The sequence below is a fragment of the Modestobacter italicus genome, from assembly GCF_019799965.1.
GTDB lineage: Bacteria > Actinomycetota > Actinomycetes > Mycobacteriales > Geodermatophilaceae > Modestobacter > Modestobacter italicus_A.
In genome coordinates, this window is record NZ_JABGCJ010000005.1 from 279703 (window position 1) to 394291 (window position 114589).

At 75.3% G+C, this 114589-nt stretch carries 99 protein-coding genes (2 of these 99 running past the window's edge); 49 read left to right on the forward strand and 50 right to left on the reverse strand.

Annotated features, from left to right (window positions below):
• Positions 1-318, reverse strand: partial view of a 5-dehydro-4-deoxyglucarate dehydratase gene (kdgD, locus tag HLA93_RS14425; protein WP_246626753.1) — the 5' end (the start) only. The gene continues 591 nt to the left of window position 1, outside the view; 318 of the gene's 909 nt are visible here — the first part of the coding sequence; the start codon lies at positions 316-318; the stop codon falls past the left edge of the window.
• Between the two features lie 131 nt (positions 319-449).
• Entirely contained in the window at positions 450-1340 is an 891-nt protein-coding gene (locus HLA93_RS14430; protein WP_222195082.1) for a LysR substrate-binding domain-containing protein, read from the reverse strand.
• Between the two features lie 151 nt (positions 1341-1491).
• Here HLA93_RS14430 and HLA93_RS14435 point away from each other — a divergent pair, with 151 nt between their 5' ends.
• From HLA93_RS14435 to HLA93_RS14455, 5 genes are all read left to right on the forward strand, one after another.
• Complete coding sequence (locus tag HLA93_RS14435; RefSeq protein ID WP_222195083.1) at positions 1492-1890, forward strand: universal stress protein; 399 nt, start codon at positions 1492-1494, stop codon at positions 1888-1890.
• A gap of 292 nt (positions 1891-2182) precedes the next feature.
• A complete protein-coding gene (locus HLA93_RS14440; protein ID WP_222195084.1) occupies positions 2183-2704 on the forward strand; it encodes a hypothetical protein in 522 nt (173 codons plus the stop codon).
• Entirely contained in the window at positions 2701-3909 is a 1209-nt protein-coding gene (locus tag HLA93_RS22085; protein WP_222195085.1) for a peptidoglycan-binding protein, read from the forward strand. The genes HLA93_RS14440 and HLA93_RS22085 overlap by 4 nt, the downstream gene beginning before the upstream one ends.
• Entirely contained in the window at positions 3906-4625 is a 720-nt protein-coding gene (locus HLA93_RS14450) for an ABC transporter ATP-binding protein (RefSeq protein WP_222195086.1), read from the forward strand. Before HLA93_RS22085 ends, HLA93_RS14450 begins: the two co-directional genes overlap by 4 nt.
• Positions 4622-5815 (forward strand): ABC transporter permease, encoded by a 1194-nt coding sequence (locus HLA93_RS14455; RefSeq protein ID WP_222195087.1) that lies wholly within the window; start codon positions 4622-4624, stop codon positions 5813-5815. Before HLA93_RS14450 ends, HLA93_RS14455 begins: the two co-directional genes overlap by 4 nt.
• Before the next feature lie 75 nt (positions 5816-5890).
• Here the strand turns inward: HLA93_RS14455 and HLA93_RS14460 are convergent, their stop codons facing one another.
• Both HLA93_RS14460 and HLA93_RS14465 read right to left on the reverse strand, forming a co-directional pair.
• On the reverse strand, positions 5891-7096 hold the full coding sequence (locus HLA93_RS14460) for a fatty acid desaturase family protein (protein WP_222195088.1): 1206 nt from the start codon (positions 7094-7096) through the stop codon (positions 5891-5893).
• A gap of 70 nt (positions 7097-7166) precedes the next feature.
• Positions 7167-8273 carry a ferredoxin reductase gene (locus HLA93_RS14465; protein ID WP_222195089.1) on the reverse strand — a complete coding sequence of 369 codons (1107 nt, stop codon included), beginning with the start codon at positions 8271-8273 and terminating at the stop codon, positions 7167-7169.
• 96 nt (positions 8274-8369) lie between these two features.
• On the opposite strand from HLA93_RS14465, the gene HLA93_RS14470 reads away from it, so the two are divergent.
• The gene (locus HLA93_RS14470) at positions 8370-9554 is read left to right on the forward strand and encodes a PucR family transcriptional regulator (RefSeq protein ID WP_308128140.1); all 1185 of its coding nucleotides are present in this window, start codon (positions 8370-8372) and stop codon (positions 9552-9554) included.
• Positions 9555-9595: 41 nt separating this feature from the next.
• Here HLA93_RS14470 and HLA93_RS14475 read toward each other — a convergent pair whose 3' ends face one another.
• Together HLA93_RS14475 and HLA93_RS21040 are read right to left on the reverse strand one after the other, a co-directional pair.
• Positions 9596-11158 carry a Na+/H+ antiporter gene (locus HLA93_RS14475; protein WP_222195090.1) on the reverse strand — a complete coding sequence of 521 codons (1563 nt, stop codon included), beginning with the start codon at positions 11156-11158 and terminating at the stop codon, positions 9596-9598.
• Between the two features lie 162 nt (positions 11159-11320).
• Positions 11321-11671, reverse strand: coding sequence for an ArsR/SmtB family transcription factor (locus tag HLA93_RS21040; RefSeq protein ID WP_308128141.1), 351 nt, complete (start codon positions 11669-11671; stop codon positions 11321-11323).
• Positions 11672-11794: 123 nt separating this feature from the next.
• Between HLA93_RS21040 and HLA93_RS14485 the strand changes: the two genes are divergently transcribed.
• From HLA93_RS14485 to HLA93_RS14520, 8 genes are all read left to right on the forward strand, one after another.
• On the forward strand, positions 11795-12145 hold the full coding sequence (locus tag HLA93_RS14485; RefSeq protein ID WP_308128142.1) for an NADH-quinone oxidoreductase subunit A: 351 nt from the start codon (positions 11795-11797) through the stop codon (positions 12143-12145).
• Positions 12136-13386, forward strand: coding sequence for a hypothetical protein (locus tag HLA93_RS14490; protein WP_222195092.1), 1251 nt, complete (start codon positions 12136-12138; stop codon positions 13384-13386). The genes HLA93_RS14485 and HLA93_RS14490 overlap by 10 nt, the downstream gene beginning before the upstream one ends.
• Positions 13383-14315, forward strand: a complete 933-nt coding sequence (locus HLA93_RS14495) for an NADH-quinone oxidoreductase subunit H (RefSeq protein ID WP_222195093.1) — start codon at positions 13383-13385, stop codon at positions 14313-14315. The genes HLA93_RS14490 and HLA93_RS14495 overlap by 4 nt, the downstream gene beginning before the upstream one ends.
• Positions 14316-14319: 4 nt before the next feature.
• A complete protein-coding gene (locus HLA93_RS14500; protein WP_308128143.1) occupies positions 14320-14871 on the forward strand; it encodes an NADH-quinone oxidoreductase subunit J in 552 nt (183 codons plus the stop codon).
• Positions 14868-15170, forward strand: a complete 303-nt coding sequence (locus HLA93_RS14505) for an NADH-quinone oxidoreductase subunit NuoK (RefSeq protein ID WP_222195094.1) — start codon at positions 14868-14870, stop codon at positions 15168-15170. Before HLA93_RS14500 ends, HLA93_RS14505 begins: the two co-directional genes overlap by 4 nt.
• Before the next feature lie 76 nt (positions 15171-15246).
• Positions 15247-17178: a proton-conducting transporter transmembrane domain-containing protein gene (locus tag HLA93_RS14510; protein ID WP_222195095.1), complete on the forward strand. Its 1932-nt coding sequence runs from the start codon at positions 15247-15249 to the stop codon at positions 17176-17178.
• Positions 17179-17182: 4 nt separating this feature from the next.
• Positions 17183-18670 carry a complex I subunit 4 family protein gene (locus tag HLA93_RS14515; protein ID WP_222195096.1) on the forward strand — a complete coding sequence of 496 codons (1488 nt, stop codon included), beginning with the start codon at positions 17183-17185 and terminating at the stop codon, positions 18668-18670.
• Positions 18671-18686: 16 nt separating this feature from the next.
• On the forward strand, positions 18687-20114 hold the full coding sequence (locus HLA93_RS14520) for an NADH-quinone oxidoreductase subunit N (RefSeq protein WP_222195237.1): 1428 nt from the start codon (positions 18687-18689) through the stop codon (positions 20112-20114).
• A gap of 14 nt (positions 20115-20128) precedes the next feature.
• Here the strand turns inward: HLA93_RS14520 and HLA93_RS14525 are convergent, their stop codons facing one another.
• Entirely contained in the window at positions 20129-21634 is a 1506-nt protein-coding gene (locus tag HLA93_RS14525) for an MFS transporter (RefSeq protein WP_222195097.1), read from the reverse strand.
• An 84-nt stretch (positions 21635-21718) separates the two neighbouring features.
• Positions 21719-22174: an alpha/beta hydrolase fold domain-containing protein gene (locus HLA93_RS14530; RefSeq protein WP_308128144.1), complete on the reverse strand. Its 456-nt coding sequence runs from the start codon at positions 22172-22174 to the stop codon at positions 21719-21721.
• A 138-nt stretch (positions 22175-22312) separates the two neighbouring features.
• Here HLA93_RS14530 and HLA93_RS14535 point away from each other — a divergent pair, with 138 nt between their 5' ends.
• Entirely contained in the window at positions 22313-23743 is a 1431-nt protein-coding gene (locus tag HLA93_RS14535) for a cytochrome P450 (RefSeq protein WP_308128145.1), read from the forward strand.
• A gap of 36 nt (positions 23744-23779) precedes the next feature.
• Here the strand turns inward: HLA93_RS14535 and HLA93_RS14540 are convergent, their stop codons facing one another.
• From HLA93_RS14540 to HLA93_RS14550, 3 genes are read right to left on the reverse strand one after another with little or no spacing between them, the layout of a single operon-like run.
• Entirely contained in the window at positions 23780-25867 is a 2088-nt protein-coding gene (locus HLA93_RS14540) for a xanthine dehydrogenase family protein molybdopterin-binding subunit (protein WP_222195099.1), read from the reverse strand.
• Positions 25864-26883, reverse strand: a complete 1020-nt coding sequence (locus HLA93_RS14545) for an FAD binding domain-containing protein (RefSeq protein WP_222195100.1) — start codon at positions 26881-26883, stop codon at positions 25864-25866. Before HLA93_RS14545 ends, HLA93_RS14540 begins: the two co-directional genes overlap by 4 nt.
• Positions 26880-27410 carry a 2Fe-2S iron-sulfur cluster-binding protein gene (locus tag HLA93_RS14550; protein ID WP_308128146.1) on the reverse strand — a complete coding sequence of 177 codons (531 nt, stop codon included), beginning with the start codon at positions 27408-27410 and terminating at the stop codon, positions 26880-26882. Before HLA93_RS14550 ends, HLA93_RS14545 begins: the two co-directional genes overlap by 4 nt.
• A 165-nt stretch (positions 27411-27575) precedes the next feature.
• Here HLA93_RS14550 and HLA93_RS14555 point away from each other — a divergent pair, with 165 nt between their 5' ends.
• From HLA93_RS14555 to HLA93_RS14575, 5 genes are all read left to right on the forward strand, one after another.
• Positions 27576-28601 carry a 3-oxoacyl-ACP synthase III gene (locus HLA93_RS14555; protein ID WP_222195101.1) on the forward strand — a complete coding sequence of 342 codons (1026 nt, stop codon included), beginning with the start codon at positions 27576-27578 and terminating at the stop codon, positions 28599-28601.
• Complete coding sequence (locus tag HLA93_RS14560; RefSeq protein WP_308128147.1) at positions 28598-31162, forward strand: alpha/beta fold hydrolase; 2565 nt, start codon at positions 28598-28600, stop codon at positions 31160-31162. The genes HLA93_RS14555 and HLA93_RS14560 overlap by 4 nt, the downstream gene beginning before the upstream one ends.
• Positions 31163-31178: 16 nt before the next feature.
• Complete coding sequence (locus tag HLA93_RS14565; protein ID WP_222195102.1) at positions 31179-32156, forward strand: NAD-dependent epimerase/dehydratase family protein; 978 nt, start codon at positions 31179-31181, stop codon at positions 32154-32156.
• 18 nt (positions 32157-32174) lie between these two features.
• A complete protein-coding gene (locus tag HLA93_RS14570) occupies positions 32175-32732 on the forward strand; it encodes a hypothetical protein (protein ID WP_222195103.1) in 558 nt (185 codons plus the stop codon).
• A gap of 114 nt (positions 32733-32846) precedes the next feature.
• The gene (locus tag HLA93_RS14575; protein ID WP_222195104.1) at positions 32847-34766 is read left to right on the forward strand and encodes an RNA polymerase sigma factor; all 1920 of its coding nucleotides are present in this window, start codon (positions 32847-32849) and stop codon (positions 34764-34766) included.
• A 10-nt stretch (positions 34767-34776) separates the two neighbouring features.
• Here the strand turns inward: HLA93_RS14575 and HLA93_RS14580 are convergent, their stop codons facing one another.
• The 3 genes from HLA93_RS14580 to HLA93_RS14605 all read right to left on the reverse strand — a co-directional run bounded on the left by HLA93_RS14580 (position 34777) and on the right by HLA93_RS14605 (position 38593).
• Positions 34777-36480, reverse strand: coding sequence for a long-chain-fatty-acid--CoA ligase (locus HLA93_RS14580; RefSeq protein WP_222195105.1), 1704 nt, complete (start codon positions 36478-36480; stop codon positions 34777-34779).
• 93 nt (positions 36481-36573) lie between these two features.
• The gene (locus HLA93_RS22535; protein ID WP_439957983.1) at positions 36574-37692 is read right to left on the reverse strand and encodes a cold-shock protein; all 1119 of its coding nucleotides are present in this window, start codon (positions 37690-37692) and stop codon (positions 36574-36576) included.
• A 199-nt stretch (positions 37693-37891) separates the two neighbouring features.
• Positions 37892-38593, reverse strand: coding sequence for a hypothetical protein (locus tag HLA93_RS14605; RefSeq protein WP_222195106.1), 702 nt, complete (start codon positions 38591-38593; stop codon positions 37892-37894).
• A 234-nt stretch (positions 38594-38827) separates the two neighbouring features.
• On the opposite strand from HLA93_RS14605, the gene HLA93_RS14610 reads away from it, so the two are divergent.
• On the forward strand, positions 38828-39421 hold the full coding sequence (locus HLA93_RS14610) for a TetR/AcrR family transcriptional regulator (protein WP_222195107.1): 594 nt from the start codon (positions 38828-38830) through the stop codon (positions 39419-39421).
• Positions 39422-39429: 8 nt separating this feature from the next.
• Here HLA93_RS14610 and HLA93_RS14615 read toward each other — a convergent pair whose 3' ends face one another.
• The 4 genes from HLA93_RS14615 to uidA all read right to left on the reverse strand — a co-directional run bounded on the left by HLA93_RS14615 (position 39430) and on the right by uidA (position 44125).
• Positions 39430-40185, reverse strand: coding sequence for a nitrilase-related carbon-nitrogen hydrolase (locus tag HLA93_RS14615; RefSeq protein ID WP_222195108.1), 756 nt, complete (start codon positions 40183-40185; stop codon positions 39430-39432).
• A complete protein-coding gene (locus HLA93_RS14620; protein ID WP_222195109.1) occupies positions 40182-41381 on the reverse strand; it encodes a pyridoxal phosphate-dependent aminotransferase in 1200 nt (399 codons plus the stop codon). Before HLA93_RS14620 ends, HLA93_RS14615 begins: the two co-directional genes overlap by 4 nt.
• Entirely contained in the window at positions 41378-42241 is an 864-nt protein-coding gene (locus HLA93_RS14625) for an SDR family oxidoreductase (protein ID WP_308128148.1), read from the reverse strand. Before HLA93_RS14625 ends, HLA93_RS14620 begins: the two co-directional genes overlap by 4 nt.
• A 102-nt stretch (positions 42242-42343) precedes the next feature.
• The gene (uidA, locus tag HLA93_RS14630) at positions 42344-44125 is read right to left on the reverse strand and encodes a beta-glucuronidase (RefSeq protein ID WP_222195111.1); all 1782 of its coding nucleotides are present in this window, start codon (positions 44123-44125) and stop codon (positions 42344-42346) included.
• Between the two features lie 78 nt (positions 44126-44203).
• Between uidA and HLA93_RS14635 the strand changes: the two genes are divergently transcribed.
• Positions 44204-45292, forward strand: a complete 1089-nt coding sequence (locus HLA93_RS14635; RefSeq protein WP_222195112.1) for a LacI family DNA-binding transcriptional regulator — start codon at positions 44204-44206, stop codon at positions 45290-45292.
• On the opposite strand, the gene HLA93_RS14640 is transcribed toward HLA93_RS14635, so the two are convergent.
• Positions 45193-46473 carry a lactate racemase domain-containing protein gene (locus HLA93_RS14640; protein WP_222195113.1) on the reverse strand — a complete coding sequence of 427 codons (1281 nt, stop codon included), beginning with the start codon at positions 46471-46473 and terminating at the stop codon, positions 45193-45195. The genes HLA93_RS14635 and HLA93_RS14640 overlap by 100 nt on opposite strands.
• Before the next feature lie 98 nt (positions 46474-46571).
• Between HLA93_RS14640 and uxaC the strand changes: the two genes are divergently transcribed.
• The 4 genes from uxaC to HLA93_RS14660 all read left to right on the forward strand — a co-directional run bounded on the left by uxaC (position 46572) and on the right by HLA93_RS14660 (position 51704).
• The gene (uxaC, locus tag HLA93_RS14645; protein ID WP_222195114.1) at positions 46572-47981 is read left to right on the forward strand and encodes a glucuronate isomerase; all 1410 of its coding nucleotides are present in this window, start codon (positions 46572-46574) and stop codon (positions 47979-47981) included.
• Entirely contained in the window at positions 47978-49333 is a 1356-nt protein-coding gene (locus tag HLA93_RS14650; protein WP_308128149.1) for a mannitol dehydrogenase family protein, read from the forward strand. The genes uxaC and HLA93_RS14650 overlap by 4 nt, the downstream gene beginning before the upstream one ends.
• Positions 49334-49396: 63 nt before the next feature.
• Complete coding sequence (locus tag HLA93_RS14655; RefSeq protein WP_222195115.1) at positions 49397-49996, forward strand: acyl-CoA-like ligand-binding transcription factor; 600 nt, start codon at positions 49397-49399, stop codon at positions 49994-49996.
• 40 nt (positions 49997-50036) lie between these two features.
• Positions 50037-51704 (forward strand): MDR family MFS transporter, encoded by a 1668-nt coding sequence (locus tag HLA93_RS14660; protein ID WP_222195116.1) that lies wholly within the window; start codon positions 50037-50039, stop codon positions 51702-51704.
• 39 nt (positions 51705-51743) lie between these two features.
• Here the strand turns inward: HLA93_RS14660 and HLA93_RS14665 are convergent, their stop codons facing one another.
• The 5 genes from HLA93_RS14665 to HLA93_RS14685 all read right to left on the reverse strand — a co-directional run bounded on the left by HLA93_RS14665 (position 51744) and on the right by HLA93_RS14685 (position 58987).
• Positions 51744-52760 carry a zinc-dependent alcohol dehydrogenase family protein gene (locus HLA93_RS14665; RefSeq protein WP_222195117.1) on the reverse strand — a complete coding sequence of 339 codons (1017 nt, stop codon included), beginning with the start codon at positions 52758-52760 and terminating at the stop codon, positions 51744-51746.
• A 76-nt stretch (positions 52761-52836) separates the two neighbouring features.
• A complete protein-coding gene (locus HLA93_RS14670; RefSeq protein ID WP_222195118.1) occupies positions 52837-53628 on the reverse strand; it encodes an SGNH/GDSL hydrolase family protein in 792 nt (263 codons plus the stop codon).
• The gene (locus HLA93_RS14675) at positions 53625-55853 is read right to left on the reverse strand and encodes a glycoside hydrolase family 3 C-terminal domain-containing protein (RefSeq protein ID WP_222195119.1); all 2229 of its coding nucleotides are present in this window, start codon (positions 55851-55853) and stop codon (positions 53625-53627) included. Before HLA93_RS14675 ends, HLA93_RS14670 begins: the two co-directional genes overlap by 4 nt.
• A gap of 62 nt (positions 55854-55915) precedes the next feature.
• Positions 55916-56503 (reverse strand): DUF1349 domain-containing protein, encoded by a 588-nt coding sequence (locus HLA93_RS14680; RefSeq protein WP_222195120.1) that lies wholly within the window; start codon positions 56501-56503, stop codon positions 55916-55918.
• 75 nt (positions 56504-56578) lie between these two features.
• Positions 56579-58987, reverse strand: coding sequence for a glycoside hydrolase family 2 TIM barrel-domain containing protein (locus tag HLA93_RS14685; RefSeq protein WP_222195121.1), 2409 nt, complete (start codon positions 58985-58987; stop codon positions 56579-56581).
• Positions 58988-59275: 288 nt separating this feature from the next.
• Here HLA93_RS14685 and HLA93_RS14690 point away from each other — a divergent pair, with 288 nt between their 5' ends.
• Complete coding sequence (locus HLA93_RS14690; protein WP_222195122.1) at positions 59276-60028, forward strand: SDR family NAD(P)-dependent oxidoreductase; 753 nt, start codon at positions 59276-59278, stop codon at positions 60026-60028.
• A 7-nt stretch (positions 60029-60035) separates the two neighbouring features.
• On the opposite strand, the gene HLA93_RS14695 is transcribed toward HLA93_RS14690, so the two are convergent.
• The 8 genes from HLA93_RS14695 to HLA93_RS14730 form a co-directional block, all read right to left on the reverse strand.
• Complete coding sequence (locus HLA93_RS14695; RefSeq protein ID WP_222195123.1) at positions 60036-60881, reverse strand: nucleoside hydrolase; 846 nt, start codon at positions 60879-60881, stop codon at positions 60036-60038.
• A gap of 16 nt (positions 60882-60897) precedes the next feature.
• Positions 60898-62394 carry a glycoside hydrolase family 43 protein gene (locus HLA93_RS22090; RefSeq protein ID WP_222195124.1) on the reverse strand — a complete coding sequence of 499 codons (1497 nt, stop codon included), beginning with the start codon at positions 62392-62394 and terminating at the stop codon, positions 60898-60900.
• A complete protein-coding gene (locus tag HLA93_RS14705) occupies positions 62391-65027 on the reverse strand; it encodes a glycoside hydrolase family 78 protein (RefSeq protein ID WP_222195125.1) in 2637 nt (878 codons plus the stop codon). The genes HLA93_RS22090 and HLA93_RS14705 overlap by 4 nt, the downstream gene beginning before the upstream one ends.
• Entirely contained in the window at positions 65024-67672 is a 2649-nt protein-coding gene (locus HLA93_RS14710) for a family 78 glycoside hydrolase catalytic domain (protein ID WP_222195126.1), read from the reverse strand. Before HLA93_RS14710 ends, HLA93_RS14705 begins: the two co-directional genes overlap by 4 nt.
• 41 nt (positions 67673-67713) lie before the next feature.
• Complete coding sequence (locus HLA93_RS14715) at positions 67714-68733, reverse strand: oligopeptide/dipeptide ABC transporter ATP-binding protein (RefSeq protein ID WP_222195127.1); 1020 nt, start codon at positions 68731-68733, stop codon at positions 67714-67716.
• The gene (locus HLA93_RS14720; protein ID WP_222195128.1) at positions 68730-70766 is read right to left on the reverse strand and encodes a dipeptide/oligopeptide/nickel ABC transporter permease/ATP-binding protein; all 2037 of its coding nucleotides are present in this window, start codon (positions 70764-70766) and stop codon (positions 68730-68732) included. The genes HLA93_RS14715 and HLA93_RS14720 overlap by 4 nt, the downstream gene beginning before the upstream one ends.
• Positions 70763-71704: an ABC transporter permease gene (locus HLA93_RS14725; RefSeq protein WP_222195129.1), complete on the reverse strand. Its 942-nt coding sequence runs from the start codon at positions 71702-71704 to the stop codon at positions 70763-70765. Before HLA93_RS14725 ends, HLA93_RS14720 begins: the two co-directional genes overlap by 4 nt.
• A gap of 109 nt (positions 71705-71813) precedes the next feature.
• Entirely contained in the window at positions 71814-73409 is a 1596-nt protein-coding gene (locus HLA93_RS14730) for an ABC transporter substrate-binding protein (protein ID WP_222195130.1), read from the reverse strand.
• Positions 73410-73588: 179 nt separating this feature from the next.
• On the opposite strand from HLA93_RS14730, the gene HLA93_RS14735 reads away from it, so the two are divergent.
• Both HLA93_RS14735 and HLA93_RS14740 read left to right on the forward strand, forming a co-directional pair.
• Positions 73589-74392, forward strand: coding sequence for an IclR family transcriptional regulator (locus HLA93_RS14735; RefSeq protein WP_222195131.1), 804 nt, complete (start codon positions 73589-73591; stop codon positions 74390-74392).
• A gap of 94 nt (positions 74393-74486) precedes the next feature.
• Positions 74487-75656, forward strand: a complete 1170-nt coding sequence (locus HLA93_RS14740) for a glycoside hydrolase family 1 protein (protein WP_222195132.1) — start codon at positions 74487-74489, stop codon at positions 75654-75656.
• A gap of 40 nt (positions 75657-75696) precedes the next feature.
• On the opposite strand, the gene HLA93_RS14745 is transcribed toward HLA93_RS14740, so the two are convergent.
• Positions 75697-76626 carry an MBL fold metallo-hydrolase gene (locus HLA93_RS14745; RefSeq protein WP_222195133.1) on the reverse strand — a complete coding sequence of 310 codons (930 nt, stop codon included), beginning with the start codon at positions 76624-76626 and terminating at the stop codon, positions 75697-75699.
• Between the two features lie 160 nt (positions 76627-76786).
• Between HLA93_RS14745 and HLA93_RS14750 the strand changes: the two genes are divergently transcribed.
• The 6 genes from HLA93_RS14750 (at position 76787) to HLA93_RS14775 (ending at position 83305) form a co-directional block, all read left to right on the forward strand.
• Complete coding sequence (locus HLA93_RS14750; RefSeq protein WP_222195134.1) at positions 76787-77347, forward strand: quercetin 2,3-dioxygenase; 561 nt, start codon at positions 76787-76789, stop codon at positions 77345-77347.
• A gap of 79 nt (positions 77348-77426) precedes the next feature.
• Positions 77427-78350, forward strand: coding sequence for an alpha/beta hydrolase (locus HLA93_RS14755; protein WP_222195135.1), 924 nt, complete (start codon positions 77427-77429; stop codon positions 78348-78350).
• Positions 78347-79198, forward strand: a complete 852-nt coding sequence (locus HLA93_RS14760; RefSeq protein ID WP_222195136.1) for a fumarylacetoacetate hydrolase family protein — start codon at positions 78347-78349, stop codon at positions 79196-79198. The genes HLA93_RS14755 and HLA93_RS14760 overlap by 4 nt, the downstream gene beginning before the upstream one ends.
• Positions 79188-80435: a DUF3500 domain-containing protein gene (locus HLA93_RS14765; protein ID WP_222195137.1), complete on the forward strand. Its 1248-nt coding sequence runs from the start codon at positions 79188-79190 to the stop codon at positions 80433-80435. Before HLA93_RS14760 ends, HLA93_RS14765 begins: the two co-directional genes overlap by 11 nt.
• A gap of 164 nt (positions 80436-80599) precedes the next feature.
• Positions 80600-82228: an FAD-dependent monooxygenase gene (locus HLA93_RS14770; RefSeq protein WP_222195138.1), complete on the forward strand. Its 1629-nt coding sequence runs from the start codon at positions 80600-80602 to the stop codon at positions 82226-82228.
• 9 nt (positions 82229-82237) lie between these two features.
• Complete coding sequence (locus tag HLA93_RS14775; RefSeq protein ID WP_222195139.1) at positions 82238-83305, forward strand: Gfo/Idh/MocA family protein; 1068 nt, start codon at positions 82238-82240, stop codon at positions 83303-83305.
• On the opposite strand, the gene HLA93_RS14780 is transcribed toward HLA93_RS14775, so the two are convergent.
• Complete coding sequence (locus HLA93_RS14780; protein ID WP_222195140.1) at positions 83287-84966, reverse strand: putative bifunctional diguanylate cyclase/phosphodiesterase; 1680 nt, start codon at positions 84964-84966, stop codon at positions 83287-83289. The two genes, HLA93_RS14775 and HLA93_RS14780, sit on opposite strands and share 19 nt — an antisense overlap.
• Before the next feature lie 168 nt (positions 84967-85134).
• On the opposite strand from HLA93_RS14780, the gene HLA93_RS14785 reads away from it, so the two are divergent.
• Positions 85135-86091 (forward strand): PfkB family carbohydrate kinase, encoded by a 957-nt coding sequence (locus HLA93_RS14785; RefSeq protein WP_308128150.1) that lies wholly within the window; start codon positions 85135-85137, stop codon positions 86089-86091.
• 55 nt (positions 86092-86146) lie between these two features.
• Here the strand turns inward: HLA93_RS14785 and HLA93_RS14790 are convergent, their stop codons facing one another.
• Positions 86147-88891, reverse strand: coding sequence for an endo-1,4-beta-xylanase (locus HLA93_RS14790; RefSeq protein ID WP_222195141.1), 2745 nt, complete (start codon positions 88889-88891; stop codon positions 86147-86149).
• A 188-nt stretch (positions 88892-89079) separates the two neighbouring features.
• On the opposite strand from HLA93_RS14790, the gene HLA93_RS14795 reads away from it, so the two are divergent.
• From HLA93_RS14795 to HLA93_RS14815, 5 genes are all read left to right on the forward strand, one after another.
• Positions 89080-89409 carry a putative quinol monooxygenase gene (locus HLA93_RS14795; RefSeq protein WP_222195142.1) on the forward strand — a complete coding sequence of 110 codons (330 nt, stop codon included), beginning with the start codon at positions 89080-89082 and terminating at the stop codon, positions 89407-89409.
• A 35-nt stretch (positions 89410-89444) separates the two neighbouring features.
• The gene (gene pdxY / locus HLA93_RS14800; RefSeq protein WP_222195143.1) at positions 89445-90296 is read left to right on the forward strand and encodes a pyridoxal kinase PdxY; all 852 of its coding nucleotides are present in this window, start codon (positions 89445-89447) and stop codon (positions 90294-90296) included.
• Between the two features lie 33 nt (positions 90297-90329).
• Positions 90330-91016 (forward strand): hypothetical protein, encoded by a 687-nt coding sequence (locus HLA93_RS14805; protein ID WP_222195144.1) that lies wholly within the window; start codon positions 90330-90332, stop codon positions 91014-91016.
• A gap of 10 nt (positions 91017-91026) precedes the next feature.
• The gene (locus HLA93_RS14810) at positions 91027-91506 is read left to right on the forward strand and encodes a heme-degrading domain-containing protein (RefSeq protein WP_222195145.1); all 480 of its coding nucleotides are present in this window, start codon (positions 91027-91029) and stop codon (positions 91504-91506) included.
• A 197-nt stretch (positions 91507-91703) separates the two neighbouring features.
• A complete protein-coding gene (locus tag HLA93_RS14815) occupies positions 91704-91892 on the forward strand; it encodes an RGCVC family protein (RefSeq protein ID WP_222195146.1) in 189 nt (62 codons plus the stop codon).
• 153 nt (positions 91893-92045) lie between these two features.
• Here HLA93_RS14815 and HLA93_RS14820 read toward each other — a convergent pair whose 3' ends face one another.
• Positions 92046-93176: a ScyD/ScyE family protein gene (locus HLA93_RS14820; protein WP_222195147.1), complete on the reverse strand. Its 1131-nt coding sequence runs from the start codon at positions 93174-93176 to the stop codon at positions 92046-92048.
• 206 nt (positions 93177-93382) lie between these two features.
• On the opposite strand from HLA93_RS14820, the gene HLA93_RS14825 reads away from it, so the two are divergent.
• Both HLA93_RS14825 and mgrA read left to right on the forward strand, forming a co-directional pair.
• Positions 93383-94303, forward strand: coding sequence for a pentapeptide repeat-containing protein (locus HLA93_RS14825; RefSeq protein WP_308128151.1), 921 nt, complete (start codon positions 93383-93385; stop codon positions 94301-94303).
• Between the two features lie 28 nt (positions 94304-94331).
• The gene (gene mgrA, locus HLA93_RS14830; protein WP_222195148.1) at positions 94332-95369 is read left to right on the forward strand and encodes an L-glyceraldehyde 3-phosphate reductase; all 1038 of its coding nucleotides are present in this window, start codon (positions 94332-94334) and stop codon (positions 95367-95369) included.
• A 69-nt stretch (positions 95370-95438) separates the two neighbouring features.
• Here the strand turns inward: mgrA and aztD are convergent, their stop codons facing one another.
• From aztD to aztB, 4 genes are read right to left on the reverse strand one after another with little or no spacing between them, the layout of a single operon-like run.
• Positions 95439-96671, reverse strand: a complete 1233-nt coding sequence (aztD, locus tag HLA93_RS14835; protein WP_222195149.1) for a zinc metallochaperone AztD — start codon at positions 96669-96671, stop codon at positions 95439-95441.
• Positions 96672-96714: 43 nt separating this feature from the next.
• Positions 96715-97623: a zinc ABC transporter substrate-binding protein AztC gene (aztC, locus tag HLA93_RS14840; protein WP_222195150.1), complete on the reverse strand. Its 909-nt coding sequence runs from the start codon at positions 97621-97623 to the stop codon at positions 96715-96717.
• Positions 97620-98846 carry a hypothetical protein gene (locus tag HLA93_RS14845; RefSeq protein WP_222195151.1) on the reverse strand — a complete coding sequence of 409 codons (1227 nt, stop codon included), beginning with the start codon at positions 98844-98846 and terminating at the stop codon, positions 97620-97622. The genes aztC and HLA93_RS14845 overlap by 4 nt, the downstream gene beginning before the upstream one ends.
• Before the next feature lie 35 nt (positions 98847-98881).
• Complete coding sequence (aztB, locus tag HLA93_RS14850; protein ID WP_222195152.1) at positions 98882-99697, reverse strand: zinc ABC transporter permease AztB; 816 nt, start codon at positions 99695-99697, stop codon at positions 98882-98884.
• A 50-nt stretch (positions 99698-99747) separates the two neighbouring features.
• Between aztB and HLA93_RS14855 the strand changes: the two genes are divergently transcribed.
• Entirely contained in the window at positions 99748-100410 is a 663-nt protein-coding gene (locus HLA93_RS14855; RefSeq protein WP_222195153.1) for an ATP-binding cassette domain-containing protein, read from the forward strand.
• 7 nt (positions 100411-100417) lie between these two features.
• Here the strand turns inward: HLA93_RS14855 and HLA93_RS14860 are convergent, their stop codons facing one another.
• From HLA93_RS14860 to HLA93_RS14875, 4 genes are read right to left on the reverse strand one after another with little or no spacing between them, the layout of a single operon-like run.
• Positions 100418-100840, reverse strand: coding sequence for a Fur family transcriptional regulator (locus HLA93_RS14860; protein ID WP_222195154.1), 423 nt, complete (start codon positions 100838-100840; stop codon positions 100418-100420).
• Positions 100837-101241 carry an ArsR/SmtB family transcription factor gene (locus HLA93_RS14865; protein ID WP_222195155.1) on the reverse strand — a complete coding sequence of 135 codons (405 nt, stop codon included), beginning with the start codon at positions 101239-101241 and terminating at the stop codon, positions 100837-100839. The genes HLA93_RS14860 and HLA93_RS14865 overlap by 4 nt, the downstream gene beginning before the upstream one ends.
• A gap of 57 nt (positions 101242-101298) precedes the next feature.
• Positions 101299-102003, reverse strand: a complete 705-nt coding sequence (locus HLA93_RS14870; RefSeq protein WP_222195156.1) for a TIGR03943 family putative permease subunit — start codon at positions 102001-102003, stop codon at positions 101299-101301.
• Positions 102000-102992: a permease gene (locus HLA93_RS14875; protein WP_222195157.1), complete on the reverse strand. Its 993-nt coding sequence runs from the start codon at positions 102990-102992 to the stop codon at positions 102000-102002. Before HLA93_RS14875 ends, HLA93_RS14870 begins: the two co-directional genes overlap by 4 nt.
• A 100-nt stretch (positions 102993-103092) precedes the next feature.
• On the opposite strand from HLA93_RS14875, the gene HLA93_RS14880 reads away from it, so the two are divergent.
• From HLA93_RS14880 to HLA93_RS14900, 5 genes are all read left to right on the forward strand, one after another.
• A complete protein-coding gene (locus tag HLA93_RS14880) occupies positions 103093-103404 on the forward strand; it encodes a DUF1490 family protein (protein ID WP_222195158.1) in 312 nt (103 codons plus the stop codon).
• 5 nt (positions 103405-103409) lie between these two features.
• On the forward strand, positions 103410-105590 hold the full coding sequence (locus HLA93_RS14885) for a heavy metal translocating P-type ATPase (protein ID WP_308128152.1): 2181 nt from the start codon (positions 103410-103412) through the stop codon (positions 105588-105590).
• Positions 105591-105691: 101 nt separating this feature from the next.
• A complete protein-coding gene (locus HLA93_RS14890; protein WP_222195159.1) occupies positions 105692-106660 on the forward strand; it encodes a metal ABC transporter substrate-binding protein in 969 nt (322 codons plus the stop codon).
• Complete coding sequence (locus HLA93_RS14895; protein WP_222195160.1) at positions 106651-107361, forward strand: metal ABC transporter ATP-binding protein; 711 nt, start codon at positions 106651-106653, stop codon at positions 107359-107361. The genes HLA93_RS14890 and HLA93_RS14895 overlap by 10 nt, the downstream gene beginning before the upstream one ends.
• A complete protein-coding gene (locus tag HLA93_RS14900) occupies positions 107355-108233 on the forward strand; it encodes a metal ABC transporter permease (RefSeq protein ID WP_308128153.1) in 879 nt (292 codons plus the stop codon). The genes HLA93_RS14895 and HLA93_RS14900 overlap by 7 nt, the downstream gene beginning before the upstream one ends.
• Positions 108234-108270: 37 nt before the next feature.
• Here HLA93_RS14900 and HLA93_RS14905 read toward each other — a convergent pair whose 3' ends face one another.
• The 6 genes from HLA93_RS14905 to rpsN form a co-directional block, all read right to left on the reverse strand.
• A complete protein-coding gene (locus HLA93_RS14905) occupies positions 108271-109074 on the reverse strand; it encodes a class I SAM-dependent methyltransferase (protein ID WP_222195161.1) in 804 nt (267 codons plus the stop codon).
• Complete coding sequence (locus tag HLA93_RS21620) at positions 109071-111527, reverse strand: ATP-binding cassette domain-containing protein (protein ID WP_222195162.1); 2457 nt, start codon at positions 111525-111527, stop codon at positions 109071-109073. The genes HLA93_RS14905 and HLA93_RS21620 overlap by 4 nt, the downstream gene beginning before the upstream one ends.
• Positions 111524-112480 carry an ABC transporter permease gene (locus HLA93_RS14915; protein WP_222195163.1) on the reverse strand — a complete coding sequence of 319 codons (957 nt, stop codon included), beginning with the start codon at positions 112478-112480 and terminating at the stop codon, positions 111524-111526. The genes HLA93_RS21620 and HLA93_RS14915 overlap by 4 nt, the downstream gene beginning before the upstream one ends.
• A gap of 3 nt (positions 112481-112483) precedes the next feature.
• Positions 112484-114043, reverse strand: a complete 1560-nt coding sequence (locus HLA93_RS14920; RefSeq protein ID WP_222195164.1) for an ABC transporter substrate-binding protein — start codon at positions 114041-114043, stop codon at positions 112484-112486.
• Positions 114044-114335: 292 nt separating this feature from the next.
• Positions 114336-114551, reverse strand: a complete 216-nt coding sequence (gene rpsR / locus HLA93_RS14925) for a 30S ribosomal protein S18 (protein ID WP_308128154.1) — start codon at positions 114549-114551, stop codon at positions 114336-114338.
• A protein-coding gene (gene rpsN / locus HLA93_RS14930) for a 30S ribosomal protein S14 (RefSeq protein WP_222195165.1) crosses the window boundary here: on the reverse strand, positions 114548-114589 show its 3' portion. 261 nt of this gene lie beyond the right edge of the window; the window shows 42 of its 303 coding nt (coding positions 262-303); its start codon lies beyond the right edge, outside the window — the gene reads right to left on this strand; it ends in the stop codon at positions 114548-114550. The genes rpsR and rpsN overlap by 4 nt, the downstream gene beginning before the upstream one ends.

Sequence of the window (114589 nt, forward strand, 5' to 3'; positions counted from 1 at the left end):
GGCGCCGGCGGCCTGCGCGGCCTGGGCCTGGGCGATGGAGACGGCGGTGCCACCGGTCGCCGGGGCGATCACCGGAACCCGGTCGGCCACCTCGTCGACGGCGACCCGGACCACCCGGTCGATCTCGGCGGGCGTGAGCGAGAAGCCCTCCCCGGTGCCCCCGGCGGCGAAGAGGCCGGCGACGTCGAAGCTCGACTGCCAGGCCAGGTGCTCGCGGTAGCGCGGCTCGTCGAACTGCAGGTCGGCGTCGAAGTGGGTGACCGGGAAGGAGAGCAGGCCGGACTTGAGCCGGTCGGCGAGGGCATCCGGGGGCAGCATCGTCACGGGGGCTCCTTGGGTCCGGCGGTCGCCCGCGGCGGCGAGGGCGGGGCGGTGGTCGACTGCCACGCTAAGGAGGCCTTTGATGCCTGTCCAAGAGCAATTGCGCATCGGGCGATGCCGTCAGAGCATCAGAGCTCCGCCAGGGCCTCCAGCACCTCCAGTGCCCGCCACACAGCGGGGTTGGTCGTGTCCCGGGACCACAGCAGGTGCAGCTCCACCGGCTGGGGCACCGGCGTCCGCAGCCGGACCAGGCCGACGCCCTCGATGGGCAGCCGGGCGGCGGACTCGGGGACGAACGCGATCCCCCGGCCGGCGGCCACCAACCAGAGCATGGTCAGCACCTGGCCGACGGTGTGCACGGCGTTCTCCGACGCGGTCGGGACCGCACCGACCACCAGGTCGTAGAAGTAGCGCGCCCGGGTGGGCGAGTGCATGACCACCGCCTCGCCGGCGAGGTCGTCGGCCTCGACCGGCCGGCCGAGCGCGAGCAGCGGCGAGCCCAGCGGCGCGGCGACGCAGAGCGCTTCCCGGTGCAGCAGCCGGGAGCCGAAGGCCTGCTGGTCGACGGTCGGGCGGGCCAGACCGAGGTCGAGCTCGCCGGCGCGCAGCCCGGCCACCTGCTCTCGGGTGACCAGTTCGGACAGGTCGACGTCCACGTCGGGGAGCTCCCGGGCCAGCTCGTTGAGCAGCTGCCCCAGCAGTCCGTAGGTGGAGGCAGCGGTGAAACCGATCCGGAGCAGGCCGCTGGACCCGGAGGAGACGCGGCGGGCCAGCTCGGGAGCGCCGTCGGCCAGCGTGAGCAGCCGGCGCGCCTCCACCAGGAAGACCTCGCCTGCAGCGGTGAGTGCCACCCGGCGGTTGTCCCGCTCCAACAGCTGAGCACCCACCGCCCGCTCCAGCTTCTGGATCTGCCGGCTCAGCGGCGGCTGGGTCATCGCCAGCCGGGCCGCGGCCCGCCCGAAGTGCAGTTCGTCGGCGACGGCGACGAAGCCACGCAGCTGTTCCAGCGTGAACGCCATGCACGAAGGGTATGACTGGGCCCTCAGCGGTCAGGAGTGAGCGCTGGACAGCCGGGTCCTCGACCACGGTCGGCCACTGCCCGCCCGATCGTGGCAGGGTCACCGGTGGCCCAGACCCGCCGACCGCACCGACACCACCCCAGGAGCTCGTGTGACCGTCCTCGTCGGCTTCGTCCCCACCCCCGAGGGCGAGGCGGCCTTCACCGCCGGCCTGGCAGAGGCCCGCCGCCGCGGCGAGGACCTGCTGGTGCTCAACAGCCCCCGCGGCGGCGCGCCGGTCAGCGCCGACGTCGCCCCGCCGGAGCTCGTCGTCGCGCTCACGGCCCGTGCGCAGGCCGACGGCGTCCCCCTGGAGCTGCGGCAGACCCCGCACACCGGCGACCTCGCCGACGCGGTGCTCCGGGTGGCAGAGGAGGCCGACGCCTCGGTGATCGTCATCGGCCTGCGCCGCCGCTCCCCCGTCGGCAAGCTGCTGATGGGCAGCAGCGCGCAGCGGATCCTGCTGGACGCCGACCGTCCGGTGCTGGCGGTCAAGCCGCAGCACGGCTGAGGAGCACCGCACGCGCGACGAGGCCCGCCGGGGAGCTCCCCGGCGGGCCTCGTCGCGTGTCGCGGGGCGGACACCCCGCGGGGGCCACTCTCCGGGGCCGGGTGACGGCACCCGACCGGCAGGCGCCGCGAAAGGGCCCAGGGTGGCCCCGGTTCCGCACCCGCCCACGAGGTCCTGGGGCAGACCTGTCGTGGGCGTATGCGTTTCTGCTGACGCCTGGGCAACCGGCGGATGGGTTGGGTCGACCTCGTCGAACCCCGCGGTGTGACGGCCGCCGACCCAGGAGGACCTCGTGTTCGCGCTCCCCACCACCACCCTCCGCCGGGCCCCCTCGGTGCTCCTCGCCACCCCGGTCCTGGCCCTGACGCTGGCCGCCTGCGGCTCCGATGCCGCCCCGACCGCCTCGACCGGCGGCCCGTCCACCTCCTCGTCCACGAGCGGCGGCAGCAGCAGCGGTGGTCAGGCCACCGCCGACTCCGACGCCGCGCGCGACGCCTACGACCTCCGGCTGGCCCAGTGCATGCGGGACCGCGGGCTGGACATCGCGGACCCGGCCCCGGGCGAGGGGATCACCGAGGGCGGGCCCGAGGTCGATGCCGCGGCCTCGGCCTGCATGGCCGAGATCGGGGACCCACCGGTGCACGCCTGGACCGACGAGGAGCTCGCGGCGCTGCGGGAGCGGTACCTGGCCATGGCCGAGTGCTTCCGCGACCTCGGCTACGACGCAGAGGACCCCGCCCCGGGGAACGCGATCACCCTGCCGGAGGGCATCTCGGACGCCGACTTCCAGCACTGCGAGCAGGCGGGCCAGTGACGTCGCCGGCACCCGGGCACCGGACGAGCGGCCCCGGGACGACCCCGAGGGAGGACGACCGGACGGCGGGGCCGGCCACGCAACCCGATCCACCCGGCGGGGGAACGCCGGCCGAGCCGTCCGCCCCGGCACGCCGCCGGATGCGCTGGTGGGCGGTGGTGGCCGTCGGGCTGCTGGTCGCCGCGATCGCCGGCACCGCCGTCTGGGTGGACCGTGGAGCACCGCAGGCCACGGCCGGGGCACCGTCCACTCCCCTGACGACCGTGTCCGTGACGGTCGGGACGATGGTCGCCGAGACCAGCGTGCGCGGGACCCTGCACTTCGCGGCCGGAGCGCCGGTGACCGCGGGGCCGGCCGGGGTGGTGACGATGCTCCCGGCGGTCGGGACGACGATCTCCCCCGGCGACCCGCTGTACGCCGTCAACGCCCGCCCGGTCGTGCTGCTCCCCGGTGCGCTCCCGGCCTGGCGGGACTTCTCCGCCGGCATGGCCGACGGCGACGACGTCCGGCAGCTGGAGCAGGCCCTGGCGACCCTGGGGTACACCACGGACGCACCCGACCGCCGCTTCACCGCCCGCACGGCGGCCGCGGTGGAGCGGTGGCAGAAGGCGCTCGGGGTCGAGCAGACCGGTGCGGTCGCACGCGCGGCGGTGCTGTTCGCCGACCAGCCCCTGCGCGTGGCGGCGCTGAGCAGCCGGCTGGGCGCCGAGGTGGCCCCGGGCACCGAGCTGTACACCACCTCGGGCACCGACAAGGTCGTCGACGTCGACCTGGGGCTGGACGACCAGCAGCTGGCCGTCGACGGTGCCGCCGTCACGGTCGTGCTGCCCGACGGCACCGAGCTCGCCGGCACCGTGACCGGCGTCGGTGCGGCCGTCGAACGACCGGCGGCCGACGGGTCGGCCCCCACGATCGTGGTGCCCGTGTCCGTGGGCCTCGCCGACCCGGCGGGCGCGGCGGCCTTCGCCCAGGCCGACGTCACCGTCCGGTTCGCCAGCACCCTCGCCGACGACGTGCTGACCGTCCCGGTCGAGGCGCTCGTGGCCATCGACGAGTCCACCTTCGGCATCGAGGTGCCCGGCCGGCGCGCCGGGGACCCGACGACGGTGCTGCCGGTGACGGTCGGTGCCTTCGCATCCGGGCGGGTCGAGGTCTCCGGCGAGGGCGTCCGCGCCGGTCTCGACGTCGTGGTGCCGACCCGGTGAGCGAGGTCGTCCGCCTCGAGGGGGTCACCCGCAGCTACGGGTCGCCGCCGGTGCAGGCGCTGGCCGGGGTCGACCTGACCGTGCGGGCCGGCGAGTTCGTCGCCGTCGTCGGGCCGAGCGGCTCGGGGAAGTCCACCCTGCTCAACGTCATGGGCACCCTCGACCAGCCCACCTCCGGCCGGGCCTTCGTCGACGGGACCGAGGTGAACGGGCTGTCCGACGCGGGCCTGTCCGCGCTGCGGGCGCACCGGATCGGTTTCGTGTTCCAGCAGTTCCACCTGGCCGAGGGGGTGACCGCCGTGGACGCCGTCGCCGACGGGCTGCTCTACACCGGGGTGCTCCGGCGTGACCGCCGGGAGCGGGCGCGTGCCGCGCTGGCGAGCGTCGGCCTCGGGCACCGGCTGGACCACCGGCCGGGCCAGCTGTCCGGGGGCGAGCGGCAGCGGGTGGCCATCGCCCGCGCCCTCGTCGGGCAGCCACCGCTGCTGCTGGCCGACGAGCCGACCGGCGCCCTCGACTCCCGCTCCGGGGCCGGCATCGTGGCGCTGCTGCACGAGCTGAACGCGGCCGGGACGACCGTCGTCGTCATCACCCACGACCAGGCGCTCGCGGCTCGGCTGCCCCGCCAGGTGGCCATCGCCGACGGCCGGGTCGTCAGCGACTCCGGCGCCGCGCACCCGGCCGGCGCCGGTGCCGGTGGGCAGGTCGACCAGTGACCCCGCACCGCCCCTCCCGGCTGCGCGCAGCCGACCTGGTCCACCTGGGTTCGGCGGGCCTCCGCGCCCGCCCGGTGCGCGCCGTCCTCTCCGCCCTCGGCATCGCCATCGGCATCGCGGCCATGGTCGCCGTCGTCGGCCTGTCGTCGTCCAGCCGGGCACAGCTGGACCGGCAACTGGCGGCCCTGGGCACCGACCTGCTCACCGCCGGGGTCGCCGCGGACACCGCCGGGCGCGAGCCGCTGCCGCTCCCGGCCGACGCGGCCGCCCGGGTCGAGCGGATCGCCGGGGTGACCGCGGCGACGACCACGGCTGACCTGGACGACGTCGCGGTCTACCGCAACAGGGCCGTGGACCCCGGGTTGACCGGCGGCCTCACGGTCACCGCCGCCGAGCTGGACCTGCTCGAAGTGGTGGGGGGCACCGTCGGCACCGGGCGCTGGCTGGACGAGGTCACCGCCCGGTTCCCCACGACGGTCCTGGGCGCCACCGCCGCCCAGCGGCTCGGGATCACCGAGGTGGGCCGCCAGGTGTGGCTCGGCGGGCGCAACACGACCGTGGTCGGCATCCTCGACCCGGTGCCGCTGGCCCCCGAGCTCGACGTCGCCGCCCTGGTCGGGCTGCCCGTCGCGACGTCCGAGCTCGGTCACACCGGACACCCGACCCGGCTGTACGAGCGGTCCACGGACGACGCCGTCGCCGAGGTCGCCGGGCTCATCGCCCCGTCCCTCCAGCCGGCGCAGCCCACTGCGGTCGCGGTCTCCCGCCCCTCGGACGCCCTGGCGGCCCGGTACGCCGCCGACGAGGCGTTCACCGGCCTGCTGCTGGGGCTGGGCTCCATCGCGCTGGTCGTCGGCGGGATCGGGGTGGCCAACACGATGATCATCTCGGTCATCGAGCGGCGGCGGGAGATCGGTCTGCGACGCGCCCTCGGCGCCACGCGGCAGCACGTGGCCGCCCAGTTCCTCAGCGAGGCGCTGCTGCTGTCGGCGCTGGGCGGGATCGCCGGGGCCGGCATGGGCAGTGCGGTCACCGCGGTGGTGGCCGTGGCCAACGGGTGGACGGTGGTGGTGCCGCCCGGCGTCCTGGTCGTCGGGGTGGCGGCGACCCTGGTCATCGGCGGGGTCGCCGGCCTCTACCCGGCGGTGCGGGCCGCCCGGACACCGCCGACCGTGGCGCTGGCCGCCTGACCCGCTCAGCAGACGACGAGGCCCGCCGGGGGACTCCGCCGGCGGGCCTCGTCGCGTACCTGCTGTGCGCGTGCGTCAGACGGCGGCGAACTGCTCCTGCTGCAGCTCGCGGCGGACCTTCGGCCCACCGGTGGTCATCTTGTAGAGCTTGACGACCTGGGCCGGGGCGTTGGCCGGGGTGGTCTGGGCCAGCCAGCCGTTGGGCAGCGAGAGCCGGATGACCTTGTGCCAGGCCGACGCGACCTGCCGCGGCAGGGACGCAGAGTGGTACCGCAGGCCGTAACGGCGGAACAGGTCCTCGATCTTCGGGGCGATCTCGGCGTACCGGTTGCTCGGCAGGTCGGGGAACAGGTGGTGCTCCACCTGGTGCGACAGGTTGCCGGTCATCAGGTGCATGGCCTTGCTGCCGGAGATGTTGGCCGAGCCGAGCATCTGGCGCAGGTACCACTCACCGCGGGTCTCCCCGTCGATCGACTTCTTCTCGAAGGTCTCCACGCCCTCCGGGAAGTGCCCGCACATGATCACCGAGTGCGACCACAGGTTGCGCACCACGTTGGCGGTGAAGTTCGCCGCCACGGTGGGCAGGAAGGACGGGCCCGACAGGGCCGGGTGCACCAGGTAGTCCTTGGTCGCCTGCTTGCGGATCTTCTTCAGCACCTGCTTGGCCGCCGCCCGGAACGCCGGGTTCGCCCGCCGCTCCTTCGTGGCCAGGTTCTTGCCCAGCTCCAGGTCGTAGGCGGCGATGCCGTACTCGAAGAAGCAGGCGTTGACGAAGTTCCACACCGGCTGCAGCAGGTACAGCGGCACCCACTTCTGGTCCTCGTCCACGCGCATGATGCCGTAGCCGAGGTCGTTGTCCTTGCCGATCACGTTCGTGTACGTGTGGTGCAGCTCGTTGTGCGAGTGCTTCCACTGCTCGGCCGGGCTGGCCATGTCCCACTCCCAGGTCGTGGAGTGGATCTTCGGGTCACGCATCCAGTCCCACTGGCCGTGGAGGATGTTGTGCCCGATCTCCATGTTCTCCAGGATCTTGGCGATCGAGAGCCCGGCGGTGCCCAGCACCCAGGCCGGCGGGAACTTGGAGAACAGCAGGACGGCGCGGCTGCCCAGCTCGAGCTTGCGCTGCACGTCGATGACCCGGCGGATGTAGGCGGCGTCGGCCTCCCCGCGGCTGTCCATCACGCTCTGCCGGATGGCGTCGAGCTCGAACCCGATGGCCTCGATGTCGGCCTCGGACAGGTGGGCGATCGGGTTGTCGGACTTCTTCTGCAGGACGGTCACGTGCAGCTCCTCAGCTCTGGGGGTGCGGTGGCGCGGGATGGCACCTCGACGAGGTCCACCCCGCAGTGGGTCAGTGGTCGATGTCGCAGGCGCCGGCGGCGGCGCTGATGCAGGTCTGGACGAGGACGCCGTCGCCGGGGGCGGCGGTGGTCACCTCGCCGGTGCGCAGGTCACGGACGGCGCCCTCGCGCAGCGGCAGCACGCAGCCGTAGCAGATGCCCATCCGGCAGCCGCTGGGCATCAGCAGCCCGGCGTCCTCGGCGGCGTCCAGGATCGGGGTGGCGCCGTCGACCTCGAGGGTCCGGCCGGACGCGGTGAAGGCCACCGTGCCGCCGGCGTCGCCGGTGACGAGCACCCGGGGGCGGAACCGCTCGGTGTAGAGCTGGTCGGCGATGCCGGCGTCGGCCCAGTACTGCTCGAGCGCCTCGAGCAGGCCGATCGGCCCGCACGCCCAGGTCGACCGCTCGGCCAGGTCGGGGACCATCCCGGCGAGCACGGCGGTGTCGAGCAGCCCGTCGGTCGCGGTGTGCCGCTCGATCAGCCGGATCGCCCCGCTGCGGGCCAGCTCGCGCAGCTCGGCACCGAAGATGACGTCGTCGGCGGTGGGCGCGGAGTGCACCAGGACGACGTCCTCGTGCTCGTGCACGTGGTTGCGCAGGATCCCCATCACCGGGGTGATCCCGGACCCGGCGGTGACGAACAGCGCCTTGGCCGGCCGCTGCTCCGGGAGCACGAACTCCCCCGTCGCCTGGTCCAGCTGCACGATCGTGCCCGGCTGCACGCGGTGCACCAGGTGGTTGCTCACCTTGCCGTCGGGGATCGCCTTGACCGTGATGGTGAAGCGACCGTCAGCCCGGCCGAGCACCGAGGTGATCGAGTAGGCGCGCCACAGCCGGACGCCGTCGACGTCGATGCCGATGCGCACGTACTGCCCGGGGGTGTGCGGCAGCCAGTCGCGGCCGGGCTGGATCACGATGGTCGCGGCGTCGCGGGTCTCCTGCCGGACCTCCTCGATCCGCCCACGCAGCGCGGCACCGGAGCGCAGCGGGTCGATCAGGTCCAGGTAGTCGACCGGGAGCAGCGGCGTGGTCACCAGCTCGGCGGCCTTGAGCACCCGGTCGCGCAGCGCACGGAGTGCCGGGCGACCCGGGCTCGGGCGCGGGACGGTGGTGGTCATGTCCTGAGTCTTCCCCGCCGTAGGGATGAACACCTGTGCTCACGACGTGAATCGATCGGTACCTTCTGTTCCCTGCGAACAACCGACGGAGGAGCCGTGAGCACCGAGGTCATCTTCCCGCCGGCCGTGGTCGCCGCGATGCGTGCCCAGCTGCCGGCGGTCGCCGAGCAGACCGTGGCCACCATCGTCGTGGAGGTCACCGACTACGCCGGCGCCTTCTCCGGTGAGATGGGCCGGGCGATCTCCAACGCGGTGCAGCTGGCCCTCGGCGGGTTCCTGGAGCTGGCCACCACGGCCGACGGCGCCGACGCCAGCCGGCCGATCGGCCCCGCGCTGGAGGGCGCCTACGCGCTGGGCCGCGGCGAGGCCCGCAGCGGACGGTCGATGGACGCCCTGCTCGCCGCCTACCGGGTGGGCGCGCGGGTGTCCTGGCGGCACATGAGCGACACCGCGGTGGCCGCCGGGCTGTCCGGGGCGTCGCTGGCCCGGTTCGCCGAGCTGGTGTTCGCCTACATCGACCAGCTGTCGGCCTCCAGCGTGGCCGGGCACACCGACGAGCTGGAGACCACCGGCCGGGTGCGCCGGCACCACCGCGAGCGACTCGGCGCCCTGCTGCTGGCCGCCCGGCCGCTGCACGACCTGACCGCAGCCGCCGAACGGGCCGGCTGGTCACCGCCCCGGACGCTCACCGCCGTCCTCCTCCCCCAGGCGCGGGCCCGCGGCGCGCTGGCCCTGCTGGACGCCCGCACGCTGCAGGTGGACGACGACCCGCCGGGCCTGGACCCCGCGACCGGGTTGACCGTGCTGCTGGTGCCCGACGCCGGGGGCGGTGCGCGGCCGGGGCTGCTCCGTGCACTGGACGGTCGGGCGGCCGTGGTCGGCCCACCCCGGCCGTGGTCGGCGGTCGCGGTCTCCTACGCCCGGGCGCTGCGGGTGCTGGAGCTCGGGTTCGCCCCCGACGAGGCGGCCCCACTGGACACCGAGCAGCGGCTGCCCGACCTGGTGCTGCGCGCCGACGAGGAGGCGCTCGCGGACCTGCGGGCCGCCGTCCTGGCGCCGCTGGACGAGGTGAGCCCGGCCGTGCGGGAGAAGCTCACCGCGACGCTGCGCTCCTGGCTGCTGCACCACGGCCGGCGCGAGCAGGTGGCCGCGGAGCTGTTCGTGCACCCGCAGACCGTGCGGTACCGGATGAGCCAGCTGCGCGACCTCTTCGGCGACCGGCTGGACGACCCGCGGACGGTGCTGGCGCTCACCGTCGCGCTGGGCGCTCGGGAGGACTGAGCGCGGGCCTCCCGATGCCCCCGGTCACCAGCGCCTCCTGGTCAGGAGGAGCCGTAGCGCATGGCCCGCGCCTCCACGTCGAACAGCACGTCGTCGGCGGCGGCGGGGCTCGCTTGGCCGCGGCGGCGGGCCTCCAGCACCGCTTCCCGCTCGGCCTCGGCGGCCCGTGCGAGCAGGTCGCGCAGCGCGGCACCGCGACCCTCGCCGCGCTCGTCCACCAGCTCCTCGACGTCGCGCCGGTAGCCCAGCCGCGCCTCGTACTGCCGCAGCACCGCGGCGCGCACGTCGTCGGGGGCGTCCTCGGCGCTGCGCACGGAGTCCAGCGCCGCCTGGGTGACCACGCGGTGCAGCCGCCGGACGTCGGCCGGGACGTCGGAGTCGGTGGCCACGCCGAGCCGGCGGATCAGCGGCGCGAGGGTGAGCCCCTGCAGCACGAGCGTCACCACGACGACCAGCAGCGAGACGAGCACGACCTCCTCGCGCGCCGGGAAGGCGCCGCCGGCGTCGATGGTGGCCGGCAGCGCCAGCGCGGTGGCGACGGTGACCACGCCACGCATCCCCGCCCAGGAGGCGACCGCCGACTCCCGCCAGCCGTAGGGGGTGGCCGAGCCGGCCCGGCGGGCCTTGCGCCCGGCCAGCCCGGACGCCAGGAACATCGCCGCCGCCCGGACCCCCACCAGCACCGCGGTCACCGCGCCGGCGACGAGCAGCGTCTGACCGTCGTCGAACAGCTCGGTGGTGCCCAGCACGCTGATCAGCTCGACGCCGAGGAAGGCGAAGAGCAGCCCGCTGACCGCGAACTCCACGTACTGCCACACCTGCCGGCCCAGCACCCAGCCGGCCGAGGTGATCTCGCTGGTCGCCGCCGTCCGCAGGTAGAGCCCCGCGGCGAGCACCGCCAGCACGCCGGAGGCGCCCACGTGCTCGGCGAGCAGGTACATGCCGAACGGGACGGCGAGGGTCACGGTGGTCTCGGTCGCCGCGTCGTCCAGCCAGCCGAGGGCCTTGCGCGCCAGCCACCCCCCGGCCAGCCCGATCGCGGTGCCGCCGAGGACGGCGGTCGCCAGCCCCCAGCCGACCTCGGCCACCGAGACCCCGCCGGCCACCACGGCCATCACCGAGAGCTGGTAGATGACCAGCGCCGTGGCGTCGTTGAACAGCCCCTCGCCCTCCAGCACGGTGACCAGCCGCGGTGGCAGGTTGAGCCGCTTGGCGACGGCCGTGGCCGCCACCGGGTCGGGCGGCGCGACGATCCCGCCGAGCACGATCGCCACCGCCCACGGCAGCCCGAGGGCGTGCCCGACCACGGCGACGACGGCGGCCGTCACCACGGTCAGCGCGACGGCCAGGCCGAGGATGGGGCGGGCCGCCTCCCGCAGCTCGCGGAGCGACGTCGACTGCGTGGTGGCGAACAGCAGCGGCGGGAGCACCAGCGGCAGGATCAGCTCCGGCGGCAGGTCGGGCGCAGGCACGACCGGCAGGGCACCCAGGGCCAGGCCGTAGACGGTCAGCAGCACCGGCTGCGGGACCCCGATCCGGTCGGCGACCGGGGTGAGCACCACGACCCCCAGCAGGAGCAGGCCCAGCAGGACGAGGGCGTCCATCGCTCAGCCCCGCCGCTGCTGGACAGCGAGCGGCGTGGTCGGTCCTGCGGGCATCGGTGTTCCTCCGGGGAGCGCGGTGCGGACGACGATCGGGCGGGCTCTCCTTGCCCTGGTGCCCGTCGAACATGCCTGGTGCAGATGGCGGGATCGGTCCGCCGCAGTTCAGCCGTCCTCGTCGGTCTCCCGGGTCAGCTCCAGGAGCTGGCGCAGGCAGTGCTCGCGCAGCGGCTCGGGGAAGCCGTCGGCCAGCCGGTAGTACACGACCCGGCCCTCCTTGCGGCTCACCACGAACCCGGCGGTGCGGAGCAGGCGCAGGGCGTAGCCCACGGCGTCCTCGGTGGCCTCCAGCGCCAGGGCCAGGTCGCCGACACAGAGCTCCTCCACCAGGTCGAGGGCGTACAGCACCCGGGCCCGGGTGGGGTCGGCGAGCAGGCTCAGCGCCGCGGTCAGCTGGCCGGCGTCGTCCCGGCTGGGCACCCGGGCCCGGGCGGCGGCGACCCGGGCGGGGTCCACGGGATGGGCGTGATCGGACACCGTCTGCGGATACCCGGCGGGTCGGGTGATTACCCGTACAGGCACACGGGTATGCGGCTCGCCGGTCGGTCGACGGCCGCACCACCGCGAGAGGGGGTCCGCGTGACGGCCTACCTGAGCGCTGCCCTGATGCTCGCCGTGGCGGTGGGCGGCGTGCTCGCCCTGTACGCGGTGCACCGGCGGACCGCGGTCGCCGCGCGGCCGCTGCCCACGTTGCCGTTCCTGTCCGGCTGGCGGCCCACCGAGCACGCGCTGTCCCGGTTCGAGGCGCGGTGGTACCCGCTGACGCTGCTCTTCCTCGCCTTCGACGTGGAGATGCTCTACATGTACCCGTGGGCGACCGTGGTCGCCCAGATCGGCGTCTCGGCGGTGGTCGAGATGTTCGTGTTCCTCGGCGTCCTGATGGCCGGTGTGCTGTGGGCCTGGCGCGAGGGGGCCCTGGAATGGGTCTGATCACGCGGCTCGCCGCGCGCCGCACCGCGGTGCTGGTCGCCGAGGTGCCCGGCTGGGGGTACACCCGCTGCACCTTGGAGCAGCGGGTGCGGTCGCGGGGCTGGCGGCTCGCCGACTCCCCGGCCGATGCCGACCTGCTGGTCGTCTGCGGAGAACCGGGGCCCCGGTTCGCTGCCGCCGTGGAGCTGGTCTGGGCGCAGCTGCCCGGGCCGCGCTCCCGCGTCCAGGCGCTCGATCCGGCCGACGTCGCAGCAGCGCTGGACGCCGCCGCCGGCCAGCTCGCCGACGAGGCCACCCAGCGCCAGGACGCACAGGACCGCCCGGCCGGGCCCGCGCAGGGCGTGCCGGCCACCGACACCTCGGTGGGCACGGACGACGCACCTGGGGACGGCGGCGCGGACGCCGACGCCCGCCCTCCGGCCTGGGACGACCCGCACCCCGGGGCCGTCCACGAGGGCGAGCAGGGCCACCACGACACCGACCCCACCCAGGAGCACGGGGACATGGACCACGGGGACATGGACCACGGGGACATGGACCACGGGGACATGGACCACGGGGACATGGACCACGGGGACATGGACCACGGGGACATGGACCACGGGGACATGGACCACGGGGACATGGACATGCCGATGCCCGGGGGCATCCCGCTGGCCGGTGGAGGCGGTGCCGACCAGCTCCCCGACCCCGATCAGCTGGACCTGGACGTGCTGCACGTGCCGCTCGGGCCGGTGCTGCCCCACTGGCCCGCCGGGCTACTGCTGCACACCACGCTGCAGGGCGAGCTGGTCGTCGCCGCACGCGCCGAGGTGCTCGAGGCGGCCAGGACACCGCCCGCGGGCGGGTCCCTGCACGGCACGACGGCCGGACGCTGGGACGCCGCGGCCACCCTGCTCGCGGTCGCCGGCTGGTCCGACGCCGCCACGGCCGCCGTCCGGCTGCGCGACGCCGCCCTCACCGGGCCCGTCCCGGAACGGGAGGCCCAGCGGCTGGCCCGCCGGGTCCGCCGCTCGCGCCTGCTGCGCTGGTCGCTGCGCGGGGTCGGCGTGCTGCCCGAGGGCGACGCCGCCGACCGGCTGGGGCACTGGCTCTCCGGGAGCGCACACGGCGCCCCGATCACGCTGACCGAGCTGGCCGACCTGGTCACCGGGCTGGACCTGGCGACCGTCCGGCTGGTGGTCGCCAGCCTCGACCTGGACACCTCCGTGCGGGAGCCGGTCGAGGTGGGCGCCGCGTGACCGTCACCCAGGTGTCGGCCGGCTGGGTGCCGCTGGCAGCTGCACTGCTGCTCACCGTCGCCACCGCCGCGGCTGCGCTGGACGGCGTGCTGGCCGCCCGGTCGGCCGGCCGCCCGCTGTCCGGCGGCCTGCTCACCCCGGCCGCGGAGACCGCGCGGCTGTTCCGGCAACGTCGGCGCACGACGATCGCCGCCGACCTGCCGCTGCAGCGGATCGGCGGCGCCGGGCTGTTGACCGCGGCACTGCTGATGGTGGTCGTGGTGCCGTTCGGCAGGTGGACCGTCGCCGACATGGCCGTCGGCGTCGTCTGGTTCAACGCCCTGGACGTGCTGCTCTGGGCGGCGCTGTGGCTGGCCGGGTGGGGGCCGAACAGCGTGCACCCGCTGGTCGCTGGCCACCGGTTCCTGGCCCAGGCGCTGTCCTACGAGCTGCCGCTGATGTTCGCCCTGACCACACCGGCGGTGGCGGCCGGGAGCCTGCGGCTGGGCGACCTGGTGGCCGCGCAGGCCGGGCTGTGGTTCATGGTCTGGATGCCGGTCGCCTTCGTCGTCTTCTGCGCCGGGGTCGTCGCCTTCTCGGCGTGGGGGCCGTTCAGCGCCGCACTCGGCAGCGGGGCGGCCGGCGGGGTGCTGGCCGAGTCGGCCGGGGTGGACCGGTGGCTGGTCACCGCCGGCCGGTACGCACTGCTGACCGCCGGGTCGGCCTTCGGCGTGACCGCCTTCCTGGGCGGCGGGCACGGCCCGCTGCTGCCCGCCTGGCTGTGGGTGCTGGTCAAGACCTCGCTGCTGCTGGCCGTGCTGGTCGCGCTGCGCCGCCGGCTCCCGGTCGTGCGGCCCGAGCGGCTGGCGGTGCCGGCCTGGCTGGTCGTGCTGCCGCTGGTGCTGCTGCAGCTGCTGGTCGTGTCCGTCGTCGTCGTGGCGCGGGGGTGAGGCAGTGCTGAGCGAGATCGTCTTCTGGGTGCTGGCGGTGGTCGCGATCGCCGCCGGGGTCGCCGTCTTCCGGGTCGACTCGATGGCCCGGGCCACCTACGCGCTGGCCGCCTCGTTCGTCGCGGTCGGGCTGGCGCTGCTGCTGCTGGACCTGCAGTTCCTCGGCGTCATGACGGTGCTGATGATGGTGATGGAGATGGCGATCATGGCCATCTACATGATCATGTTCATGGGGATGAACCCCGCGCTCATGCCGATGAGCATGGTGCACGGCAAGCGCCCGGCACTGCTGGTCTCGATCGGCACCTTCGTGGTGCTGGCCGCCGGTGCGGTGCTCGTCCCGTGGCCCACCCGGCGGGGCGCACCCGCCGCGGACCTGGTGACCTCGCTCGGCGAGGCCGTCATGCACTCGAAGATGCTGGTGATGCTGACCGTCTCGCCGGTCCTGTTCGCCACGATCGTCGCCGCGCTGGTGCTCGCGCTGCCGCGCGGCCGCTACGACCGGCTGGGCCCCGAGCTCCGCCACCGGAGCCGTCACGGGAGGGCGGACCGGTGACCCTGGAGACCGTCCTGCTCGTCGCCGCCGCGCTGTTCAGCATCGGCCTCTACGGCGCGATCTCCCAGCAGGTCGTGGTGATGGTGATGATGGGCCTGGAGCTGATGCTCAACGGCGTCGTCCTGGCCGCTGCCGGCTTCTGGTGGTTCCTCTCCCCCGCCCCCGACGGGCAGGTGCTGCTGCTGGTCGTGCTCACCGCGATGACGGTGGAGATGGCGATGGGGTTCGCCGTGGCCACCCTGCTGCACCGGTCGAAGCAGTCGGACATGACCGACATGGCCACGGACCTGGCGCAGTGACCGTCCCCCAGTCCTCCCTCAGGGGCCGAAGTCGCGACCTTGGCCCTCTGCGAGGGCGCGCTCGGGGGTCGGGCGCGTGAGCGCGCTGTTGTGGACGACGGCCGGGCTGCCCGCCGTCGTCGGCCTCCTGCTGTGCGTCCTCGGCCGGCGCGCCGCCCGCGTCGCACCCGGCGTCGGCATCGGGACGGCGGCGGTCGTGCTCGTGCTGTCGGTCGTCCTCGCGCTGGACCGGCCGGCGGCCGAGGCACCGTTCCTGCCCGGCGCCGCGTTCGGGCTGGCCGTCGACCCGCTGGCCGCCGTCGTGCTGCCGGCGGTGGCCGCGGTGACCCTGCTGGTGCTGGTCTTCTCCGCCGGTGACGTCTCCGGCGCCCGGGCCCGGTTCACCGGCCTGATGCTGCTGTTCGCCGCGGCCGTCGTCGTCACCGTCACCGCGACCACGCTGCCCGCCCTGCTGTTCGCCTGGGAGGTGATGGGCGCGACCTCCTACGCGCTGATCGGCTTCCGGTGGCAGGAGGAGCACCGGGTCGGCGCCGGGCTGAACGCGTTCCTGACCACCCGCACCGCCGACCTCGGGCTGTACCTGGCTGCCGGAGCAGCGCTGGCCGGTGGCACCGGGCTCGCGCTGGACGAGCTGGCGGCCGCCGAGGGGCCGTGGCTGCACGTCGCCGCCGGAGGGGTGCTCGTCGCCGCCCTGGGCAAGGCCGCCCAGCTGCCGTTCACCGCGTGGCTGTCGGCGGCGATGCAGGGGCCCAGTCCGGTCAGCGCGCTGCTGCACTCGGCGGCGATGGTGGCGATGGGCGGCTACCTGCTGCTGCGGATGGCGCCGCTGCTGTCCGCCGCCGGGTGGGCTGCGACCACGGCGGCCTGGGTGGGTGCGCTGACCGCGCTGCTGCTCGGTGCGGTCGCCGTCGCCCAGCGCGACCTCAAGCAGCTGCTGGCCGCCTCCACCGCCGCCCAGCTCGGGTTCGTGGTGCTCGGCGCCGGCGTGGGCTCGGTCGCCGGGGGGACCGCCCACCTGGTCGCGCACGCCGCGACCAAGGCCCTGCTGTTCCTGGTGGCCGGCGCGTGGCTGAGCGCACTGGGCACCAAGCAGCTGGCCGCGCTGCGCGGCGCGGCGCGGCAGTGGCCGCTGGTCGGGGTCTGCGCCGCGGTCGGCGCGCTGGCACTCGCGGGCGTCGTCCCGCTGTCGCTGTGGGCCACCAAGGACGCGGTGCTGGCCGGCGCCCGGCACGAGTCCCTGGCGCTGTACCTGGTCGGACTGGCGGCCGCCGCGCTGTCCGCGGCCTACGCGGGCAAGGTGCTCTGGCTGGTCTGGCAGCAGCTGCCCGCAGGCCCCGGCTACGACACGGAGGAGGCGGGCACCCGGCGGGTCGGGGTCCTGGAGCAGGCGCCGCTGGTGGTGCTCGCCGCCGGTGCCGTCGTCCTGGGCCTGCTCGCCCTCCCGCCGGTGGGCGACACCCTGCGCCGCTCCCTCGGCGCGGCCAGCGCCCCCACCCCCTCCGTGGCAGAGATGGCCATCTCTGCCCTGCTCGCGGTGGTGGGCGTGGCGTTGCTGGCCTCCGCCCGGGTCCGCAGCCTGTCCTGGGGGCCGCTGGGCGGCTGGCTGTCCGGTTGGCTCGGGCTCCCCCGGCTGACCACCGTGCTCGTCGTCCGGCCGGTGATGGCGATCGCGGAGGGGCTCGCCAGGTTCGACGACGCGGTGCTCGCCCGGGTCGTGCGCGGCACCGGCCGCGGTGCGCTGCTGACAGCCACCGCGGCCGCCCGGTTCGACGATGCCGTGCTCGACCGCGGGGTCCGTGGGGCGGCCGCCTCCGGGGCCCGGCTGGCGAACGCGGCCGCCCGGGCGGACGACGCCGGGCCGGACGCCGCCGTCCGGTCGCTGGCCGCGGGCACCCGCCGGCTCGGTGCGCTCGCCCGCCGCACCCAGACCGGGTGGGTGCACCAGTACTACGTCCAGGCCGCCGTGGTGCTCGCCGCCGCGTTGGCCCTCCTGCTGGCGGTGAGGTGAGCCCGTGCTCAGTCTGATCATCTTCCTGCCACTGGCCGTGGCGGCCCTGCTCGCCGTCGTGCCGGTGCCCGACCGCGTGGCCCGCTGGGCCTGGGCCGGGGCGACCGCCGCAGACCTGGCCCTGGTCGTCTGGCTCTGCGCGGCCTACGAGTCCCCGGCCGGTGGCGGGCTGGCATTCGAGCAGCGGGTGCGCTGGATCCCGACGGTGGACAGCAGCTACCACGTCGGCGTCGACGGGCTGTCGCTGCCGCTGCTGGCGCTGACCGCCGTCGTCTTCGCCGCCTGCGCGGTCTACGGGCTGCGCGAGCAGCAGCGGCCGCGCGCGCTGGCCGCGCTGTTCCTGGCGCTGCAGACCACCTGCCTGGGGCTGTTCGCCGCCCAGGACCTGATCCTGTTCTTCGTCTTCTTCGACCTGTCGATCGTCGGGATGTACGCGGCGATCGGCGGCTGGGGCACCGGCCGCAACGCCGGCAGGTCGGCGCTGCAGTTCTTCCTGTACACGTTCCTGGGCAGCCTGGCGCTGCTGCTGGGCTTCATCGGGTTGTTCCTCGCCGCCGACCCGCACACCTTCGACATCCCGACGCTGATCGCCGCCGCCCCGCTGGCCGACGCACCGGTGGCCGGTGGGTTCGTGCTCGCCGCCCTGCTGGTCGGCCTGGCGATCAAGACCCCGACCGTCCCGTTCCACACCTGGCTGCCCCCGGCGCACACCGACGCCTCGGCGATCGGCTCGGCGGTGCTGGCCGCGGTGCTGCTGAAGATGGGCACCTACGGGTTCGTCCGGATCGCCATGCCGGTGCTGCCCGGCGCCTGGCAGGCCGCGGCCTGGGTGGTCATCGCGGTCGGGGTCGTCTCGGCCCTCTACGGGGCGCTGGTCGCGCTGGCGCAGACCGACGTGAAGCGGATGATCGCCTACACCTCGATCAACCACATGGGCTACGTCGTGCTGGCGGTGGGCGCGGCCGGGCTGGCCGGCTCCGGGACGGCGGCGCGCGAGCTCGCGGTGACCGGGGCGGTGACGCAGATGGTCAGCCACGGGCTGACCACCGGCGCGCTGTTCCTGCTCGCCGGGGTGCTGCACGACCGGACCGGCAGCTACGCGATGCGCGACCACGGGGGTCTGGCCCGGACCGGGCCGGTGTTCGCCGGGCTGTTCGGGGTGGCCGCCTTCGCCTCGCTGGGCATCCCGGCGTTCAGCGGCTTCGTCGCCGAGTTCCAGGTGTTCGCCGGCAGCGCCGGCGCGACGGCCTGGGCGGCGGTCGCGCTGCCCGGGATCCTGATCACCGCCGCGCTGTTCCTGCGGGCGGTGCAGCTGATGCTCGTCGGCCCTCCGGGCGGGCGGTCGATCGGCTTCGCCGACGTCCGGGCCGTCGAGGCGGTCCCGGTGGTGACGCTGCTGGTGCTGTCGCTGGCGATCGGCGTCGCGCCGTGGCCGCTGCTGGACCTGATCGCGCCGGCCGCGGAGACCCTCGTGGGCCTGGTGAGCCGGTGAGCGGGGTGCGCCGGTGATGCAGCAGGACCCACTCGCCCTCCTGCCGGAGCTGTTCCTGCTGGGCGGTGCGGTGGCGACTCTGCTGGCCGGGTCGTTCCTCCCCCAGCAGCGTCAGTGGGTGGCCCGGCTGGTGGCGGTCGCCGCACTCCTGGGCGCCGGGATCGCCACCGCCCTCACCTTCCCGGGGGGCCGGAGTCGCGACTTCGGCCCGCCGGCGGAGACGGTGTTCGGGGCGTTCGTGCTCGACACCCCCACGTCGGTCACCCGGCTGGTGGTGGTCGCCTCGCTGCTGCTGGTGATCGGGCTGGGCGTCGCGGAGCTGGGCGGGCAGGTCCGGGAGAGCGAGACCTACGCGCTGCTGCTGCTCGGCGGGCTGGGCGCGGTGGTGCTGGCCGCCACCGACGACCTGCTCGTGCTCGCCGTCGGCTTCCTGCTCTCCAGCATCCCGCTGTACGCGCTGGTCGGGATGTCGCGGACGGCGGGGGCAGCGGAGGCCGCACTGAAGACCTACCTGCTCGGCGCCCTGGCGGGGATCTGCCTGTTGCTGGGCGTGACGGTGCTGTACGGCGTCGCCGGCACCACCGCCCTGCCCGGCATGCGCGCGGGTCTGGCCGGCGCACCGGCCGCGGCGGTCGCCGTCGGCACCCTCGGGGTGCTCGCCGGGCTGCTGTTCAAGGCCGGTGGGGTGCCGCTGCACTTCTGGGTGCCCGACGCCACCCAGGGCGCGGGCACCGCGGCCGCGGCGTTCCTGACCACCGTGCCCAAGGTCGGCGCCCTGGTCGCCGTCGCCCGGCTGGTCGACGTGCTGCCGGGCACCCTGCCGTGGCCGCTGCTGGTCGGCCTGCTCGCCGCCGCGACGATGACCCTGGGCAACCTGGCGGCACTGGCCCAGACCGACGCCCGCCGGCTGCTGGGCTGGTCGACGGTCAGCCAGGTCGGCTACCTGCTGATGCCGGTCGCGGTGGTGGGCGCCGTCTCGGACACGGGTACGGGGGCCGGCGCGGTGCCGGCCCTGCTGACCTACCTGGTCGGCTACGCGGTGACCAACCTGACCGCCTTCGCCGTGCTGGCCGCCCGCCCCGACGCCCGCGCCCTGGGCGACTTCCGCGGTCTGGCCCGCCGGCACCCGGCGCTGGCGACCGCGCTGGTGGTCGGCCTGCTCAGCCTGGTCGGCACCCCGCCGACGGCGGTCTTCATCGGCAAGCTGACGGTGTTCACCGCCGCCTGGGACGGCGGGCTGGCCTGGCTGGTGGTGGTCGCCGCGGTCAACACGCTGGTCAGCCTCTTCTACTACCTGCGCTGGCTGGTCGAGGCGTTCCGGCCCGGGGAGCAGCCGGGCGCCCCGTCGGCTCCGTGGGCCACCGGCGCGGCGGTCGCCGGCACGGTGGGCGTGCTGGCCGTGGGGCTGGGCGCCGGTGCGGTGACCGCGCTGGTGGGCGGCTGACCCGGCCGGCCCGATCAGCCGAGCCGGGCGGCGTGCACGTGCGCGTGGTGGTGCCCGTGCTCCTGGTCCTCGTGCCGGGCCTGCCGGGCGGCGTCCCGGCGGTCGTGCCGCCAGTCGAACAGGCCGATGACCAGCGCGGCCAGCGACCCGAGCACCGCGACCGACAGCGCCGCGGCGGCGGCCAGCGGGTACCGGTCGTCGGTGGCGCCGAGCACCAGGTAGAACAGCGCCGGCAGGGCCGCCGTCCCGATCGCGCCGCCGAACCGCTGGAACGTCTGCAGCCCGCCCCCGGCGGAGCCGGCCAGCGCCACCGGGACGTCGCGCAGGGTCAGGGTGACGTTGGGCGAGATGACGCAGCCGCCGCCGACCCCGGCGAGCAGCAACGTGGGGATGATCGCCCAGCCGGTCGCCTCCGGCGGCACGGTGGCGATCACGATCGCCGTCCCGGACAGGCCGAGGACGACGCCGGTCAGCCCGGCGACGGTGAGCGCCCGGCCGAACCGCTCGACCAGCCGGCCGGCGATCACCGCCGCGGTGGCCGAGCCGACCGCGAACGGCGTGACGGCCAGCCCCGACTGCAGCGGCGACCAGCCCAGCCCGGTCTGGAAGAAGAGCGCGAAGGTCAGCCAGATGCCGCTGAAGCCGAGGAAGTACACGGTGCCCAGCGCCACCCCCGGCGCGTAGCCGCGGGTGCGGGTGACCAGCCGCGGGTCGAACACCGGCTCCTTGCCGGCCCGGACGACGCGCTGCTCCCAGCCGACGAAGGCCACCAGCAGTGCAGCGCCGAGCGGGAAGCACCACCACAGCCGGGCCAGGCCGCCGGACTCGGCCTGCACCAGCGGCAGCAGCACGGCCAGCGCCCCGGTGCCCAGCAGCAGCACGCCGGGGACGTCGATCCGCCCGTGCTCGCTCGGGTCGCGGCGCGGGATGAGCCGGACGGCGAGCACGAACGCCAGCACGCCGATCGGCACGTTGACGTAGAAGATCCACCGCCAGCCGCCCGGGCCGGAGGCGAGCGCCAGGATCGCCCCGCCGAGCACCGGCCCGATGGCGGTGGAGATGCCGACGGTGGCGCCGAAGAAGCCGAACGCCCGGCCGCGCTCGGCGCCGCGGAACAACTGCTGGATCAGCGCGGAGTTCTGCGGGGCCAGGACGCCGGCCGCGACGCCCTGGGCCAGCCGGGCGGCGACCAGCAGCCCGGCCGACGGCGCGGCACCGGCGGCCGCGCTGCACAGCACGAAGGCGACCAGGCCGATGAGGAACATCCGGCGTCGTCCGTAGGCGTCACCCAGCCGGCCGGCGGGGACCAGGGCGATGCCGAAGGTGAGCGCGTACCCCGACACCACCCACTGCACGGTCGCCGGGGAGGTGTCCAGGTCCGACTGCAGCGAGGGCAGGGCGACCGAGACGATGCTGACGTCGAGCAGGGTCATGAACCCGACGACGAGGGTCACCCACAGCGCGTGCCACCGCCTGGGGTCGGCGCCCTCGGTCGCCGGCGCCTGGTCGTGCTGGGTCATCGGGCCCTCTCGTGATCGTGCCCGGGAGGGCCGTTCGGGGTCAGGGAGCGCCGGCCCCGGCACGCTGCGGGGGCCGGCGCGGGGTCACACCGCCGCGGGGGCGGGCCGGTCGAACGCGGCCTGGAAGTGCGCGGCCGCGTCCTGCTGCGCCTGCTCGGCCTCGTCCAGGACGGCGGAGGCGCGGAAGAACTCGTGCACCACGCCCGGGAAGCAGCGGTGGGTGGTCTCCACCCCGGCCGCCTCGAGGTCCTGGGCGAACTGCTGGCCCTGGCTGCGCAGCACGTCGCGCTCGTCGGTGACCACCAGCGTGGGCGGCATGACCGCGCTCTGTTCCGGTGTCCAGTCCAGCAGCGCGATGCGCGGGTCGGTGGCCGCCTCGGGCAAGCCCCGAAAGGCGTGCAGCGCCATCCAGGACAGCAGCGGGCGGTTCAGCGGGCGGCGGCCGGCCTCCAGGTGCTGGAACTGCCGCTCGACGACGGCGTGGTCGTCGGCGATGAGGTGGTCGATGTCACCGGGCCGGGTGGGGTAGCTCAGGGCCACGGGGCCTCCTCGGTCTGCAGGGCGAGACGCCAGGTCTCGGCGCCCGCGGGTTCCGTTGCGCCCTACCCGTCGACCGGGGAGGCACACCCGCCTGCCACGCATCCGGCGTCCGGGGGCAACGGGTGGAGCGCCGGGCGCGTGGCGGCCTTGATCGCGGTCGTCGACCTGGAGTACGAAGACCGCATCGACCACGACACACCGGGAGGGGTCACGGACTCCGCACCCCGCGCCCGCGCCCTGCCCAGGTACCCCGTCCCCACCCCCCGCCCGCCGGTCGGCGGCCGGTCCGGTGCCGGCGTGCGTGCGCGTGCCCGCGCCTGGACCGGGCGGCTGATGGCCCGGCGGATCCAGAAGAAGGGCATCGACCTCTCGAAGCTCACCTTCATCCCGGAGCCCACCAAGGTGCCGCTGCAGCGGATCGGCACCGAGCCGGTCCCGCGGCTGGCCGAGCTGCGGGCCACCGACCCGGTACACCGGCTGGAGCTGCCCTTCGACTTCTCGGTCTACCTGCTCACCGGCGCCGAGCACGTGCGCACCGTGCTCGCCGACCGGGACAGCTGGAGCAACGACATCCGGCACCTGCTGCCCGGCACCGGCGGGGCCAGCGCGGACGACATCGGCGGCCTGGGCTTCACCGACCCGCCGCTGCACACCCGGCTGCGCAAAATCATCACGCCGGAGTTCACGATGCGCCGGCTCGCCCGCCTCGAGCCGCTGATCGAGGCGCGGGTGCAGCGGCAGCTGGACGTGCTGGCCGCGGCGGGGCCGACGGCCGACCTGGCCAAGCTCGTGTCGTTCCCGGTGCCCTTCCAGACCATCTGCGACCTGCTGGGCCTGGAGCTCGACGACCGCGACGCCTTCGCCCGGCTCGGGGTGCAGCGCTTCGACATCACCACCGGGGCCGCCGCCGCGTTCGGCGCGGTCTCCGAGCAACGCGAGTTCCTGTTCGAGGCGGTGGCCCGCCAGCGCCGGGAGCCCGGCCCCGGGCTGATCGGCCAGATCATCCGGGAGGAGGGCGAGGCGATCTCCGATGTCGACCTGGCCGGGCTGGCCGACGGCGTCTTCACCGGTGGCTACGAGACCACCGCCGGGATGATCTCGCTGAGCACGATCGTGCTGCTCGGTGACCCGGCCAGCGCGGCGCTGGTCCGCGATGGTTCGCGCAAGGACGTCGACCGGGTGGTCGAGGAGCTGCTGCGCCACCTGTCGGTGGTGCAGATGGCCTTCCCCCGGTTCGCCCGGCGGGACATGGACCTCTTCGGCACCCCGCTCAAGGCCGGGGACGTCGTCCTCGCCTCGCTGAGCGGGGCCAACCGCGACCCACGGTCGGCCGGCGACTCCCCCGACGCCTTCGACCCGGCCCGGGTGCCCAGCAGCGGCCACCTGGCGTTCGGGCACGGCATCCACCGGTGCATCGGCGCGGAGCTCGCCCGGATGGAGCTGCGCATCGTGCTCCCCGCACTCCTGCGGCGCTTCCCCGACCTCGCCCTGGCCGTGCCACCACAGGAGCTGGCGTTCCGCGAGCTCTCCTTCGTCTACGGCATCGACGAGCTGCCGGTCACCTTCTGAGCCGGTGCGGCCCCCGGCGGGGGGCCGCACCGCACCTCAGTCCAGCGCCGGCAGCAGCTTGTCCAGCGTCACCGGCAGGTCGCGCACCCGCACCCCGGTGGCGGAGTGGACGGCGTTGACCACCGCGGCCGCCGTGCCGACGATGCCGATCTCGCCGATCCCCTTGCTGCCCATGGCGTTGACGTAGGGGTCGTGCTCGTCGATCCAGTGCGCCTCGATCGCACCGACGTCGGCGTTGACCGTGATGTGGTACTCGCCCAGGTCGTGGTTGGCGACCTGCCCGATCCGCGGGTCCCAGGCGCTGGTCTCGTGCAGCGCCATCGACAGCCCCATGGTCATCCCGCCGATCAGCTGAGACCGCGCCGTCCGGGGGTTGATCACCCGGCCGACGCCGAAGACGCCGAGCAGCCGCGGCACCCGGATCTCGCCGGTGTCGGCGTTGACCCGGGCCTCGACGAACTGCGCGCCGAACGCGTACGGGGAGTGGGTGTCGTCCTGCCCGGCCTGGTCGACGTCCCCGCTGGCCTCGTCGCCGTCCCGCGGGTCGGCGCCGTACTTCGTGCGGAACTCCCTCGCCGCGACGACCAGCGCCGACCCCCAGGTGTTCGTGCCCGAGGAGCCCCCGGCCACCGAGGCGACCGGGTAACGGGTGTCGCCGATCCGCACCTCGACGTCGGCGACGTCGACCCCCAGGGCGTCGGCGGTGATCTGCGGCAGGATCGTCCAGGCCCCGGTGCCGAGGTCGGCGGCGCCGATCTCGGCGACGTACCGGCCGCCCTCGAACCGCAGGGCCGCCGTCGAGGTGGCCTGCCGCATCGTCGGGTAGACCGACGAGGCGACGCCGGTGCCGACCAGCCAGTCGCCGTCCCGGTACGCCCGTCGCTCGGACCAGCCGAACCGCTGCGCCCCCTCGCGCAGGCACCGCACCAGGTTGCGGCTGGACCACGGCTTCCCCGTCTCCGGGTCGACCTCCGGCTCGTTGCGGACCCGCAGCTCGACCGGGTCGATGCCCAGCTCCTCAGCCAGCTCGTCCATCGCCACCTCGGGGCCGAACATGCCCGGGCACTCCCCCGGCGCGCGCATCCACGACGGGATCGGCACGTCGAGGGCGGCCAGCCGGTGGGTGGTCCGCCGGTTCGGCGAGGCGTACATCATCCGGGCGGGCACCCCGGTCTGCTCGGCGAACTCCTTGACCCTCGACGTCTGCTCGACCACGTCGATGGCGATCGCGGACAGCCGGCCGCGATGGTCGGCGGCCAGCTGCATCCGCTGGATGGTCGGGGTGCGGTAGCCGGCCAGGAAGAACATCTGCTGGCGGGTCAGCGCCATCTTCACCGGCCGGCCGGGCAGCGCCCGGGCAGCCAGGGCGGTGAGGAACACGTTGCCGTGCGGCAGCCCCTTGGAGCCGAACCCGCCGCCGACGTAGGGGCAGACCACCCGCACCTGCTCCTGGTCCAGGCCGAAGACCTCGCTGACCGCGGCCCGGTCGGGGTGCACGCCCTGGGTGGAGTCCCACAGGGTCAGGAACCCGCCGCCGGCCGGCTCCCACAGCGCCGTCGTGGCGTGCGGCTCCAGCGGGTTGTTGTGGTACATCGCGGTGGAGTAGGTGCGCTCCAGGGTGACCTCGGCGGTGGCCATCGCGGCGGCCACGTCGCCCTCGGCGGTGTCGGTCTCGTGGCCGGCGTTCACCTGCTCCGGGGCGTAGAGATCCGGCCGGTCGGCCGACAGCTCCGTGTCGTGCGGCTGCTCGTCGTAGGTGACCTCGACCGCGTCGGCCGCCTGCCGGGCCAGCTCGGACGTCTCGGCGACCACCACCCCGATCAGCTGCCCGCGGAAGCCGACGTCCTGCCCCTGCAGCACGGCGTACTCGAAGTCGGAGGTCTCGGCCAGCCGCTCGGCGTTGAACGGGGTGAGCACGGCCAGGACGCCGTCCAGCGCCTCGGCCGCGGTGGTGTCCATGGCGGTGACCCGGCCCCGGGCGATGGTGGCCTGCACCGGGTGGGCGTAGGCGGGGTGCTCGACCGGCGTCTCGTAGGCGTAGGTGGCGGTGCCGCGGACCTTCGCCTCGCCGTCCCGGCGGACCAGGTCCGCACCGATCGCGCGCGGTTCCAGCAGGTCGGTCATGAGTGCTCCTCCGGGAGGAGGCCGCGCACGGTCGCGAGCACCGTGCGGGCCACGAGCGGGATCTTGAAGCCGTTGCCGCTGTCGATCCCCGGCTGCGGCTGGGCGGCGGCCAGCTCGGCGGCGATCGCGCCCCGGACGGCGTCCTGGGTCAGCTGCTGCCCGCGGAGCACCTCCTCGGCCCGGGTGGCCCGCCAGGGCCTGTGCGCGACCCCGCCCAGGGCCAGCCGCAGCTCGCCGTCCGGGGTGACGACCGCGGCCACCGAGACCAGGGCGAAGGCGTAGGAGGCCCGGTCGCGGACCTTGCGGTAGGCCGACCGGGTGCCCGCCGGCAGCGCCGGCAGGTCGATCGCGGTGATCAGCTCACCGTGCTCCAGCACGGTGTCCCGCGACGGGTCGTCGCCGGGCAGCCGGTGCAGCTCGGGAAAGGGGACGGTGCGCTCACCGGCCGGGCCGAGCACCCGCACCTGCGCGTCGAGCGCGGCCAGGGCGACCGCCATGTCGGAGGGGTGGGTGGCGATGCACGTCTCCGGTGCGGTCGGGTCCGGCAGCGCGGCCGGCGTGCCGAGGACCGCGTGGTAGCGGGTGTAGCCGCCGACCGCGCTGCAGCCGCTGCCCGGCTCGCGCTTGTTGCACGGGGTGGTCACGTCCTGGAAGTACACGCAGCGGGTGCGCTGCAGCGGGTTGCCGCCGGTGGTGGCCATGTTGCGCAGCTGACCGGTGGCCCCGGCCAGCAGAGCCTGCGCCAGCACCGGCCACCGCTCCCGGACGCGCGGATCGGCGGCGACCTGGCTGTTGGTCGATGCCGCGCCCAGCCGCAGCCCGCCGTCGGGGAGGTCGGTCACCTCGCGGGAGGTGAGCGTGCGGACGTCGACCACCAGGTCGGGCCGGGCCACCCCGAGCCGGAGGTGGTCGACCAGGTTGGTGCCCCCGGCCAGGAAGACCGCGTTCGGCTCGGCGGCGACGTCTCGCACGGCCTCGGCGACGTCACCGGGCCGGGCGTAGGCGAACGGCTTCACCGGGCACCGCCGGCCTGCTGCACCGCGGGGGTGATGTTCACGTAGGCGGCGCAGCGGCAGAGGTTGCCGCTCATCCGCTCCGCGACCTCGTCGGAGGTCATCTCCGGCCGGCCGGTGAGGTCCTCGGTGACGTGGCTGGGCCAGCCGCGCTCGAACTCGTCGAGCACCCCGACCGCCGAGCAGACCTGGCCGGGCGTGCAGTAGCCGCACTGGAAGGCGTCGGTGTCGAGGAATGCCTGCTGGACCGGGTGCAGTTCGCCGGCCGGGGCCAGCCCGTCGGCGGTGGTGACCGCGGCCCCGTCGTGCGCCACGGCCAGCGCCAGGCAGCTCAGCGCGCGCTCGCCGTCCAGCAGGACCGTGCAGGCGCCGCACTGACCGTGGTCGCAGCCCTTCTTCGGGCTGGTGTTGCCCAGCCGCTCGCGCAGTGCGTCCAGCAGGGAGGTGCGGGTGTCGACCGTGAGCCGGCGCGCCTCGCCGTCGACCTGGAGGGTGATCTCGGCGTCCATGTCGCCCGGTTGCCCAGCCACCGGGACGGGCGAAACCCGCCGCGGCGCGGCGCTCCCGCAGCAACGTGACGGACGCCGCACCCCGGTGAACGCCTGGCGGCATGAGGATGTCCGGGTCGGGTACTCCCCGGCCGAACGGGGCGACGCGCATGGAAGAGTCGGCCCTCCTCGAGGACTGGACTGCCCATGCTTGGAAACGCCACGCACCGCTTCACCAACACCAGCGTGCTGACCGTGCAGACGGCCGACGCATCCCAGGTGATCACCTCCGACGCGCTCGACGAGCGCCTCGCCGACACCTACAAGCGGGTCGGGCTGCGCCCCGGCCTGCTGGAACGCCTCGCCGGCATCCAGGAGCGCCGCTGGTGGGCCGACGGCGTCACCTTCGTGGACGGCGCGGCGATGGCCGGCGCGAAGGCGATCAGCGAGAGCGGCGTCGACCCGGCCGACATCGGCCTGATGGTGAACACCTCGGTCAGCCGCAAGCACCTGGAGCCCTCCACCGCGGTGGCGGTGCACCACGCCCTCGGCCTGCCGCGCTCGGCGCAGAACTTCGACGTGACCAACGCCTGCCTCGGGTTCGTCAACGGCATGGAGCTGGCCGCCGCGATGATCGACTCCGGCATGGTCGACCACGCCCTGGTCGTCAACGGCGAGGACGCCCGCACGGTGCAGGAGCGCACCATCGAGCGGCTCAACCAGCCCGACACCACCGCCCGGGACGTGATCGCCCAGTTCGCCACCCTGACCCTCGGGTCGGGCGCGGTGGCGATGGTGCTCGGCCGGTCCGACCAGCACCCCGAGGGCCACCGCCTGGTCGGCTCGGTCAGCCGGGCCGGCACCGAGCACCACGAGCTCTGCATCGGCGACAACGACATGATGCGCACCGACCTCAAGGGCCTGCTGGACGCCGGCCTCGAGCTGTCGATGGACATGTGGCAGGAGGCCGCCGGCGAGTTCGACTGGCAGCGCGGCATGGACCGCTACGTCATCCACCAGGTGTCCAAGGTGCACACCGCGGCGATGTGCGAGCGGTTCGGCATCGACGAGGCGCGGGTGCCCAAGACCTTCCCGACCCGGGGCAACCTGGGCCCGGCGTCGGTGCCCTTCACCCTCGCCGGCATCCAGGACGAGCTGGTCGACGGCGACCGGGTGCTGCTGATGGGCATCGGTTCGGGCCTGAACGCCTCCTGCCTCGAGATCGCCTGGTGACCGGCATCCCCTCCGCAGCCACAGATCTGCCGCCCGGCCTCCCCGGGCTCGACCCGGCCTGGTCCCGGCGGGTCACCGTCGCCGACGCCACCGGCGCGAAGCACGAGTGGCACGTGCTGGACAACGGCGTCCGGGAGCCGGTCGGGACACTGCTCTGCGTCCACGGCAACCCGACCTGGTCCTACCTCTGGCGCCGGCTGCTGGCCGCCGCGCCGCCCGGCTGGCGGGTCATCGCCCCCGACCAGCTGGGCATGGGCTTCTCCGAGCGCCTGTCGGCGCTGCGGCCGCTGGCCCAGCGGGTCGCCGACCTCGGTGACCTGACCGCGGCCCTCGGCGTGACCGGCCCGGTGGTCACCGTCGGGCACGACTGGGGCGGGGTCATCTCGCTGGGCTGGGCACTGGCCCACCGCGACCAGCTGCGCGGGGTGGTGCTCGGCAACACCGCGGTGGCCATGCCGCCCGGCGACCTGGGCCCGGCGTTGATCCGGCTGGCGCACGCCCCCGGCGTGCGGCCGGCGGTCACCGTCGGCACCCCGGTGTTCGTGCGGGCCACGACCGCGCTGTCCTGGCCACCGCTGCCCGCCGAGGTCCGGGATGCGTTCGCCGCGCCCTACCGGACGGCGGACCGCCGGCGCTCGGTCGGGGACTTCGTCGCCGACATCCCGTTCGCCCCCGGCCACCCCTCGCGCGCCGCGCAGGAGGCGATCGCCGAGGGCATCCGCGACCTCGACGTCCCGGCGCTGCTGCTGTGGGGGCCGCGCGACCCGGTGTTCGGCGAGCGCTACCTGGCCGACCTGCGCGAGCGGCTGCCGCAGGCGCAGCTGCACCGCTACGAGGGCGCCTCGCACCTGCTGCCCGAGGACGCCCCGCAGTACGCGCGCGCGGTCGCGCAGTGGGTGGCCGACCTGGACGCCGACCGACCGACCGCCCGGCCGCGGCCGCCCGCAGAGAAACCCGGCCGGCACCCCTGGTCGGCGCTGACCGACCGGGCCGGTGACGACTCCCCCGCCGTCGTCGAGGTGGGCGGCGACACGGTCAGCTGGACCGCGCTGCACCACCGGGTGGAGCGGCTCGCCGCCGGCCTCGCCGCCGCCGGGGTGCGCCCCGGCGACCGGGTCGGGCTGCTGGTCGAGCCCTCCGCCGACCTGACCGCCAGCGTCTACGCCGTGTGGCGGGCCGGCGGCGTCATCGTCGTCGCCGACAAGGGCCTGGGCCTGGCCGGCATGCGCCGGGCGCTGCGCAGCGCCGGCGTGCGGCACGTCATCGGCGCCGCCCCGGGGCTCGCCGCCGCCCGGCTGATGGGCCTGCCCGGGTCCCGGATCGCCGCCGGGCTCGACCGGCGGGCCGCCCGCGCGCTCGGCGCCCGGCACACGCTGGCCGGGCTGGAGCAGCTCGGCGCCACCGCCGCCCCGCCGCCGGAGACCGACGTGGACGCCGACTGCGCCGTCCTCTTCACCTCGGGGGCGACCGGGCCCGCCAAGGGCGTGGTCTACACCCAGCGCCAGGCGCTGGCCCAGCTCGAGCTGGTGCGCACCGCCTACGCACTCACCCCCGACGACCGGCTCGTCGCCGCCTTCGCGCCGTTCGCCATCCTCGGCCCGGCGCTGGGCATCGGCTCGGTCGTGCCCGACGTCGACGTGACCGCACCGGGCACGCTCACCGCGGCGAAGCTGGCCGACGCGGTCGCCGCCGCCGCCGGCACCGTGGTGTTCGCCTCGCCGGCCGCGCTGCGCCGGGTGGTGGCCACCGCAGGCGAGCTGACCGCCGCCCAGCGGACGGCGCTGGGCGGGGTGCGGCTGCTGATGTCGGCCGGCGCCCCGGTGCCGCTCCCGCTGCTCCAGCAGCTGCGGGAGGTGCTGCCCGCGGCCGAGGCGCACACCCCGTACGGCATGACCGAGGCGCTGCCGGTCACCGACGTGTCCGCCGCCGAGATCGAGGCGGCGGGCCCGGGCAACGGCGTCTGCGTCGGCCGGCCGCTGCCCGGCGTCGAGGTCCGGGTCAGCCCGCTCTCCGACACCGGCACGGCCGACGGGCCGCTCACCGACACCCCCGGCACCACCGGCGAGGTCACCGTGCGGGCCGCCCACGTCAAGGACCGGTACGACGCGCTGTGGGCGACCGAGCGCGCGGCGTCCCGTGAGCCGGGCTGGCACCGCACCGGCGACGTCGGGCACATCGACGACGCCGGCCGGCTCTGGATCGAGGGCCGGCTGCCGCACGTGGTCAGCACCGCCGCCGGCGTGGTCACCCCGGTCGGGGTCGAGCAGCGGGTCGAGCAGCTGGCCGCCGTCTCGGCCGCCGCGGTCGTCGGGGTCGGGCCGGCCGGCACCCAGGCAGTCGTGGTCGTCGTCGTCCCGGTCACCGGGGCACCGCGGCGCGGCAGCGCCGTCGCCGACCCGGAGCTCGCCGACGCGGTGCGCGCCGCGGCCGGCGTCGAGGTCGCCGCCGTGCTGGTCACCGGTGCCCTGCCGGTCGACATCCGGCACCAGTCGAAGGTCGACCGGCGCGCGGTGGCCCGGCAGGCCGCCCGCACGCTGGCCGGCTCCGGTTCGCGACGCTGATGGGGTCGTCGGGCCGATGAGGGTGCTGGTCACCGGGGCCAGCGGGATGCTGGGCCGGGCCACGGCCACCGCGCTGCAGGAACGCGGGGACGAGGTCACCGTGCTGCAGCGCCGCCCGGCCGGGCTGCCCTGCCGTGAGGTGCTGGGCAACGTCGCCGACCCCGCCGCCGTCGCCCGGGCCACCGCCGGGCAGGACGCCGTCGTGCACCTGGCCGCCAAGGTCGACGTGACCGGCCCGTGGGCCGAGTACCTGCAGGCCAACGTCGAGGGCACCCGCACGCTGATCGCCGCCTGCCGGGAGGCCGAGGTCGGCCGACTGGTGCACGTCTCCTCCCCCTCGGTCGCGCACGGCGGGTCCGCGCTGGTCGGCGTGGGCGCCGGCGCCGCCGACCCGGAGCACGCCCGCGGGCACTACGCCCGGTCCAAGGCGATGGCCGAGCTGGACGCGCTCGCCGCCGACTCGGCCGACTCGGCCGACCTGGCCGTCCTCGCCGTCCGGCCGCACCTGGTCTGGGGGCCCGGCGACACCCAGCTGGTGGCCCGGATCGTGGAGCGGGCGCGGTCCGGCCGGCTGCCGGTGATCGGCTCGGGCGCGGCGCTGATCGACACCACCTACGTGGACAACGCCGCCGGTGCACTGGTCGCCGCCGTGGACGCCTGCGGGCCGGTGCACGGCGAGGCCCTGGTGGTCAGCAACGGTGAGCCCCGGCCGGTGGCGGAGGTCCTCGCCCGGCTCTGCGCGGCGGCCGGGGTCCCGGCGCCCCGGCGCCGGGTGCCGTTCCCGGTGGCCTGGGCCGCCGGCGCGGTGGTCGACGGCGTCTGGGCCGTCACCGGACGGCGGGACACCCCCCCGCTCACCCGCTTCCTGGCCGAGCAGCTGGCCACCGCGCACTGGTTCGACCAGCGCCGCACCCGTGAGGCACTGGCCTGGACCCCGCAGGTCCCGCTGGAGGAGGGCTTCGCCCGGCTGACGGAGGCGTACGCGGCGGGCTGAGCGCCTACCGTGCCGTTGGTGTCCCACGACCCGCTCACGGAGAGCCTGGCGCTCATCGAGCACGGTCTCCGCAGCGACGCGACCCGGCTGAGCCGGCGCCGACGGTCGCTCGCCGTGGCGGTGGACGTGGACGGTGACGTCGCCTGCACGCTCTTCGTCCGCCGGAGCGTCGGCTACGTGGCGAACGAGGCGCACCTGCTGGAACGTCGCGGCACCGCCTGGCACCTGCTCGGTGGGGGCGGCGGCGGGTGGCCGGACGACGGGCTCGCCGACCGACCCGCGGCCGAGCAGCTCGGCGCGCTGGTGGCGGTGCGGGGCGGCGGTTCGGTGCTGCGCGGTCCCACCCGCCGGATGCCGTGGGGTGCCCGGTACGCCCGGTACGCCCAGTTGCGCGCCGGCGCCGAGGTGCACACCGTCGTGGTGGGGGCCGTCCGCGAGTTGCTGGTACCGCGGCACGGCAACCTCGTCGTGGTCTGGCGCGGTCGCCGTCCGCCATCGGTGACCGCGCACGACGGGTCGGGGCAGCTGCTGGGGTCCGTGCTGCTCCACGTCAGGACGATGCGCCCGGTGTACTGACCGCTCGCCGGAGCTGCGGATCGGACCGTCGTCGGCGACCGTGGACGACGGCGGGCAGTGAACCCCGCGGCCCTCACCCTGCGAACGAGGTGCGGGGCGACCGGAGGGAGCACGGTGCAGGACGACGGACCAGACGGCTTCGGGCACGCCGAGGGAGGCCACCCCGACGATGCGGCCTTCGCGCGGTTCGTCGCCGACCACCGGCCCGGCCTGCTGCGCACCGCGGTGCTGCTCACCGGGGACCGGGCCGATGCGGAGGAGCTGGTGCAGCGGGCGCTGACCCGGGTCCGCCGGTCCTGGCCCCGGGACGACGACCCGCTGACCACCGCGCGGCGGGCCCTGGTCCGCGGCGCCACCGGCCGGCTGCGGTCGGCCGGTGCCCAGCAGGTCATCGAGTCGCTGCCCGGGCCCGGCGCACCGACGGCCCCGGCCGGCGACCCCGGGCTCCAGCGGGCGCTGCGGGACCTGCCGCCACGAGCTCGCGCGGCCGCGGTGCTGGCGGAGCTGGACGGCCTGGACGACGCTGCCCTGGCGCGGGTGCTCGGCGGTGCCGCGGAACCGGACCGCGCCACCGGGACCGCCCGCCTGCGGGCCGCGCTGCGCGCCGACCCCTACCGCCGCGAGCAGCCGACCGGCGTGCACCAGCTGCGCGAGGAGCTGCACCGGCTCGCCGGTGCCACCGGCCGCTGGCAGCTGGACGCTGCGCAGGCGACCGCCGACGTCGGCCACCGCCGGTCCCGCACCCGCCGACGGGTGCTGGCCGCGGCCGGGGTCGCGGCGGTCGCCCTTGCCGGTGCCGTCGGCACCGGCGTCCGGGACGCCCCGGACACCTCCGTGTCCGCCCCGCCCGTGGAGGCCACCGCATCGGGCGACGTGCCGCCCGGCCCGGCCGGCGCCCGCGCCGTCCCGGTGCTCGCCGGGCCGACCCGGGGCTCGCTGGCCGGGGACGCCGCGTTCGTCGACGCCGTCCGGCAGGTCGGCTGGGGCGCGCTGGAGGCGCCGGCACCGGCCGACCGGACGGTGGTGCTGGCCACCGACACCCCCGACGGCCGGGTGGCGCTGGTCGTGGGCACGGTCGAGGAGGACTTCCGTGGGGTGTGGCTGACCGGTGCTCCCGGTGCCGCCGCCGACCAGCTGACCCCGCGACTGCCGAGGCAGCTGGGCCGCACCCGGCCGGTCACCCTGCTGCTCGGCGGCCCGGGGCCGGCCAGCCTGGTCGTGGTGGCGGCGCCGGGTGACCGGATCGAGGTCTCCGACCGGTTGCTGACCGGCCCGCGCGGCACGGTCGGCCGCGAGTGGTCGGAGGTGCCCGCCGCCGACGGCGTGGCCGTGGTGCCGGCGCGGACCGTCGAGGACGGGCCGGCGCTGAGCGTGCGGGTGAGCCGGGACGGCCGGCTGGTGCACCGCGGCGGGGTCGACTGGCCCGGCGACCGGCCCGGCCGCACGGTGCCGCTGCCGGTGCTCACCGCCCTGCGGCCGGGCAGCACGCCGGCCGACCCGCGGGTGGTGGACGCGGCGCTGGTCTCCCTGGCGGTGCCGCTGGGCACCGAGCCGGCGGCGCTGCGGCCGCAGCTGCTGTGGTCCGGCGAGCTGCCGCTGAGCCGCGGGCCCGGGACGGTCGCCGTGGTGGCCGTGCAGAGCCCTGGCGGCGCCCGGGTGGTGACCACCTGGGCCGGCAGCGGCGGTGGCGCGCTGGCCTGCGGCACCCAGACCCCACCGGGCAGCACGCCGCTGGAGACGGTCACCGTGGCCCGGGTGTGCGAGGTCGACCTGCCCGGGCTCGGCCCACCGAGGGACTCGGCGTGGCTGGTGGTCAGCGCGCCGCCGACGGTGGCCACCGCCGAGCTGCTGGACGCCGACGGCGGGGTGATCGGGCCGCTGGCGCTGCAGGCCGGCAGCGCGGTGACCCAACTGCCGGCCGACGCCCGAACGGTGCGCACACTGTTCCCGAACGGGGCGGTGGCCGCTGAGACGCCGATCGCGCCGCCCGCTCCCGAGCCCTTCGGCGACTTCGGCCCCGGGCCGGTGTCCTGACCCGCCGGGGTCAGCCGGCGAGCAGCTGGTCGCGCACCTCGCGGCGGAGCACCTTGCCGATCTGCGAGCGGGGCAGGTCGTCCACGGCCACGATCCGCCGCGGCACCTTGTAGGCGGCCAGCGAGGCGCGGAGCGACTCCCGGACGGCGTCCAGGTCCAGCTCCCGCTCGACCACCACCGCGGCGACGACCTCCTCACCGCCCTTGCCGCCGGGCAGGCCGACGACGGCGGCGTCGGTGATGCCGTCGACGCCCTTCAGCACGTCCTCGACCTCGGAGGGGTAGACGTTGAAGCCGCCGGTGATGATCAGCTCCTTGATCCGGTCGACGATCCGGACGAACCCGTCGTCGTCGACCTCGACCACGTCGCCGGTGCGCAGCCACCCGCCGGGCAGCAGCACCTCGTCGGTCTCGGCCGGCCGGTGCCAGTAGCCGGAGAACACCTGCGGACCCTGGACGAGCAGCTCCCCACGCTCGCCCGGAGCCCGGTCCACGGTCGGGTCCTCGGGGTCCACCACCCGCATCCGGGTGGAGGGGTAGGGCAGCCCGACCGTCCCGATCCGCCGGGTCGGCCCGATCGGGTTGCCCAGCACGATGGGCGAGGCCTCGGTCATCCCGTAGCCCTCCACGATCAGCCCACCGGTCACCCGCTCCCAGCGCTGCGCGGTCTCCACCGGCAGCGGCATCGCCCCGGAGATGGCCACCCGGGTGGCCGACAGGTCCACGCCGCGCTGCTCGGCGGCCACCGCCAGCCGCTCGTACATCGGCGGGACGCCGGGGAAGAACGTCGGCGGCCGGCGCTTGGCAGCGGCGAGCACCTGGTCGACGTCGAAGCGGGGGAAGAGCACCAGCGTCGCCCCCAGCCGCACGGCGGCAGCCAGGCAGAGCAGCACCCCGTAGGCGTGGAACAGCGGCAACACCCCGTAGAAGACCTCCTCCCCCGCCCGCAGCCCCGGCACCCAGGCGACCGACTGGGTGACGTTGGCGACCAGGTTCCGGTGGGTGAGCACCGCCGCCTTGGGGCTGCCGGTGGTGCCGCCGGTGTACTGCAGCAGCGCCACGTCCTCGTGCGCCGGGCCCGGGTGGGCACCGTCCAGCGGGTTCGCCCCGGCCACGGCGGCGTCCCAGGACCTCGTCCCGGGAGCGGGCTCGGTCATGGCCGCCCGGGTGGCGCGGGCCTTCGGGACCGGCAGCCGCAGCGCCAGCCGCTTGACCAGCGGCAGCGCCCGGCTGAGGTCGACCGCGAGCACCTCGCGCAGCTCGGGGGCGTCCAGGCCCTGGACGACAGGGGCCACCACGTCCCAGGCGACCGCGACGGCGGCCCCGTGGTCGCGGAACTGGGTGCCCAGCTCCTCGGGGGTGTACAGCGGGTTGTGCTCGACGACCACCGCGCCCAGCCGGAGGACGGCGTTGAAGGCGACCACGTGCTGCGGGCAGTTGGGCAGCACGAGCGCGACCCGGTCACCCGGCCGGACGCCCAGGTCGTGCAGCACCGTCGCCGCGCGGGCGACGGCGTCCCGGAGCTCGGCGTAGCTGGTCGTGGCGCCGAAGAACTCCAGCGCGGGCCGGTCGGGGTACCGCTGCGCCGCGGTGACCAGCAGGTCGGGCACGGTCTCCCGGGGTACCTCGACCTCGGCCGGCACCCCCTCGGCGTAGCTCCGGGTCCAGGCCGGCGCCGGCTCCTCCGACGTCCTGCGGTCCGGCTCGGTGACCATGTGCTCCCTCGTTCGCGACGACGCACCCAGGGTCGGCGGCGGACCGTCCGCCCCGCTGACCGCCGCGGGTGCCCGGCGGTCAGCGGGAGGGCGTCAGAGCGGCTGGACCGAGTCGGCCTGCATGCCGCGCTGACCGGGGCTGGCGGTGTACTCCACCCGCTGGCCCTCGTCCAGGCTGCGGTAGCCGCCGTCGTCGGCGATCGCGGAGAAGTGCACGAACACGTCGTCCCCGCCGTCGTCGGGCTCGATGAACCCGAAGCCCTTCTCGGCGTTGAACCAGCGCACCGTGCCCTCGGTGCCGCCGCTGCCGGCGCGGGGGGCCCGGGGCGCCCGCGGAGCGCGGTCGTCCCGGCGGGGCCGGTCGTCGCGCCGGTCATCGCGCCGGTCATCGCGCCGGTCGTCGTACCGGGCCGGCGCGCCCCCGCCACCGAGCGGGCGCACCGAGTCGGCCTGCATGCCGCGCTGGCCCGGGCTGGCGGAGTACTCGACCCGCTGCCCCTCGTCCAGGCTGCGGTAGCCGCCGTCGTCCTCGATGGCGGAGAAGTGCACGAACACGTCGTCCCCGCCCTCGTCGGGCTCGATGAACCCGAAGCCCTTCTCGGCGTTGAAGAAGCGCACCGTGCCCTCGGACCCGCCACCGCCGCTGCGACCGCGCGGTGCCCGGTCGTCGCGGCGGCCGCGCTCCTCGCGCTGCGGTGCCCGGCCGCCGCCCAGCGGCTGGACCGAGTCGGCCTGCATGCCGCGCTGGCCGGGGCTGGCGGTGTACTCGACCCGCTGGCCCTCGTCCAGGCTGCGGTAGCCGCCGTCGTCGGCGATCGCGGAGAAGTGCACGAACACGTCGTCCCCGCCGTCGTCGGGCTCGATGAACCCGAAGCCCTTCTCGGCGTTGAACCAGCGCACCGTGCCCTCGGACCCGCCGCCCCCGCGGGAGGCGCGCGGGGCGCGGACCTGGCGCGGGTCGTCGCGGTGGCCGCGCTCCTCGCGGGCCGGCCGGCCACCGCCGCGGCCCAGCGGCTGGATGGAGTCGGCCTGCATGCCGCGGTCACCGGAGCTGGCGGTGTACTCGACCCGCTGGCCCTCGTCCAGGCTGCGGAAGCCCCCGTCGTCGGCGATCGCCGAGAAGTGCGCGAACACGTCCTGCCCGCCGTCGTCGGGCTCGATGAACCCGAAGCCCTTCTCGGCGTTGAACCACTTGACCGTGCCCTGCGGCATCCTTCAGCTCCTGCACATCTCGACGTCCCAACTGGTACCTACCTGTACCAGGGTGCTCCAGCCTGCCCGCTGGGACGACCCGACGTGCACACAGGGGGTGCCGAGGCCCCCCGTCGGGGTCGGCACGATCGTGCTGCCCGGCCGGGGTCAGGGGCCGGGCAGCGCGATCGGGACGCCGCTCGGGGTCGGTAGCGGGACGTCAGCGGCGGGTGCTGCGCTCGTCGCGGAGCAGGCCGGTCATCGCGACCAGCAGCCAGATCGGCCCGGTCATCCCGGCCATGTACTGCAGCGGTGAGACGCCCAGCAGCAGGGTCAGCCCGCCCAGCGCGAGGCTGGCCCAGCCCAGCCAGCGCGGCAGGGCCCGGTGGCGCAGCGCGACGGCGGCGACGCACAGCGCGGAGACGCCGGCACCGACCCACAGCCACGGGATGGTGGCCACCCAGTGGGCGTAGAACGCCGCGTTCTCCGGGACGAGCTGCTCCTCCTGGCCCAGGAGGAAGACGAACTCGGTGTTCAGCCCGCTGCCGAGCAGGGCGGCCACCGAGACCAGCAGCAGGCCCAGCCCGGCGACCCGGGGCAGCAGGCTGTCCGCCGCCGTCCGGGCCAGGTCCCGGGTCAGCCGTCGCTCCAGCCCGGCCGCGACCACGACCAGCAGCACCGCGGTCAGCGCGGTGGTCACGTGGAAGGCCAGCAGCATCGGCACCTCGTCGCTCAGCCGCTGGGTGAGCACCTCGGCGTCGTCGTAGGCGTCGGTGCCCTGGGCCGCGGAGACCTCCAGGCTGGTCCAGATGGAGGCGGCGCCCAGCACGCCGGCCAGCACCCCCACCGCAGCCCATCGGCCGTGCGGGGGCGACACCGCCGCGCGCGTCGCTGGGTCGTTCGGAACCGTCGTCGTGTGCACTGCCCACTCCTCATCGCCGGCGCCGCCCGGTGCGGCGTGGTTGCGGACCGTACACACGACCAGAGGAATGTTCTAGAGGTTTCCTCCAGCCGTTCGTAGGCTCAGGAGGTGAGCGGAACCGCACCGCAGCCTGCGCAGCACGACCGCCCGCCGCCGCTCCGGCCGGCCGCTGACCCGGGGATGGGAGGCTGCCCAGGTGAGCGCGCACGCCGTCCGGCCCACCGGGGCCCGCCGATGACGCCCCGCGGCCAGGAGACCAGCGCCCGGCTGCTGGACGCCGCCCTGGCGGTGCACGCCGAGCTCGGGCACGAGGGGCTGACCGTGCAGGCGGTGCTGGACCGCAGCGGGGTGAGCCTGGGCAGCCTGTACCACCACTTCGGGAGCGCGACCGGCCTGGCCGCGGCCCTCTACGACCGGTGCATGGCCGAGCTGCTCGAGGCGGTCGTCACCGACCTGCGGCGCGCCCGGACCGCCCGGACCGGGGTGCGGGCCGTCGTCGCCGCCTACCTCCGCTTCACCCGGGAGCACCCCGACGCGGCGCGCTACGTGCACGCCTCCTCCTACGCCGCGTTCCTCCCGCAGCACGCTGCCCGCAGCGCCGCCGCGAAGGCCCCGCGGATCGAGGAGCTCTACGGCTGGTTCGCCGGCCACGTGGCGGCCGGCCGGATCGTGGACCTGCCGCTCGTCGTGCTGGAGGGCCTGGTCATCGGCCCGCCCGCCGAGCTGTCCCGGCGGTGGCTGGCCGGCGCTCCCGGGATCGACCTGGCGGCCGCGGAGCGCACCGTCCCCGACCTGGTCTGGCAGGGCATCCGCGGCCCCGTCGACTGAACGCCGGGTCAGCTCCGGCGGTCGGCCAGGAAGCGGAACCGGTCGCGGGTCGCGGTGACCCGGTCCGGGTCGACGTCGGCGAGCACGATCGTCTCCACCCCCGACGCGGTCGCCAGCAGCTCGCCCATCGGGTCCACGACCCGGCTGTCACCGGCGTGCTCGGTGCCGTCGCCGGCGGTGCCCACCCGGTTGCAGCCGACCACGTAGGCCTGGTTCTCGATCGCCCGGGCCTGCAGCAGCGTCGTCCAGTGGTGCCGTCGGGCACTGGGCCAGTTCGCCGGCACCAGGTAGACGTCGGTGTGCGGCGCCGCCGCCCAGAACACGTCCGCGAAGCGCAGGTCGTAGCAGATGAACGGGGTGATCCGCAGACCCCCGACCTCGACGGTCACCGGGCCGGTGCCCGAGCGGAACCGGGTGCGCTCGTCGGCGAACGGGTGGATCTTCCGGTAGCGGTGGGCGGTGCCGTCCGGGCCGGCGAGCACGAATGTGTTGTGCGGCAGCTCGCCGGCCACGTCCACCTCCGGGCAGGTGCCGGCCACCCAGACGCCGTGCTCGGCGGCCTGGGCGGTGAGGAACTGCGCCGAGGGCCCGTCCTCGGGCTCGCCGATCCCCGGGGTCATCGAGAAGCCGGTGGAGAACGTCTCGGTGAGCAGCACCAGCTCCGCGCCGGCGCCCACCGCCCGGGCCACCTGCGGCGCGAGCCGGGCGAAGTTGGCGTCCCGGTCCTCCCAGACGATGTCGTGCTGCACCGCGGCGATCCTCACTGCATCTCCTTCAACCGCCGGGCGGCGTCCTCGAGCACGGAGTCGGACTTGCAGAAGGCGAACCGCACCAGGTGCCGGCCCAGGTGCGCGTCCGCCGGGTCGTAGAACACCACGGCCGGGACGGCGACGACGCCGGCCCGCCCGGGCAGCGACCGGCAGAACGCCCACCCGTCGCCGTCGGGCTGCACCGGCCGGACGTCGACGGTGGCGAAGTAGCCGGCCTGCGGGCTGACCACCGGCAGCCCCGCCTCGGCCAGTCCGGCCACCAGCAGGTCGCGGCGCCGTTCCAGGTCGGCGGCGATGCCGGTGAAGAAGGCGTCCGGCAGCCGGAGCCCGGCGGCGATCGCCGGCTGGAACGGGCCGCCGTTCACGAAGGTCAGGTACTGCTTAGCGGTGCGGACGGCGGCGACCAGCGGCGCCGGTCCGCAGACCCAGCCGATCTTCCAGCCGGTGGTGGAGAAGGTCTTGCCGCCGCTGCCGACCACCAGCGTGCGCTCGGCCATCCCGGGCAGGGCGGCGAGCGACCGGTGCCCGGCGCCGGTGAAGACCAGGTGCTCGTAGACCTCGTCGGTGAGCACCAGCAGGTCGGCCGCGGTCGCCACCTCGGCCAGCAGCGTCAGCTCCTCGGAGCTGAAGACCTTGCCGGTCGGGTTGTGCGGGGTGTTGAGCAGCAGCAGCCGGGTCCGCGGGGTGACCGCGGCCCGCAGCTCGGCCTCGTCGAAGGTCCACTCGCCGGTGGTGATCCCGCCGGTGCTGGCCGGTGGGCGCAGCGGCACCGGGCGCAGCACGCCACCGGCCATGGCCACGGCGGCGGCGTAGCTGTCGTACATCGGCTGGAAGAGGACGACCTCGTCGCCGGGCTCCAGCAGCGCGATCAGCGCGGCGGTCAGCGCCTCGGTGGCGCCGGCGGTCACCAGCACCTGGTCGGCCGGGTCGTACGCCAGGCCGCGGAACCGCTGCTGGTGCTCGGCGATCGCCGCGCGCAGCTCGGGGTGCCCCGGGCCGGGCGGGTACTGGTCGTAGGGCGTGCCGATCGCCGCGCGGGCGACGTCGAGCACCTCGGCCGGGCCGGGGGTGTCCGGAAAGCCCTGCCCGAGGTTGACCGCTCCGGTGGTCACAGCCAGCGCGCTCATCTCGGCGAAGACCGTCGTCCCGAAGCCCTGCAGCCGGGACGAGAGGTACGGCGCGCGGGTCATGCTGCCGGGCCTCCCGCGCCGAGCACCTCGGCCAGCGGGGTGGCCGGGCGTCCCAGCAGGTCCGGGACGGCAGTGCTGACCGCGGCCATCTCTCCCGCCGCGATCGCGGTGTAGGTGGACACCCAGGCGTCGACCAGCCAGCGGGGCACTCCATACCCGGCCCGGCTGGCGTACGCCTCCTCGACGGTCTCCCGCTGGTAGCGGACCGGCCGCCCGGTGACGGCGGTGACCGTCCCGGCGACCTCGTCGAGGGTGAGCGCCGCCGGGCCGGTCAGGTCGTAGGCCGCCCCGGCGTGCGGCGCCGGGTCCTGCAGCACCGCCGCGGCGACGGCGGCGATGTCCGCCAGCGCCACGACCGACGCCCGGCCCTCGCCCGCGGGGCCACGGAGCACGCCGTCCTCCCCCACCAGCGCCGGCATGTCGTCGGCGTAGAGCCCGTCCCGGAGGAACGTGGTGGTCAGGCCCAGCGAGCGGGCGTGCTGCTCGGTGGCCCAGTGGTCGCGGGCCAGGGTGAACGTCGCGTCCGGCGCGGCCCCGAGGAACGACACGTAGACCAGGTGCCCGACCCCGGCGTCGGCCGCCGCGTCGAGGAAGCTGCGGTGCACCTCCACCCGGTCGGCGGACTCGCTCGCCGACACCATCAGCACCGTGCCCACGCCGGCCAGCGCCTCCCGCACCACCGGCCGGTCGGCGTAGGGCGCGGCGACGACGGTGGCGTCCGGCAGCCGCGGTGCGCGGGACGGGTCGCGGACCAGCAGCCGCTGGTGCACCCCGGCGTCGGCGAGCAGCCGGGCGACCAGGCTGCCGAGCCGCCCGGTCGAACCGGTCACGGCGATGGTCGGGTCCGCGGAGTCGGTCACCGGCCGATCCTCGCCCATCCCCCGTCGGTACCGCTGCCCCATGGGTGCCCCGCGCTCCGCGCCAGGCTCCGGATCGGACCGCGGACCGAGTCGAGCCCGTCCTCAGCCGCCCGTTCCACGCCAACGGCGACGGAGCATGTGCGCAGCCGCCTTGGGGCGGCGGTCCCGGGTGAAGACGCCCTTGCGGTTGCCGTCGACCCGGCTGGTGCCCGGGCCGGTGGCGAAGTCGGCGAAGTTCCAGACGTGCTCGCCGACGACGGCGTCGATCCGGTCGAAGACCCGGTGGTACATCTCCAGGAACTCGACCTGGTACTCCTCGCTCCACGGCAACGGGGTGACCTGGTGCAGGCCGGCGACCGTGTCGGCGCCGTACTCGGTGACGATGATCGGCTTGCCCTCGGTCGCCCAGCCGGTCAGCTCGGCCTCCAGCGCCTCCTCGGCCGCGACCAGGTCACCGGCGTGCCGGTACCAGCCGTAGTAGCGGTTGAGCATGACGACGTCGGCGTACCGGTGCAGCCGGTCCTTGCCGTACGCGGAGAACATCATGTTCGCGAAGCCCACCGGCCGGGTCGGGTCCAGCTCCCGGGTCAGGTCGAACAGCGGCTCGAAGTACGCGCACGCCTCGTCGGTGTCGGACTCCGGCTCGTTGGCGATGCTCCAGAGGACGACGCTCGGGTGGTTGCGGTCGCGGGCCACCAGTTCCCGGATCGCCTGGGCATGGGCGGCGTGGCCGGCCTCCCCGATCGTCTCCGCGGAGAAGGTGGGCACCTTGGGGCGGCCCAGCGCGAACGCGGCCAGGGTCATGTTCTGCCCGACCGCGGCGGTCTCGTCGATGACCACGATCCCGTTCCGGTCGGCGAAGTCGAGCACCTCCTCGGCGTAGGGATAGTGCGCCGTGCGGAAGCTGTTGGCGCCGATCCAGCGCATCAGCGCGGCGTCGTGCACCAGGAAGACGTCGTCGTGGCCCTTGCCGCGCACCGGCAGGTCCTCGTGCTTGCCGAAGCCGGTGAAGGAGAACGGCTCGCCGTTGATCAGGAACTGCTGGCCACGGACCTCGACGGTGCGCACCCCGACCGGCAGCACGTAGCTGTCCACCAGGTCGGGGCCGTCGGTCAGGGACAGCTCCAGGTCGTACAGGTAGCCCTCCCCCGGTCGCCACGGGTGCACGCCGGCCACCTGCAGAACGCCGGACGCGCCCTCAGCGGTGGCCACCTCGACGCCCTCGGCGTCCCGCAGGACCGCCCGGACGCCGAGCCCGTCGGCGCCGACCGCGCCGACCCGGTACTCCACCGTGCCGGAGTCCCCCGCCAGGCCGGTGACCACGGTGACGTCGTCCAGGTGGGCGTGCGGGGTGCTGTGCAGCCAGACCGAGCGGTGCAGCCCGGCGTAGTTGAAGAAGTCGTGGAAGTAGACCTGCCTGCGTCCCCGCGGGGTCTCCTCGACCTCGCCCGGGGGCACCGACTCCCACGTGAGCTCGTTGTTGACCACCACGGTCACCCGGATCGGCTCCCCGGGGCGGACGTGCGCGGTGACGTCGGCCTCGAAGGGGGTGTAGCCGCCCTCGTGCCGGGTGACCTCCACGTCGTCCACCCAGACGACGGCCCGGTGGGTCGCCGCGTCGAACCGGAGGAGGACGCGCTGCCCGGCCCAGCCCCGCGGCACCCGGACGGTGGTCTGGTACCAGGCGTCCCCGACGTGGTCGCGCACCGCGGCGTCGGCGAACAGGTCGTTGTAGCTGGCCGGCACCGGCACCTCGCGGGTCTCCTGCAGCCGACCGCGCCACCAGCCGGCCTCGCGCCCGACGCCGTCCGGGTCGAGGCGGAACTGCCAGAGCCCGTCCAGGCTCCTCCGCTCGCGGGTGGGGCTGTCCTGGGGGCGGAGCATGTCGCCGAGTAGGACACAGCCGCGGCGGGTGCGGCAACGGATTGCCACGGATTGTCGTGCCGCGGGCACACTCGGGTCGTGGACGGCTCACGAGCGGACGGGGTGACGATCTACGACGTCGCGCGCGCGGCCGGGGTCGCGGCGTCCACGGTCTCCCGCACCTTCTCCCGCCCCGGGCGGGTGCACGCGGACACCGCCGAACGCGTCCGGCAGGCCGCCGACTCCCTCGGGTACCGGACCACCCCGCAGGCCCGGGCTCATGCGACCACCCGGACCGGGATGATCGCGGTGCTGGTCTCCGACATCGGCAACCCGGTCTACGCCGAGATGGTGCGGGGGGTCCAGGCGGCGGCCAGCGCGGCCGGCTGCACCGTCCTCCTCGCCGACTCCCAGGAGTCCGACCGGCAGGAGCGCGCGGCTCTGGAGCGAGCGCTGCCGTCCGTGGACGGCGTCGTGCTGGCCGGCTCACGGATGTCGGACTCGGCGATCCGGGTGATCGCCAAGCAGAAGCCGCTGGTCGTGCTCGGCCGCGCGGTCGGCGACGTGCCCAGCGTCGTCCCGGACAACGGCCGCGGCATGCGCGAGGCCGTCGAGCACCTGGCCGGGCTGGGGCACTCCTCGCTCGGCTACGTCGCCGGCCCGGCGGCGTCCTGGGCCGAGGGGACGCGCTGGCGGTCGTTGCTCGACACCGCCACCGAGCTCCAGCTGCGGGTGCGCCGGCTCGGCCCCTCCACCCCCGACGTGGCCGGCGGCATGCGTGCCGCCGAGGAGCTGGGCGGACACTCGATCTCGGCGGTGCTGGCCTACAACGACCAGCTGGCGATCGGTGTGCTCCGCGGTCTGCGGGGCCGAGGGGTCCGGGTGCCGGAGGACGTCAGCGTGGTCGGGTTCGACAACATCGGCGCCGCCGAGCTGGTCACGCCCGGGCTCACCACGGTGGCCGCGCCCCTGCACGCCGGCGGCGCCGCGGCCACCCGGGCGCTGCTGGCCATGATCGACGGCGCACCGGGCGCCACCGGGTCACCGGTCGTCCTCCCCGTCCGCCTGGTGGTGCGCGAGTCGACGGCTCAGCGCAGCCGGAAGAGCACCTCGCCGGCGTCGGGCACCACGAAGGTCTCGCCGTCGGCCGCCCAGGCCTCGACGTCGACGTCGGCCGGGTCCAGGTAGTCGAGGTTCGCCCGGCGCACGACGTCCTCGGGGATGCCGGTGGCCAGGGTGACCCGCACCCGGGACCGCTCGCCGTGCTCGGGGTCCCAGGTGCCGGCGCCGCGCAGGTGCGTGGAGTGCGCCAGCACCCCCCAGTGCAGGTGCCGGTACCGCTCCCACTGCCCGACGAAGAAGTCCCGGCAGTGGTAGCCGATCTCCTCGATCTCCGGGTGCATGGCGGCGATCTCGGTGATGTGCGGCGCGTAGAGAACCACCTCGCCGCCGTCGGCGACGACCGGCTCGAGCTTGTAGAAGCCCTTGGCCGCCGTCCAGATGTCGTCGTACTTCTCCGGCATCACCGACAGCACCCGGCGCACGGGGGCGTCCAGGTACCGGACGTGGGTCTCCGCGGACACTCCTGCGGCCGCTGCCCAGGCCGCCCGCGGTTCACCGAAGGCGGCGGCGTGCAGCGCCCCCGTGCCGGACTGGACGACCAGGCACAGGGCCAGCGTCCGGGCCGGGATGAGCGCGGCCGCCTCGTCGATCAGCGCCCGGACCGGGGTGATGCCGCGGGTGCCGATGATGTCGGCGCTGGTGATCAGCGCGCCCAGCCAGTGCGACAGGTCGATGATCTCCTGGCCGGCCACGCCCGGGAAGAAGTACTTGTTGCCGCCGGAGAAGCCGACCACCTCGTGCGGGAACACCGGCCCGACCACCAGCGCGACGTCGTGCTCGACCACCGCCCGGTTGAGCCGCACGTCGACGCCCTCGGCCAGCCGACCCTCGGAGAGCTCCGCGACCCGCTCGGCCGGTATGACCCCCAGCGAGACGAAGGTGGCCGGGTCGGCCCACTCGTGGTTGCGGACCTCCATCCCCGGATACCGCGTCGCCGGGTCGCCGCCCAGGTGCCGGGCCAGCTGGACGGTGGTCATCGGGGCGTGGGTGCCCAGCGCGACGAGGGCGGTCAGCCGGCTGACCCGGCCGGCCAGCGCCCGGTGCACCGCGCCGAGCAGCAGCGGCAGCGGGCAGCTGCGGGTGGCGTCCGGGATGACCACGCAGACGCTGCGACCGTCGAGGTCCTGTTCGGCGAGCTGGGCGGCCACGAAGCCGGCCACCTCGTCCTCGGCGAGCACCTGGCCGGGCCCGCCGAGGAGCGCGGCCTGCGCGGCGAGGTCGGCGACCGGGTCGGGCAGCACCGTCATGCCGCAACCCTCGGGGCCGGTGGAGGCGGCGACAAGCCCCGGAGACAACTGCTGGCAACGCATTGCCGCCGGGTTCCCGGCCACCGGAGCATCGCCGGGTGCCCTCCGCTGCCCTGAACCGGCATCCCGACCGGCTGCTGCCCGCCGATCCGGGGGTCCGCGACGTCGCCCGCCGGCTGTACCAGGCCGTGCGCTCCCTGCCGGTCATCTCCCCGCACAGCCACGTCGACGCCCGGTTGCTCGCCGAGGACACCCCGTTCCGCGACCCGGCCACGCTGCTGGTGACGCCGGACCACTACGTGACCCGGTTGCTGCACGCGGGCGGCGTCCCGCTGGCCGACCTGGGCGTGGGGTGCAGCGACCTGTCCGAGGACGAGAGCCGGCGGGTGTGGCGGCTGCTCTGCGAGCACTGGCACCTCTTCCGCGGCACGCCCTCGCGGTACTGGCTGGAGGCCGAGCTCGCCGAGGTCTTCGGGGTGACCGTCCGCCCGTCGGGCGAGACGGCCGACGCGGTCTACGACCAGGTCGCCGGGTGCCTGGCCCAGGCGTCCCACCGTCCCCGCGCGCTGTTCGAGCGGTTCGGCATCGAGGTGCTCGCCACCACCGACGACCCGTGCGACGACCTGGCCGCGCACGCGGCGCTCGCCGCGGACCCCGGCTTCGCCGGCCGGGTGCTGCCCACCTTCCGGCCCGACCGGTACCTGGAGGCCGGGCAGCCGGGCTGGGCCGCCGGGGTGGCCCGGCTGGGCGAGGTCAGCGGGGTCGACACCGGCACGTGGTCCGGCTGGGTGGCGGCGATGGAGGACCGTCGGGCGTTCTTCCGGGCCCACGGCGCCGTCTCGGCGGACCACAGCCATGCCGACGTCGGCACCGAGCCGCTGGACGACCCCGAGCGGGTGTACCGGGCCGCGCTGGCCGGTACCGCCACGCAGCAGGAGTCCGTGGCGCTGCGCCGGCACATGCTGCTGGAGATGGCCCGGATGTCCTGCGAGGACGGGCTGGTGATGACCCTGCACCCCGGCGTCCGGCGGAACCACCACGGGCCGACCCTGGCCGCACACGGCCCGGACACCGGGCACGACATCCCGCTGCGCGGCGACTTCACCGATCCGCTGCGCCCGCTGCTGGAGCGGTTCGGCACCTCCCCGGGGCTGCACCTGGTGCTGTTCTCCCTGGACGAGACGGTGTTCTCCCGGGAGCTCGCCCCGCTGGCCGGCTTCTACCCCTCGGTGTACGTGGGCGCACCGTGGTGGTTCCTGGACGCACCGGCGGCCGTCCGGCGGTTCCGCGGTGCGGTGACCGAGACAGCGGGCTTCTCCCGCACCTCCGGGTTCATCGACGACACCCGGGCGTTCTGCTCCATCCCCGTTCGGCACGACATGTCGCGGCGGCTGGACGCCGGGTACCTGGCGGGCCTGGTGGCCGAGCACGTGCTGGACGAGGACGAGGCGCAGGAGACGCTGGCCGACCTGGTCGCCGTCCGCCCGCGCGAGGTGTTCCGGCTGTGAGCTCGCTGCGCCGCACCACCGCCGCGCCCCCGGTGCGGCTCGTGCACCTGGGGCTGGGTGCCTTCTCCCGCGCCCACCAGGCCTGGTACACCGACCGGGCGCCCGATGCCGAGGGCTGGGGCATCGCCGCCTTCACCGGCCGGCGGCCCGACCTCGCCGAGGCGCTCGCCGCGCAGGACGGCCTCTACACGCTGGTCACCCGGGCCGCCGGGGGCGACGACCTCGCGGTCGTCCGGTCGGTCGTGTCCGCCCACCCCGCGACCGACGGCGACGCATGGCTGACCGCCCTGGCCGCACCCGAGGTCGCCGCCGTCACGCTCACCGTCACCGAGGCCGGCTACCTGCGGGACGCCGCGGGCCGGCTGGACACCGCCGACCCGCGCGTCGTCGCCGACGTCGCCGCACTGCGGGACGGCCCCGGCGTCGTCCGCACCGCACCGGGGCGGCTGGTGGCCGGGCTGCTCGCCCGCCGCCGGGCCGACGCCGGGCCGCTGGCGCTGGTGTCCTGCGACAACCTGCCGGACAACGGCGCGGTGCTGCGGACCGTGGTCGAGGACCTCGCCGCCCTCGTCGATCCGTCGCTGCTGGCGTGGGCAGCCGGGCAGGTCTCCTATGTGACGACCGTGGTCGACCGGATCACCCCCGCGCCCACCGATGCCGACCGGCAGGCCGTGCGCGCCGCGACCGGGGTCGACGACCGCAGCCCGGTGGTGACCGAGCCGTTCAGCGAGTGGGTGCTCGCCGGCGACTTCCCGGCGGGCCGGCCGCGCTGGGACGCCTCCGGTGCCGTGCTCACCTCGGACGTGGCGCCGTACGAGGAGCGCAAGCTCTGGCTGCTCAACGCCGCGCACTCGATCCTGGCCTACACCGGGCCGGCGCGCGGGCACGTCACCGTCGCCGACGCGGTCGCCGACCCGGTGTGCCGGGGCCTGGTCGAGGCCTGGTGGGACACCTGCACCCCGCACCTCCGGCTGACCGGCACGGAGGTCACCGACTACCGGGACGCGTTGCTGGAGCGGTTCGGCAACCCCCGGATCCGGCACGCGCTGGCGCAGATCGGCGTCGACGGCTCCCAGAAGCTCCCGGTGCGCATCGTCCCGGTGCTGCTGCGCGAGCGGGCCGCCGGCCGGCTGTCGGACGCCGCCGTGGCGGTGCTCGCCGGCTGGTCGGCCCATGTCCGTGACGCGTCGCCGCTCCGCGACGTCCGGGCCGACGAGCTCACCGGCCTGGCATCGGGCCCGCCCGCCGTCGTCGTCCCCCAGTTGCTGAGCGCCCTCTCCCCAGGCCTCGGGGACGACGCCGGCCTGGTGGCCGCCGTGCGGGGAGAGCTCGGGGCCGCCACCCGACGCTGACGCCGCGCCGTGCAGTCAGCGCATGTTTGCAGTGAGTGCAGTTTTCCTGTCATGCTCTCCGGCGTGACGGTCGGGCTGCGCGAGCGCAAGAAGCAGGCCACCCGCGCGGCACTGCACGAATCGGCGCTGCGACTGGTCGCCGAGCGCGGGCTGGACCGCGTGTCGGTCGACGACATCGCCGCCGACGCCGAGGTCTCCCCCCGCACCTTCTTCAACTACTTCCCGTCCAAGGACGACGCGGTGATCGGCCTGGACCCGGAGCACCCCCTCCGCCTGGCCGAGGCGCTGTCCGCCCGGCCGGCGACCGAGACCCCCGTCCAGGCGCTGCGCGCGGCGCAGGTCGCCGAGGCCGCGCGGATGGCCGCGGAGTCCCAGCTGTGGCCGCTCCGGCTCCAGGTCGTCGACGCGCACCCGGCGCTGGCCGCCCGGCTCACCGCCTCGTTCGCGCAGAGCGAGCAGCTGCTGGCCGAGTGGCTCGCGGACCGCACCGGCACCCGGGCCGAGCTCGACGTCCAGCCCAGCCTGCTCGCCGCCGTCCAGGGCTCGGTGATGCGCAGCGCGCTGCACCGGTGGCGCGCCGGCGGCTACACCGCCTCCTTGCCCGCCCTCGTCGCCGAGGGCTGGGACCAGGTGGAGGCGGGCTTCCCCGCCCCGCGCCGCTGACCCGACCGACTCTCCGCCCGCACGACTCCTGAGGAGCTCCATGTCCAGCGCGCCCACCGCCGCGCCGCCCATCGTCCTGACCCGCCGGCGGATCAACACCATCTTCGGCGCGCTGCTGGCCGGCATGCTGATGGCCGCGCTGGACCAGACGATCGTCTCGACCGCGATGCCGACGATCGTCGGTGAGCTCGGCGGCGTCTCGCACATGGCCTGGATGACCACCGCCTATCTGCTGGCGACCACCCTGGTCATGCCGGTCTACGGCAAGTTCGGCGACCTGTTCGGCCGCCGCACGCTGTTCCTGGTGGCCATCGGGCTGTTCACCGCCGCGAGCCTGGGGGCCGCGCTGGCGCCGGACTTCGGCTGGCTGGTGTTCTGGCGCGGCGTGCAGGGCCTCGGCGGCGGCGGACTGATGATCCTGTCGCAGGCGATCATCGCCGACATCGTGCCGGCCCGGGAGCGGGCGAAGTACATGGGCCCGATCGGGGCGCTGTTCGGGCTCTCCGCCGTCGCCGGGCCGCTGGTCGGCGGGTTCTTCACCGACTCGGCGGCACTGGGCTGGCGCTGGTGCTTCTGGGTGAACGTCCCGATCGGGCTGGCCGCCTTCGCCGTCGGCTGGGCGGCCCTCACCCTGCCGCGCAAGCGGAGCACCACACCGCTGGACCTCGCCGGCATCCTCACCCTGTCGGTCGCCACCACGTCGCTGGTGCTGGCCGCCGACATCGGCGGCAGCGAGGGCTGGGGCTCCTGGCAGGTGCTGGCGCTGCTGGCCGTGCTCGCCTGCTCGGTGGCGGCGTTCGTGCTGGTGGAGCGGCGGGCGGTCGAGCCGATCGTCCCGATGTCCCTGTTCGGCAACCCCACCTTCGTGGTGGCCACCGCGTTGGGCATGGCCGTGGGCCTGGGCATGTTCGCAGCGATCGCCTTCATGCCCACCTACCTGCAGATGAGCTCGGGCCTGTCGGCGGCGAACTCCGGGCTGCTGATGCTGCCGATGACCGCCGGGATCATCCTGACCATCCAGAGCTCGGCCGCGGTGATCATGCGCACCGGCCGCTACAAGGTCTTCACCATCGCCGGGGTCGCGCTGATCCTGGCGGCGATGGTCTGGATGACCACGCTGGCCGGGGACACCGCACTGTGGACCGTCGGCGCGATGTTCTTCCTGCTCGGCGCCGGCCTCGGGCTCGTCATGCAGAACGTCGTGCTCGCCGCGCAGAACGCCGTCCCGGCCGCGCAGATCGGCACGGCCACCTCGACGAACAACTACTTCCGCGAGGTGGGTGCGGTCCTGGGCGTCGCCGTCTTCGGCACGCTGTTCACCAGCCGGCTGGGCGACCGGCTCGGCGAGGCCCTGGCCGGCAACCCCGAGCAGGCCGTGCAGGCCAGGATCACCTCCCCGGACACGCTGGTGCCGACGGCGGTCGAGGCCGCCGGCGAGCCGCTGCGCACCGCGATCGTGGACGCCTACGCGAACGCCCTGGCGCCGGTGTTCTGGTACCTGGTGCCGATCCTGGTCGTCGCGCTGCTGCTGGCGTTCGCGCTGCGCGAGGTGCCGCTGTCCGACGTCGCCGGGATGGTCGCCCGCGGCGAGGCGGTGGCCTCCGAGGCAGACCTCGCGGCGCTGCACGCGGACCCGGGCGTCGAGGAGCCCGTCCTGGTCGAGCCGGTCGGCGACGAGCGGGGCGACGACGTGGACGTCCGCGCGTAGCGGACGGCGCCCGGGGCCGGTGTCCCGGGCGCCGTCCCGTCACGGCGTCAGCAGCGCCTTGACCGCCCGGCGCTCGTCCATCGCGCGGTAGCCCTCGGCCGCCTGGTCCAGCGGCAGGGTCAGGTCGAACACCCGGCCCGGGTCGATCGCACCGGACCAGACCCGGTCGATCAGGTCGGGCAGGAAGCGGCGCACCGGGGCCGGCCCGCCGTGCAGCCGCACCATGGTGGAGAACAGCTGCCGCCCGGTGATCTCCACGCCGTGCGGGACGCCGACGAACCCGACGCCGCCACCGGGGCGGGTGGAGCGGATGGCCTGGTCCATCGACTCGCCGGTGCCCACACACTCCAGGACGGCGTCCGCACCGACCCCGTCGGTGAGGTCCCGGATCCGCGCCACCCCCTCGTCGCCGCGCTCGGTCACGATGTCGGTGGCACCGAACCCGGTGGCCAGCCGCTGCCGCGGTTCGTGCCGGCTCATGGCGATGATCCGCTCGGCCCCCAGCTGGGCGGCCGAGAGCACGCCGAGCAGTCCGACGGCACCGTCCCCCACCACCGCGACGGTCATCCCCGGCTGGACACCGGCGGCGACGGCGGCGAACCAGCCGGTGGCCATGACGTCGGAGAGGGTGAGCAGGCTCGGCAGCAGCTCGGGGGCGGGGACCTCGGGGGTGGCGACCAGGGTGCCGTCGGCGTGCGGCACCCGCAGCAGCTCGGCCTGGGCCCCGGTGATGCCCACCCGGTGCGTGCAGGCGCTCTGGTAGCCGGCCTGGCAGTGCGCGCAGGTCCCGTCGGAGGCGATGAACGGCACGATGACGAACTGGCCCGGCCGGACCGTCGTGACGTCGCTGCCGACCTCCTCGACGATCCCGCAGTACTCGTGACCGATCGGGGACGGCTCGGTCACCTCGTTGATGCCGCGGTAGGGCCACAGGTCCGAGCCGCACACGCAGGTGGCGGAGGCCCGGACGACGGCGTCGGTGGGCTCCACGACCCGTGGGTCGTCGAGCTGCTCGACGCGGACGTCGCCGGGGGCGTGCAGGACTGCTCCGCGCATGGGGGCGGTGTTCCTCTCGGGGAGAACGGGTGCGGACCCGTCCTCCTTGCCCGCCCCCGCCGGGACGAACCGCCGGTCAGTGCGCCCGGTCGGCCGACAGCTGTTCGACCACCAGGTCGGCGACGGCCCGCATGCCGGCCGCGTTCGGGTGGTACGGCGCGACCCCGCCGCCCAGCAGGTCGCCGAACACCCAGCCGGTGACCCACGGCTCTCGCGAGCCGACGGCGTGGTCGCGGGAGACGGCCGAGGCCGCCACCAGCTCGGCCCCGGTGTGGCGGGCGGCCGCCGCGGTGGCCGCCTCCAGCCGCCGTCCGACGTCGGCGCACAGCCGGCGGTGCTCCCCGCTCATCGGGAAGTCGGGCGTGGGCTGCTCCGGCACCACGGTGAGGTAGTCGACCAGCACCACCCTCGAGCGGGGCGCCCGCCGGCGGACCTCCCCGACCAGCCGGGCCAGCCGGTCCGGCAGTGCGGCCAGCGCCGCGCTCACCGCCGCGGGGTCGACCGGGGTGCCGAAGAAGGCCCGGGCCGGCAGCGGCGTGCCCTCCGGGTCGGCCCGGAACGAGCAGCGCAGCAGGGTGAGCAGGTACTCGACGTCGTTGCCGCCGACGGTCACGGTCACCAGGTCGGTGTCCGGGCCGACGGCGTCGACCTGCGGCGGCACGGTGCCGCCGGCCAGCAGCGCCTGCGGCCGGGTGAGGACGTCGTCGATCGTCGCCCCGCCGGAGGTGACGTCGACCAGGTCGTACCCGAGGCGCTCGGCGACCAGGTGCGCGTAGTTGCGACCCGACCGCGCGCATCCCGGGTGCAGGATCGGGTCGATGCCCGGGCCGGCGGCGAAGGAGCTGCCCAGGGCGACGTAGCGGGTCACCGGGCGGCCTGGGCCGCCGCCATGAGCCGCTCGAGCTCCGCGGCCGGGATCGCGGCACCGAAGTCGGCGGCGAACCGGCGCATGGGCATCGAGCCGATCATCTGCAGCATCCCGGCGTGCATCTCACCGGCGCCCTCGGGCATCGTCGCCAGGAAGCCCTCCAGCAGCTGCGGGCCGGCGACCGGGTGCTCGAACCACTCGGCGACCGAGGACTGCAGGGTGAGCTCCGGGACGATCTCGTCGCCGGCCAGCGTCACGGTCGCCTCGGCCACGACGTCGGTGGCGCTGCGCCCGACCTGGACGGTGTGCTCCCCCGGCGCCACGACCCAGCCGGACTCCCGCACGTCCCAGTGGGCGAACGCCCGGCGGTCCAGCGGGAAGGTCACCGTCTCCGACTGCCCCGGCGCCAGCGCCACCTTGCGGAAGGCGCGCAGCTCGCGGGCGGGCCGGCGTACCGGCCCGGCGGTGGTCGCCACGTACACCTGGACGACGTGCCGGCCGGCGCGGCTCCCGGTGTTGGTGACCGTGACGGCGACCTCCGCGCTGTCGGCCCCGGTGGTCGTGACCTGCAGGTCACTGGTCTCGACCGTCGTGTAGCTCAGCCCGTGCCCGAACGGGTACCGCACCGGGCGGTCGACTGTCACGAAGTGCCGGTAGCCGACCATCACGCCCTCGCCGTACCGGACGTGGCCCTGCTCCCCCGGGAAGTTGAGATGGCTGGGGGTGTCCGCCAGCCGCAGCGGGATGGTCTCGGCCAGCCGGCCCGAGGGGTCGACGGCGCCGGTGAGCAGGTCGGCCAGCGCGCTGCCGCCGGCCTGGCCGAGCAGGAAGCCGGCGAGCACGGCGTCGACGTCGTCGTGCCAGCCCTCCAGGGAGACCACGCCTCCCGAGGAGAGGACGACGACCGTCCGCGGGCTGACCGCAGCGACCGCGCGGATCAGCTCCACCTGGGCGGCGGGCAGGTCGATGTGCGTGCGGTCGAAGCCCTCGGACTCGTCGCCCTCGGCCAGCCCGGCGAACACCACGGCGACGTCGGCGTCCCGGGCCAGGCCGACGGCCTCCTCCCGCAGCTCGGCGGCGTCCCCCGAGCCGTCGAGGGTGAAGCCGGGGGCGAACACGACCGGGCGGGTCGCCTGCAGCGCGGTGAGCGCGTCGTCGACCCGGGTGGCGTTGACGTGCGAGCTGCCGCCGCCCTGGAAGCGCGGCGTGCGGGCGAACTCGCCGACCACGGCGAGCCGCTGCCCGGACGCCAGCGGCAGCGCACCGCCGTCGTTCTTGAGCAGGACCGCGCAGCCGGCCGCGAGCTCGCGGGCCAGCGCGTGGTGGGCGTCGGCGTCGAAGCCGTCGGTCGGCTCGCCGACGTACCCGGCCAGCGCAGCCACCCGGCGGACGCTGCGGTCGACGACGGCCTCGTCCAGCCGGCCGCTGCGCACGGCGTCCACCACCAGGGCGTTGCCGGCCCCGTGGTCACCGGGCATCTGCAGGTCCAGGCCGGCCTCCAGGGCGGCGACCCGGTCGTCGACCGCGCCCCAGTCGGAGACGACGGCGCCGGTGAAGCCCCACTCCTCGCGGAGCACCTCGGTGAGCAGCCAGCGGTGCTGCGAGGCGTAGACCCCGTTCACCTTGTTGTAGGCGCACATCACCGTGGCCGGCTGCGCCTCGGTGACCACCCGCTCGAACGCCGGCAGGTAGATCTCCCGCAGCGTGCGCTCGTCGACGTCGGCGCTGACCTGCATGCGCTGCGTCTCCTGGTTGTTGGCCGCGAAGTGCTTCACCGAGGCACCGACACCCGCACCCTGCTGGCCGCGGACGTGCGCGGCACCCAGGACGCCGGCCAGCAGCGGGTCCTCGGAGTAGTACTCGAAGTTGCGACCGCACAGCGGCGACCGCTTGATGTTCACCCCCGGCCCGAGGACGACGGGGACGCCGATCGCGCGCGCCTCGACCCCGATCGCCGCCCCGATCCGCTCGGCGACGTCGGGGTCCCAGCTCGACCCGACGGCCACCGCCGGCGGGAAGCAGGTGGCCGGCACGCTCTCGAGGAGACCGATCTGGTCCAGGTCGCCCACCTGCCGGCGCACGCCGTGCGGCCCGTCGGTGAGCACCACCGACGGTAGGCCGGCCGCCTCGACCGGCGGGGTGGACCAGAAGTCCTGCCCGGAGAGGAGCTGGGCCTTCTGCTCCAGCGGCAGCACGGTCGGGTCGGACGGGGTGGTGGCAGTCACTCCCCGATCCTGCGGCCGCCGGCCGCCCGCGTCGCCGCGGATGCCATCCAGTGGGAGGTGCGTCAGTGCAGGGCGGCGTCGGCGGGGCCGGTCGCCCAGCGCCGGAAGCGGACGACGAGGCCGGCCCGGGTCGGGGCGCAGCAGTACGGCCCGGCCTGCACCTCGGCGTCCGGCGGGAACCAGGCGACCCGGACCAGCCGGAACGGCTCGTCGTCCACCCGCGCCCGGACGGTGACCGCGTCGCCGTACCGGCTGGCCCGCACCGTGACCCGGCGGCCGGCCCAGTCCGGCACGGGCGCCACCGACCAGTCCGACCGACCCAGGGTGACCACGGCGCCGACCTGCGGCGACCCGTCAGACAACTCGACGCCGGCCTTGAGCCAGGTCTCAGCACCCGCCCGCAGCATCAGCCCGGCCTGGTCGAACTGCTGGTCGAAGTCGACGTCGAAGGTCACCTCGACTGCGCCGTCCAGCGGGCCCAGCAGCGCGTGGGCGTCGTCGTGCACGAAGCCGTAGGAGGTGTGCCGCCAGGCGTCGCTGCCCTCCGCTGCGGTGACCACCAGGTCGGACCCGTCCTCGGTCGCCGCGACCGGCGGTGTCGTCCAGGTGCCCGTGCCCCACGGCCGGACCCCGCTGCCGTCGTCCGTCATGCCGGCACGGTAGCCGCGCGTCGAGGCTTGCCCCGTCGCGGTGTCACGGGACGGGACACCGCAACGGCACGCGCGTCAGCGGGCCTCGACCGTCACCGTGACCGGGGCGCAGCCGTCGGCCGACGCCGTCACGGTGATGGTCCCCGCGCCGGTCGGGCGGACGACGGCGAGCGCCCGGCCGTCGAAGGTCGTGTGCACGGCGTCGAGGTAGGACTCCGCCGTCGCCGGCGCCGCGCTGCCCAGCGCGGCCAGCGTGCCCGCCCCCTCGACGGCCACCGTGACCTCTCGGTCCACCCCGAGTGCGACGGTCCCGACGGCGTCGGTGAGCGCGATCGCGACGAAGGCCAGGTCTGCGTCGTCGGCCCGCAGGGCCGTGCGGTCGGTGGTGGCCACGAGCCCGACCGGTCCCGACGCCGGCCGCAGGACCGTGCGCCCGGTCTCCGCGCCACCCGTGCGGGCCACGGCCACCAGGTCCTCCGCGGCCCACGGCACGGTGAACTCCGCCCGGAACCGGTGCGCTTCCCCCACCGGGGCGGTGCCCAGCGACCGGTTGCCCAGCAGCAGCTCCACCTCCTCGGCGTCGCTGTAGACCTCGACGGCCAGCGGGACGCCCTCGGCACCGGTGAAGGCCCAGTCGGCCACCGAGTCCGCCCACGCCCACGGCGTCGAGACCGTTTCCCGCCCCGACCTCTCGGGCCGGACGACGGCGATCGCCGGTGCGGTGCGCAGCCCGAACACGGTCTCCCGGTAGTAGGACGCCGGCCGGCGGTGCCCGGTGATGTCGAGGTCGCCGCACCAGGCCAGCAGCCACGGGAAGTGCCCGTGGAGGCCGCCGGCGGCCGGGTCCTCGCTGTCGGCGACCCGGCCGATGCCGGCCTCGCCGAGGTAGTCCCAGCCGGTCCAGGTGAAGTCACCGATGACGTGCGGGTGATCCTGGACCAGTCGCCAGAGCCGGTCGATCTTGGTGGCGAAGGTCTCCGAGCCCACGATCACCCGGCGCGGGAACCGCTCCCGGTCGATCGCGTACCGGGCCTCCATGTAGTTCATCCCGGCGACGTCGAGCACGTCGAAGGACTCTTCCGTGCGCCGGGCGACCAGCTCGGTGGCCGACAGGTGGTCCATGAACTCGCCCATGTCGGTGAGCATCGTGTTGATGCCCAGCTCGGCTGCCTGGGGGCCCCGGGCCTCCTCGATGACGGCCAGCATCGCGTTGACCCCGTTCGTGACGAACCGGGTGGGGTCCTCGGCGCGGACGGCCTCGGCCAGCCGGCGCGACCACAGCGCGCCGTGCGGGTCGGACACCTCGGGGATCTCGTTGCCGATGGACCACAGCACGATGCTGGGGTGGTTGGCCCCGCGCCGGACCATGGAGGCGACGTCGGACCGCCAGGTGCCGGCGAAGTGACCGGCGTCGTCCTCGATGGACTTGCCGTGGGTCCAGGTGTCGGTGAGCTCGTCCATCACCAGCACGCCGGCCCGGTCGCAGGCGGCGAGCATCGCCCGGCTCATCGGGTTGTGCGAGCTGCGCAGTGCGTTGAACCCGGCCGCCGCCAGCAGCTCCACCCGACGTTCGTCGGCCCGGCCGATCGCTGCCGAGCCCAGCACGCCGTTGTCGCTGTGCACGCACGCCCCGCGCAGCAGCACCGTCTGGCCGTTGATCCGCAGTCCCCGCTCGGGGTCCAGGGACAGGCTTCGCAGGCCGGTGGTGACCGTCTCGACGTCGGTCTCGACGTCGCCGTCGAGCAGCACCGCCTCGACGGTGTGCAGCCGCGGCGACGTCGGGCTCCACGGCGCCGGGTCGGCCACCAGCAGCCGCTGGCGGACGACCGCGGGCTCCCCCGGCAGCACGGTGACCGGCGAGACGGCCTCGGCCACCACGGCCCCGGCGTCGTCGACCAGCCGGACACGCAGGGTCCGGCTGGCCAGTCCCCGCCCGGCGTGCACGACGGTCGAGGCGACCGAGACGACGGCGCGCGAGCCGTCGAGCTCCTCGGTGACCACCCGGACACCGTCGGCGGCCAGGTGCACCAGCGGGCCGCGCAGCAGGTGCACCGGACGGTGGATGCCGGCGCCGGCGTACCAGCGGGCGTCCCTGCCGGCCCGGCACAGCACGCGGACCTCGTCGGTCCCGTCGTACCGGAGGTGGTCGGCCAGCGGGACGACGGCCTCGGTCCAGCCCGATGACCAGGTGGCGGCGAGCTGACCGTTCACCAGCACCCGAGCCGAGCGGTACACGCCCTCGAAGTGCAGGGCGAGCACCTGGTCGCGGTCGTCGCCGGTCACCGGCAACACCGCCCGGTAGTCCACGGCGGTGGGCGGGAAGTAGCCCGCGCCGGGGCCGTGCTCGGCATCGCGCGGCTGGCCGAGGGTCGCGTCGTGCGGGAGCACGACGTCCCGCCACGGCTGGGCGGCACCGTGCATCTCGGCGAAGGAGTTGGCGTGCGGCCGGAACTGCCAGCCGGTGGTGAACGGGGTGCGGCGCATGGCTGCCCTCTCGAGTGGGGAACGAGGTCAGCACGCGACGGATGGCGTCCTGGCTGGAGCGCCCCATGCCCGCGCGGGGCCGGCGTTACCGGCGATCGGCCGTCTGCTGGATCGCCGCGGGCACCCGCGCACCCTCGATCGTCGGTGACCACCGTCACCACCGCGAGGTCCTTGCCATTGGACAGCAAGGCAGGACGCCGCCCGGGTGGTCGGGCCGCCGGTGGGACCGGGCTGCCGGTGACCGGCACGGTGGGCGCCTGCGGTGCCGGCGCTGGGCAGACTCGTCCCATGACTGGGCGACTGGCAGGGAAGACGGCGTTGGTGACCGGAGCCGCAGCGGGCATCGGGCGGGCGGTGGCCGACCGGTTCGCCGCCGAGGGGGCGCGGGTGGTCTACGCCGACCGGGACGCCGCCGGTGCCGAGGCGGCCGCCGCGGCGTCGGGCGGGCGGGCCGTGCCGATGGACGTCACCGACGAGGACAGCGTCGCCGGTGGCTTCGCCGCACTGGCCGCGGACGGCTGGGTGCCCGAGGTCGTGGTGGTCAACGCCGGGGTGCAGCTGTTCGGGCAGGACGCCGAGGTCGCCGATCTGGACCTCGACGTCTGGCGGCGCACCCACGAGGTCAACCTGACCGGCGCCTTCCTGACCATCAAGCACGCCGTCCGGGGGATGCTGACGGTCGGCGGCGGCTCGATCGTGCTGACCGGCAGCCCCACCGCGGTCCGCGGCGAGGGCGCCGAGTTCACCGCCTACGCCTCGTCCGAGGCCGGGATGCACGGACTGGGCCGCACGGTCGCCGCCGCCTACGCCCGCCGCGGCATCCGGGTGAACACCGTGGTGCCGCCTTACACCGAGACCGGGCTGGTCAGCACCATCGCCGACGACCCGGAGGCGCGCGCCGCGATCGTCGGCCGGATCCCGATGGGCCGGGCCGGCACGACCGGCGACCTCGAGGGCGTGATGGTGTTCCTCGCCAGCGACGAGTCGGCGTTCGCCACCGGCGCGACCTTCGCCGTCGACGGCGGCATGACCACCCTCTGAGCCGTGCTCAGGCCTCCCGGCTCCGGCGCTCGTGCAGCCGGAGCCGGGCGAGCAGGTCGGCGACCAGCAGGCGGAGGTCGACGTCGGTGCACACCCGGCGTCCCGGCTGGTCCGGGGACTCCGTCCACGTGCAGGCCACGTCGTCGAGGGCAGTGACCAGGACCGGAGGGCTGTCACCGAGCGGCCAGGTCTCCCCCTGCTCCACGAAGTCGGGGACCGGCAGCTCGACGTACTGCTGCCACAGCCAGGCACCCAGCCGCCCGGCGCCGCCCACGTCCTGCTCCAGCTCCGCCACCGAGTACGTGCAGCGCCGGTAGGTCTCCAGCGGGAACTGCGAGATCGCCAGGTCGTCGCGGGCGAGCACCTCGCGGGCGGCCTCGGCGTCGGTGTCCCGGTTGTACTCGAACGCGTCGGCCTCCAGCGCCCCACCGACCCAGACCAGGGTCAACCGGGCGGCGATGTCCGGGGCCTGCCGCAGCGCCTGGGCGACGTTGGTCAGCGGGCCCGCACAGACCAGGAAGAGCGGCAGCGGGTCGTCCCGCCGCGCCTCGGCGACGATGGCGTCCGCCGCCGCCGACGAGGTGTCACCGCCGCCGATCGGCACGTCGCACCCGGCGGCCACCACCGGCCGCTGGGTGCCCACCAGCTCGACCAGCTCCTGCGCGCGCCGGGCGCCGGCGGCTGCCGTGCCCTCGGGCGGCCCGAACCGCGGGCTGAGGTGCGAGCTGGTCACCGCCACCACCCGGTTGGCAGCGCTGAGCAGGTGGTGGGCCAGGGCGACCAGGCCGTCGGGGTCACCGTTCCAGTCGTTGTCGACGACGACGCGGCAGCATTGGGTGATGCGCAGGGACACGTGCTTCCTCCAGTGCTCAGACGGTGGGGACGGCGGCCGGGTCGTCGGCACCGCAGTAGCGGAACGAGCGCACGACGACCGACCCGGCCGCGCACCAGACGCCGAGCATCCGGCCGGTCATCCCACCGGCCACCTCGGTCGAGACGTACCGGCCGTCGATCCGGCCGAGCTCGGTGAACCCGCCCTGGGCGTCCACGACCCCGGCGACCAGTTGGTCCGGCCCCAGCGCGGTGGAGGAGAAGTGGCCCTCCGCCGGGACGGCCCGGATCTCCAGCACCACGTCCCCGGCCGGGACGGCGGCCTCACCCAGCAGCTGCCGGAGCGGGCCGACCTGGACGATCGCCTGCACCACGTCCCCGGCGACCTGGAGGTCGATGCGGTGGCGGGGGTCCATCCGCACGGACAGGCCACCGACGCCGTCGCCGTCCGCGGCCACGACCGCCCGGGCCCGGCAGTACAGGTGCTCCTGCCGGCGGCCGGCGAAGGTCGCGTCGTCCGAGGCCGGGTCGGCTGCCGCGGCGGTCAGCCGCCAGCCACCCTCGCCCCGGGTGAGCAGGTCGCCGGGGAACCGGCGCGGCGACACCCAGGTGACCGGCAGCCCGGCGCCGGCCAGCTCCTCGACCGCGACCGGCCCGGCGGGCGGGCTGAGCCACTCCCCCAGCCGGGGCCAGCCGTCCTCCCAGACCACCTCGGCGGCGAAGGTCTCCCTGCCCAGGACGTGGAACTGCGGGCTGGCACCGCGCGGCCGGACGCCGTGGAAGAGGATCGCCCAGCTGCCGTCGGGGCGCTGCACCAGGTCGGCGTGGCCGGTGTTCTGCACCGGGTGCTCGACGCCGCGGTGGGTGAGCAGCGGGTTGTGCGGGCACGGCTCCCACGGCCCGGACGGCGACGGGCCGCGGGCGATCGTCGCCGCGTGGCCGCGCTCGGTGCCGCCCTCGGCGATCAGCAGGTACCACCACGAGCCGATCCGGTACAGGTGCGGACCCTCCGGGAACCGGCCCCCGGTGCCCTGCCACACGTGCCGCCGCTCGGTGAGCGCCGCGCCCGTCCCCGGGTCGACGGCCTGCTGCACCAGCCCCGCGGGCCCACCGGCGTCGAAGCCCGCGTAGGTGACCAGCAGCGTGCCGTCGTCGTCCCAGGCGAGGTCCGGGTCGATGCCGCGGACCTCGGTCAGCCGCACCGGCTCCGACCACTCCCCCAGCGGGTCCTCGGCGTGCACGAGCGTCTGCCAGCCGCCGTCGGCCAGGTTCGTGGTGATCATCCAGAACCGGCCGTCGTGGTGGCGCAGCGTCGGCGCGGTGATGCCACCGGACCCGGGGGCCGCCGACACGTCCAGCTGCGACGGCCGGGCCAGCACGTGCCCGACCTGCTCCCACGACACCAGGTCGGTGGAGCGGGACAGCGGCACGCCCGGGGCGTACTCGAAGCTGGAGACGACCATCCAGTAGGTGTCGCCGACCCGGCAGATGCTGGGGTCCGGGTGGAAGCCGGGGACGACCGGCGTCGGCGTCACTGGTGGTCGTCGGGGTCGAAGAACAGCGCCGGCTTCTCCACCGGCGGCGGGACGGTGACCGTGCGGGTGGACGAGTGCCGGCCGGGACCGACCTCGACCGGCGCGCTGCCGTCGGGCAGCGACACCTCGGCGGTCGTGTTCGGCGGCACGGTCAGCTCCAGGGTCAGCTCGGCGCCGTCGAGGGTCCAGGAGACCGCCGCCGTCCCGTACGGCGTCTCGTGGGTCGCCGCCGCAGAGGTGAGGCCGGGGCCGGGCCGCGGTGCGACCCGCAGCCGCCGGTAGCCGGGCTCGGCCGGGGCGAGGCCGGCGACGGTGCGGTGCAGCCAGTCGGCCACCGCGCCGAGGGCGTAGTGGTTGAACGACGTCATGTCGCCGGGGTTGATCGACCCGTCGGGGAGCATGGAGTCCCAGCGCTCCCAGATCGTCGTCGCGCCCATGGTCACCGGGTACAGCCACGACGGGTTCTCCCGCTGCAGCAGCAGCTCGTAGGCGGTGGCCAGCTCCCCGGCGTTCGTCAGGGCGTCGGTGACCAGCGGCGTGCCGAGGAAGCCGCTGGCGATGTGGAACCCGTCCTTCAGCACCTGGTCGGCCAGCTGCCGGCCGGCGTGCGCCCGCTGCTCGGGGGTGAGCAGGTCGAACTCCAGGGCGAGCGCGTACGCCGTCTGCGACGGGTAGGCCACCCGGCCGTTCGGGGAGACGTACTCGGCCCGGAACCGCTCGGCCGCGCGCTCGGCGAGGTCGGCGAACCGGGCGCCGTCCCGGCCGAGCACCTCGGCGGCCTGGGCGACCGTGCGGGCCGATCGGGCGAGGTAGGCGGTGGCGACGCACTGCCAGGGGGTCCGCGCCGCGGCGGGGTTGTCCGGCGGGGCCGCCGTGTCCAGCCAGTCGCCGAAGGAGAACCCGCCCTCGGGGAAGTCCAGGGCGTCGCCGGCGCGCGCGGCGAAGGCGTCGATCCAGGCGGTCATGGACGGCCACTGGTCGACGAGCAGCCCGGCGTCCCCGGTGCGCTGGTAGAGCACCCAGGGGACGACGACGGCGGCGTCGCCCCAGCCCACCTCCGCCTGCTGCGGGAACGGCAGCAGCGGGAGGAACGGCACGTACATCGGGACGATGCCGTCGTGGTCGACCAGCTGCTCGACCGCGAGGTCGGCCAGCCAGGAGCGGAGCATCCCGGTGGTGTCGTAGAGGAACGACGCGGACGGCGCGAAGACCTGCAGGTCGCCGGTCCAGCCCAGCCGCTCGTCACGCTGCGGGCAGTCGGTCGGGACGTCGAGGAAGTTCCCGCGCATCCCCCAGACGACGTTCTCGTGCAGCCGTTCCACGTCCGGGTCGGAGCACGTGAAGGTGCCGGTGCGGCGCAGGTCGGTGTGCACGACGACGGCCTCTAGGTCATCGGCGGTCAGCTCCCCCGGCCAGCCGCTCACCTCGGCGTACCGGAAGCCGTGGAAGGTGAAGCGCGGCTCCCAGGTGCGTGGGCCCTGCCCGTCCAGCACGACGACGTCGGTGGCGTCCGCCCCGCGCAGCGGGCGGGTGCCCAGCTCGCCGTCCTCGAGCACCTCCGCGTGCCGGACGGTGACCTCGGTGCCGGCCGGCGCGTCCGGCAGCGACAGCCGGAGGCGGCCGACCAGGTTCTGGCCGAAGTCGACCAGCGTCTTCCCCGACGGTGAGGTGCTGATCTGCTGGACCGGCAGGGTCTGGGTGCGGCGCACCGGCGGGCCGGTCGGGGCCACCAGCGTCGTGACGTCCAGCGACCCGGTCTCCACCGGCGTCCAGGCACTGTCGTCGAACGCCGGCTGCGACCAGCCGGGGAGCTCGCGGCTCGCGTCGAAGGTCTCACCGGCGTAGAGCCCGGCCCGGGTGAGCGGGCTGGGCGCCGAGCGCCAGGAGCCGTCGGTGGTGACCACGGTGCGGCTGCCGTCGGGGTGCTCGACCTCCAGCTGGACGAAGGCGCCGGTCCGGTCGCCGTAGAAGGCCCGTTTGCCGGTGAAACCCAGCGGGCCGGCGAACCAGCCCTGGGCCAGGTGCACGCCGAGCGCGTTGGCGCCCTCGGTGAGCAGCGCCGTGACGTCGTGGGTCTGGTAGCGCAGCCGGTGGTGGTAGCTGGTCCAGCCCGGCGCCAGCACGTGGTCGCCGACGACCGACCCGTTCAGCTCGGCCTCGTAGACCCCCTGCGCGGTGGCGTACAGCCGGGCCCGGGTGACCGGCTGGTCCAGCACGAACTCCCGGCGCAGCAGCGCAGCCGGCTCGTCGCCGGAGTCGGCGGGGAGCACCGGGTGGACGAGCACCGCCGTCCAGTCCGTGGTCCCGAGGAGCCCGGCCTCCACGACCGTGTCCTCGCTCCAGGCCGACGGCTCACCGGCGCTCTCGCCCCAGACCCGGACGCGGACCGAGCGCCGCTCCCGGCTGCTCAGCGGCGGCGCTCCCCACGCCACGAGCACCGACTCGTCGGACCCGACCCGGCCCGACGACCAGGCCGGGCCGTCCTCGGGTGCGATCTCCAGCTCGTACGCGGCCTGCCGCCAGCCGTCGAGCTCGGTCCGGGAGACCCAGGACAGTCGCGGCCGCGTCTCGCCGATGCCCAGCGGCTCGCGGTGGTGCTCGACGGTGACGGGGAGGACGGTCAGGTCGCTCATGCGGGCTGCTCCAGGGTGGTCGTGAACGTGTGCTCGCCGGGCCCGGCGGATGACGTGGTGCCGTCGGGCAGGACGACCGTGGCCGCCGTACCGGCCGGGACGACGACGCGCAGCGAGAGCACGCCGTCGGCGATGGCCCAGGCGGAGGAGATCCGGCCGTACGGCGACTCGTGCGCGGCCTCGGCGCGGGTGAGTCCGCCGCCGGGCCGGGGCTGGACGCGGAACCGCCGGTACGCGGGCTCCAGCGGTTCGATGCCCGCGGCGTACCGGTGCAGGAAGGAGACGACCGCGCCCTTGCTGTAGTGGTTCAGCGACTCGTGCGGCACGCCGTCGGCGTCCACACCGTCCCATCGCTCCCACACCGTGGTCGCCCCGCGGTCGATCATCGTCAGCCAGGACGGCTCGGTGTCGGTGAGCAGCAGCTCGTAGGCGACGTCGAGGTGCCCGGTGTCGGCGAGCACCGGCAGCAGGTACGGCGTGGCCAGGAAGCCGGTGCCCAGGTGGGTGGCGGCCTTGCGGACCAGCTCGACCAGCCGTTCCGCGACGGCCGACCGCAGGTCGGCCGGCACCAGGTCGAAGGCGAGCGCGCGCACGTGGTCGGCCTGGGTGTCGCAGGTCAACCGCCCCTCGGCGTCCAGGTACTCCGCCTGCCAGGCGGCCCGCGCCCCGGCGGCCAGCCCGGCGTAGCGGTCGGCGTCCCCCGGGCGGCCCAGGACCCCGGCGATCCGGCTCAGCAGGCCGGCGCTGTGCGCGTAGTACGCCGTCGCCACCTCGCCCTTGTCGGCCGCCGCGAAGGCGGCGAAGTCGCCGACGTCCTCCCCGGGCACCAGCCACTCGCCCCAGTGGAAGCCGGTGTCCCAGAGGAACTGCTCGTGCGGCGCGGGCTCCGGCTGGCGGGCGGCCCGCTGCGGGTGTCGCTGGTCCCGGGCCATCCGCTCGACCCGGTCCAGCCAGCGGACCATCGTCGGCCAGAGCTCGGCCAGCACCTGCTCGTCGCCGTAGGCGCGGTACAGCTCCCAGGGCACGATGACCGCGGCGTCCCCCCACCCGGCCGAGCCGTTCAGGAAGGCGACCGGGCTCTGCCGCCCCTCGGCCCGGGCGCTCGGGCTGATGTTGGCGACCGTGCCGTCGGGCCACTGGTCGGCGGCCACATCGCGCAGCCACTTGGTGGAGAACCCGGCGACGTCGTACAGGAACGCGGCGGTCGGCACGAACAGCTGCCAGTCGCCGGTCCAGCCGGCGCGCTCGCGGTGCGGGCAGTCGGTGGGGACATCGCAGGCGTTGGCCCGCAGGCTCCACACGGCCGCCTCGTGCAGCCGGTCGAGGCGCTCGTCGCTGCAGGTGAACCAGCCGGTGCGGCGCAGGTCGGTGTGCACGACGACGCCGCGGACGTCGTCGGCGGCGAGCTCGCCGGGGTGGCCCTCGATCCGTACGTACCGGAAGCCGTGCGTCGTCCGCCGCGGCTCGAACACCTCACCCGGCACGCCGGCCGAGACCACCTGGTCCACCTGGCCGGCCGGCAGCGGCTCGGGCAGGAAGGGCACGGCCGGGCCCAGGTGGTCGGTGGTGACGTCGCCGTCGGGGCCGAGCCACTCGCCGTGGGTCAGCGTGAGGGTGGTGTTCGCCGGCCCCAGGTCGGTGAGCCGCACCCAGCCGTTGACGTTCTGGCCCAGGTCGACGACGTGCGCCCCGCTCGGCAGCCGGGTCACCGACACCGGGGTGAGCTCCTGGACCCGGCGCACCGGCGGGGCCGGGGAGTCGACGAGCCCGGCGTAGCCGTGCTGGACGACGCCCACCGGCGCCCAGGCGGCGTCGTCGAAGCCGGGGGCGTCCCAGCCGCGCGGCAGGCGCCGCAGGTCCACCCGCTCGCCGGCGATCAGGTCGGCGGCCACCACGTGGCCCTCGGCGCTGCGCCAGCCCGGCCCGGTGCCGACGACGGTGACGCTGCCGTCGTCGTACACCAGGTGCAGCTGGGCGAGCAGCGCGAGCCGGTCGCCCCACTGGTCGGCGGCGCGGAGGATGCCGATCTGGCCGCGGAACCAGCCGTCGGCCAGCACGACGGACAACGCGTTGCGGCCGGGCCGGACGGCGGCGGTGACGTCGAGGGTCTGCACCTGCAGCCGGACGTCGTACTGGGTGAACCCGGGGGTCAGCTCGGCGTCCCCGGCGCGCGTCCCGTTGAGGAATGCCTCGTAGACGCCCTGGGCGGTGGCGTGCAGCCGGGCGGAGACCACTGGCCGGTCGACGTCGAACTCGTACCGCAGCAGCGCGGCCGGCCGCTCCCCCGGCGGCCCGGCGGGCATCTCCCCCGGCTCGACCCAGGAGGCCTGCCAGTCCTCGGCCCACAGCAGACCGGTCTCGAACCAGCTCGCCGCGGACGGCTCGCTCTCCCCGAGGTCGGTGCGCACCTGCACCCGCCACTGCACCCGCTCCCCGGAGGCCAGCGGTGGGCCGACATAGGGCACGAGCAGGCTCCGGTCGCCGTCCACCCAGCCGGTGTCCCAGCCGTTGTCGGTGGTGATCCGGGAGGCCAGCTGCTCCCGGGCGCCGGCCGGGAGCCACCAGGACAACCGTGGCGTGGTGGTGCGGATGCCCAGCGGTGCGTCCAGGTGCTCGACGCGCAGGGCGTGCGGTGCCGCGGTCATGGTGCCTCTCGGGGTGGTGGAACGGAGCGCCGGCCTCGGCATCAGAGCGAGGGCACCCGCTCGGCGTGGTGGCAGGCCGTGGAGCTCTGGTCGATGAGCCGCAGCGGCGGGCGCTGCTCGACGCAGACGTCGGTCGACAGTGGGCAGCGCGGCACGAACGGGCAGCCGGTCGCCCCCGGCGACGCCGTGCTGGCCGCGCCGAAGCCGGCCGCCTCCCGGGCGTTGCGCCGGGCAGCCTGCTCGCCCGGTCGGGGCACCGGCGCAGCGGCGGTCAGCGCCAGGGTGTACGGGTGCCGCGGCGTCAGGCCCACCGCCTCGGCCGGGCCGGACTCCATCACCTGGCCGCGGTAGAGCACCACCGTGCGCTGCGACAGGAACCGCACCACACCCAGGTCGTGCGCGATGAACAGCAGCGACAGGCCGCGCTGGTCGCGCAGGTCGGCGAGCAGGTTGAGCACCTGCGCCTGGGTCGAGAGGTCCAGTGCCGAGACCGGCTCGTCCAGCACGATCACCTTCGGGTCGCAGACCAGCGCCCGGGCGATGGCGATGCGCTGCCGCTGCCCGCCGGAGAACTGCGTCGGGTAGCGGTCGACGGCGTCCCCGGGCAACCCCACGGACTCCAGCCCGGACCGTGCCCTCTGCAGGGCCTCGGCACCCGTCACGCCCATCAACCGCAGCGGCTCGACCAGGGTCTGGCCGATCGTCCGCGTCGGGTTGAGCGAGGAGTACGGGTCCTGGAAGACCACCCGCAGATCGGCCACCCGGCGGCTGCGCTCCCGCAGCGACATGCCGGTGATGTCCTGCCCGTGCACGCGGACCGTGCCGGCGGACGGCGGCTGGAGGCCCAGCACCGCCTTGCCGATCGTGGACTTGCCCGACCCCGACTCCCCGACGAGGCCGAGCGTCTCGCCGGGGGCGATCTCGAAGCTGACCCGGTCGACGGCCGGCGGGCTGCTGCGCGCCTTCCGCCCGCGCCCGTAGCGGACGACCAGGTCCCGCACCTCGAGCGCGGGAGCCGGCAGGACGGACGACGCGGCAGCAGCTCCGGCAGGGGCGGTCATCGGGACACTCCAACGGTCGGTGCGGGCTGGGCCGTGGCCGGGGCGGTCTCGTGCCCGGCCGGCCCCGTGGTCGGCGCGGACATCCAGGTGACGTCCGCCCGGGAGAGCTCCTCGACCCGGGTGCACAGCACCGAGCCCGATCCGTGGGCCGGCACCGACGGGAACCGCTGGGTGCACTGCTCCTGCGCGAAGAGGCAGCGGCTGGCGAACCGGCAACCGGTCGGCCACTCACCGGGCGGGGGGACGGTGCCGTCGATGGAGGCCAGCCGGGTGGGCACCGGCTCGCCGTCGGCCACGTGCGGGTTGGCCGCGAGCAGCGCCTGCGTGTACGGGTGCGCCGGCTCGTCCAGGACCGCGGCGGCCGTGCCGTCCTCGACCACCGTGCCGGCGTACATGACGGCGACGTCGTCGCAGATGTCGGCCACCACGCCCAGGTCGTGGCTGACGATGACCACCGACAGCCCGGTGTCCCGCACCAGCGCACGCAGCAGGCTGAGGATCTCGGCCTGCACCGTGACGTCGAGCGCGGTGGTCGGCTCGTCGGCGATGAGCAGCCGCGGCTCACCGGTGAGCGCCAGCGCGATGCACACCCGCTGGGCCATGCCGCCGGAGAGCTGGTGCGGGTAGCTCTTCAGCACCCGCTCGCCGTCGACGATGCCCACCTGGCGGAGCAGCTGGGCGGCGATCTGCCGTGCCTCCCCCCGGCCGACACCGCGGAACCGGCGGATCGGCTGGGTCAGCTGGTAGGCGACGGAGAACATCGGGTCCAGCGCGACCATCGGCTCCTGGGAGATCATCGCGATGTCCCGGCCGCGGACGGCGGAGAGGTCCTTCTCGGACACGCCCACCAGCTCGCGGCCCTGCCAGCGGATCGAGCCACCGGAGACCGAGACGCCGTCCGGCAGCAGGCCCATCAGGGACCGGGCGGTCATGGTCTTGCCGCAGCCGGACTCGCCGACCAGGCCGAGCACCCGACCCGGCTGCAGGGCGAAGGACACCCCGGTGACCAGGGCCGGCCCGTCGTCCACGGAGATGTGCAGGTCACGCACGTCGAGCACCGCACCGGGGTCGGCGGGGCGGGGGTCCGCCGACCCCGTGGCCCCGACCCGGGCCGGAGACCGACGGCGGCGGACGGTCGTGCGGGCCACGGACCCCCGGCTGGCGATGGCGTCGGCGAGCTCGTTGGCAGCGACGACGGTGAGCGCGAGGACGACCCCGGTGGGCACCAGCAGCCACGGGTTGCTGAACACGTAGGAGGAGGCGTCCTGGATCATGAAACCCCAGCTGGGCTGCGGCTCGGCCGGACCGAAGCCCAGGAAGGCGAGGCCCGCGACGATGAGCAGGCCGATGCCGTAGAGCTGGGCGGCCTGGACGGCGACCACGGTGCCCATGGACGGCAGCACGTGCACGAGGTTCACCCGCAACGAGCTCAGCCCGTTGACCCGGGCGGCGTCGACGTAGAGCCGCTGGCGGACCGACTTCGCCACGCCCAGCATCACCCGGTAGACCCCGGCGGAGATCATCACCCCGAGGACCGCCATGACGATGAAGATCCGGACGCCGATCGCCCCGATCACCGCCAGCAGCAGGATCGTCGACGGCAGCGCGAGGAGCACCTCGGCGAGTCGGCTGGAGACCCGCTCGACCCGGGGACCGCGTTCGGCGGCGATCAGCGCCATGGTCAGGCCGATGCCGAACGCCACCAGCACGGTGATCCCGGCGGCGAGCAACGGCTCCGCTCCGGCGCTGAAGATCCGGCTGAGCAGGTCGCGGCCCAGCGGGTCGGTGCCCAGCCAGTGGTCGGCCGACGGCAGGGCCAGCCGGTTCGACAGGTCCTGCTCGGCCACGCCGTAGGGGACCCACCACGGCGCGGTCAGCGACGCGAGGACCACGAAGGCGAGCCAGGTGGCGCCGAACACGCCACCCGGGCGGCGCAGGAAGTAGGGCAGCCGGCGCCCCGGGCGACCCGGACGGCCCGGCCGGCCGGCGTCGAGGTCGGTGTTCGCGGCAGCGTCGAGCGGGAGGGCGCTCATGCGGTACGCACCTTCGGGTCGAGGACGGCGACGACGAGGTCGAGCAGCAGGTTGATGACGACCACGACGACGGTGGCGACGACGACCACGCCCACCAACGCCGGGAAGTCGCTGGAGGCGGCCGCCGCCTGGCCGGCCTGCCCCAGACCGGGCAGGGCGAAGAGGTTCTCGATGATCACCGAGCCGCCGAACAGGGCGATGAACTGGATGCCGAGCACCGCCACCACCGGCACGCTGGCGAACCGCAGCGCGTGCACGTAGCGGACCCGCCACTCGGGGGTGCCCATCGCACGCAGCGTGCGGATGTGCTCCTGGGCGAGGGCCTCACGCATGCCCGCGTTGGCGGTGCGCGCGATGATCGCCCCTCCACCGATGGTGAGCGCCAGCACCGGCAGGGTCAGGCTCCGGAACCACCCGGCGGGGTCGTCCGCGAAGGCGACGTACCCGGTGGCCGGCAGCAGGCCGGCCTGGATGGCCAGCAGGTACACCAGGATGATGCCGACCCAGAAGACCGGCAGGGACAGGGCCACCCCGGCGCCCGTGGTGATCAGCTGCCCGACGCGCCCGCCCCGGACGGCAGCGGTGACCCCGAGCGCGACGCCGACGATCCCGGAGAGGATCGTGGCGAACAGGGCGATGAAGGCGGTGACGGGCACCCGGTCGGCCAGGTCGCCGGCGATGGAGCCACCGTTGACCAGCGACGTCCCCAGGTCGCCCTGGAGGAACCCGCCGAGGTAGTCGAAGAACTGGACGTGCAGCGGGTCGTTCCACCCCAGCGCCTCGTTCTCCGCGGCGATGCGCTCAGGCGTGCCGCCCGGTCCCAGTCGCACGGCGCCGGGCGAGGTGTCGGTGGCATGGACCAGCAGGAAGCTGATCAGCACAGCGGCCAGCACGGTGCCGACCGCCATGGCCAGCCGCCGGGCGACGTAGGCGAGCATCTCGGGAGTCCTTTGTCGTGGGCGAGGATGTGGGCGTCTGCCCGCGGGGATCCGCGGTGCAGTGGGTCGGCGGCCGCATGGCCGCGGCCGCCGACCCGTGCAGACCGCGTCAGACGGCCGGTTCGACGTCGGACAGGACGAGGTAGTTGTTCGCACCGGCGAACGGGGGCTCCGCGACCTTGTCGGCGTTGTAGCCGTAGTACGTGAAGTCCTCGTAGACCGGGATGAACCAGCCGTTCTCGACGAGCGCCCGGTTGAGCTCCTGCCGGGCCTGGTCCTGGGCCTCGCCGGTGGAGCCCAGCGCTGCCCCCAGGGCCTGCTCGACCTCCGGCTCCTGCGCGCCCTGCATGTTCATGAAGCCGCCGTAGACGACGCCGGCGATGAAGCCCTCCGGGTTGGCACCGACGGCGAAGGGGCCCCACAGGACCGGATCGGTGCGCACGGCGGCGAAGACCTGGTCCGTCGACGTCGCTGCGACGAAGTTCAGCGTGATGCCGACCTCGGCGAGCTGCTGCTGGATGGCGACCAGGTCCTCCTCGGGCTGGCCGAGCCGGGTGATGTCCAGCTCGAAGCCGTCGGGGTAGCCGGCCTCGGCCAGCAGCTCACGTGCGCGCTCCGGGTCGTAGCCGAACTCCTCGTCCAGCGCCGGGTCGAAGCCGGCCGACTCCTCGGGGAACAGCTGGACGGTCGGCCGCGCCCCCGGGTGGAGGTCGTTCACCAGCGACTCACGGTCGATCGCCTGGAGCAGCGCGAGCCGGGCCGCTTCCTCCCCGAACGCGGGGTTGGTCTGGCCGAGCTTGTCGGTGACCGGGAAGCCGACGATCGTGCCGCCCTGGCTCACGATGCTCTGCTGCGACTCCACCAGGTTGATCGCGTTGTCCTTGAGCTGGCCGGCGATGTCCACCTGGCCGGAGACGAGCGCGTTCGCCAGCGCCTGCGGGTCGGTGATGATCCGGTAGTCGAGGCCTTCGTAGTCCCACGCGTCGGCGTTCCAGTGCTCGGCGTTCTTCTCGAGCGTGTAGGTGCTGGCCCGGGTGGTGGCGGCCTCGTCGAGCTCGTAGGCGCCCGATCCGTCGGGGGTGGTCTCCAGCGAGGCCGGGTCGGCGATGCCGGCGGGCCCGACGATGATGCCGGTCGTGCCGTCGAGGTTCGCCTCCGGCGTCGCCTGCGGCTGGGCCCAGGTGAGCACGACGGTCTGCTCGTCCTGCACCGTGACGTCGGTGATGGCGGCCGCCTGGCCCTCGGCGAGCGCGCCGTACGCCTCCAGGTCGGGGTCGCTGCGCCGGTCCAGGTTGGCCTTGACCAGCTCGGCGGTGAGCGCGGAGCCGTCATCGAAGGTGACGCCGTCCCGCAGGGTGAGCGTGGTCTGCGTGTTGTCCTCGTTGTTGGTGGACTCGGCCACCAGGCTCGGCTCGATGCTGCCGTCCGAGGCGGTCACGAACAGCGCGTCGTACAGCGGCGCGAAGAACTCGAACTGCCGATCGGAGTACAGCAGCGGGTCGTAGCCGGCGGGCGCGGGGTCGGAGTCCAGTCCGATCGCCAGCGTGTCGCTGGGGCTCTGGCTGCTCGCGCCTCCGCCGCCCTCGCCACCACCACCGCACGCGGCGAGCGAGGTGAGCGCACCGGTGGCCAGGACGGCGACACCGGCCCGCATCAGGGTGGGACGGCGCAGCGCCATGGGGTGGCGGGTCCTGGATCGGTTCATTCCGGTCTGGCTCCTTCGCTTCGTTACGGAGGGGTCATGTCGGCCGGGGATCGGCCGCGCCGGGGAACCGGCTTGGCGGCAACGATGCGGCGGGCCTCGTGGTGACGTCAGGCACAATGCCGACCAATGGAAGACAACTGTGGCCTGCGCCTCACCGATGAGAACCCGGAGCCCCCTGCATGACGGACGACTCCTCCCCCGCGCGGATCCGCGGCCGGCGCCCGCCGCAGGGCGACCCCGTCGTCGACCGGGCGCTCGCACTGCTCGGCGCCTTCGACAGCAGCCGGCCGTACCTGAGCCTCAGTGAGCTCAGCCGGCGCACGGGCATCCCGGCCAGCTCGGCGCTGCGACTGGCCGGCCGGTTGCTGGAGTGGGGGGCGCTGGAGCGGGGCGCCGACGGCCGCTTCTCGATCGGCCTCCGGCTGTGGGAGGTGGCGTCCCTGACCCCCCGCAGCCACGAGCTCCGGCAGGTGGCCCTGCCGTTCATGGGCGACCTGGAGGAGGTGACCCGGCAGCACGTGCTGCTCGCCGTTCGGGAGGGCGAGGAGGCGCTGATGGTGGAGCGGCTCTCCTCGCACGGGGCCGTCGCCGCCCTCTACCGGCCCGGCGGGCGGATGCCGCTGCACTCCACCGGGGTCGGGCTGGTGCTGCTCGCGTTCGCCGAGTCCGGGTTCCAGGAGGAGGTGCTCGCCCAGCCACTGGTGCACCAGCCGGAGCAGGTGCCGGTCTCCTCCGCCGCACTGCGGCGGACGCTGGCGGAGATCCGGCGGGACGGGCTGGCCACGTTCCGTCGAGGCGCGCCCCGGCCGATCGTCTCGGTGGCCGCACCGGTGCACGACGCGCAGGGCACCGTCGTCGCCGCACTGTCGGTGCTGGTGCCCGCAGAGAACGCCGAGCCGCGGCTGCTCGGCCCCGCGGTGCGCACGGCCGCGCGCGGCATCTCGCGTGGGCTCGGCGCCTGGGGATCACCCGGCACGCTCTGACCCGACTCATCTGCCATTGACCGGCAGCGGTGCTGATCACGGTGAGCGGCGTCACGCATGCTCGCGGCCACGTCGATCACCCGGAGGCTCCCGCATGACCCAGTTCCCCGACGGCTTCCTCTGGGGCACGGCCACCGCCGCGCACCAGGTCGAGGGCGGCAACGTCAACAACGACCACTGGGAGATGGAGCACGCCGAGCACTCCCCCTTCGCCGAGTCCAGCGGCGACGCCTGCGACTCCTGGAACCGGTGGGAGGCCGACCTCGACCTGGTGGCCGGGGCCGGGCTGGACACCTACCGGTTCAGCCTGGAGTGGAGCCGGATCGAACCGGCCGAGGGCGAGCTCTCCCGCTCGGCCCTGGACCACTACCGGCGCATCGTCGACGGCTGTCGCGACCGCGGGCTGACCCCGATCGTCACGCTGGTCCACTTCACGATGCCGCGCTGGATGATGCACGACGGCGGCTGGACCGGGCCGAAGGCCGGCGACCGGGTCGCCCGGTTCACCGAGCTGGCCCTGCCCGCGGTCGAGCACGCGGAGTACGTGCTCACGCTCAACGAGCCGAACCTGATGGCGGTCCAGCCGGTGATCGGTGCGATGGCCCGGCGCGGCGAGCCGATCCACGGCCTGCCCGTGCCCGACCAGGGTGTCGCCGAGGCGCTGATCGGGCTGCACGGCCGCAGCGCCGAGGTGCTGCGGGGTGCCGGCGCTCCTCCGTCCGGCATGTCCCTGGTCGGCCTGGAGTACATCGACGAGGGCGGTGGCCAGGAGCACCTGCAGGCTGCGCGCGCGGCGATGATGGACCAGTTCCTCCGGGCCGCGGCCGGCGACGACGTCGTGGGGCTGCAGGTCTACACCGCCCAGCGGTTCGGCGCCGAGGGGCTGATCGCCCCGCCGGCCGACCGGCAGACGCTGGCCCACGGCATGGAGCGCCGACCGGAGGCCCTCGGTGCCGCGATCCGGTACGCGTCCTCGGTGCTGCCGGAGACCCCGCTGCTGGTCACGGAGAACGGCATCGCCACCGCCGACGACGCCGACCGGATCGCCTTCACCACCGACGCGCTGACCGGTCTGGCCGCGGCGATCGCCGACGGCGCCGACGTGCGTGGCTACGTGCACTGGAGCCTGCTGGACAACTTCGAGTGGATGCTCGGCTTCGCCCCCACCTTCGGCCTGGTCGCCGTCGACCGGGAGACGTTCGCCCGGACCCCGAAGCCCAGCCTGGCCTGGCTGGGCGAGGTCGCCCGCCGGAACGCCGTGTGAGGACGACGCCGCCCGGCCGCCTGCGCGGCCGGGCGACCCGTCAGAGGGTGATGACGTCGAGGTCGAGCGGCGCGACGAGTTCGCCGTCGTAACCGATCTCCTCGGCCGCCTCGCGGGCCTTGTCCAGGTACAGCTGCGGCGGCTTCGGCACTGGCGTGTAGTGGCTGAACACCACCCGTGCCGCGCCGGCGGCCTTGCCGACCCGCGGCAGGTCACGGACGTCGGAGTGGGAGTTGAGCAGGTGCTCCCGCAGCGCTGCGCCCTGCTCCGGCGTGGGGAAGGACGCGGCCAGGCGCTCGACGTCGTCGTTGTCCTGCACCTCGTGCACGAGCACGTCGCACCCACGCGCCAGCGCGATCAGGTTCGCGTCGGGGGCGGCCGTGTCGCCGGAGAAGACGACCACCTTCCCGGTGCTCTTCACGGTGAAGCGGTAGGCGTAGGCGTCGGCCATCTCGGGACCGTGGAAGACCCGCGTCGCGTCGACCCGGACCCGGTCGTCCTCCATCACCGGGTGGACCCCTTCGCCGGCGGGCAGCAGCAGGTCCGACGCCGACAGGGCCGGCCGCTCCCCGAACCCGCCGCCGATGCTGAACAGCCGGGCGGCCTCGTCGAACGCCGTCTCGATCCCGGCGACCGTGGCCGACATGGTGGGCGGACCCCAGAACGCGAGGTCGGTGAGCCGGTTCGGCGCGGTCCAGCCGTGCAGGGCCACGCCGGGCAGCCCGGAGGTGTGGTCGAAGTGGTGATGGGTGACGAACACGTTGCCGACGTCGCCGAAGGCGAGGCCGGAGGCGACCAGCTGGCGCGCGGTGTCGAAGCCCGCGTCGACCAGGTAGACCGCCCCCTCCACCACCAGCGCGAGCGCCGGCTTGGCCGACGGTCGGTCGGCCGCCACCGGGCCCAGGCGCGGGCCACCGCTCACCCCGAGCATCACGATCCGGTCGTCGCCTGCCAGGTCATCGTCCGCCATGTCGCTCTCCCTCGTCCCGCCTCGTCGCGAGCCGCCAGCATGGGCACGAGCGGGACAGGTGCGGGAGAAGCGTTGCCGGCCAATGGCACGGTGTGGGAAACCGGTGATGCCCGTCACCGATGCTCGACCAGTCAACGCCGACCGCGACCCGGGAGCACCCATGAGCTTCGAGTACCTGATCGACCCCGCCAAGGGCCCGCAGTGGCAGGGCCTGCTGCCCGGCAAGCCGCAGCCCTACGTGCTCCGCAAGGGCGAGGGCGAGCACGCCAAGCTCTTCGGCGACGTGTTCACCGTGCTGCTGTCCGGTGACGAGACGCAGGGTCAGTTCGGCATCATCACCGCCGACTCCCCGGCCGGCGACGTCATCCCGACCCACTCGCACAACGAGACCCACGAGACCTTCTACGTGCTCGAGGGCAAGGTCCGGCTGTTCTTCGAGGACGGCGACGGCGCCAAGCAGTCCCAGCTGCTCGCCCCCGGCGACTTCGGCTACGTGCCGGCCGGGTTCGCGCACGCCTACCAGGTCGTCGAGCACGCCCGGATGATGGGCACCCTCTCCGGCGGCTTCGAGCGGTTCTTCCAGCACATGGGCGCCCCGACCGACTCCACCAGCCCCGACCAGCCGCCCTTCATCCCGGACTTCCCGCGCATGCAGGCAGCCGCGCAGCAGCACAACATGCAGTTCAAGCCCGGCTTCGAGTGGCCTGAGCCCACCGCCTGACCTGCGTTCGACCACCGCCGTCCCCTCCGGCGCCGAGAGCGGCTGCTCCCGGCGCGTGAGGTGTGCCCTGAGGAGACCCGTGCCCGCGCCCACCCTCCCGCTCCCACCACCCGCCCACGAGGCACCGCTGCCGCCCGCTCGCCCCGCTGCCGCCGGCGTCCGGGTGCTCTCCGGCGTCCCGTACGCGGCGCTGCCCGGCGCCCGGCCGCTGGAGCTCGACCTGTACCTGCCGGCCGGGGACGGACCACATCCGGTCGCACTGTTCCTGCACGGCGGCGGGTGGCGGCTGGGCAGCCGGCACGCCGCCGGCCCGATGTACCGGGACGCAGACCCCACGCCGTTCGAGCAGGTGGCCGCGGCCGGCATCGCGGTGGCCAGCCTCGACTACAGGCTGTCGGGCGAGGCGGTCTGGCCGGCGCAGCTGCACGACGCGAAGGCCGCCGTCCGGTGGCTGCGCACCCGCGCTGCCGAACTCGGGCTGGACGCCGACCGGATCACGTCCTGGGGCGAGTCGGCCGGTGGGCACCTGGCCGAGCTGCTCGGTCTCACGACCGACGCCGCGCTGGAGGGCGAGGTCGGCGTCACCGGTCCGTCGTCCGCGGTCTCCGCCGTCGTCGCCTGGTACGCCCCGAGCGACATCGGGGCGGTGGCGACCGACATCGGCAACGACCCGGCGGACCCGGCCAGTCGCGAGGCGCAGCTGCTCGGCTCCCCGGTGTCCGCGTCCGCCGACCTGGCCGCGCAGGCCAGTCCGATCACGTACGTCTCCCCCGCCGCGCCGCCGGTGCTGCTGCTGCACGGCCGGGCCGACCGGTTCGTCGCGACCGAGCAGAGCCAGCGGCTGCACGATGCCCTGGCCGCCGCCGGGGCCGACGTGCAGCTGCACACCTACGACGGCGCCGACCACATGTGGCTGGGCGCGCCCGACGCCGCCACCGACGCACTCGACCGCACGATCACCTTCCTGCGGCGCCACCTGATCGACGAAGGAGACCGGGCATGAGGATCGTCGGCATCCGCCGGGACGGCAGCGGGGTGCAGGTGGCCGCACTGTCCGACGACGGCGCCTCGGTCACCGTGGTCGCCGCCCTGGACGACTTCTGGGCCGACGCCGCTGGGCACCTGTCCCGCGAGCCCCGCGGGGAGACGCTGGCCGCCACCGACGTCGAGTTCGTGCCGCCGGTGCTGCCCGGCGCCCGGGTGATCTGCATCGGGCTGAACTACCTCAAGCACGTCGCCGAGGGCAGCTTCCGCGACCAGGAGGTCCCGCCGTACCCGACCTTGTTCGCCCGCTGGAGCCAGTCGCTGACGGTGGACGGCGCGGAGGTGCCGGTGCCGGCGGACGAGGACGGACTGGACTGGGAGGGCGAGGTGATGGCCTACGTCGGCAGCACCCTGGTCGACGCCACCCCCGACGAGGCGCTGGCCGCCGTCGTCGGCTACTCGACGTTCAACGACCTGACCTCCCGTCGCGCGCAGAAGCTCACCAGCCAGTGGATCCTCGGCAAGAACGGCGACCGGTCCGGCCCGCTGGGGCCGCTGGTCGGTGCCTCCGAGGTCGGCGACCTGCGCGACGGGCTCCGGGTGCAGACCCGGGTCAACGGCGAGACCGTCCAGGACGGCCGCACCGACGAGATGGTCTACACCGTCGGCGACACCCTCTCCCTCATCTCCCGCACGTTCACGCTGCGGCCCGGCGACCTGCTGGCCACCGGCACCCCGTCCGGTGTCGGCTACGCCCGGACGCCCCCGTGGCTGATGCAGCCCGGCGACGTCGTCGAGGTCGAGGTGGAACGCCTGGGCGTACTGCGCAACCGCGTCGTGGGGAACGAAGCGCGCCATGACCGGTGAGTTCCGGCAGTACCTCTTCCCGCACGACCACCCCCGGCTGGCCGACGTCCGCGGCCTGGACCCCTACGCCTACCGGGAGCACGCGCGGACCCCGGGCACCTTCACCGGCGGGCTGGTCGAGGGCTGGACGCCGCTGTACCTGCAGGAGTTCCGCGGGGTCACCTCCGACGGCACCCTCCGCGAGGGGCTGTACCCGCTCACCCCCGCCGAGCCGGGCGAGGAGGCGCCGGTCGCGGCCATGGTGGCCGCGGCGCAGGACCTGCTCGCCGCCCTGGACGACGACGGCCGGGCGCGGATCGGCTTCCCGGTGGACGCACCGGAGTGGCAGACCTGGGCCAACCCGGAGTTCATGCAGTTCGACACCGGCCTGCGGCTGGAGTTCCAGCCGCCGGAGGTGCGGGAGAAGGCGCTGGCGCTGGTCCGCGCCTCACTGTCCCCCGAGGGCTTCGAGCTGGCCCACGCGATGATGCTGATCAACGGCTTCCTCGGTGAGGTCGTGGGCCTGGCGAACGTGCTCAACGAGTTCAGCTACAACATCGCCGTCTACGGCACCCCCGATCTGCGCAACCCCTGGGGCTGGCAGCTGTTCGGCCACCACTGCGCGCTGAACTGCCTGGTCGTCGAGGGCCGGATGCAGCTGTCCCCGGTCTTCCTCGGCGCCGAGCCCAACGAGATCGACGAGGGCCCGCACGCCGGCACCGAGTCCTTCACCGAGCGGATCGCCGCCGGCCTGGCGGTGATGGCCGCCCTGCCGCCGGAGCAACGCGAGGCCGCCACCGTCTACGCGCAGATGGTCGATCCGGCCATGCCGCCGGGTCGGGTGCACCCCGGCGACGAGCGGCACCTGGCCGGCGCCTTCCAGGACAACCGGGTGATCCCGGTCGAGGGCGTCCCGGTCGCGGAGATCCCGCCGGCGGCGCAGCGCCTGGTGCTGGCGATCGTCGAGCAGTTCCTCGGCCTGCTCCCGGAGGGTCCGCGCCGGGCCCGCCTGCGGGAGGTGACCGAGCACCTGGACGAGACCTGGTTCAGCTGGATCGGCGGCTCCGAGCCCGGCGACGTCTTCTACTACCGAGTGCAGTCCCCGGTCCTCATCGCCGAGCTCGACCACCACTGCGGCGTCTTCCTCGACTACCGGACGCCGAAGCCCTTCCACGTGCACACCGTGCTGCGCACCCCGCACGGCAACGACTACGGCCGGGCCTGGGTCCGGCAGTGGCAGGCCGCGCACGGGTCCTGAAGACGGTTCCGTCTCGCTCTGCCGCTCAATGACATCGGGGTACGGCGACGTGACGGCCGCCACGATGCTGGACGTGCGTCCCGCGCCGCTGACCTGGTCGGACGCCGCCACTTCCCTGCACCGCTCTCAGCCTCCGGGCACCGCAGCCCACGACAGGAGAACCCATGACCGCCGTGCCAGCCCGCGTCCCGGTGTTGATCGCCGGCGGGGGGCCCAGTGGCCTGGCTGCCGCACTCGAGCTCGGCCGGCGCGGCATCGAGGTGCTCGTCGTCGAACCGCGCGCCGCCCTCGATCCGCTCCGCCCCCGCGCCAAGACCACCAGCGTGCGCACGATGGAGCACCTGCGGCGCTGGGGCCTGGCCGACCGGCTCCGCGCCCTGGCACCCCTGCCGGTGGCGCACGCGCAGGACGTCGTCTTCTGCACCGGCCTGTTCGGGCACGAGATCACCCGGTTCCCCGAGGCCTTCGGGCTCACCACGGAGCGCCGGGACGACTACGCCGAACCGGGCCAGCAGGCCCCGCAGCCGCTGGTCGAGCAGCTGCTGCGCAACGCCGTCGCCGAGCTGCCGTCGGTCACCGTCCTCATCGGCTGGCGCGTCGTCGAGGTCACCGACGGCCCCACCGAGGCCTCGGCCGTCCTGGAGGGCGCGGACGGCGAGCGGCACCGGGTCACCGCCGACTGGCTGCTGGGCTGCGACGGCAGCAGCGGGGTCACCCGGCGGGCGATCGGTGCCCGCTACGCCGGCTCCTCGGGGACCCTGCCCAACGTGAGCATCGCCTTCCGCTCCCCGCAGCTGGAGCAGCGGGAGCTGTGCGCGGTCGGCGTCCACTACTGGGTGATCGGCGCGGAGCGCGGCGGCCTGATGGGCCGGCTGGACCTCGACGGCACCTGGTGGGCGATCGTCCAGGGCGTCGACGCGGAGACCGAGCAGGTGGACCCGGTCCGGCTGGTGCAGGCGCTGGTCGGCGCGGAGGTCGACGTGGAGGTGCTGGCCACCGACCCCTGGTCGGCCCGGATGCTGCTGGTCGACCGCTACCGGGGCGAGCGGGTGTTCCTGGTCGGGGACGCCGCCCACCTCAACCCCCCGTGGGGCGGGCACGGCTTCAACACCTGCGTGGGCGACGCGGTGAACCTGGGCTGGAAGCTCGCCGCGGTGCTCCGCGGCTGGGCGCCGGAGTGCCTGCTGGACAGCTACCAGGCCGAGCGCCGGCCCGTCGCCGAGCGGACCATCGCCGCGGCCGGGGCGCAGGAGGCCTTCCTCGCGCCGTCCTTCGCCACCGGCGACCTGGACGCCGAGACCGCCGACGGCGTCGCCCTGCGCGCCGCGGTCGCCCGGGCGCTGCAGGTCAAGGACCCGGAGTTCCACAGCCTCGGGCTGGTGCTCGGCTACGACTACCCCGGCTCGCCGGTCGTCGTCCCCGACGGCCTGCCCGTGCCCGACCCGGAGCTGGTCGCCTTCCGGCCCTCGGCCCACCCGGGCGCACGGCTGCCGCACGCCTGGCTGCCGGACGGGCGGTCGGTCTACGACCTGCTCGGCGAGGAGTTCACCCTCCTGCGACTGGACCGTGCGGCGGCCACCCAGGCGCTCGCCGCGGCGGCCTCCCGCCGCGACCTGCCGCTCCGGGTGCTGGACCTCGGCCATGTCCCCGGCCTCCGGGAGCGCTACGGAGCCGACCTGCTGCTGGTCCGCCCCGACCAGCACGTCGCCTGGCGGGGACGGCAACCGGCGGACGCCGAGGCGCTGCTCGCCCGGGTGGTGGGCGCCGGGCAACTGGCGGGCCTGCTCCCCTAGCGTGAGCGCATGACCTCGCCGTTCATCGCCCGGCCGGAGCTCCTCGACGCCGACCCGCTGGCCGCCACCGGCCGCCCGGTCCACTGGGGCGTGGTGGCCACCGGCGCGATCGCCGCGACGGTCACCGCCGACCTGCTGCTGCTGCCCGACGCGGTGCTGCAGGCGGTCAGCTCCCGGCGGGCCGACCGGGCGCAGGCCTTCGCCGAGCGGTTCGGCGCCGCCGCCTGGTACGCCGACGACGAGCACGGCTCCGGGGTGAACGCGCTGCTGGCCGACCCGGCGGTGGAGGCGGTGTACGTCGCCACCCCGCACGCCCAGCACGCCGCCGTCGTCCGCGCCGCGCTGACCGCGGGCAAGTCGGTGCTGTGCGAGAAGCCGCTGACGATCAACGCCCGCGAGGCGGTCGAGCTGGTCGAGCTGGCCCGCGCGCGGGGGCTGTTCCTGATGGAGGCGGTCTGGACCCGGTTCCTGCCCGCCTACCAGCGGGCGCTGGAGATCGCCGCGTCCGGTGAGATCGGCACCGTGCAGTGGGTCTCCGCCGAGGTCGGGTTCCCCGCGCCGGCCGACCCCACCGCTCGCATCTGGGCACCGGCCGACGGGGGCGGTGCCCTGCTCGACCTGGCCGTCTACCCGCTGCTGTGGGCGTGGGGCCCGCTGGGCCTGCCCGACGAGGTGCGTGCGGTCGGCACGCTGAACGCCGAGGGCGTCGACGCGCAGAACGCACTGACCCTGTCCTGGGCGTCGGGGGCGCAGGCACAGCTGACCACCTCGCTGCTGGCCCGCTCTCCGCACACGGCGATGATCTGCGGCACCGACGGCTGGGTGCGCACCGACGGCGCCGACTCGGTGTACCGCCCCACCCGGCTGGACGTGCAGGCCGGCGAGGGGCCGGTGCGCACCGAGGAGTTCGGCCTGATCGGCTCCGGCTACGTGCACGAGCTGCGCGAGGTCACCCGCTGCCTGCAGCAGGGGCTCACCGAGAGCCCGGTGCTGCCGCTGGAGCACTCGCTGGCCACCATGCGGCTGCTGGACGGGGTCCGCCAGCAGCTGGGGGTGGTCTACCCCAACGACCGCTGAGCGCCCGGCACCCGCGGCACCGGCACTCGCGGCGCCGGCACGATCGCGGTCACAGCCGGTCGCTGGAGGCCGGCGACGCGGCGCTCGATCTCGGCGGCCACCGCCGGGACGACGGCCGCAGGCACCGGCCGCGCCAGCCACCAGCCCTGGGCCAGGTCGCAGCCCCACGCGGCGAGCTGGTGCCACTGCTCGGCGGTCTCCACGCCCTCGGCGACCACGCTCAGTCCGAGGGCGTGGCCGAGGTCGACGGTGCTGCGGACGATCGCCCGGGCTGCGGGCTCGGTCTCCAGGCCGGCCACGAAGCTGCGGTCCACCTTCAGGGTGTCCACCGGCAGCCGGGACAGGTGGGCCAGCGAGGCGTGACCGGTGCCGAAGTCGTCCACCGACAGCCGGACCCCGAGCAGCCGCAGCCGGCCCAGCACGGTCATCGCCCGCTCCGGGTCGTCCATGGCGGCGGTCTCGGTGACCTCCAGCTCCAGGTCGTCCGGCGCCACCCGTTCCTCGTGCAGCGCGGCGGCCACCCGGTCGGGCAGGTCCAGGTCGTGCAGCAGCCGGGCCGAGACGTTCACCGCCACCGTCAGCCGGCGGCCCTGCTCGCGCCACCCGCGGGCGTCGGCCAGCGCACGGCGCAGCACCAGGTCGGTGAGCGGGGCGATCAGCCCCGTCTGCTCGGCCAGCACGATGAACCGGTCGGGCATCAGCAGCCCCAGGTGCGGGTGCGGCCAGCGGACCAGCGCCTCGACGCCGGTCACCCGGCCGTCGGCCAGCCGCACCTTCGGCTGGTGGTGCACCTCCAGGTCGCCCTCCCGGACGGCGCGGCGCAGGTCGCCGTGCAGGGCCAGCTGTCCCGGGTCGAAGGTGTCCACCTCGGGTGAGTAGACCGCGACGCCGGTCGCCTGCCGCTTGGCCGTGCTGCGGGCGACGTCGGCCCGTCGGACCAGCTCGGCGCTGCCGAGGCGCAACCCGTGGGCCAGCCCGGCGCTGAGGTCCACCTCCAGTGCCAGGTCGCCGACCGGGAAGGGACGGCGGAGGGCGGCCAGCACCTGCGTCGCCGCGTCCGCGGGGGCACCGGGCAGCAGCAGGGCGAACACGTCCCCGCCGGTCCGGGCGGCCACGGCGTCCGGCGGCAGCACCTCGCGGACCCGGTCGGCCACCGCCACCAGCAGGTCGCTGCCCACGTCGTGGCCGAGCGTGTCGTTGACCGCGGTGAACCGGTCGATGTCCAGCAGCAGGACGGCGACGTCGTCCGGGTCGCCGCCCGACCGCTCCAGCCGCTGCAGCGCGGCGAGGAAGGCGGTGAGGGTGGCCAGCCCGGTCAGCGGGTCGTGGTCGGCCTGCTCCCGCAGCTGCTCCTCCAGCCGGCGGTGGGCGGCGGCCTCCGCCTTGAGCTGCCGCCCCCGGCGCGCGCCGAACACCATCATCAGCAGGTGCGAGGCGGCGAGCAGGAACACCAGGTGGTCCAGCGGCGCACCGGTGCCTGCCGACCAGGTCACGATCCGCCGCGGCAGCTCCCAGGCGACGCCGGCCGCGGTGACCAGCACGGTGAGGCCGACGACCACGCCGGCGTCCCGGAGCACCTCGCGGCGCAGCTCGTCGGGCACGCCGTCCCGGGTCGGGGGCAGGCCGTCGTCCGCCGTGCCGGTCAGCCAGCTCCGCGCCATCGTCCCTCCCCCTGGTCCGTGCCCTGCCCGATGGGTGGCCTGCTCGATCCGCGACCATCGGCAGGTCGGCGCCGGTTGCTGAGCGGCCCGCCGGCGAACCACCCGATCAGGCGAGCGGCCGGTTCCTCCCCGCGTGGCCGGCTGCACGGGCCCGGCTACCGTGTGGCGGTGATCACCGTCTGCGGCGAGCTCGTGATCGACCTGATCCCCACCGGGGACCGCGCACCCGGGACGGCGCCGCAGTACACCGCCTTCCCGGGCGGCAACGCGCTCAACGTCGCGGTCGCCGCCGCCCGGCTGCAGACCCCCACCTCCCTGATGGCCCGGGTCGGCCCGGGCCCGTTCGGTGCGGTGCTGCGCGAGCACGCGTCCCGCAACGGCGTGGCCACCGACGCGATGCTGCCGGCCACGGAGCCGGTCAGCCTGGCCGTGGTGGAGCTGGCCGCGGACGGGTCGGCCGGCTACTCCTTCCACACCGTCGGCGCCGCGGACTGGCAGTGGACGACGGCCGAGCTGGCGCGGGCCTGGCCGGCCGGCACCCGGATCGTGCACGTCGGCTCGATCTCCAGCTGGACCCCACCCGGGTCGGCCGCCCTCGCCGACCTGGTCCGCCGGGTCCGGGCCGAGGGGACGGCGCTGGTCAGCTTCGACCCCAACGTCCGGCCCACGCTGATCGCCGACGCCGACGCCGTCCGGGGCCAGGTCACCCAGCTACGGCGCACCGCCGACGTGGTGAAGGTGAGCGCCGAGGACCTGGACTGGCTGGAGCCGGGCGCCGACCTGGACGAGGCCGCCGTCCGGTGGGCCACCGAGGGGCCGGCGCTGGTCGTCGTCACCGACGGCGGGAGCACGCTGCGGGCCGCCCGCCCCGACGGCACGCTGCTGCACCGGAGCCCCCCGTCGGTGACCGTGGTCGACACGGTGGGGGCCGGGGACAGCCTGGCGGCCGGGCTGTTCGCCGGGCTGGTGCGCACCGGGGTGCTCACCCGTGCCCAGCTGCTCGAGCTGCCCGGCGCCGACCTGGCCGCCCTGCTGGACGACGCCGCGCTGGTCGCCGCCCTCGCCTGCACCCGCGCCGGCGCCGACCCGCCGACGCTGGCCGAGCTCGAGGCCGCCCGCGGCTGAACGCACCGCGCCCCCGCTCACGACTCGGTGAGCGGGGGCGCGGTTTGCTGGTGGGTCAGCGCCGGACGTCGATGGTGACCGTCGTCGTGGCGCTGACCTCGGCGCCGCGGCTGTCGGTCATCGACAGCGTGCAGTCGAACGCCGCCTGGCCGACCTGGGTGGGCCGGGCCCGCAGGGTGACGTTCCCGTTCTGCCCGGCCGGGTAGTCGCGGTTCGCGACCTGGCGGGCCGCACCGGGCGCCAGCTCCAGCGTCAGCGCCGGACCCGACGTCTGGGTGCAGGCGTACTCGAACGAGTCGCCCAGCAGGACGCCCTTGCCCCGGTTGCCGAACTGCACCACCAGCTGGACGGTCTGCTTCACGTTCGCCCGCACCACCGGCCCGTTGTTGACCTGCTGGTACAGCCGGGTCTCGGTGGGCGGCGCGGTGACGACCACGTCGAAGGTCGCGGGGTTCGACCGGTTGCCGGCCGAGTCGGTGGCCGTGCAGCTGACCTGGGTGGTGCCGATCGGGAACACCGTCCAGGGCCGCGGGCTGCAGGTCGGGGTGACCCGCCCGTCCCGGGTGTCCCCCGCCTGCGGCAGCGGGTACCTCACCAGCGCGCCGGCGGTGCTGGTGGCGGTGGCACGCACCGGGTCCTGCGACGCGATCCGCGGCGGCAGCACGTCGGCCGGTCGCGGGGCCAGCCGGGCCGGGTCGACGATCCCCCAGTAGGCGGGCATGACCTGCAGGTCGTCGTCGAAGGGCAGCGGCGACTCCCACGGCCGGGCCGCCGGCCAGGTGCGCAGCCAGCTGCGGCCGTTGCTGATGCCCCAGAACGTCACCGACTCGATGGAGTCCGCGTGCCCCCGCAGCATGTCGAACAGGTCGCGGTAGTAGTACCCGAGCTCGGTCTCCGCGGCGTCCTGGTCGGCCATCGCCGGGGAGTGCTGCGGCACGGTGCCGTTGCTGACGTCGGCTCCGTTGTTCTCCTTGGAGTCGCTGACGTCCAGCTCGGTGATCGCCTGCAGCAGCGGCGTCCCGGTGCGGGCGCTGAGCTGCTCCACGGCGGTCAGCGAGTCGTCCAGCCACTCGACCGGGCGGGCGAAGTCGACGTGCGCCTGGTGGCCGACGCCGTCGATGGGCACGCCGCGCTCGACCAGGGCGGAGACCAGGTCGAGGTAGTCGGCCCGCTTGGCCGGCATCTCGGTGTTGTAGTCGTTGATGAACAGCGCGGTGTCCGGGAAGTACCGGTCGGCCAGCCGGAACGCCTCGTCGACGAAGCCCTCGCCGAGCACCTGGAACCAGCGGCTGTCCCGCATGTCGTGCGGGTTGACGTTGTCGCCGTCGGCGATGACCTCGTTGACGACGTCCATCGCCCAGATCGGTGAGTCCCCGTCGGGGTACCGGGCGGCGAGGTGGTCGGCGATCCCCTTGATGTGCGCCTCCATCCGGGCGCGCAGCAGGGCCTGGTCGGCCGGGGCGTTCGTCAGCGGGCGGTCGCCGTCGAGGAAGAACCAGTCCGGCGTCTGCGAGTGCCAGACCAGCACGTGCCCGTAGACGTCGGTGCCGGTGGCGTCGGCGAAGTCCAGCAGCGCGTCCAGGTCGCCGAAGGTGAAGGTGCCCTCGGTCGGCTGGACCTCGGCCGGCTTGCCGTCGTTCTCCGGGGTGAGGGCGTTGTAGTGGCGCTGCACCAGCTGCGCCGGCCGGCCCACGGTCTCCCGCTGGTCGATCGCCACGCCGACGTGCTCGAACCCGTCCGCGCCGAGCACGTCGGCGAGCCCGGGCACGTCCTGGATCGGCGTCTCGGCGAACCCGGCGAGGGCGAAGTCGTCGATCAGGAAGTCCACGCCGGCGTCGCCCTCGACGTAGAGCTGGGCCCGGTCGATGGCCGCGCCGAGGGTGTAGGTGCCGCGCAGCTCGGTCCAGCCGTCGGCGCTGACGACCGCGCTGGCCCCGGCGACGTTGTCGTAGTTGGTCGCCGTCCCGCGGTCGCGCTGGACCGAGACCTTGAGCGAGGCCGGCGCCTGCCCGGGGGCGAGCTTCGCCCAGACCGAGACCTGCACGGTCTCCCCCACCGCCAGGCCGGCGGTGACGTCGACGGCCGGGCCGTGCCAGCCCTGCGTGCGACCGGTGGTCAGCAGGCTGGTGGTGCCCCCGTGGGCGTCGGTGGTCGTGGTGGAGACCTGCGCCCCGCCACGGCCGGTCCAGCCACCGGGGCCGGACTCGAAGTCGGTGGCCAGGTCGGCGCGGGTGCCCGGTGCGACCGGGCCGGCCGCCTCGCCGGTGATCGTGACGTCGTCGACGAAGAAGGCCTGGGTCGCGTCGGGGCTCTCCAGGTACAGCTCCAGGCCGCTGTTGCTGGTGCCGAACTCGTAGGTGCCACTCACCTTCGTCCAGGCGCTGTCGGACACGGCGACCTGCCAGGCCAGCGTGTCGTAGGCGGTGGTGCCGCCGGTGGGCGTGCGTGCCGCGCTGAGGGTGACCAGGTCGGTCTCCGGCTCGGCGGTGGTGTCGGCCAGCCGCACCCAGGCCTCGACCTGCCAGCTGCCGGCCGGCAGCAGCGCGGCGGCGTCCAGCGCCGGGCCGTGCCAGGTGTCGGTGCGCCCGGTGACCGCCAGGCTCTGTGCGCCGCTGCGCGCCTGCGCGCTGCTCGGCGCCACCTGCGCCGTGCCGCGGCCGGTCCAGCCGTTCGTGCCCGCCTCGAAGTCGGCGGTGTGGAGGGTGGCCGGTGCGGCCGTGGCCGCGGGCGCCGCGACCACCCCCGCGGTGGCGACCATGCCGAGCATCGCTGCTCCGGCTCCCAGACGTCGTCGTCCCATGTGTCCCGTGTCCCCTCGGGTCGGCTCGCGTAGCGGCTCTGCTGCGTGACCAGCGACTTCCGAGAACTATCGGAAGTCGCCCGGAAGAGTGAACCGCAGCACAGTGGTCCGGGTCAACGGCGTCTCGGAACTCGTCCGCCCGCCGCCCGGACGCTGCCGGTCACGGCCGCGCGACCTACGCTGCCCGGGTGATCCTCATCGTGGTGAAGTGGCCGGTCCGCCCCGAGTTCGACGAGCAGTGGCCCGAGCTCGTCCGGGAGTTCACCGAGGCGGTCCGCGACGAGCCGGGCAACGTCTTCTTCGAGTGGTCGCGCAGCGTCGACGAGCCGCACACCTGGGTGCTCGTCGAGGGCTTCACCGACGCCGGGGCCGGCGCGGTGCACACCGCCTCCGACCACTTCCAGAAGGCGATCTCGGAGATGCCGGACTGGGTGTCGGCCACCCCGTCGATCATGTACGTCGACTCGCCCGACCTGGCCGGCTGGGGCCCGATGGGCGAGGTCCAGCCCCGCGGCTGACCGGCCCGGGTGGGCGGTGTGCCATCTTCTGGCGCATGGTGAACGTCCTGTCGATCCAGTCCCACGTCGCCTACGGGCACGCCGGCAACGCCTCGGCGGTGTTCCCGCTGCAGCGGCTGGGCGTCGAGGTCTGGCCGGTGCACACCGTGCAGTTCTCCAACCACACCGGCTACGGCGCCTGGACCGGCCGGGTGTTCGACGGCCAGGCCGTCGACGAGGTCGTGCAGGGCATCGAGGACCGCGGGGTGCTCGGCAGCTGCGACGCGGTGCTGTCGGGCTACCTCGGCTCGGCGGACATCGGCCACGCGGTGCTGGGTTCGGTGGCCAAGGTGCGGGCGGCCAACCCGGCCGCGGTCTGGGCCTGCGACCCGGTGATCGGTGACGTCGGCCGCGGGGTGTTCGTGCGGCCCGGCATCCCGGAGTTCATGCGCGAGGTCGCCGTCCCGGCGGCGGACATCGTCACCCCCAACCACTACGAGCTGGACCTGCTGTCCGGCACCGAGACCCGCTCGCTGGGGTCGGTCAAGGACGCGGTCGCCGCCGTCCAGGCCCTCGGCCCACGGGTGGTGCTGACCACCTCGCTGGTCGCCGAGGACACCCCGGACGACGCGGTCGACCTGCTGGCCTCGGAGGGTGGGCGGCACTTCCGGGTGCGCACCCCGCGGCTGGACCTGTCGGTCAACGGCGCCGGCGACGCGATCGCCGCACTGTTCCTGGCGCACTGGCTGGACACCCGATCGGCCGGAGACGCCCTCGGCCGGGCCGCCGCGTCGGTGTTCGGGCTGCTGCGGATGACCGCCGAGGCAGGCTCCCGGGAGATCCTGCTGGTCGCCGCCCAGGACGAGTACGTCACCCCGACGCAGACCTTCGAGGTCACCGAGGTCTGAGCGGGGTCGGGCGTCCGCTGCCAGGCTGGTGCGGTGACGCCGGCTCCCGTGTTCCTGACCGCCACCTGCTTCGCGAGCACCGACCTGGCCGCGGACGCCCCCGAGCCCCGCGTCGCGGAGTTCGTCGCCGAGGCGCGCCGCCGGCTGGACGGCGCGGAGGCGACCGCGTTCCGGGACGACGTCGCCCGCCGGGCCGGCCGGCACGACGTGGAGCTGCAGGCGGTCCAGGCCGGCCTCGGGTTCTGGCCCGGTGGCGCGGAGCCGTCGATGCGCTTCTGCCTGGTCGGCGCGCCGGACGCCGTCCGGGAGACCGCCGTGCAGGTCGCGCGGGCCCACGAGCAGGACGCCGTCCGGCTGGTGTGGCCCGCCCCGCTGCCCGGCCGGCCGGCGCCGGACCTGCCCTTCACCGACCTCGCCGTCCGGTACGTCACCGCCGGCGTGCCGCCGGCTCCGCTGCTGCGGCGCCTGGTCGGCGGCGTCGACACCCCCGGTGGCTCACTGCTGGGCGAGGTGCTGCACGTGGACGCCGGTGGCGGCTTCCTCGCCGCGGCGCACGCCGAGCTCTCCCGGTGGCTGGTCTTCGCCGGGTGGAGCTGGTGCTCGGTCGAGTCCTGGGGCCCGGACGGCCGCCTCGACCCGGCCGCGGACGCCGCGGTGCCCGGCGGGTGGGCGCGGCCCAGCACCGTGCCCGCGCTGCACCCGCGCGACGGCGGCCGGTAGGAAGGACGCCGTGACCGACACCTTCCCCTCCCTGACCGAACTCGCCGCCCAGGAGGAGGAGCTGCAGCTGCGCAGCTTCACCAACGACGACGCCTGGACGCTGGGCTCGGCACTGGTCGCCCGCGCCCGGGCCGCGCGGCTCCCGGTGGCGATCGAGGTCTCCCGGCACTCCCACCAGCTGTTCCACGCCGCGCTGACCGGGGCCACCCCGGACAACGACACCTGGATCGCCCGCAAGGCGGCCACCGTGCACCGGTTCGGGCACAGCTCGCTCTACGTCGGCCAGCGCTCCCGTGAGGCCGGGACGACGTTCGAGGAGCAGTTCGGCCTGGACCCGGAGCGGTACGTCGCCCACGGCGGTGGCTTCCCGGTGCTCGTCCGGGACGTCGGACCGGTCGGCGTCGTGGTCGTCTCCGGTCTCCCCCAGGTCGAGGACCACGCGATGGTGGTCACGGCGCTGCGCGAGCTGCTGGTCCAGCAGCTGCGCTGACCGCCCACGCCCGGGCCCAGCGCCCTACCGTGGGCGGCTCCGCCGTCCCGGGGGTCGTCCGCGCCGGGCTGCCCGGGCGACCCGCCGGGCGTAGCGTCGGGTGCACGGTCACCTCGCCGGTCCAGGACACCGGTCCGGGACGGCGATCCCCTCCCGGGGCACCACCGCCGAGCCGTCGGCGGAGTCAGGCCCTCGCCATGACCGCACCCGCGATCCTCTCCCCCAGCCTGCCCGCCCTGCCGGCCCCCGACGTCCGGACCGGCGACGAGGCCGGCTGCCCGGCGTGCGCCCACCCCCTGGAGGGCCACGACCCGATCGGCGTCCGGTTCTGCCGGGCGACCGTCGCCGCAGGTCTCGACCGCGGCTGCGTCTGCCGCGCCGCCTGACCCGGCGCCGCGGGTGTCCGTGCGGACAGCCGTCGACCCGCGGGCCAGGCTGCAGGCGGTGACGGCGGCCCAGGAGCCGGGCCTGCCGCCGCGCGGCTGAGGCGGACGGGGGCGTCCCGGCAGCCGTGGGCCACCGGGGCGCCCCCGCGCGGATCAGCCGCCGGACGGGGTGAAGGCGCCCTCGCCGACCCGGACCAGCTCACCCGAGCCGGCTGGCATGCCGAGGAAGGCGGCCACGCTCCACGCCGAGGCGTACAGCTCGCCGCCGTCCACGAGCAGCCCGGTCGGCATGGTCACCTGGGCGGTGCTCCGCTCGCCGTGCCACGCGATCCGGGTGACCTCGCCGACCGTCGACGGGTCGAGGTCCGGCCCCGGTTCGCCCTCCGGGAAGCCCTCGGCGACGTTCGACACGTAGACGGTGCCGCGCCGGTCGACGGCGAGCCCGGTGGGCGCGGTCAGGTCGTCGATCACGTGCACCACGTGACCGTGCGGGCTGAGCACGTAGACCCGGCCGGCACCGGGCACCTCGGCGCCGAGGGTGCTGACGTAGACCAGCCCCCACGGTCCCTCGGTGATGCCGGTGGGCACCGGGTCGCAGCCGACGGTGCCCGGGTTGTTGGGTGCCTCCGCGCAGCCGGGCACGTCGGTGACGACCGGGGGCACGAAGAACGTGGAGACGTCCCCGGTGCGCCGGTCCACCGACAGGACGGCGTTGGCGCCGGCGTCGGCCACCAGCACCCGCCTGGGCTGGGCGAGCACCGCGTAGGGGTTGGACAGCGTCTCGACCGGGGCCCCGGTGTCGTCGAACTGCACCTGCCCGTCGGGGTTCTCGGCCAGCTCGTGGGCCAGCAGGTCGATGACCTCCAGCACCTCCCCACCCGGGTCGGCGACGACCAGGGACGTCGCACCCTCCGGCGCGGGCGGCGCCTCCGCACCCGGGCCGGCGTCCTCCGGCGGCGGGGCGGGTTCCCCGGTCGCCACGAACAACCGGTTCCGGTCGAAGTCGACGCCCTGTGGGCTGACCAGCCCGGTGAGCAGGGTCTGCACCTCACCGGTGCGCCGCGAGACGGCGGAGACCTCCCCGCTGTCGGACTCGGCGACCACCACCCGGTGACCGCGGTACCCGTTGAGCTGACGCGGGCCGTCGAGCCCGGTCGCGACGGTGGTGACGGTGTCGTCCCCGCTGGAGCCGTGCCCGCGGTCGCCGGCCTGCGCCGCGGTCGCGGGTGCCACCACCAACGCGGCGCCGGCGATGGCGACCGCGGTCCTCCTGAAGCGCTTCATCGAGCCCCTCCTGGACAGTCCCCCGTGGCTGTGGTCGTGCTGTGGACGCCGGGGACCTTCCTCGCCTGCACCGGCGTGGCTCAACGGTCATCTGCCCACCGGGCGCGTGCCGTCGCAGCCGGTAGCCGGGCGGACGCCGCTCCCGCTGCGCTGGCCTACCGTGGGTGCGCCCGTACCGGCACCCCGAGCCCCGGAGGACCCCCCTCGTGCCAGCCCGCCCCGGCGACCCGGTGGACCTCGTGCTCGCCCCGCGGGACGGGCTCGCGCTCGCCCGCCGCGACCTGACCGCCGACTGCAGCCGCTGCGTCGGGCTGTGCTGCGTGCTGCCGGCCTTCGCCGCCTCGGCCGACTTCGCCTTCGACAAGCCCGCCGACACCCCGTGCCGGCACCTGCAGACCGACGCCCGCTGCGGGGTGCACGACCAGCTGCGCGACCGGGGCATGCCCGGGTGCGTCGTCTTCGACTGCTTCGGCGCCGGCCAGCGGGTCACCCAGGTGACCTTCGGCGGCGCGGCCCGGACGACCGACCCGGCGAGCACGGCGGCGGTGTCGGCGGTCTTCCCGGTCATGCGCCAGCTCACCGAGCTGCTCTGGCACCTCACCGAGGCCGAGGCGCTGCTGCCCGCCGGTCCGCTCCGCGGGGAGGCGACGGCGGCGAGGGACCACACCGAGCGGCTCACCCACTGCACTCCCGCCGAGCTGTCCGCCCTGGACGCCGCCCAGCTCCGCCGGGAGGTGGGCGACCTGCTGGGCCGGGTCAGCGAGGTGGTGCGATCAGTGGTGCCCGACCGCGCCCGGGACCGGCGCAGCGCGGACCTCATGGGCGCCTCGCTGCGCGGCGCGGACCTGCACGGGGCGAGCCTGCGCGGGGCCCAGCTGATCGGTGCCGACCTGCGCGGCGCCGACCTGCGCCGGGCCGACCTGCTGGGCGCGGACCTGCGCGCGGCGGACCTGGGCGGCGCCGACCTGACCGGGGCGCTGTTCCTGACCGGCCCGCAGCTGACCGCGGCCCGCGGCGACGGGGCCACCCGGCTGCCGGCGTCGCTGGCCCGGCCCGCGCACTGGCCCACCGGCACCCCGGCGCCGACCGGGCGCGCCCGCCCGGCCCGTCGCCCCCGCCGTCGCTGAGCCGGGTGCGTCCCGGCACGATCTGCCCATGGGCTACCGCGCGGAGAGCACCCGCTACGACTCGATGACCTACCGGCGCACCGGCGCCAGCGGCCTGGACCTGCCGGCCGTCAGCCTCGGCCTGTGGCACAACTTCGGCGACGACGTCCCCTTCGACCGGCAGCGGGACATCCTGCGGCGGGCCTTCGACCTGGGGATCACCCACTTCGACCTGGCCAACAACTACGGCCCGCCCTACGGCTCGGCCGAGACCAACTTCGGCCGGCACCTGCGCGACGACTTCCGTCCCTACCGGGACGAGCTGGTCATCTCCACCAAGGCCGGCTACGACATGTGGCCCGGCCCCTACGGGCAGGGCGGCGGCTCCCGGAAGTACGTGCTGTCCAGCCTGGACCAGTCGCTGCAGCGGATGGGCCTGGAGTACGTCGACGTCTTCTACAGCCACCGACCCGACCCGACGACACCGCTGGCGGAGACGATGGGCGCGCTGCACACCGCCGTCCAGTCGGGCAAGGCGCTCTACGCCGGCATCTCCTCCTACTCCCCGGCGATGACCGCCGAGGCGGCCGCGATCCTGGCCGACCTGGGCACGCCGCTGCTGATCCACCAGCCCTCCTACTCGATGCTCAACCGCTGGATCGAGACCGAGGGACTGCTGGACACCCTCGCCGACGTCGGCGCCGGCTGCATCGCCTTCTCCCCGCTGGCCCAGGGCATGCTCACCGACAAGTACCTGGGCGGGGTGCCCGAGGGCTCGCGCGCGGCGCAGGACAAGTCCCTGGACCGCGGCATGATCACCGACCAGTACCTGACCCACGTGCGCGCACTCAACGACATGGCCGCCGCCCGCGGCCAGAGCCTGGCGCAGCTGGCGCTGTCCTGGGCACTGCGGGACAGCCGGGTCACCTCGGTGCTGGTCGGGGCGAGCAGCGTGCGGCAGCTGGAGCAGAACGTCGCCGCGCTTGAGCACCTCGAGTTCACCGCCGACGAGCTCACCGCGATCGACCAGCACGCCGTCGACGGCGGCATCGACATCTGGCGGGCCGCCCGCGAGGGCACCCTCTGAGACGGGGCGAGCCCGGTCCGCTGCCCCGGGGGTGAGGCGCGGACCGGGCTCGCCGGCGGTGGTCCGGGGTCAGCCGGTGACGACGGCGATCTCGTTCGGTGTGGCGTCCAGCTCGCCGGTGGCCAGCACCTCGCCGCTGGCCAGGTCGAGCGCGTGGACCGCGTTCGCCGCGGGCTCGGTCACGTAGGCGATCCCGTCCAGGACCTTGATGGCCGGGTGCGGGTCCTGCCACTCGGCCGGCCCCTCCCAGGCGTCGATCACCGGGTGGCTGGCCAGCAGCTGGCCGCTCTCCTCGTCGAGGACGTGCACCGCGCCGTCGCTGCCCAGGACGACGGCCTCGCCCTCCGGGCCGCGGGCCAGGTCACGGAAGGTGTAGCGGACGCCGTCGGGCAGCGGCACGACCTGCAGCCGGTCGCTCGCGGTGTCGACCAGCGCGATGTCGGAGAGCAGGTAGCCCTCGAGGTCGGGGTCGCTCTTGTAGTCGCCGACCGCGACCGGCGAGGACTCGGTGGTGAAGACGTTGCCGGTGCGGCCGAACTCGTCCGGGGCGTCGAGCTTGGTGAACGCCCCGTCGTAGAGCAGCACGCCGTCCTCGCAGCCGAACACGGCCACCTCGCCGGCGACGGTGCCCTCACCGTGCACGCCCGGGCAGTTCTCGGCGCGGTCGACCTCGGTCCCGTCGGCGTCGAGCACCCGCACGCCCGAGCGGCTCTCCGAGTCCCCGAGGGTGGACAGCATCGTGCCGTCGGTCAGCTCGATGGCGACGCCGTGGTGGGCCGCCTCCGAGCTCCACTCCTCGGTCTCCGGGAGGCCCTCGGAGCTGCGCAGCGCCGCGGTCTCGAAGGAGGTGATGTCACCGGTGCCGTCGGCGAAGAGCACCGTCCGGTCGCCGTGCACCACGACGTGGCCGGCGGTGTCGGCGGCGAAGACGTCGTCGGTGAGCTCGGGGTCGCCGGCGTAGGAGGTGCCGCCGTCGGTCCACACCCCGGTGTCGAGCACCTGGAAGCCCTCGTCGGTGGTCACCAGCACGTGCCGGCCGTCCCCGGCGGGGTTGACCCGGGTGAAACCGTCGATCGGGAGGTCGCCGACGACCTCGAGGGTGTCGGCGTCGAGCACCAGCAGGCCACCGTCGTAGGTCAGCGTGACCCGCGGCTGGGCGGTCGGGACCTCCGCGGCCGAGGAGGCGGCGGTGCCCTCGGCGGCGTCGGCGGTGGAGTCGTCGGAGGAGCAGCCGGTCAGCAGGAGTGCGGTGACTCCCAGGCCGGCGACCCCGACCGGGAAGGGCGAGCGAGAGCTGTTCATGGCGGACACCTTACTGACAACGATTCCGATTATCAGCATTGGGTCAGCGGAGCCCGGTCACGATGTCCTCGGTGTTGGCGCGCATCATCGCCAGGTAGGTCTCGGCACCCTCGCCGGGACCACTGAGCGACTCGGTGAACAGCGGCGTCACGGCCACGTCCACCGCCGCCTGCTCGGCCAGCACCTGGGCGAGCCGGTCGGGCTGGGCGGAGTCGACGAAGATCGTGCGCACCCCCGCCTCCCGGATGCTGGTGGCCAGCTCGTCCAGGTCACTGGCGCTGGGCGCGGCCAGCGTCGTCCCGCTGGGGATGACCGCACCGACCACGGTGAAGCCGTACCGGTCGGCCAGGTAGCCGAAGACGTGGTGGTTGGTGACCAGCTGTCGCCGCTCCGCCGGGAGCTGGGCGAACTGGTCCCCCATCCAGGAGTCGAGCTCGGTCAGCTGCTGCCGGTAGTCCGCGACCCGCGCGTCGAGGGCGGTCCGGTCCACCCCGTCGACGTGCTCGACCAGCGCACCGGCCAGCGCGTCGGTGACCGTGAGCATGCGTGCGGGGTCGGTCCAGAAGTGCGGGTCGACGCCGGAGGAGTCCTCGGTCACCCACTCCAGCGGCGGCACCGCCTCCCCCGCCTCGACCACCGGGACGCCGTCGCCGCGGGCGGCCTCGACGTGAGCGGTCAGCCCCTCCTCGAGCCCGAGCCCGTTGGCGACCAGCAGGTCCGCCGTGCGCAGCCGCGCCGCCTCCTGCGCCGAGATCTCGAAGGAGTGCGGGTCCGCACCGGGCGGCATCAGCGTCATGACCTCCGCCTGGTCGCCCACCAGCTCCCCGACGACGTCGCCCAGGATGTCGGTGGTCACCACCACCAGCGGCCGGTCCGCGGACTCGGCGCCACAGCCGGCCAGCGCAGCTGCACTGACCAGCAGCGCCGCGGCGGAGCCCAGCAGCCGCCTCATCGCCCGGTCTCCGCGAAGAACACCGGCGGGACCTCGGTCGGCAGGGACCGGGCGATGCGGGCACCGTCGGCGTAGTCGATCTCGTGCACGACGCCGGCCGAGGGCACGTTGACGTAGGCGCGGGCAGCGTCGACGTCCACGGTCATCGCCGCCAGGTCCGCCGGCGCGCCGGCCAGCGGCTCGGTGGTGGCGACGACACCGACCTCCGGCTCGATGACCAGCAGCCGCCCGGAGGTGTCCAGTGCCACCACCCGGTCCCGGTCGTCGTCCACCGCGACCGCGCGCACCAGCGGCTCCGGCGTCTCGATCAGCTGCCAGCTGCGGGCCCGGGTGTCCAGCAGCCACACACCACGGGCCCCGGCGACGCCGGCCACGGCCGGCCGGCCGGGCCGCTGCGCGAACGCCGTCGCCCGCTCGTCGGCGCCCACCGGCCGCGGGTACGGGACGGACTCGAAGGCCACTCCCCCGTCGGTCTGGGTGGCCAGCACGGCCCCGTCGGCGCAGGAGACGACGACGCCCACCCGGGTGATCGCGCCGCCGCGGACGTCGGGGCACGGCGCGCTCGCGTCCTCGACCGGTTCGCCGGCGGCGTCCAGGGCGCGCACCTGGTTCCCGTCGGTGGCGATCAGGTGCTCCCCGAGCGGCAGCAGGACCCCGTCGTGCGGGGACACCCCGGTGCTGGCGGTCCGCTCGATCTCCCCCTGCCCCAGCGCCTCGCGGTCCAGCACCACACCCTCTCCGGTGGCCGGGGAGAACAGCGTGGTGGTCTGCTCCGAGGAGCCCACCCGCACCTCGCCCGACCAGTCCAGGCTGCCCACCACCCGCGGCTGCGCCCGGTAGTAGTGGGTGTGGTCGCCGTGGTCGACGGTCCAGGTCCCGGTGTCGACGACCGTGAGCTCGCCCCCGGACGCCGAGAAGAGGAAGCGGCCGTCGCTGACCACCGACGAGGGGGCGCCGACCGGGCCCAGCGAGATCGACTCACCGGTCAGCAGGTCCAGGCTGTGCGCGGTGCCGGCGCCGTCGAGGTAGCTGAGCCGCAGCTGCGGCTCGGTCAGCTCCTCGGCGCCGGCCACGTAGCCGTGACCGCCACCGGCCTCGGTGGTCGCCGCGACCGAACCGGTCACGGTGTCCGCCCGCCCGCAGGCGGTGGCGAGCAGGGCGACGCCGAGCGTCGAGACGAGCACACCTCGGCGGACCGGCCGGGTGCGGGTGGTGCGGGACACGGGGTCCTCCAGACGAGCGGTGGGTGGGACGGGGTTCAGCGGGGGACGGCGGCGCGCACGGCCACCGAGACGGCGACCAGCGCCACGGCGGCGCCGGCGATGGAGGCGCCGCCGGCCGTGCTGGCGTGCCAGGACAGGAGCAGGCCGAGGAGCACGGCCGTCACGCCGAAGGCCGCCGCCAGCGCCATGGTCGAGGGCACGCGGTGGGTCCACTGGCGGGCCGCGGCTGCCGGCGCGAGCAGCAGGGCCAGCACCAGCAGCGAGCCCAGCGCCTGGAAGGAGGCGACCACGGCGGCGGTCACGAGCAGCCCCATGACCACGTTGGCCAGGTCCGGGCGCAGCCCGAGCGTGGTCGCCGTCCGCCGGTCGAAGGCCAGGGCGACGAAGGCGCGGTGGAACACCAGGCAGACGAGGAGGACCAGGCCCAAGGCCACCGCGAGCACGGTCAGCTCGGCGGGCTGGATGGCCAGCACGTCGCCGAAGAGGATGGCGGTGAGGTCGGTGGCGAAGGACCGCGAGCGCGACACGATGACCACGCCGAGGGACAGCATGCCGACGAACAGCAGCCCGGTCGCGGTGTCGTGGGACAGCCGGGTCCGCCGGGCGACCACGCCGACCCCGACGCTCATCAGCCCGGCACTGGCGGCCGCGCCGATCAGCAACGGCCAGCCGGCGAGTGCCGCGACGGCGACGCCGGGCAGCATCCCGTGCGCCACCGCCTCGCCGAGGAAGGCCAGTCCGCGCACGACCACCCAGGTGCCGACGACCGCGCAGAGGACGGCGGCCAGGCTGCCACCGACCAGTGCGCGCTGCAGGAAGGAGATCCCGAGCGGGTCGGTCAGCCAGGCCATGGGCACCGACCCTACATGCGAGTGATTCTCACTATCGCTAGGCTCGGGGGGTGAACGCCCTGACCGTGCGACTGGCCGAGCTCAGCGTCCGGCGTGGCCCGACACTGGCCCTCGCCGACGTCGACGCCGCCTTCCCCGCCGGCTCGACCACCGCACTGGTGGGCCACAACGGATCGGGCAAGTCGACGTTGCTGGACGTCCTGGCCGGCGCTCTGCCGGCCACCGGCGGTCGGGTGACCGGGCTGGCCGGGGTGCCCGTGGCCTACGTCCCGCAGCACAGCGCGGTGACCCCCGACCTGCCGATCACGGTGGGCGAGACGATCGCGATGGGCCGCTGGCGCGAGCGCGGGCTGCTGGGCCGGCTGCGCCCCGGCGACCGGGCCGTGGTAGCCGAGTGCGCGGCGCTGCTGGGCCTGACCGCCCTGCTGGCCGCGCCGCTGAGCCGGCTCTCCGGTGGGCAACGGCAGCGGGCCCTGGTCGCCCAGGGGCTGGCCGCCCGCGCCGCGGTGCTGCTGGTGGACGAGCCGACCGCCGGGGTGGACGACGCGACCCGCCGCGCCCTGCTCGCCGCTCTCGGGGCGGAGGCGGCCCGCGGCGCGGTCGTCGTGCACGCCACCCACGACGAGGAGGCGATCGCCCGCGCCGACCACGTCCTGGCGCTGCGCGACGGCCGGGTCGACGTCCGCCGCCTCTCCCCCGTCGGGCCGGGCTGACCGGGCGTCAGCCCTGCCGCGCGGGCCCGTCCACCGGCGTCGGCGCCGCGGTCGCGTGGCAGGCCGCGCAGGTGCCGAAGATCTCCAGCGTGTGCTTGACGTCGACGAAGCCGTGCTCACCGGCCACCCGGTCGGCCCAGCGCTCGACGGTCGGCCCCTCGACCTCCTCGGTGCGGCCGCAGGCGCGGCAGACCAGATGGTGGTGGTGCCGGGCACTGCACCGGCGGTAGATCGCCTCGCCGGCGTCGGTGCGGATCGAGTCGAGCTCGCCGTCGTCGACCAGCGCCTGGACGGCGCGGTACACCGTCGACAGGCCGATCGTGTCGCCGGCAGCGCGCATCCGGGCGTGCACCTCCTGGGCGCTGTGGAAGCCCTCGAGCTCGTCGAACACGGCGTTGACGGCGGCGCGCTGGCGGGTGTTGCGGATCATCTCGGGCTCATCCCATCGTCTGCCGGGCACCCCGCGCCGTCCTCGACGACGGGCACGGGACCAGCTCCCACGGCCGGGTGCGACACGTGGTCGAGCGCATCGCGGACGATGTGCCCGACGTGCGGGTCGACCAGCGCGTAGTGCACCTCGCGGTGCCGCCGCTCGCCCGCCACCAGGCCGGCGCCCCGCAGCACCCGCAGGTGCTGGGAGACCAGCGGCTGCGGCGCGCCGAGGTCGTCCACCAGCTGGTGGACGCAGCGGCTGCCGTGCTCCAGCAGCAGGGCGACGATCGACAGCCGCATCGGTGCCGCGAGCGCGGCCAACAGGGAACTGGCCGCCTGCACCGTCTCCGGGGCGACCCGCGGTGCGGTGGTCTCCCCGGTCTCGGGCGCGGCGGTCATCACATCAGGGTAGGGGCATGTGAGAACTGTTGTCGACTGACCGGACGCCGGCCGCGCTCACTCGTAGGTCTCCGCCGGCGCCGGCACGGCCCGCACCGACACCGCGTCGATGGTCGGCTCCGGGTACCCGACGGCCGGGTCGGTCCGGGACGGGGCGGACGTCCCGATCACCTCGACCCACTCGTCGGGCGCGAACTCGGCGGCCCCGTCGGGGACGGCCACCCGGATGGCCGTGGCGTCGGCAGCACAGCAGTTGATGTCGAAGCGGGTGACGTACCACCCGCCCGCCGCCCGCGGCGAGACGAAACCGACCAGTCGGATGCGCCGCCCCTCCAGTGCGCTGGGGTCCGGCGCCTTCGACCACACGTGGTAGGCGAACAGCGTCATGGTCCGGTGGTCGGCCCCCTCGTCGTCCGGGCCGATGCCGGCCGCCGACGGCGCCGCGGGCAGGGCAGGCGGTGCCGTGACCTGCCGGCCGGCCGACCAGGAGCCGAGTGCCGGCGGCGCGACGACCAGCAGCACGGCGACCGGCGCGGCGAGCAGCCAGCCGACGGCCGGGCCGGGGTGCTCGTGCACGCCGACCCGCCGCCGGAGCAGGCCGGCCAGCCCCAGACCGGCCACGACGACGCCGGCCCCGAGCAGCAGCGGGCGGAAGCCGGCCTGCACGTAGTCCAGGTACCGGTCGGTGCCGGCGACCAGGAGGACGACCACGCCCAGCAGGAGCAGGAGCACGTGCTGGGTGGTCCGGTCCGGCCGGGTCACAGCAGCACCTCTCCCACGAGCACGGCGACGCCCACGGCGACCAGCAGCGTGGCCGGGGCGAACCGCAGGGCGAAGCCGCGGCCGAACGTGCCGGCCTGGAGCGCGATGAGCTTGACGTCCACCGCCGGCCCGACGACGAGGAAGACCAGCCGGGCGGTGAGGGAGAAGGACGTCAGGCTGGCCGCGACGAAGGCGTCGGCCTCCGAGCAGATCGCCAGCACCACCGCCAGGCCGGCGAGCACCAGGACGGCGAGGACCGGGGACGCCGCGACCTGCTCCAGCCAGCTGCGGGGCACCAGCACGCCCAGCGTCGCCGCGGCCGCGCCGCCGACCACCAGGAACCCGCCGGCGTGCACCAGGTCGTGCTGCATGGTGTCCCGGAAGACCGCCGCCCGCCCCGCACCCGGGGCGCTGGGCACCGGCCGCGCCAGCCGGAACCACTCGGCCCGGCCTGCCAGCGTCCACAGCCAGCCCATGACCAGCGCCACCCCCAGCGAGGCGGCGAAGCGGGCCGCCACCATCTCCGGCTGCCCGGGGAAGGCGACCGCGGTGGCCACCAGCACCACCGGGTTGATCGCCGGGGCGGCCAGCAGGAAGGCCAGCGCGGCCGCCGGGGTCACCCCGCGCCGCACCAGGCTGCCGGCCACCGGCACCGACGCGCACTCACACCCCGGCAGCACCACCCCGGCCACCCCGGCCACCGGCACCGCCAGCGCCGGACGGCGGGGCAGCGCCCGGGCGAAGAACGACGCCGGCACCAGCGTGCTGATCGCCGCGGACAGCGCCACGCCCAGCACCAGGAACGGCAGCGCCTGCAGGCAGACGGCGACGAAGACGGTGCTCCAGGCCAGCACGACGGGGGCGTCGAACAGGCCGGGAGTGGCGAAGTGCAGCACCACCAGCAGTGCGACCAGGCCGGCCAGCAGGTCGGTGCTGCGCACCACAGCCCGGCCGGCCCGCTCCCCCGCGGGAAGTCGCAGCTCGGTCACCTGACCTCCCGAGGGGTGCGTGAACACGGTTCCCGTTACCGTGTCCTGGGTCCACGCTCTCACGGACCGCCCCGACCCCACAGCACCGAGGAGCCCGTCCATGGCCGAGTCGACGAACAACCGCACCGCGACCGCCGGCCGGGTGCTCCGCAAGGCCGTGGGCACCGTGGCCACCGGGGTGGTCGGCGTCGCCGTCGTCCGCGCCGCCGAGCGCGGCGAGACCGGCAGCCTGCCGCGCCGGCTGGCGGTCGGGGCGACCAAGCTGGGCATCCGCGGCGCGCGCCGCGCCGAGGTGGGCGTGGAGAAGGCCCGGTTGGCCGCCGGCGACGTGCGCGCCCAGGCCTACGCCGACCTCGGCGAGCAGGTGCCCCCGCCGGCCGACCGCTCCGCCGGTCACGACCACCAGCACTGATCCAGGTGGAGACGGCGACCGGCACCGCCCGGCTGGTCAGCGACGCCGGCGGCCGGCTGCGGATCGCCGTCCCGGCGCTGACCGGGGCGCCCGCCCGCGCGGTGGCGCTGGAGGACCTGCTGGACGCGGTGCCCGGTGTGCGCACCGCGCACGCCTACCCGGTCACCGGCCAGGTGCTGGTCTGGCTGGACGCCGACGGGGACGCCGACCCACGGCCGGAGGTGCTCCGGGTGGCCGCCTCGACGGTCGCCCTGCCCGCAGCGGCCGAGGTCGCCCGGGCACCGCGGTCGGCCGACGTCGCCAACGGTGAGCTGGTGCGGATCGCCGTCGGGGGCGCGGCGCTGGCGCTGCTCGGGGTGCGCCGCTACGGCTTCGGCCGCCCACCGGTGCTCACCGGCCGCAGCCGGCTGGTCGCCACCGCGCTGACGATCTTCACCGGCTACCCGTTCGTCAAGGGTGCCGTCGGCGCGCTGGCCGGCAAGCGGTCGGCCGGCACGGACGCGCTGGTCACCGCCGCCACCATCGCCAGCCTGCTGCTGCGGGAGAACGTGGTCGCGCTGACCGTGCTGTGGCTGCTGAACATCGGCGAGTGGCTGCAGTCGGTCACCCTGCGCCGCACCCGCCGCGCGATCTCGGCCCTGCTGGCCGGCACCGAGACCACCGCCTGGGTGGTCGTGCCCGGCGAGGGAGGCGCGCCGGACGTCGAGCGCCAGGTGGACCTGGCCCGGCTGCGGGTCGGCGACCTGGTGGTCGTGCACGACCAGACGACGCTGCCGGTCGACGGCGTGGTCGTCGAGGGCACCGGCGTGGTCGACCAGGCGGCGATCACCGGCGAGCCGCTGCCGGTCCAGGTCACCCCCGGGGCGACGGTGCACGCCGGGTCGGTGAACCTGCGCGGCCGCCTGGTGGTGCGGGCGTCTGCGACCGGCTCGGACACCGCGATCGGGCGGATCATCGCCCGGGTCGAGCAGGCCACCGACGACCGGGCGCCGATCCAGACCGTCGGCGAGAACTTCTCCCGCCGCTTCGTGCCGGCCTCGTTCGCCCTGGCCGGGCTCACCTGGCTGGTGACCCGGGACGTGCGCCGGGCGATGACGATGCTGCTCATCGCCTGCCCGTGCGCGGTCGGGCTGGCCACTCCCACCGCGGTCAGCGCCGCCATCGGCAACGGCGCCTCCCGCGGCCTGCTGATCAAGGGCGGCGCGCACCTGGAGGCCGCCGGCCGGGTCGACGCCGTCGTCTTCGACAAGACCGGCACCCTGACCATCGGCCGCCCGGTGGTCACCAACGTCGTCTCCTTCTCCGATGCCTGGACGCCGGAACGGGTGCTCGGCTACGCCGCCAGCTCCGAGGTGCACTCCCGGCACCCGCTGGCCCAGGCGGTGATCCGCTCCACCGAGGAGCGGCACGTGTTCATCCCGCCGCACGAGGAGTGCGAGGTGCTGCTCGGCCTGGGCATGCGCACCCAGGCCGACGGCCGGGTGCTGCTGCTCGGCAGCGAGCCGTTGATGGCCAGCGAGGGCGTGGCCGTCGGCGACGCGGCCCGCGACTGGCTGGACCGGCTGCGCGCCGCGGCGGAGACCCCGCTGCTGCTGGCGGTCGACGGGGATCTGGTCGGCCTGGTCAGCCTGCGCGACGAGGTGCGCCCGGAGTCCCGGGAGGTGCTGGAGACGCTGCGGGCCACCGGGGTGCGCCGGGTCGTGATGCTCACCGGTGACCACGAGAGCACCGCCGCCGCCGTCGCCGCCGAGCTCGGGGTCACCGAGTGGCGGGCCGAGGTGCTGCCCGAGCACAAGCAGGACGTCGTGGCCGCGCTGCAGGCCGAGGGGCACACCGTGGCGATGGTCGGCGACGGCACCAACGACGCCCCGGCGCTGGCCGCGGCCGACATCGGCATCGCGATGGGCGTCTCCGGCACCGACGTCGCGGTCGAGACCGCCGACGTGGCGCTGGTCGGTGACGACCTGCGCCACCTGCTGGACCTGCGGGAGCTGGGCGGTCAGACGCTGGGCGTGGTGCGGCAGAACTACGGCATGTCGATCGCGGTCAACGGGATCGGGCTGGTCGTCGCCGGCGGTGGCGCGCTCTCCCCCGTGCTCGCCGCCGTGCTGCACAACGCCTCGTCGGTGGCGGTCGCGGTCAACTCCGCCCGGCTGGTGCGGCACCGCGGGGAGTCGGCCGGCTGACCGGCGGCGGCACCACCCGGCGCACGTGGTGCCGCTACTCACGGGCAACGTGGATCTGAGGCAGTTTTGACAATGGTTGTCGTTACGACGACGATCGGAGCATGCCCTTCCCTTCTCGCCGCCCTGCGCTGCCCTCGACCGTCCTGGCCCTGGCCTGCGCCGGGGTCGTGACCCTGGCCGGCTGCTCCTCGGCCGACGCCGGCACGGCAGGCGGGGAGGGCGGCAGGCTGGACGTGGTCGCGGGCTCCTACCCGCTGGCATGGCTCAGTGAGCAGGTGGCCGGGGACCTGGCCACCGTCACCTCGCTCACGCCGGACGGGGCCGAACCGCACGAGTACGAGCTCACCCCGCGCGACGTCGCCGCCACGGCCGAGGCCGACCTGGTCGTGGTCCTGCCGACGCTGCAGCCCGCGGTGGACGCCGCCGTCGAGCAACAGGCCGCCGACCGGGCCTTCGACGCCGGCGCGGCGGCCGACCTGTCCCTCACCTACCAGGCCCACGACCACGACCACGAGCACGCGGACCACGAGCACCCGGACGACGAGCCGGTGACCGACCCGCACTTCTGGCACGACCCGTTGCGGATGGCCGCGGTCGGCGACGCGCTGGCCGAACGGCTGGCCACGCTGGACGCCGAGCACGCCGGGCAGTACGCCGCCAACGCGGCGAGCCTGCGGGCCGAGCTCGAGGAGCTGGACGGGGAGTTCCGCGCCGGCCTGGCCGACTGCGCGAGCCGTGAGCTGGTGACCAGCCACTCCGCCTTCGGCTACCTCGCCGACGCCTACGACCTGGAACAGTTCGGCATCAGCGGGCTGGCGCCGGAGGAGGAGCCGTCCACCGACGCGCTGGCCGAGGCGACCGAGTTCGTCCGCGACCACGGGGTGCGCACCATCTACTTCGAGACGCTGGTCAGCCCCGCCGTCGCCGAGACCGTGGCCCGGGAGACCGGCGCGCAGACCCTCCAGCTGGACCCCATCGAGGGGCTGACCGACCGGTCGGCGGGCGAGGACTACCTGGCGGTCATGCGGGCCAACCTCGCCAGCCTGCGGACGGGGCAGCAGTGCTCCTGAGTGCCCGCCCCCGCCGCGCGCCGGCCGCCGTCCCGGTGGCCTGCGACAGCGCGCTGACGGTGCGGGGCGGCGGGTTCGGTCACGGCCGGGACGCCGTCCTCACCGGCGTCGACCTGACCGTCCACCCCGGGGAGGTGGTGGCGGTGCGCGGCCCCAACGGAGCAGGCAAGTCGACGCTGGTCCGCGGCGTGCTGGGCCTGTGCGAGACGCACTCGGGCGAGGTCCGGCTGTTCGGTGAGCCGCGGGCGCGCTTCCGCGACTGGCACCGGGTCGGCTACGTGCCCCAGCGGCACACCGTGACCGGCGGCGTCCCGGTGACCGTGCGCGAGCTGGTGTCCTCCGGCCGGCTGAACCGGCTGCGGGCCTGGCAACGGTTCGGTGAGGCCGACCGGTGCGCCGTCGACTGCGCGCTGGAGGGCGCCGGGCTGGCCGGCTTCGACCGCCGGCTGGTCGCGGAGCTGTCCGGCGGTCAGCAGCGCCGGGCACTGCTGGCCCGCGCGCTGGCCGGCGACCCGGAGCTGCTGCTGCTGGACGAGCCCACCGCCGGTGTCGACGCGGCCAGCCAGCGGGTGCTCGCCAGCACCCTGGCCGGGCTCGCCGAGACCGGCGCCGCCGTCGCCGTCGTGCTGCACGAGCTGGGTCCGCTGGCCGAGGTGGTGACCAGGACGGTGACGCTGCCGGGGGCGGACGCCCCGTGCTGAGCTACGAGTTCATGCGGCTGGCGCTGGCGGCCGCCGTGCTCGTCGGCCTCACCGCCCCCACGGTCGGCGTCTACCTGGTGCAGCGCCGACTGTCGCTGATCGGCGACGGGCTGGGCCACGTCGCGCTGCTCGGCGTGGCGGTCGGCCTGGCCACCCGGTCGGCGCCGGTGCTCACCGCCCTGCTGGCCACGGTGGTCGGCGCGGTCGTCGTCGAGGTGCTGCGGGCCCGCCGGTCGACCGGCACCGACGTCGCGCTGGCGATCATGTTCTACGGCGGCCTGGCCGGTGGGGTCGTGGTCGTCACCCGGGCACCGGCCGGCACCCCGACCACGCTGGACGGCTACCTGTTCGGCGCGCTGACCACCACCACGCGCACCGACCTGGCCGTCTTCGCCGGGATGGCCGTCGTCGTCCTCGGGGTCACCATCGGGCTGGGGCGCTCGCTGTTCACCGTCGCGCTGGACGAGGAGCACGCCCGGGCCAGTGGGCTGCCCGTGCTGCGGCTGAACCTGCTGCTGGCGGTGGTCACCGCGGTCACCGTGACGCTGTCGATGCGGGTGCTCGGCCTGCTGCTGATCAGCGGCTTGATGGTGCTGCCCGCCGGCTGCGCGCAGCTGGTGGCCCGCAGCTTCCGCGGCAGCCTGGTCATCGCGGCGCTGGTCGGGGTCACCGTGTCGGTCGGCGGCACCGCGGTGTCCTGGTACGCCGACACCCCCTCGGGCGGCACGATCGTGCTGATGGCGGTCGCCCTGTACGCCGTGCTCAGCATCGCCCGGCTGGCACGGCGCGGCGGTCAGCGCCCCCGTCCGGACGCCGTCCGGACCTCGGTGCGGCCGGTGGACCGGGTGGACGAGATCCCGCTCCCCCACTGACCGGCGGCGCCCGGTCGGTCCGGGCGCCGCCGACGACTCAGCGGACGGCGAGCAGCACCCGGTCGTCGTGGTCCTGCCAGATGGTGCCCACCTCGGTGAAGCCGGCCTCGGCCAGCGCGGCCTCGTGCATGCGCAGCCCGGTCAGCCGGGTGCCGGGCGCGTGGTCGTCGGGCCCCCGCTCTGCGGCGTTGCGCCGCGCCCGCTCGGCGACGGCGCCGGCCAGCTCGGGGGCGGCGAGCGCCGAAGCCCACCAGGCGTCCCAGTCCGGCACGCCGTCGGCGCCGAACGCCTGCTCGGCCCGGCGCCGCTCCGCCGCCTCGGACAGCCGGGTCAGCACCGCCTGGCCCGGGTCGTACGCCATGTTGTCCGCGTTGGCCAGCACGCCCCCGGCCGGCAGCAGGGCGGCGACCCGCCGGTAGGTGGCGGCCAGCTGCGCGGCCGACAGCCAGTGCAGCGCGGTGGAGCTCACCACGGCGTCCACCTCGGTCACCGGCAGCGCCCGCGGCCAGGCCGGGTCGCGCAGGTCGGCGTCGACCCACTGCAGCCGCCCGTCGGCGTCGCCCAGCGCGGCCGCGCCGACGGCGACCAGCACCGGGTCCATGTCCACCGCGACCACCCGGACGGCCGGAAAGCGCTCCAGCACCCGGGCGCCGAAGGAGCCCGGGCCGCACGCCAGGTCCAGCACCGTGCCGCCGGCGGCGAGCCGGTCGCCGACCAGCTCCTCGAGGGCGTCGAGGGCGGCGGTGAACCGCTCCTCGCGGTGGCGCAGGTAGCCGCTCTGCTGCCGGTCCCAGTCGTGCAGCAGCCGGCGCCAGTCGGTGGTGGTGAGCTGATCGGTCACGGGTGGATCTCCTCCAGGGGTGGGGGTGCTGCGACGCCCCGGTCGGGGCGCGCAGGGTCAGGGGTGTGGCGCGCCGGGCGGTCCCGGCGCAGCCGGGCCAGGACGGCGGGCGTGGAGCCGTGGTCGGCCACCGCGCCGCGGTGCAGCACGAGCAGCTCATCGGTGAGCGCGGCGACCGCGGTCAGGTCGTGGGAGACCACGACCAGCGCGACGCCCTCGGCCCGGACGGTCCGCAGCAGCTCGAGGACCCCGGCGCGGACGACGGCGTCCAGCGAGCTCACCGGTTCGTCCAGGACGATCAGGTCGGGCGCGGCGGCCAGCGCGCGGGCGATCACCACCCGCTGCTGCTGGCCACCGGAGAGCTGCCAGGGCCGGCGGCCGGCGAGCCCGGGGTCCAGCCCGACCCGGGCGAGCAGCGCCGGGGCACCATCAGGGGGCGCCGGGCGGCCGCCCCGGCGGGCCAGCAGGAGCGCCTCGTCCAGCGCGGCCCCGACGGGCTGGCGGGAGTCCAGTGCGGTGGCCGGGTCCTGGAAGACGAGCTGGGCGTGCCCGGCCCCGGCGATCGGGACCGACCCGGCGAGCTCGACGGTGCCCGCGGTCGGGGGGTGCAGCCCGGTCAGGACCCGGGCGAGGGTGGTCTTGCCGCTGCCGGACTCCCCCACCACACCCAGCCCGCCGCCGCGCGGCAGGGTGAACGACACCCCGGCCAGCGCCGGCGGGTGTTCGGTCCGCCCCCACCGACCGGCGGGGTACCGCACCCCGACGTCCGTGGCCCGCAACAGCGGTGCGCCGGCGGGTGCAGGAGCCGGGGCGACCCTCGGGGCGACGGCGGCGTCGCGCAACGCCCGGGTGACCGGGTGCTCGGGCGCGTGGAGCACCCGGGCCACCGGGCCGGACTCCACCACCTGTCCGGCGTCCAGCACGCTGACCGCGTCGGCGTGCGCGGCCACCAGCCCGAGGTCGTGGCTGATCAGCAGCACGGCGGTGCCCCGCTCGACCCGGGCGCGGGCCAGCAGCGCCAGCACCTGACCGGCGGTGGCGGCGTCCAGCGCACTGGTCGGCTCGTCGGCCACCAGCAGCTCCGGCTCACCGGCGAGCGCGGCGGCGACCAGCACCCGCTGCCGCATGCCACCGGACAGCTCGGCCGGCCGGGCGCGCAGCACCCGGTCCACGTCGGGCAGGCCGGCCCAGACCAGCAGCTCCCGGGCCACCGCGGCGGCCGCCCGCCGGTCGAGCCCGCGGTGCAGCCGGGCGGCCTCGGCCACCTGCGGTCCGATCCGGCGCAGCGGGTCCAACGCGGTGCCGACGTCCTGGGGCACCAGCGCCACCCGCGCGCCGCGCACCCGGCGCAGATCGCGCTCGGTGGCACCGACCAGCTCGTGCCCGGCCAGCCGCACCGAGCCGCCGGCGACCGCACCGGCCCCTTCGGGCAGCAGGCCGAGCAGCGCGGCGGCGGTCAGCGACTTGCCCGAGCCGCTGGCGCCGACCAGCGCCACCACCTGCCCTCGGCCCACGTCGAGGTGCACGCCGTCGACCACCCGGCGCCGCCCGTCCGGCCCGGTCAGCTCCACGGTCAGCCCGCGCACCGACAGCAACGCGTCGGAGTGTCCTCCGGCGGGCACGGGTCGGGCCCGGCGCTCGGGCGCACGCACGGCCGGCCGGCCGTGCGTGGTCCAGGCCTGCGCGTGCCTGGCCAGCACGAGCACGAGCAGCACCAGCAGCGCGAGCATCGCCATCGGCAGCAGGAACAGGCGCGGGTCGGTGGCCAGGTAGGGGCGGGCCTCGACGATCATCGACCCCCACTCCGGGGTCGGCGGGCGCACGCCCAGCCCGAGGAAGCTCAGCGTCGAGACCGCCAGCACCAGGCCGGCGACGTCGGTGCCGGCCAGCACCAGCACCGGCCCGGCGACCGCCGGCAGCAGGTGCCGCCACAGCACCCGCCCGGGCCGGGCACCGAGCAGGGTGAGCGCCTGGACGACCGGGGCGTGCCGGCGCAGCAGCACCTCCATCCGCACCAGCCGGGCGTAGGCCGCCCAGCCGCCGGCGGCCAGCGCGAGCACCAGCCCCCCGACACCACCACCGAGCACGCCGGCGAGCACCACCCCGACGAGCAGCGCCGGCACTGCCACGACGACGTCGCTGGCCCGCAGCACCAGCGAGTCCACCCAGCCGCCGCGCCACCCCGCGAGCAGCCCGAGTGCCAGGCCCAGGGGCAGGGCGATCGCCACGGTGAGCAGCACGATGCCCAGCGAGGTGCGGCCGGCGACCAGCAGCCGGGTCAGCTCGTCGCGGCCCAGGTGGTCGGTGCCCAGCCAGTGGTCGGCGGACGGGCCGGCCCGGACGACGGTGAGGTCGGTGGCGGTCGGCGACCACGGGCTGAGCAGCGGCCCGACCAGCACGGCGAGCACCACCACCCCGAGCAGCCCGAGCGCGGCCCGGGCCGTGGCGGTCACGCGCGCACCCCGGCCCGGGCGTCGACGAGCGCGGCCAGCGACCCGGCCAGGCCGCGGACGGAGACCGCGCCGACGGCGATCACCAGCACCGCCGCCTGCAACGGGTACCAGTCGCGGAACTGCAGCGCCCGCACCAGGTAGTCGCCCAGCCCCGGCCAGCCGAAGGCGGTCTCGGCGACCAGGGTGGCCGCCAGCGCGGTGCCCACCACGTCCCCCACGACGACCAGCAGCGGGGCGGCCGCGTTCGGCAGCGCGGTGCCCAGCAGCACCCGGACCGGGGAGAGCCCGCGAGCCCGGGCGGTGGTGGCGAACGGCTCGCGCAGCGTGCTGCGCAACCGGGCCTCGGTGACCTGGGCCAGCACCGCGGCCAACGGCAGCCCGATGACCGCCGCGGGCAGCACCAGCGACGGCCAGCCGGCGACGCCCTGGGTGGGCAGCAGCCGCCACTGCAGTGCGAACAGCAGCACGCCCAGCTGAGCCAGGGCGAAGGCCGGCACCGACAGCAGGGCGAGCGATCCCAGCCGGATCGACAACCGGACCACCCGGCGCCGCGTCAACGCCGCCACTCCCCCGGCGGTGAGGCCGAGCACCACGGCGACCACCGCACCCGCCGAGGCGAGGGTGACCGTCGGCCCGAGCCGGGCGCCCACCTCGCCGGCGACGTCCTGGCCGGTGCGCGCCGAGGCACCCAGCTCACCGCGGAGCAGGCCACCGAGCCCGTGCAGGTACCGGACCGGCGCGGGCAGGTCCAGGCCGAGCTCGGCCCGCACCCGGGCCACCGCCTCGGCGGTGACCACCCCGTCGCGGGCGAACACGATCGCGGTGGCGGCGTCCCCGGCGGCCACGGACAGCAGCCCGAAGGTCAGCAGCGACGCGACCAGGAGCACCGCGACGCCCTCCCCGGCGCGGCGGCCGGCCACCCGGCCGGCCACCGCGACCCACGAGCTGCCCACGGGTCAGCCGGTGACGGTGACGTCGCTCAGCGGCAGGTCGTACTCGGTCGCCCCGAGCTCGAACCCCTCGACGGTGTCGCGCACCGCCCACTGCCGCGGCAACTGCACCAGCGGCACAGCAGCGGTCTGCTCCTCCAGCGTCGTCCAGATCGCGTCGAAGGCCGCCTGCCGACTCTGCTCGTCCGGCGCGGCCAGCGCCGCCGGCACCTGCGCGTCGAGCGCGGGTGAGGCGAACAGGTGCCCCTCCTGCACGCTGCGGAAGTTGGCCGTCAGCGTGCTGTACGGGTCGTAGGGCGCCCCGTAGGTGGAGTAGAAGCGCAGGTCGAAGTCCCGCGCGGAGACGGTGGTGCCGTAGGCGGTGCTGTCCAGCGGGGTGATGGTCACCTCGATGCCCACCTCGCCCAGCTGATCGGCGACGGCCTGGCTCAGCGACGCCGCCTGGGGCAGCAGCCCGGGGTCGAGCACGAGCTCCAGCTGCAGCGGGACGCCGTCCTTGCTGCGCACCCCCTCCCCGGTCCACCCCGCCTGCTCCAGCAGCTCCTCGGCGGCGGCCGGGTCGGCGGCGCCGGCCGGCTCGGGGTCGGGGCCGTGGGGCACGTTGGCCGGGAAGACGGTGGTGGCTGCCGCGGCACGCCCCTCGAACAGGCCCTCGGCGATGCCCGGCCGGTCCACCGCCAGGTCCATCGCCCGCCGGACCGCCGGGTCGGCGAGCGCCGGGTTGCCGGTGTCGGCGTTCACGGTGAGCAGCAGGTTCGTCGTGGACTCGGTGGTGAGCACCTCGACCCCGTCGGCCTGCTCCAGGGCCGCGGCCTCCTCCAGTGCGAGCGGGGCGGTGTACTCCCCGCCGATGACGTCCACCTCGCCGGCCTGCAGCGCGGCCACCCGGGCCGCGGCGTCCGGGATGACCACGAACTCGACCCGGTCGAGGCTCGGCGTGCCGCCCCACCAGTCGTCGTTGCGGACGAGCACGATCCGCTGCTCGTCCAGCGACTCGACCCGGTACGGGCCGGTGCCCACCGGCTCGCCGGCGGCGGCCGGGCTGGTGAACCGCACCGGCCGGGTGAGGGCCAGCTCGTTGAGCGCGGAGTGGTAGGGCTGGCTGAGCCGCCAGGTGATCGTCGCGGCGTCGGTGGCCTCGATCGACTCGGTGACGCCGGTGAGCCCGAGGAAGCCGTTGTCCGGGTCCTCGACCCAGCGGAGCAGGTCGGTGCGGGCCACCTCGGCGTCGAACGGCGTGCCGTCGGTGAAGGTGACCCCTTCGCGGACGGTGAAGGTCATGGTCAGGCCGTCGTCGCTGACCTCGAAGGACTCGGCCAGCGCCGGGGCGAAGGAGCCGTCGGCGGTGTAGCGCACCAGCGGCTCGAAGACCTGGTCCAGCACGGTGAAGGAGGAGGTCGTGTAGTCCTGCACGGACAGCGACGCCTCCGGGTCGGCCAGCGCGATCCGGAGCACCTGCTCCCCCGGGGTGTCGGCGGCGGCACCGTCGTCGGACAGGCCGCACGCGGACAGCGCGAGCACGAGTGCCCCGGCGGCGACGGTGGCCAGTGGGCGGGACGCGGACATGGGAGTGCCTTCTCTCAGGGGTCGGAGCGGTACAGGTGGCGTGGCGGTGTCCGGCGCGGGCGGAGCAAGCCCGGCGGCCGGCCCTCAGCGCCTGGACTGCCGGGCGTCTCGGCGACGCTCGGCGCGGTTGCGCCGGTCGGGCAGGCCAGCGGGCAGCACGACGGGCCGGCCGGGGGCAGGAGCGGGGGCGCCGCAACCGGTCGGCGAGCAGCAGTCGGACATGCGACCTCCTCGATCAGGCGTCGGGTGGAGGAGGGCGGCGCGGCGGCCGCGCTCACCGGCGGCGCGGTGCTCAGCGCCCCTTCGACGGGTACGGCAGCAGGGCCATCTCGCGGGCGTTCTTGATCGCGTTGGCCACCTGCCGGTGCTGCTGCGGGGTCAGCCCGGTGACCCGGCGGGCGCGGATCTTGCCGCGGTCGGAGATGAAGGTGCGCAGCTGGGCGACGTCCTTCCAGTCGACCGGACCGTCCAGCTTGCGCTTCCTGCGGGGGCGCGGCGCGGGGGTCACCAGCTGGACTTCCGGATGCCCGGCAGCTCGCCGGCGTG

What these genes read in the sequence shown, in the direction of transcription:
- mgrA (WP_222195148.1), top strand. Translation starts at nt 94,332, where the DNA reads ATGGGCTACCGCGCGGAGAGCACCCGCTACGACTCGATGACCTACCGG.
- HLA93_RS14890 (WP_222195159.1), top strand. Translation starts at nt 105,692, where the DNA reads ATGCCCTTCCCTTCTCGCCGCCCTGCGCTGCCCTCGACCGTCCTGGCC.
- HLA93_RS14865 (WP_222195155.1), bottom strand. Translation starts at nt 101,241, where the DNA reads ATGACCGCCGCGCCCGAGACCGGGGAGACCACCGCACCGCGGGTCGCC.
- HLA93_RS14520 (WP_222195237.1), top strand. Translation starts at nt 18,687, where the DNA reads ATGCAGCAGGACCCACTCGCCCTCCTGCCGGAGCTGTTCCTGCTGGGC.
- HLA93_RS14555 (WP_222195101.1), top strand. Translation starts at nt 27,576, where the DNA reads ATGCTTGGAAACGCCACGCACCGCTTCACCAACACCAGCGTGCTGACC.
- HLA93_RS14525 (WP_222195097.1), bottom strand. Translation starts at nt 21,634, where the DNA reads ATGACCCAGCACGACCAGGCGCCGGCGACCGAGGGCGCCGACCCCAGG.
- aztC (WP_222195150.1), bottom strand. Translation starts at nt 97,623, where the DNA reads ATGAGGCGGCTGCTGGGCTCCGCCGCGGCGCTGCTGGTCAGTGCAGCT.
- aztD (WP_222195149.1), bottom strand. Translation starts at nt 96,671, where the DNA reads ATGAACAGCTCTCGCTCGCCCTTCCCGGTCGGGGTCGCCGGCCTGGGA.
- HLA93_RS14725 (WP_222195129.1), bottom strand. Translation starts at nt 71,704, where the DNA reads ATGCTCGCCTACGTCGCCCGGCGGCTGGCCATGGCGGTCGGCACCGTG.
- HLA93_RS14640 (WP_222195113.1), bottom strand. Translation starts at nt 46,473, where the DNA reads ATGACGGTGCTGCCCGACCCGGTCGCCGACCTCGCCGCGCAGGCCGCG.
- HLA93_RS14465 (WP_222195089.1), bottom strand. Translation starts at nt 8,273, where the DNA reads ATGACCACCACCGTCCCGCGCCCGAGCCCGGGTCGCCCGGCACTCCGT.
- HLA93_RS14770 (WP_222195138.1), top strand. Translation starts at nt 80,600, where the DNA reads ATGACCGCCGTGCCAGCCCGCGTCCCGGTGTTGATCGCCGGCGGGGGG.
- HLA93_RS14705 (WP_222195125.1), bottom strand. Translation starts at nt 65,027, where the DNA reads ATGAGCGACCTGACCGTCCTCCCCGTCACCGTCGAGCACCACCGCGAG.
- HLA93_RS14740 (WP_222195132.1), top strand. Translation starts at nt 74,487, where the DNA reads ATGACCCAGTTCCCCGACGGCTTCCTCTGGGGCACGGCCACCGCCGCG.
- HLA93_RS14680 (WP_222195120.1), bottom strand. Translation starts at nt 56,503, where the DNA reads ATGACGGACGACGGCAGCGGGGTCCGGCCGTGGGGCACGGGCACCTGG.
- HLA93_RS14775 (WP_222195139.1), top strand. Translation starts at nt 82,238, where the DNA reads ATGACCTCGCCGTTCATCGCCCGGCCGGAGCTCCTCGACGCCGACCCG.
- HLA93_RS14580 (WP_222195105.1), bottom strand. Translation starts at nt 36,480, where the DNA reads ATGGTCACCGAGCCGGACCGCAGGACGTCGGAGGAGCCGGCGCCGGCC.
- HLA93_RS14710 (WP_222195126.1), bottom strand. Translation starts at nt 67,672, where the DNA reads ATGACCGCGGCACCGCACGCCCTGCGCGTCGAGCACCTGGACGCACCG.
- HLA93_RS14780 (WP_222195140.1), bottom strand. Translation starts at nt 84,966, where the DNA reads ATGGCGCGGAGCTGGCTGACCGGCACGGCGGACGACGGCCTGCCCCCG.
- HLA93_RS14860 (WP_222195154.1), bottom strand. Translation starts at nt 100,840, where the DNA reads ATGATCCGCAACACCCGCCAGCGCGCCGCCGTCAACGCCGTGTTCGAC.
- HLA93_RS14815 (WP_222195146.1), top strand. Translation starts at nt 91,704, where the DNA reads ATGACCGCACCCGCGATCCTCTCCCCCAGCCTGCCCGCCCTGCCGGCC.
- HLA93_RS14665 (WP_222195117.1), bottom strand. Translation starts at nt 52,760, where the DNA reads ATGCGCGGAGCAGTCCTGCACGCCCCCGGCGACGTCCGCGTCGAGCAG.
- HLA93_RS14475 (WP_222195090.1), bottom strand. Translation starts at nt 11,158, where the DNA reads ATGGACGCCCTCGTCCTGCTGGGCCTGCTCCTGCTGGGGGTCGTGGTG.
- HLA93_RS14880 (WP_222195158.1), top strand. Translation starts at nt 103,093, where the DNA reads ATGGCCGAGTCGACGAACAACCGCACCGCGACCGCCGGCCGGGTGCTC.
- HLA93_RS14820 (WP_222195147.1), bottom strand. Translation starts at nt 93,176, where the DNA reads ATGAAGCGCTTCAGGAGGACCGCGGTCGCCATCGCCGGCGCCGCGTTG.
- HLA93_RS14760 (WP_222195136.1), top strand. Translation starts at nt 78,347, where the DNA reads ATGAGGATCGTCGGCATCCGCCGGGACGGCAGCGGGGTGCAGGTGGCC.
- HLA93_RS14730 (WP_222195130.1), bottom strand. Translation starts at nt 73,409, where the DNA reads ATGAACCGATCCAGGACCCGCCACCCCATGGCGCTGCGCCGTCCCACC.
- HLA93_RS14920 (WP_222195164.1), bottom strand. Translation starts at nt 114,043, where the DNA reads ATGTCCGCGTCCCGCCCACTGGCCACCGTCGCCGCCGGGGCACTCGTG.
- HLA93_RS14715 (WP_222195127.1), bottom strand. Translation starts at nt 68,733, where the DNA reads ATGACCGCCCCTGCCGGAGCTGCTGCCGCGTCGTCCGTCCTGCCGGCT.
- HLA93_RS14690 (WP_222195122.1), top strand. Translation starts at nt 59,276, where the DNA reads ATGACTGGGCGACTGGCAGGGAAGACGGCGTTGGTGACCGGAGCCGCA.
- HLA93_RS14540 (WP_222195099.1), bottom strand. Translation starts at nt 25,867, where the DNA reads ATGACCGACCTGCTGGAACCGCGCGCGATCGGTGCGGACCTGGTCCGC.
- HLA93_RS14750 (WP_222195134.1), top strand. Translation starts at nt 76,787, where the DNA reads ATGAGCTTCGAGTACCTGATCGACCCCGCCAAGGGCCCGCAGTGGCAG.
- HLA93_RS14660 (WP_222195116.1), top strand. Translation starts at nt 50,037, where the DNA reads ATGTCCAGCGCGCCCACCGCCGCGCCGCCCATCGTCCTGACCCGCCGG.
- HLA93_RS14745 (WP_222195133.1), bottom strand. Translation starts at nt 76,626, where the DNA reads ATGGCGGACGATGACCTGGCAGGCGACGACCGGATCGTGATGCTCGGG.
- HLA93_RS14790 (WP_222195141.1), bottom strand. Translation starts at nt 88,891, where the DNA reads ATGGGACGACGACGTCTGGGAGCCGGAGCAGCGATGCTCGGCATGGTC.
- uidA (WP_222195111.1), bottom strand. Translation starts at nt 44,125, where the DNA reads ATGCTCCGCCCCCAGGACAGCCCCACCCGCGAGCGGAGGAGCCTGGAC.
- HLA93_RS14720 (WP_222195128.1), bottom strand. Translation starts at nt 70,766, where the DNA reads ATGAGCGCCCTCCCGCTCGACGCTGCCGCGAACACCGACCTCGACGCC.
- HLA93_RS14610 (WP_222195107.1), top strand. Translation starts at nt 38,828, where the DNA reads ATGACGCCCCGCGGCCAGGAGACCAGCGCCCGGCTGCTGGACGCCGCC.
- HLA93_RS14430 (WP_222195082.1), bottom strand. Translation starts at nt 1,340, where the DNA reads ATGGCGTTCACGCTGGAACAGCTGCGTGGCTTCGTCGCCGTCGCCGAC.
- HLA93_RS14620 (WP_222195109.1), bottom strand. Translation starts at nt 41,381, where the DNA reads ATGACCCGCGCGCCGTACCTCTCGTCCCGGCTGCAGGGCTTCGGGACG.
- HLA93_RS14735 (WP_222195131.1), top strand. Translation starts at nt 73,589, where the DNA reads ATGACGGACGACTCCTCCCCCGCGCGGATCCGCGGCCGGCGCCCGCCG.
- pdxY (WP_222195143.1), top strand. Translation starts at nt 89,445, where the DNA reads ATGGTGAACGTCCTGTCGATCCAGTCCCACGTCGCCTACGGGCACGCC.
- HLA93_RS14685 (WP_222195121.1), bottom strand. Translation starts at nt 58,987, where the DNA reads ATGCGCCGCACCCCGTTCACCACCGGCTGGCAGTTCCGGCCGCACGCC.
- aztB (WP_222195152.1), bottom strand. Translation starts at nt 99,697, where the DNA reads ATGGCCTGGCTGACCGACCCGCTCGGGATCTCCTTCCTGCAGCGCGCA.
- HLA93_RS22535 (WP_439957983.1), bottom strand. Translation starts at nt 37,692, where the DNA reads ATGCCGCAGGGCACGGTCAAGTGGTTCAACGCCGAGAAGGGCTTCGGG.
- HLA93_RS14565 (WP_222195102.1), top strand. Translation starts at nt 31,179, where the DNA reads ATGAGGGTGCTGGTCACCGGGGCCAGCGGGATGCTGGGCCGGGCCACG.
- HLA93_RS14490 (WP_222195092.1), top strand. Translation starts at nt 12,136, where the DNA reads ATGGGTCTGATCACGCGGCTCGCCGCGCGCCGCACCGCGGTGCTGGTC.
- HLA93_RS14765 (WP_222195137.1), top strand. Translation starts at nt 79,188, where the DNA reads ATGACCGGTGAGTTCCGGCAGTACCTCTTCCCGCACGACCACCCCCGG.